Annotated in this window: 102 protein-coding genes (2 of these 102 cut by a window edge); 47 read left to right on the top strand and 55 right to left on the bottom strand. The window is 62.7% G+C overall.

Annotated elements, in window-relative coordinates:
• Window positions 1-685: the 3' portion of a hypothetical protein gene (locus PQR67_RS01565; RefSeq protein ID WP_408453504.1), read on the top strand. Its footprint begins 5 nt before the window's first position; only the last 685 of its 690 coding nucleotides appear in the window; the start codon falls outside the window, past its left edge; it ends in the stop codon at window positions 683-685.
• A gap of 306 nt (window positions 686-991) precedes the next feature.
• Complete coding sequence (locus PQR67_RS01560; RefSeq protein ID WP_408453501.1) at window positions 992-1486, top strand: hypothetical protein; 495 nt, start codon at window positions 992-994, stop codon at window positions 1484-1486.
• Window positions 1487-1590: 104 nt separating this feature from the next.
• Here PQR67_RS01560 and PQR67_RS01555 read toward each other — a convergent pair whose 3' ends face one another.
• Window positions 1591-2436: an aldo/keto reductase gene (locus PQR67_RS01555; protein WP_408453498.1), complete on the bottom strand. Its 846-nt coding sequence runs from the start codon at window positions 2434-2436 to the stop codon at window positions 1591-1593.
• Window positions 2437-2688: 252 nt separating this feature from the next.
• Between PQR67_RS01555 and PQR67_RS01550 the strand changes: the two genes are divergently transcribed.
• A complete protein-coding gene (locus PQR67_RS01550; RefSeq protein WP_120349280.1) occupies window positions 2689-3435 on the top strand; it encodes a GntR family transcriptional regulator in 747 nt (248 codons plus the stop codon).
• A gap of 106 nt (window positions 3436-3541) precedes the next feature.
• Here PQR67_RS01550 and PQR67_RS01545 read toward each other — a convergent pair whose 3' ends face one another.
• On the bottom strand, window positions 3542-4933 hold the full coding sequence (locus PQR67_RS01545) for a CoA transferase (protein WP_408453495.1): 1392 nt from the start codon (window positions 4931-4933) through the stop codon (window positions 3542-3544).
• Between the two features lie 134 nt (window positions 4934-5067).
• On the opposite strand from PQR67_RS01545, the gene PQR67_RS01540 reads away from it, so the two are divergent.
• Window positions 5068-6306 (top strand): citrate/2-methylcitrate synthase, encoded by a 1239-nt coding sequence (locus PQR67_RS01540; protein WP_408453492.1) that lies wholly within the window; start codon window positions 5068-5070, stop codon window positions 6304-6306.
• An 81-nt stretch (window positions 6307-6387) separates the two neighbouring features.
• Here the strand turns inward: PQR67_RS01540 and PQR67_RS01535 are convergent, their stop codons facing one another.
• Complete coding sequence (locus PQR67_RS01535; protein ID WP_408453489.1) at window positions 6388-6693, bottom strand: DUF2917 domain-containing protein; 306 nt, start codon at window positions 6691-6693, stop codon at window positions 6388-6390.
• Window positions 6694-6899: 206 nt separating this feature from the next.
• Here PQR67_RS01535 and PQR67_RS01530 point away from each other — a divergent pair, with 206 nt between their 5' ends.
• From PQR67_RS01530 to PQR67_RS01520, 3 genes are all read left to right on the top strand, one after another.
• Entirely contained in the window at window positions 6900-8327 is a 1428-nt protein-coding gene (locus tag PQR67_RS01530; protein WP_408453486.1) for an aminotransferase-like domain-containing protein, read from the top strand.
• Window positions 8328-8509: 182 nt separating this feature from the next.
• On the top strand, window positions 8510-9895 hold the full coding sequence (gene mdtD / locus PQR67_RS01525) for a multidrug transporter subunit MdtD (protein ID WP_408453819.1): 1386 nt from the start codon (window positions 8510-8512) through the stop codon (window positions 9893-9895).
• Window positions 9896-10186: 291 nt separating this feature from the next.
• On the top strand, window positions 10187-11461 hold the full coding sequence (locus PQR67_RS01520) for an EAL domain-containing protein (protein ID WP_408453816.1): 1275 nt from the start codon (window positions 10187-10189) through the stop codon (window positions 11459-11461).
• On the opposite strand, the gene PQR67_RS01515 is transcribed toward PQR67_RS01520, so the two are convergent.
• Window positions 11417-12391, bottom strand: a complete 975-nt coding sequence (locus tag PQR67_RS01515) for a sigma-70 family RNA polymerase sigma factor (protein ID WP_408453483.1) — start codon at window positions 12389-12391, stop codon at window positions 11417-11419. The genes PQR67_RS01520 and PQR67_RS01515 overlap by 45 nt on opposite strands.
• Before the next feature lie 201 nt (window positions 12392-12592).
• On the opposite strand from PQR67_RS01515, the gene clpP reads away from it, so the two are divergent.
• Together clpP and PQR67_RS01505 are read left to right on the top strand one after the other, a co-directional pair.
• Window positions 12593-13261 (top strand): ATP-dependent Clp endopeptidase proteolytic subunit ClpP, encoded by a 669-nt coding sequence (clpP, locus tag PQR67_RS01510; RefSeq protein ID WP_408453813.1) that lies wholly within the window; start codon window positions 12593-12595, stop codon window positions 13259-13261.
• A 269-nt stretch (window positions 13262-13530) separates the two neighbouring features.
• Window positions 13531-14958: an NYN domain-containing protein gene (locus PQR67_RS01505; RefSeq protein ID WP_408453481.1), complete on the top strand. Its 1428-nt coding sequence runs from the start codon at window positions 13531-13533 to the stop codon at window positions 14956-14958.
• 197 nt (window positions 14959-15155) lie between these two features.
• Here the strand turns inward: PQR67_RS01505 and PQR67_RS01500 are convergent, their stop codons facing one another.
• Together PQR67_RS01500 and PQR67_RS01495 are read right to left on the bottom strand one after the other, a co-directional pair.
• Window positions 15156-16901: a pyrrolo-quinoline quinone gene (locus PQR67_RS01500; protein WP_408453478.1), complete on the bottom strand. Its 1746-nt coding sequence runs from the start codon at window positions 16899-16901 to the stop codon at window positions 15156-15158.
• Between the two features lie 318 nt (window positions 16902-17219).
• A complete protein-coding gene (locus PQR67_RS01495) occupies window positions 17220-17801 on the bottom strand; it encodes a glycine zipper family protein (protein WP_408453810.1) in 582 nt (193 codons plus the stop codon).
• 378 nt (window positions 17802-18179) lie between these two features.
• On the opposite strand from PQR67_RS01495, the gene PQR67_RS01490 reads away from it, so the two are divergent.
• Complete coding sequence (locus PQR67_RS01490; protein WP_408453475.1) at window positions 18180-18455, top strand: hypothetical protein; 276 nt, start codon at window positions 18180-18182, stop codon at window positions 18453-18455.
• Between the two features lie 194 nt (window positions 18456-18649).
• On the opposite strand, the gene PQR67_RS01485 is transcribed toward PQR67_RS01490, so the two are convergent.
• The 7 genes from PQR67_RS01485 to xseA form a co-directional block, all read right to left on the bottom strand.
• Complete coding sequence (locus PQR67_RS01485; RefSeq protein ID WP_408453472.1) at window positions 18650-21058, bottom strand: tetratricopeptide repeat protein; 2409 nt, start codon at window positions 21056-21058, stop codon at window positions 18650-18652.
• Between the two features lie 557 nt (window positions 21059-21615).
• Window positions 21616-22464, bottom strand: coding sequence for a c-type cytochrome (locus PQR67_RS01480; RefSeq protein WP_408453807.1), 849 nt, complete (start codon window positions 22462-22464; stop codon window positions 21616-21618).
• Between the two features lie 83 nt (window positions 22465-22547).
• Window positions 22548-23243, bottom strand: a complete 696-nt coding sequence (locus tag PQR67_RS01475; protein ID WP_494471405.1) for a c-type cytochrome — start codon at window positions 23241-23243, stop codon at window positions 22548-22550.
• 122 nt (window positions 23244-23365) lie between these two features.
• A complete protein-coding gene (locus PQR67_RS01470; protein ID WP_408453467.1) occupies window positions 23366-24397 on the bottom strand; it encodes a substrate-binding domain-containing protein in 1032 nt (343 codons plus the stop codon).
• A 9-nt stretch (window positions 24398-24406) separates the two neighbouring features.
• Entirely contained in the window at window positions 24407-25204 is a 798-nt protein-coding gene (gene tetH, locus PQR67_RS01465) for a thiosulfate dehydrogenase (protein WP_408453464.1), read from the bottom strand.
• 339 nt (window positions 25205-25543) lie between these two features.
• Window positions 25544-26122, bottom strand: a complete 579-nt coding sequence (locus PQR67_RS01460) for a superoxide dismutase (protein ID WP_408453461.1) — start codon at window positions 26120-26122, stop codon at window positions 25544-25546.
• Window positions 26123-26342: 220 nt separating this feature from the next.
• Window positions 26343-27722, bottom strand: coding sequence for an exodeoxyribonuclease VII large subunit (gene xseA, locus PQR67_RS01455; RefSeq protein ID WP_408453458.1), 1380 nt, complete (start codon window positions 27720-27722; stop codon window positions 26343-26345).
• Between the two features lie 592 nt (window positions 27723-28314).
• On the opposite strand from xseA, the gene lpxK reads away from it, so the two are divergent.
• From lpxK to PQR67_RS01430, 5 genes are all read left to right on the top strand, one after another.
• Entirely contained in the window at window positions 28315-29331 is a 1017-nt protein-coding gene (gene lpxK, locus PQR67_RS01450) for a tetraacyldisaccharide 4'-kinase (RefSeq protein ID WP_408453455.1), read from the top strand.
• Complete coding sequence (locus tag PQR67_RS01445; protein WP_006050060.1) at window positions 29312-29515, top strand: Trm112 family protein; 204 nt, start codon at window positions 29312-29314, stop codon at window positions 29513-29515. The genes lpxK and PQR67_RS01445 overlap by 20 nt, the downstream gene beginning before the upstream one ends.
• 179 nt (window positions 29516-29694) lie before the next feature.
• On the top strand, window positions 29695-30495 hold the full coding sequence (gene kdsB / locus PQR67_RS01440; RefSeq protein ID WP_408453452.1) for a 3-deoxy-manno-octulosonate cytidylyltransferase: 801 nt from the start codon (window positions 29695-29697) through the stop codon (window positions 30493-30495).
• A 214-nt stretch (window positions 30496-30709) separates the two neighbouring features.
• Window positions 30710-31375, top strand: coding sequence for an adenylate kinase (gene adk / locus PQR67_RS01435; RefSeq protein WP_408453449.1), 666 nt, complete (start codon window positions 30710-30712; stop codon window positions 31373-31375).
• 276 nt (window positions 31376-31651) lie between these two features.
• Window positions 31652-32410, top strand: a complete 759-nt coding sequence (locus tag PQR67_RS01430; RefSeq protein ID WP_408453446.1) for a 3-hydroxyacyl-CoA dehydrogenase — start codon at window positions 31652-31654, stop codon at window positions 32408-32410.
• Between the two features lie 108 nt (window positions 32411-32518).
• Here PQR67_RS01430 and PQR67_RS01425 read toward each other — a convergent pair whose 3' ends face one another.
• Window positions 32519-33361, bottom strand: coding sequence for a SirB1 family protein (locus PQR67_RS01425; RefSeq protein ID WP_408453443.1), 843 nt, complete (start codon window positions 33359-33361; stop codon window positions 32519-32521).
• Window positions 33362-33366: 5 nt separating this feature from the next.
• Window positions 33367-34917, bottom strand: coding sequence for a murein biosynthesis integral membrane protein MurJ (murJ, locus tag PQR67_RS01420; protein ID WP_408453440.1), 1551 nt, complete (start codon window positions 34915-34917; stop codon window positions 33367-33369).
• Window positions 34918-35453: 536 nt separating this feature from the next.
• Between murJ and rpsT the strand changes: the two genes are divergently transcribed.
• Window positions 35454-35732, top strand: coding sequence for a 30S ribosomal protein S20 (rpsT, locus tag PQR67_RS01415; RefSeq protein WP_201070905.1), 279 nt, complete (start codon window positions 35454-35456; stop codon window positions 35730-35732).
• A 238-nt stretch (window positions 35733-35970) separates the two neighbouring features.
• Here the strand turns inward: rpsT and PQR67_RS01410 are convergent, their stop codons facing one another.
• Window positions 35971-36318, bottom strand: coding sequence for a DUF3579 domain-containing protein (locus PQR67_RS01410; RefSeq protein ID WP_408453437.1), 348 nt, complete (start codon window positions 36316-36318; stop codon window positions 35971-35973).
• A 436-nt stretch (window positions 36319-36754) separates the two neighbouring features.
• On the opposite strand from PQR67_RS01410, the gene argF reads away from it, so the two are divergent.
• Together argF and PQR67_RS01400 are read left to right on the top strand one after the other, a co-directional pair.
• The gene (gene argF / locus PQR67_RS01405) at window positions 36755-37684 is read left to right on the top strand and encodes an ornithine carbamoyltransferase (protein ID WP_408453434.1); all 930 of its coding nucleotides are present in this window, start codon (window positions 36755-36757) and stop codon (window positions 37682-37684) included.
• A gap of 261 nt (window positions 37685-37945) precedes the next feature.
• Window positions 37946-39172, top strand: coding sequence for an argininosuccinate synthase (locus PQR67_RS01400; protein ID WP_408453431.1), 1227 nt, complete (start codon window positions 37946-37948; stop codon window positions 39170-39172).
• A 144-nt stretch (window positions 39173-39316) separates the two neighbouring features.
• On the opposite strand, the gene murB is transcribed toward PQR67_RS01400, so the two are convergent.
• Window positions 39317-40357 carry a UDP-N-acetylmuramate dehydrogenase gene (murB, locus tag PQR67_RS01395; protein WP_408453428.1) on the bottom strand — a complete coding sequence of 347 codons (1041 nt, stop codon included), beginning with the start codon at window positions 40355-40357 and terminating at the stop codon, window positions 39317-39319.
• A gap of 185 nt (window positions 40358-40542) precedes the next feature.
• On the opposite strand from murB, the gene PQR67_RS01390 reads away from it, so the two are divergent.
• A complete protein-coding gene (locus PQR67_RS01390) occupies window positions 40543-41028 on the top strand; it encodes a YajQ family cyclic di-GMP-binding protein (RefSeq protein ID WP_408453425.1) in 486 nt (161 codons plus the stop codon).
• Between the two features lie 147 nt (window positions 41029-41175).
• On the opposite strand, the gene plsY is transcribed toward PQR67_RS01390, so the two are convergent.
• Together plsY and ybaK are read right to left on the bottom strand one after the other, a co-directional pair.
• Window positions 41176-41820 (bottom strand): glycerol-3-phosphate 1-O-acyltransferase PlsY, encoded by a 645-nt coding sequence (plsY, locus tag PQR67_RS01385; protein ID WP_408453423.1) that lies wholly within the window; start codon window positions 41818-41820, stop codon window positions 41176-41178.
• A 126-nt stretch (window positions 41821-41946) separates the two neighbouring features.
• On the bottom strand, window positions 41947-42438 hold the full coding sequence (ybaK, locus tag PQR67_RS01380; RefSeq protein WP_408453420.1) for a Cys-tRNA(Pro) deacylase: 492 nt from the start codon (window positions 42436-42438) through the stop codon (window positions 41947-41949).
• Window positions 42439-42578: 140 nt separating this feature from the next.
• On the opposite strand from ybaK, the gene PQR67_RS01375 reads away from it, so the two are divergent.
• Complete coding sequence (locus PQR67_RS01375) at window positions 42579-44141, top strand: class I adenylate-forming enzyme family protein (RefSeq protein WP_408453417.1); 1563 nt, start codon at window positions 42579-42581, stop codon at window positions 44139-44141.
• A gap of 117 nt (window positions 44142-44258) precedes the next feature.
• On the opposite strand, the gene xerD is transcribed toward PQR67_RS01375, so the two are convergent.
• From xerD to queG, 3 genes are all read right to left on the bottom strand, one after another.
• Complete coding sequence (gene xerD, locus PQR67_RS01370; protein ID WP_408453414.1) at window positions 44259-45194, bottom strand: site-specific tyrosine recombinase XerD; 936 nt, start codon at window positions 45192-45194, stop codon at window positions 44259-44261.
• Window positions 45191-45661, bottom strand: a complete 471-nt coding sequence (locus PQR67_RS01365) for a methylated-DNA--[protein]-cysteine S-methyltransferase (RefSeq protein WP_408453411.1) — start codon at window positions 45659-45661, stop codon at window positions 45191-45193. The genes xerD and PQR67_RS01365 overlap by 4 nt, the downstream gene beginning before the upstream one ends.
• Window positions 45662-45772: 111 nt before the next feature.
• Window positions 45773-47014, bottom strand: a complete 1242-nt coding sequence (queG, locus tag PQR67_RS01360; protein WP_408453408.1) for a tRNA epoxyqueuosine(34) reductase QueG — start codon at window positions 47012-47014, stop codon at window positions 45773-45775.
• Window positions 47015-47031: 17 nt separating this feature from the next.
• Between queG and tsaE the strand changes: the two genes are divergently transcribed.
• Together tsaE and PQR67_RS01350 are read left to right on the top strand one after the other, a co-directional pair.
• Window positions 47032-47628 carry a tRNA (adenosine(37)-N6)-threonylcarbamoyltransferase complex ATPase subunit type 1 TsaE gene (tsaE, locus tag PQR67_RS01355; RefSeq protein WP_408453405.1) on the top strand — a complete coding sequence of 199 codons (597 nt, stop codon included), beginning with the start codon at window positions 47032-47034 and terminating at the stop codon, window positions 47626-47628.
• The gene (locus PQR67_RS01350; RefSeq protein WP_408453402.1) at window positions 47610-49187 is read left to right on the top strand and encodes an N-acetylmuramoyl-L-alanine amidase; all 1578 of its coding nucleotides are present in this window, start codon (window positions 47610-47612) and stop codon (window positions 49185-49187) included. The genes tsaE and PQR67_RS01350 overlap by 19 nt, the downstream gene beginning before the upstream one ends.
• Window positions 49188-49274: 87 nt before the next feature.
• Here the strand turns inward: PQR67_RS01350 and PQR67_RS01345 are convergent, their stop codons facing one another.
• Entirely contained in the window at window positions 49275-50156 is an 882-nt protein-coding gene (locus tag PQR67_RS01345) for an EamA family transporter (RefSeq protein ID WP_408453398.1), read from the bottom strand.
• A gap of 192 nt (window positions 50157-50348) precedes the next feature.
• On the opposite strand from PQR67_RS01345, the gene PQR67_RS01340 reads away from it, so the two are divergent.
• Both PQR67_RS01340 and trxA read left to right on the top strand, forming a co-directional pair.
• The gene (locus PQR67_RS01340) at window positions 50349-51224 is read left to right on the top strand and encodes a pirin family protein (RefSeq protein ID WP_408453395.1); all 876 of its coding nucleotides are present in this window, start codon (window positions 50349-50351) and stop codon (window positions 51222-51224) included.
• Between the two features lie 96 nt (window positions 51225-51320).
• Window positions 51321-52169, top strand: coding sequence for a thioredoxin (gene trxA / locus PQR67_RS01335; RefSeq protein ID WP_408453392.1), 849 nt, complete (start codon window positions 51321-51323; stop codon window positions 52167-52169).
• A gap of 79 nt (window positions 52170-52248) precedes the next feature.
• Here trxA and tcdA read toward each other — a convergent pair whose 3' ends face one another.
• Window positions 52249-53106: a tRNA cyclic N6-threonylcarbamoyladenosine(37) synthase TcdA gene (tcdA, locus tag PQR67_RS01330; RefSeq protein WP_408453389.1), complete on the bottom strand. Its 858-nt coding sequence runs from the start codon at window positions 53104-53106 to the stop codon at window positions 52249-52251.
• A gap of 240 nt (window positions 53107-53346) precedes the next feature.
• Here tcdA and pdxH point away from each other — a divergent pair, with 240 nt between their 5' ends.
• From pdxH to PQR67_RS01315, 3 genes are all read left to right on the top strand, one after another.
• A complete protein-coding gene (pdxH, locus tag PQR67_RS01325) occupies window positions 53347-53988 on the top strand; it encodes a pyridoxamine 5'-phosphate oxidase (protein ID WP_408453386.1) in 642 nt (213 codons plus the stop codon).
• A gap of 141 nt (window positions 53989-54129) precedes the next feature.
• The gene (locus PQR67_RS01320; RefSeq protein WP_408453383.1) at window positions 54130-55344 is read left to right on the top strand and encodes a class I SAM-dependent methyltransferase; all 1215 of its coding nucleotides are present in this window, start codon (window positions 54130-54132) and stop codon (window positions 55342-55344) included.
• A gap of 105 nt (window positions 55345-55449) precedes the next feature.
• Window positions 55450-56733 carry a DUF72 domain-containing protein gene (locus PQR67_RS01315; RefSeq protein ID WP_408453380.1) on the top strand — a complete coding sequence of 428 codons (1284 nt, stop codon included), beginning with the start codon at window positions 55450-55452 and terminating at the stop codon, window positions 56731-56733.
• A 48-nt stretch (window positions 56734-56781) separates the two neighbouring features.
• Here the strand turns inward: PQR67_RS01315 and msrA are convergent, their stop codons facing one another.
• Window positions 56782-57330, bottom strand: coding sequence for a peptide-methionine (S)-S-oxide reductase MsrA (gene msrA, locus PQR67_RS01310; RefSeq protein ID WP_054034332.1), 549 nt, complete (start codon window positions 57328-57330; stop codon window positions 56782-56784).
• A gap of 256 nt (window positions 57331-57586) precedes the next feature.
• Between msrA and PQR67_RS01305 the strand changes: the two genes are divergently transcribed.
• Window positions 57587-58096 carry a flavin reductase family protein gene (locus PQR67_RS01305; RefSeq protein WP_408453377.1) on the top strand — a complete coding sequence of 170 codons (510 nt, stop codon included), beginning with the start codon at window positions 57587-57589 and terminating at the stop codon, window positions 58094-58096.
• Window positions 58097-58190: 94 nt separating this feature from the next.
• Here the strand turns inward: PQR67_RS01305 and PQR67_RS01300 are convergent, their stop codons facing one another.
• Window positions 58191-58700 (bottom strand): Lrp/AsnC family transcriptional regulator, encoded by a 510-nt coding sequence (locus tag PQR67_RS01300; RefSeq protein ID WP_408453374.1) that lies wholly within the window; start codon window positions 58698-58700, stop codon window positions 58191-58193.
• Window positions 58701-58830: 130 nt separating this feature from the next.
• Here PQR67_RS01300 and kynB point away from each other — a divergent pair, with 130 nt between their 5' ends.
• From kynB to PQR67_RS01280, 4 genes are all read left to right on the top strand, one after another.
• On the top strand, window positions 58831-59469 hold the full coding sequence (gene kynB / locus PQR67_RS01295) for an arylformamidase (RefSeq protein ID WP_408453371.1): 639 nt from the start codon (window positions 58831-58833) through the stop codon (window positions 59467-59469).
• Between the two features lie 68 nt (window positions 59470-59537).
• Window positions 59538-60788, top strand: a complete 1251-nt coding sequence (gene kynU / locus PQR67_RS01290) for a kynureninase (protein ID WP_408453368.1) — start codon at window positions 59538-59540, stop codon at window positions 60786-60788.
• 10 nt (window positions 60789-60798) lie between these two features.
• On the top strand, window positions 60799-61740 hold the full coding sequence (kynA, locus tag PQR67_RS01285; RefSeq protein WP_408453365.1) for a tryptophan 2,3-dioxygenase: 942 nt from the start codon (window positions 60799-60801) through the stop codon (window positions 61738-61740).
• A gap of 397 nt (window positions 61741-62137) precedes the next feature.
• Window positions 62138-62626 (top strand): hypothetical protein, encoded by a 489-nt coding sequence (locus PQR67_RS01280; protein ID WP_408453362.1) that lies wholly within the window; start codon window positions 62138-62140, stop codon window positions 62624-62626.
• Window positions 62627-62988: 362 nt separating this feature from the next.
• Here the strand turns inward: PQR67_RS01280 and PQR67_RS01275 are convergent, their stop codons facing one another.
• Genes PQR67_RS01275 through PQR67_RS01265 form a run of 3 tightly spaced genes read right to left on the bottom strand, consistent with a single transcriptional unit; the run spans window position 62989 to window position 64157 of the window.
• A complete protein-coding gene (locus PQR67_RS01275) occupies window positions 62989-63306 on the bottom strand; it encodes a hypothetical protein (protein ID WP_408453359.1) in 318 nt (105 codons plus the stop codon).
• The gene (locus PQR67_RS01270; RefSeq protein ID WP_408453356.1) at window positions 63303-63932 is read right to left on the bottom strand and encodes a type VI secretion system amidase effector protein Tae4; all 630 of its coding nucleotides are present in this window, start codon (window positions 63930-63932) and stop codon (window positions 63303-63305) included. Before PQR67_RS01270 ends, PQR67_RS01275 begins: the two co-directional genes overlap by 4 nt.
• 3 nt (window positions 63933-63935) lie before the next feature.
• Window positions 63936-64157: a hypothetical protein gene (locus PQR67_RS01265; RefSeq protein WP_408453353.1), complete on the bottom strand. Its 222-nt coding sequence runs from the start codon at window positions 64155-64157 to the stop codon at window positions 63936-63938.
• A 424-nt stretch (window positions 64158-64581) separates the two neighbouring features.
• Between PQR67_RS01265 and PQR67_RS01260 the strand changes: the two genes are divergently transcribed.
• From PQR67_RS01260 to PQR67_RS01250, 3 genes are all read left to right on the top strand, one after another.
• A complete protein-coding gene (locus PQR67_RS01260; RefSeq protein ID WP_408453350.1) occupies window positions 64582-65130 on the top strand; it encodes a PAAR domain-containing protein in 549 nt (182 codons plus the stop codon).
• A gap of 168 nt (window positions 65131-65298) precedes the next feature.
• Entirely contained in the window at window positions 65299-65649 is a 351-nt protein-coding gene (locus tag PQR67_RS01255) for a T6SS effector amidase Tae4 family protein (protein WP_408453347.1), read from the top strand.
• Window positions 65646-65870 carry a hypothetical protein gene (locus PQR67_RS01250; RefSeq protein WP_408453344.1) on the top strand — a complete coding sequence of 75 codons (225 nt, stop codon included), beginning with the start codon at window positions 65646-65648 and terminating at the stop codon, window positions 65868-65870. Before PQR67_RS01255 ends, PQR67_RS01250 begins: the two co-directional genes overlap by 4 nt.
• A gap of 374 nt (window positions 65871-66244) precedes the next feature.
• Here the strand turns inward: PQR67_RS01250 and PQR67_RS01245 are convergent, their stop codons facing one another.
• The 7 genes from PQR67_RS01245 to PQR67_RS01215 all read right to left on the bottom strand — a co-directional run bounded on the left by PQR67_RS01245 (window position 66245) and on the right by PQR67_RS01215 (window position 74343).
• Complete coding sequence (locus PQR67_RS01245; protein ID WP_408453341.1) at window positions 66245-66982, bottom strand: SDR family oxidoreductase; 738 nt, start codon at window positions 66980-66982, stop codon at window positions 66245-66247.
• Window positions 66979-68523 (bottom strand): FGGY-family carbohydrate kinase, encoded by a 1545-nt coding sequence (locus PQR67_RS01240; RefSeq protein WP_408453338.1) that lies wholly within the window; start codon window positions 68521-68523, stop codon window positions 66979-66981. Before PQR67_RS01240 ends, PQR67_RS01245 begins: the two co-directional genes overlap by 4 nt.
• Window positions 68524-68574: 51 nt before the next feature.
• On the bottom strand, window positions 68575-69669 hold the full coding sequence (locus PQR67_RS01235) for an alcohol dehydrogenase catalytic domain-containing protein (protein WP_408453335.1): 1095 nt from the start codon (window positions 69667-69669) through the stop codon (window positions 68575-68577).
• A 34-nt stretch (window positions 69670-69703) separates the two neighbouring features.
• Window positions 69704-70711, bottom strand: coding sequence for an ABC transporter permease (locus tag PQR67_RS01230; protein ID WP_408453332.1), 1008 nt, complete (start codon window positions 70709-70711; stop codon window positions 69704-69706).
• Window positions 70698-72218, bottom strand: coding sequence for a sugar ABC transporter ATP-binding protein (locus PQR67_RS01225; RefSeq protein ID WP_408453329.1), 1521 nt, complete (start codon window positions 72216-72218; stop codon window positions 70698-70700). The genes PQR67_RS01230 and PQR67_RS01225 overlap by 14 nt, the downstream gene beginning before the upstream one ends.
• A gap of 62 nt (window positions 72219-72280) precedes the next feature.
• Complete coding sequence (locus PQR67_RS01220) at window positions 72281-73234, bottom strand: ABC transporter substrate-binding protein (protein WP_408453326.1); 954 nt, start codon at window positions 73232-73234, stop codon at window positions 72281-72283.
• A gap of 125 nt (window positions 73235-73359) precedes the next feature.
• The gene (locus PQR67_RS01215; RefSeq protein WP_408453323.1) at window positions 73360-74343 is read right to left on the bottom strand and encodes an AraC family transcriptional regulator; all 984 of its coding nucleotides are present in this window, start codon (window positions 74341-74343) and stop codon (window positions 73360-73362) included.
• A 398-nt stretch (window positions 74344-74741) separates the two neighbouring features.
• Between PQR67_RS01215 and dalD the strand changes: the two genes are divergently transcribed.
• The 3 genes from dalD to PQR67_RS01200 all read left to right on the top strand — a co-directional run bounded on the left by dalD (window position 74742) and on the right by PQR67_RS01200 (window position 78784).
• The gene (dalD, locus tag PQR67_RS01210) at window positions 74742-76154 is read left to right on the top strand and encodes a D-arabinitol 4-dehydrogenase (protein ID WP_408453320.1); all 1413 of its coding nucleotides are present in this window, start codon (window positions 74742-74744) and stop codon (window positions 76152-76154) included.
• A gap of 122 nt (window positions 76155-76276) precedes the next feature.
• The gene (xylB, locus tag PQR67_RS01205; protein ID WP_408453317.1) at window positions 76277-77758 is read left to right on the top strand and encodes a xylulokinase; all 1482 of its coding nucleotides are present in this window, start codon (window positions 76277-76279) and stop codon (window positions 77756-77758) included.
• 78 nt (window positions 77759-77836) lie between these two features.
• Window positions 77837-78784, top strand: coding sequence for a sugar-binding transcriptional regulator (locus tag PQR67_RS01200; protein WP_408453314.1), 948 nt, complete (start codon window positions 77837-77839; stop codon window positions 78782-78784).
• A 165-nt stretch (window positions 78785-78949) separates the two neighbouring features.
• On the opposite strand, the gene PQR67_RS01195 is transcribed toward PQR67_RS01200, so the two are convergent.
• From PQR67_RS01195 to PQR67_RS01170, 6 genes are all read right to left on the bottom strand, one after another.
• Complete coding sequence (locus PQR67_RS01195) at window positions 78950-80059, bottom strand: ABC transporter ATP-binding protein (RefSeq protein ID WP_120349339.1); 1110 nt, start codon at window positions 80057-80059, stop codon at window positions 78950-78952.
• 92 nt (window positions 80060-80151) lie between these two features.
• A complete protein-coding gene (locus PQR67_RS01190; RefSeq protein ID WP_408453311.1) occupies window positions 80152-80853 on the bottom strand; it encodes an HAD family hydrolase in 702 nt (233 codons plus the stop codon).
• Entirely contained in the window at window positions 80850-81734 is an 885-nt protein-coding gene (locus PQR67_RS01185) for a carbohydrate ABC transporter permease (protein WP_408453308.1), read from the bottom strand. The genes PQR67_RS01190 and PQR67_RS01185 overlap by 4 nt, the downstream gene beginning before the upstream one ends.
• Complete coding sequence (locus PQR67_RS01180) at window positions 81731-82666, bottom strand: carbohydrate ABC transporter permease (RefSeq protein ID WP_408453305.1); 936 nt, start codon at window positions 82664-82666, stop codon at window positions 81731-81733. Before PQR67_RS01180 ends, PQR67_RS01185 begins: the two co-directional genes overlap by 4 nt.
• A gap of 233 nt (window positions 82667-82899) precedes the next feature.
• Complete coding sequence (locus PQR67_RS01175; RefSeq protein WP_408453302.1) at window positions 82900-84222, bottom strand: ABC transporter substrate-binding protein; 1323 nt, start codon at window positions 84220-84222, stop codon at window positions 82900-82902.
• Between the two features lie 110 nt (window positions 84223-84332).
• Window positions 84333-85115 (bottom strand): L-iditol 2-dehydrogenase, encoded by a 783-nt coding sequence (locus tag PQR67_RS01170; protein WP_408453299.1) that lies wholly within the window; start codon window positions 85113-85115, stop codon window positions 84333-84335.
• A 435-nt stretch (window positions 85116-85550) separates the two neighbouring features.
• Here PQR67_RS01170 and PQR67_RS01165 point away from each other — a divergent pair, with 435 nt between their 5' ends.
• Genes PQR67_RS01165 through PQR67_RS01155 form a run of 3 tightly spaced genes read left to right on the top strand, consistent with a single transcriptional unit; the run spans window position 85551 to window position 88256 of the window.
• Window positions 85551-86525 carry a metal ABC transporter solute-binding protein gene (locus tag PQR67_RS01165; protein WP_408453296.1) on the top strand — a complete coding sequence of 325 codons (975 nt, stop codon included), beginning with the start codon at window positions 85551-85553 and terminating at the stop codon, window positions 86523-86525.
• Window positions 86522-87481, top strand: coding sequence for an ABC transporter ATP-binding protein (locus PQR67_RS01160; protein WP_408453294.1), 960 nt, complete (start codon window positions 86522-86524; stop codon window positions 87479-87481). Before PQR67_RS01165 ends, PQR67_RS01160 begins: the two co-directional genes overlap by 4 nt.
• Window positions 87474-88256 carry a metal ABC transporter permease gene (locus tag PQR67_RS01155; RefSeq protein ID WP_408453291.1) on the top strand — a complete coding sequence of 261 codons (783 nt, stop codon included), beginning with the start codon at window positions 87474-87476 and terminating at the stop codon, window positions 88254-88256. Before PQR67_RS01160 ends, PQR67_RS01155 begins: the two co-directional genes overlap by 8 nt.
• A 23-nt stretch (window positions 88257-88279) precedes the next feature.
• On the opposite strand, the gene fghA is transcribed toward PQR67_RS01155, so the two are convergent.
• From fghA to PQR67_RS01140, 3 genes are all read right to left on the bottom strand, one after another.
• Window positions 88280-89131 (bottom strand): S-formylglutathione hydrolase, encoded by an 852-nt coding sequence (gene fghA, locus PQR67_RS01150; protein ID WP_408453288.1) that lies wholly within the window; start codon window positions 89129-89131, stop codon window positions 88280-88282.
• A 35-nt stretch (window positions 89132-89166) separates the two neighbouring features.
• Window positions 89167-90273 carry an S-(hydroxymethyl)glutathione dehydrogenase/class III alcohol dehydrogenase gene (locus PQR67_RS01145; protein WP_408453285.1) on the bottom strand — a complete coding sequence of 369 codons (1107 nt, stop codon included), beginning with the start codon at window positions 90271-90273 and terminating at the stop codon, window positions 89167-89169.
• Window positions 90274-90522: 249 nt separating this feature from the next.
• Complete coding sequence (locus PQR67_RS01140) at window positions 90523-91959, bottom strand: xylulokinase (protein ID WP_408453282.1); 1437 nt, start codon at window positions 91957-91959, stop codon at window positions 90523-90525.
• Between the two features lie 425 nt (window positions 91960-92384).
• Between PQR67_RS01140 and PQR67_RS01135 the strand changes: the two genes are divergently transcribed.
• Entirely contained in the window at window positions 92385-93797 is a 1413-nt protein-coding gene (locus tag PQR67_RS01135) for a nucleobase:cation symporter-2 family protein (RefSeq protein ID WP_408453279.1), read from the top strand.
• A 207-nt stretch (window positions 93798-94004) separates the two neighbouring features.
• Here the strand turns inward: PQR67_RS01135 and PQR67_RS01130 are convergent, their stop codons facing one another.
• The 3 genes from PQR67_RS01130 to PQR67_RS01120 are packed head-to-tail and all read right to left on the bottom strand — an operon-like array spanning window position 94005 to window position 100026.
• Entirely contained in the window at window positions 94005-95552 is a 1548-nt protein-coding gene (locus tag PQR67_RS01130) for an efflux transporter outer membrane subunit (protein ID WP_408453275.1), read from the bottom strand.
• A gap of 1 nt (window position 95553) precedes the next feature.
• Window positions 95554-98775 (bottom strand): efflux RND transporter permease subunit, encoded by a 3222-nt coding sequence (locus PQR67_RS01125; RefSeq protein ID WP_408453272.1) that lies wholly within the window; start codon window positions 98773-98775, stop codon window positions 95554-95556.
• 18 nt (window positions 98776-98793) lie between these two features.
• Window positions 98794-100026 carry an efflux RND transporter periplasmic adaptor subunit gene (locus PQR67_RS01120; protein WP_408453270.1) on the bottom strand — a complete coding sequence of 411 codons (1233 nt, stop codon included), beginning with the start codon at window positions 100024-100026 and terminating at the stop codon, window positions 98794-98796.
• Window positions 100027-100454: 428 nt separating this feature from the next.
• Between PQR67_RS01120 and PQR67_RS01115 the strand changes: the two genes are divergently transcribed.
• Window positions 100455-101114: a TetR family transcriptional regulator gene (locus tag PQR67_RS01115; RefSeq protein WP_408453268.1), complete on the top strand. Its 660-nt coding sequence runs from the start codon at window positions 100455-100457 to the stop codon at window positions 101112-101114.
• 26 nt (window positions 101115-101140) lie between these two features.
• Here the strand turns inward: PQR67_RS01115 and PQR67_RS01110 are convergent, their stop codons facing one another.
• On the bottom strand, window positions 101141-101773 hold the full coding sequence (locus tag PQR67_RS01110; RefSeq protein ID WP_408453265.1) for a cysteine hydrolase family protein: 633 nt from the start codon (window positions 101771-101773) through the stop codon (window positions 101141-101143).
• Between the two features lie 178 nt (window positions 101774-101951).
• Here PQR67_RS01110 and PQR67_RS01105 point away from each other — a divergent pair, with 178 nt between their 5' ends.
• Complete coding sequence (locus tag PQR67_RS01105; RefSeq protein ID WP_408453263.1) at window positions 101952-102944, top strand: helix-turn-helix domain-containing protein; 993 nt, start codon at window positions 101952-101954, stop codon at window positions 102942-102944.
• A gap of 132 nt (window positions 102945-103076) precedes the next feature.
• Here PQR67_RS01105 and PQR67_RS01100 read toward each other — a convergent pair whose 3' ends face one another.
• The 6 genes from PQR67_RS01100 to PQR67_RS01075 form a co-directional block, all read right to left on the bottom strand.
• Window positions 103077-103838: an SRPBCC family protein gene (locus PQR67_RS01100; protein ID WP_408453261.1), complete on the bottom strand. Its 762-nt coding sequence runs from the start codon at window positions 103836-103838 to the stop codon at window positions 103077-103079.
• A 32-nt stretch (window positions 103839-103870) separates the two neighbouring features.
• A complete protein-coding gene (locus PQR67_RS01095; RefSeq protein WP_408453258.1) occupies window positions 103871-104263 on the bottom strand; it encodes a DUF427 domain-containing protein in 393 nt (130 codons plus the stop codon).
• A 172-nt stretch (window positions 104264-104435) separates the two neighbouring features.
• Window positions 104436-104930: a carboxypeptidase regulatory-like domain-containing protein gene (locus PQR67_RS01090; protein ID WP_408453256.1), complete on the bottom strand. Its 495-nt coding sequence runs from the start codon at window positions 104928-104930 to the stop codon at window positions 104436-104438.
• Between the two features lie 235 nt (window positions 104931-105165).
• Window positions 105166-106686 (bottom strand): DegQ family serine endoprotease, encoded by a 1521-nt coding sequence (locus tag PQR67_RS01085; protein ID WP_408453254.1) that lies wholly within the window; start codon window positions 106684-106686, stop codon window positions 105166-105168.
• Between the two features lie 156 nt (window positions 106687-106842).
• Entirely contained in the window at window positions 106843-108144 is a 1302-nt protein-coding gene (locus PQR67_RS01080; RefSeq protein ID WP_408453251.1) for an ATP-binding protein, read from the bottom strand.
• A 4-nt stretch (window positions 108145-108148) separates the two neighbouring features.
• Complete coding sequence (locus PQR67_RS01075; RefSeq protein WP_120349360.1) at window positions 108149-108811, bottom strand: response regulator; 663 nt, start codon at window positions 108809-108811, stop codon at window positions 108149-108151.
• 216 nt (window positions 108812-109027) lie between these two features.
• Between PQR67_RS01075 and dacB the strand changes: the two genes are divergently transcribed.
• From dacB to PQR67_RS01060, 3 genes are all read left to right on the top strand, one after another.
• Window positions 109028-110710: a D-alanyl-D-alanine carboxypeptidase/D-alanyl-D-alanine endopeptidase gene (gene dacB / locus PQR67_RS01070; RefSeq protein ID WP_408453248.1), complete on the top strand. Its 1683-nt coding sequence runs from the start codon at window positions 109028-109030 to the stop codon at window positions 110708-110710.
• Window positions 110711-110904: 194 nt separating this feature from the next.
• Window positions 110905-111855, top strand: a complete 951-nt coding sequence (locus tag PQR67_RS01065; RefSeq protein WP_408453246.1) for a sterol desaturase family protein — start codon at window positions 110905-110907, stop codon at window positions 111853-111855.
• 94 nt (window positions 111856-111949) lie between these two features.
• A protein-coding gene (locus tag PQR67_RS01060) for an SGNH/GDSL hydrolase family protein (RefSeq protein ID WP_408453243.1) crosses the window boundary here: on the top strand, window positions 111950-112564 show its 5' portion. It continues 624 nt past the right edge of the window; the window shows 615 of its 1239 coding nt (coding positions 1-615); its start codon is at window positions 111950-111952; its stop codon lies off the right edge, out of view.

The following is a 112564-nucleotide window of genomic DNA, read 5'->3' as shown; positions in this document are numbered from 1 at the left end:
GGCGGCAACGGCCCTGGCAGCGGCAGTGGAGCAGCGAGCGCGGGAAGCAGTAGCGGTGGTGCGAGCGGCAATGGTGCCGGCGGCGCGGCAGGCTCGGGCGCGGCCGGTGGCGGCGGCAGGGGTAGTGGCAGTAGCGGTGGCGGAAGCAGCGGTGGCGGAAGCAGCGGCGGTGGAAGCAGTGGCGGTGGAAGCAGCGGCGGTGGAAGCAGCGGCGGTGGTAGCAGCGGTGGCGGAAGCAGTGGCGGCGGAAGCAGCGGCGGTGGTAGCAGCGGCGGCGGCAGCAGTGGCGGCGGAAGCAGCGGCGGCGGCAGCAGCGGCGGTGGTAGCAGCGGCGGCGGCAGCAGCGGCGGCGGAAGCAGCGGCGGTGGTAGCAGCGGCGGTGGAAGCAGTGGCGGTGGAAGCAGCGGCGGTGGCAGCAGCGGCGGTGGCAGCAGCGGCGGTGGCAGCAGCGGTGGCGGCAGCAGCGGTGGTGGCAGCAGCGGCGGCAGCAGCGGGAGCGGCGGCTGCGGTTGCGGTAGCGGCCCCGGTGGTGGTTTTGGCGGTGGCTTCGGTGGCGGGTTCGGCGGCGGCTTTGGCGGAGGCTTCGGCGGCGGTCACGGAGGCAAGGGTAGCGGCGGTAACGGCGGCGGTGGCGGTGGCAATGGCGGAGGAAACGGGCACTAGTATTGGCCTGGTTCCCGGGTAGGGGGCCCCCGCGCCCTACCCGACGCTAACGACAACCTTCCGTATCCCGCCCGCAGTCCCCCGGCAACGGCGGTGATGTCTCGATCCCCCGGTCGAGCGTCACCGCCCGAGGCCGGTTTGTTCCGACGGCGCTCGCAGCGCGGCTGACAATGCGCACGAACCGCCAAAGCTGACAAGCGAACAAGCGAACAAGCGGCTCGAGCACAGGTTTAAAACCCAAACGATCAATCGCGTCACCCGCCGCCGGAACCAAACCGAAGCGATTGCCTCATATCAGATTCAACGTTCGATATGAGGGCACCACAACATGCAACGAAACGTCCCCCACCCCATGGCGCGCACGGCCGCCGGCCTGCTGATGGTCACCGCGCTCGGCCTCGCATCGCTCGCTCATGCTCAAACCCCGGCTCAAACCCCGGCGCAGGCCCCTGCCACGTCGGCCGAGCCGCAGCCACAAACCCTGTCGCAAGCCGCTCCGCCCGTCGACCCCACCTTCTCCGCCTATTCACTCGCACAAACCTGCAAACTGAAAAACGACAACGTCGCGCAAGGTCAGTGCGTCGGTGCGATCCGCGGCATCATCCACGGCTATCAGTACGGTGTGCTGTTCCTCGGCCAGCGCGCATCGCTGCCGCCTAACGAAACGCAACGGGTATCGCTGTGCTTGCACAAGACGCCGGTGTCGTCGATCGTCGACGAATTCATCGCCGACGCCGCCCAGGTCAACGAAGATTCGCTCAAGCACACGCCCGCTGAAGTCGCCGTTCTGGGTTCCGTCCACCTGCATCACGGCTGCAATTGATAACGCCGGCTCGGCGAGCCACAGCCGCGCAAGCGCGCCCCGCCGATCTTCGTTAGCAGCCCCTTCACGACCTGATAACGGCCCGCCAGCAGCCGCCACGGCACTTACAGCATTTCGAGTGGCCGCTTGCTGCGTGGCGGTTTGAAGTATGTGTCGAGGGCGGCGAGTTCATCGGCATCGAGTGACAGTTGCGATGCCCTATGGTTGTCGCGCACATGCTCGACGCGCCCCGTTTTCGGAATCGCGAACACGCCGGGCTTTTGCAACACCCACGCTAGCGCAACCTGAAATATCGAAACACCGCGTGCGTCGGCGATGTCGTCGAGCGGCGAGCGCTTCGGCAGGCGCGCGTGGTCGACCGGGCTGTATGCCATTGCCGGCATGTTGCGCGCGGCGAGCCACGGGAACAGGTCGAATTCCGCTCCACGGCGCGCAACGTTGTAGAGAATCTGATTGGTCGCGCATGCCTCGCCGCCGGGCGTGGCGACAAGCTCTTCCATATCATCCGTGTCGAAATTGCTAACGCCCCAGTGGCGAATCTTGCCCGCGCGGCGCAATGCCTCGAATCCCTCGACGGTTTGCGCGAGCGGCACCGAACCGCGCCAGTGCAGCAGATACAGATCGAGCCGATCCGTTTTCAGGCGCTTGAGGCTCTGCTCGCAGGCCGCGATCACACCGCGCCGGCTGGCGTTATGCGGATAGACCTTGCTGACCAGAAACACCTGATCGCGCAGTCCCGCCAGCGCTTCCCCCACGAGCGATTCGGTGGCGCCGTCGCCGTACATCTCCGCCGTGTCGACCAGCGTCATGCCCAATTCGATACCACAGCGCAGCGCGGCGATTTCCGAGGCGCGGCGCGCCGGCTGCTCGCCCATCTCCCAGGTGCCCTGCCCCAGTTTGGGAATACGCTCGCCGTCGGGCAGGCCTACGCTTGCGATATCGGTCGTCATGCTTTTTCCTCGAAGTGGCTAAAGGTGGAAGTGGCTAAAGTGGCAAAGATGGCTAAGCGGATCGCCACGCGCGCGCGGACAACGCATGGTCGTCGATGCGGCTGCGCAGGCGAATGCGGGCGCGCGCTACGGCAATCATAGGGACGAGTTTAGCGGTTGCCCGAGCATCGGATCGGACGCCAGGCAAAAGCCTGCTATAACGGAGCGCGCCGATGTCTTAGAATTGCCGCTTGCCCTTCTTGCGTGAGCCCCATGACCTCTGCCTCGGAAGACCGCTGGCGCGACCTGCGCCCGGACCCGGAAAACGACACGCCGCTGTATCTGCAACTCGCGCGCAAGCTCGGCACTGCGATTCACGAAAACCGTTGGAACGCGGGCGAGGCGCTGCCCTCCGAGCGCGTACTGTCCGAAGCGCTCGGCGTATCGCGGATCACGTCGCGCAAAGCCATTGCCCTGCTGGTCGAACAGGGATTGATCCGGCGCACTCAGGGTGCGGGCAGCTTCATCACGCCCCGCTATGAAGATCCGCTGTCGCGTCTGTCGAGTTTCAGCGAAATGCTGCGGCGACGCGGTTTTACGCCGAGTTCAAAATGGTTGTCGCGCGAAATTTCGCCGGCTAACCGCGACGAGGTGATTCAACTGGGCTTGTCGCCGGCGGCGGCTGTCACCCGGCTGCGCCGCTTGCGCCTCGCCGACGGCATCGTGATGGCCGTGGAGAATTCCACCTTCCCTGCTGCGGTGATTCCCGATCCTCAGGCAATTGGCGATTCGTTGTACTCGTACCTGGAAAATCGCGGACTGACGATTGTGCGCGCGCTGCAGCATTTCCGTGCGGTGAACGCGAATGAAGAGATTGCGCAGCAGATGAGCATTGCTCATAACGAAGCGCTATTGCTGATCACTCGCGTCGGATATACAGCGGATCAGCGCGCGATCGAGCTGACCGACACTTACTGTCGCAACGATTACTATGATTTCGTGGCGGAGTTGAGGAAGTAGTCTTGCGGCCACACGGCGGCATTGCGCGGCGCCCGTGGCGAGGCGCCGTACGCACACAACCCGGCCCCGCGCGAGTAACAGCAGGCGCCGGACCGGCCCGCTGTCTTCACGCCCATGTCGCCTCGTGCGCCCCGATCCGGGCTGGCGGCAACGCGAAAAAGGCGGGCGTCTCATCCAGCCGCTCGGCCGGCAGCACTCCCAGAACACGCCCGAACTCGGACTGAACAGTCGCGAGGCAATCCTTCACGTCGTCGCTCGAAACATCCGGCGCTTTCCAGCCGTCCGGCAGCAATCCAAACGACTGCAGCCACCGTCCGGTCTGCGCGAGCGATACCCGCACGTGCCAGCTCCCACCTTCGGTGGCACGTCGCGCCAATGCGGCCATCGCGCCGAAAGCGGCCAGATACCCCGTCGCATGATCCAGCGCCTGACAAGGTAAATGCTTGGGTTCAGTCCATCCCGCCGCGTCGCGCTCGGTTAAAGCAATCCCGCTCGCCGACTGCACCAGGCTATCGAAGCCGCGCCGCCCGGCCCAAGGTCCCGTGTGCCCATAAGCGCAAACCGACACATAGACGATCCCCGGCCGCACCCGCGCCAGTTCCTCGGCGCCAAACCCGAGCGCCGCCAGGGCGCCTGGCCGATATGCCTGCAAAAACACATCGGCCCCGCCGGCAAGGGCACGTAATGTTTCCCGCCCGGCGGCATCGCGCAGATCGACAACCGCCGAGCGCTTGCCGCGCCCGTTGTCGATCACCAGCGGCGCAATGTTCGGCAAATGCGGTCCGTTGATCATCAACACGTCCGCGCCGTGCTGCGCGAGCGCGCGCCCCGCCACCGGCCCGGCGATGATGCGCGACAGGTCCAGCACCCGCACATCCGCCAGCGGCCGTTCTACCCCGTCGCGGCGCGGCGGTTCGACCGGCGCGTCGCCAATGCGCTCGATCTCGAACAAGGGCAGCCCCGCAATCGCTTTCGCCTGATCGAGCGCGGCCCACTCGTCGGGTGAGCGAATCAGGGCCGCGCACAAGCCGGCGTCGGCGAGCGTCTGATCAAGCGTCGCACCATCCCAGCCGCGAATCGCCTCGGCCACCGCCGCGCGATCGTTCGCGCAGCCGAGCACCTTCAGCACCCCGGCAAGATGATGGGGAAAGTTTGTGTGCAGTTGAATCCAGCGCTCGTCCCGCGTTGCGTAGAAGCCCATCACCGGATCGCGCAAAGCGGGCGGCGGGCCCTCGTCGATGCGCAGATAGCGCTCGCTGCGAAACGAGGCCAACGCGCGCCGCATCTCCACCGTGACGTGTTGCCTGCGCCCCGTGCGCAAGCGCTGGTATTCGGCCGCAGCAAGACCGGCCGCGGCGATGGTCGCCGAGGCCAACGTGCCGACCCGGTAGACCGACGGCAATCCCGGATCGGTGCCGGCGAGCGAAACGGACCTCAGCGCAGTCGGGTCGCATTCCGCTGTCGTCCAGATATGTTTGAGCGCAAGTTCAGGCGTCATGGTGTTCATCTCGTTCAGGTTGTGTGTGTCAGAACAGGAAGAAAGTGACCCGAGTCTAGAATTCCGCCTTGCGGCAATCAATCTTGATTATGATAATCAATATATATTGATTTCTTCGGTTTCCACGCGTTTCCATGCCACCCTCCTCTACCCTCACCGCTGCCGAAGCCGCCGCCGCGCTCGGCATCAGCCTGCCCACCCTGTATGCGTATGTCAGCCGCGGCATGCTGAACTCGTCGCCGGATGCACAAGGCAAGCACCGCCTCTACGACGCCGGCGAAGTACGGCGGCTCGCGCGGCGCAAGGAAGACGGCAAGCGCGCCGGCAAGGTCGCGCAAAAGGTGCTGGACTGGGGCGTGCCGGTGCTCGAATCGTCGATCACGCTGGTGGCCGACGGCCGCCTGTCATATCGCGGGCATGACGCGATGGAACTGGCGCGCACGGCATCGCTGGAAGATGTCGCGGCGTTGTTGTGGGAATGCAGTGCGAGGCGTATCGCCGAGGCGCCGGCCGTGCCGTTCGCCGCCGCTCAGTGGGCGGCGTGGCTCAAGCTCTGGAGCGACAGCACGCCGCTCGATCGCGCGCTCGTGCTGCTGCCGGCCGCCGCGGCGCAAATGCCGCGCGTATGGGCGCTCGGCCAGGATGCGCAACTCGATACCGCGTGCTCGGTCATGCGCTTGCTGGCGGCGGCCATGGTCTCGGCAGCGCCGTCGAACGAACCGCTGCACAAGCAGTTGGCTTCAGCGTGGAATGTGCGCAACCGTCAGCAGGCGGGGTTGCTGCGCGCGGCACTGGTGGCCTGCGCGGATCATGAACTGAACGCGTCGACCTTCACGGTTCGCTGCATCACGTCGACAGGGACGCATCTGTTCGGTGCGGTGGCGGGCGGTCTGGCCGCGTTGGCCGGGCCGCGGCACGGTGGCGAGACGGTACGCGTCGCCGCGCTCCTCGATGAAGCGTCGCGCGCCCCCGATCTCGATCGCTATCTGGCGAACCGGCTCGCGCGCCACGAACATAGCGCGCATCGGCCGGTACTGTCGGGTTTCGGGCATCTGCTGTATCCGGAGGGTGACCCGCGCGCGCGTCTGCTGCTCGAAATGCTTGCGGACTGCGCACCCGCCCGCTCGCGGCTAGGTGAAGTAGAGGCGCTCGCACGCACGGTGCGCGACACAACCGGCGTGAAGCCAAATGTCGACTTTGCGCTCGCGGCGATCGAACGGGTACTTGGCCTGCCCGCCGGCGCCGCCTTCACGCTGTTCGCGCTCGGCCGGGTGGTCGGCTGGATCGCCCATGCCATGGAGCAGACGCGCGACGGCCGGTTGATCCGGCCACGCGCGCGCTATATTGGGGAAGTTGACGCGCCGGGAGGTTGACGCGCGGGAAGGCTGACGCGCGTGGAACCTGAGGCGCGGCGTGATTGAGACGGCCGATTGAGGCTGAAACGCGGGCGAAGGTTAGGCCACGCCCAACCAACGCGGTAGCCGGTTCAACACCGACAACCCGCGCAATGGCCGCATCACAGCGCGTTCCGATCCGCTGGCCAGTGCGAAACGCGCACCGGGCCGCCCTGCACTGACCCACGCCATCGAGCCGCGCGGCAGCTCGATCGATTGCCCCGTTGCCAGCCAGTGATCGCCATGTTCGCCTTCGACGGTCAGCCAGATCTCGCCCGAGATCACCTTGAAGACCGACGGACGCGCGACACGCCAGGCCGCCGCGGGCTCGTCATGTTCCATTTCGAAAATACGGACTTCACGCATCGCTTTTCTCCTTCAAAGAACTTTCCTGTTGTAGCCATTATTGACGTGCGATCATCGGATACCCATGCACAGTTCCGAACACTTTCATCGGAACTGTTCAGTCGAAAAAACGGACAGTTGGGGTAAACGCGCCTCTCGTGCGCACGCGCGGCGCATGCCTTACAAGCGGTTCGGCGCACCGTCTATCCGTTGGAGGAAAGCACCGCATGAAACTCGAAATCCAACTCGATCGGGATAGCGGCGTACCGCTCACCGAGCAGATCGTCGCCAGCGTCACTACCTGGATCCGGTCGCGCACGGTTCACCCCGGTGCAAAGCTGCCGTCGATCCGTCAGTTCGCCGCCGACTACGACGTGAGCCGTTTCCCCGTGATCGAGGCTTACGACCGGCTGGTGTCGCTCGGCTATGTCGACTCGCGCCATGGTTCGGGCTTCTATGTCTCCGACCGCCAGCCGGCCAGCACGCATTGCCAGGGCACCTCGGACCCGCGCCGCGCCGAGGACGAATCGGGACACCTTCTGCAGCAGTTCAATCACCCGGGTGAGACGCTGAAACTCTGCAGCGGCTTCATCCCCGATGCGTGGCGCGACATGGATAGCCTGGCTCAGGCGATCCGCCACGTGTCGCGCACCGACGCCGCGGCCATGGTCGATTACGCAACGCCGCTCGGCAATCTGACCTTGCGCGAACATCTGCAAGGCCGCATCGGCCAGTTGGGGATTCAGGCGGACGCGTCACAGATTCTGATCACGAATGGCGCGAGCCAGGCGCTCGACCTGCTCATGCGCTACCTGCTCAAGGCCGGTGACACGATGTTCGTCGAGGACCCCGGCTACTACAACCTGTACGGTCTGCTGAAGCTGCACGGCGTGAAGCTGATCGGCATTCCGCGTACCCGCAACGGCCCCGATCTCGACGTGTTGCAGGCGCAGTTGAAACTGCACCGCCCGAAGCTGATGTTCATCAACACGGTGTTCCACAATCCGACCGGCACCACGGTCGCACCGCCGGTGGCGTTCCGGCTGCTGCAACTGGCGCGCGAACACGGCTTCAGGATCATCGAAGACGACATCTACGCCGACTTCCAGACCGACGCCACGGACCGTCTCGCGACCCTCGACCAGCTCGAACACGTGATCTACGTGGGCGGCCTGTCGAAGACGCTGTCGTCCTCGTTGCGCATTGGCTGCGTGGTGGCGAGCCACGCGATCATCAAGGATCTGGTCGACATCAAGATGCTGACGAGCATCGGCGGTTCGCGCTTTGCCGAGGCGGTCGCCGTCTCGCTGCTGGAACGCGGCGCGTACCGCAAGTATCTGGAGCGGCTGCGCCGCCGCATGCGCGACGCACTCGGCTCGACCATCCAGACACTCGAAGACGCCGGCTGGGAGCTGTTCGAAAAGCCCCTCGGCGGCAAGTTCGTCTGGGCACGTGTACCCCACGTCGACAACTCGGAACGATTCGTGGCATGCGCCGCACCGCTCGGCGTGACGGTCATTCCCGGCAGTTACTTCCGGCCGAACACGGCAGTCAGCCCGTGGATCAGGATTCACGTCGCATTCGGCAACGAGCCGCGCGCGCAGGCATTTTTCCATGCGGCCGTGGCGTTGCCCGCCGCCGCCCGGGCGGCATGACCGGTCGGCGCGCCTCGCGCCTATCCGCTGCGCCGGGTCGCGCTTTTCCCTAGAATAGCGAGTCCCACAGCCCGTCCCTGCGCGCCCCGCCGCCCCCAATGTCCACGCCGCCGACCCTGCCCGCCTCCGCCCCCGCCCCCGCCCGCGCCGCTTCGGCCCCCTCGCCCCGTTCGCTCACCGTGATGCTGTGGCTCGTCGCCACCGGCTTCTTCATGCAGACGCTCGACTCGACCATCGTCAACACCGCGCTCCCCGCGATGGCGACGAGCCTGGGCGAGCTGCCATTGCGCATGCAATCGGTGGTGATCGCGTATTCGCTGACGATGGCGGTAATGATCCCGGTGTCCGGCTGGCTCGCGGACAAACTCGGCACGCGGCGCGTATTTTTCAGCGCGATCCTCGTGTTCGCGGTCGGCTCGCTGCTGTGCGCCAACGCACATACCCTGAATCAGCTGGTGATCTACCGGATCGTGCAGGGCGTGGGCGGGGCGATGCTGCTGCCCGTTGGGCGGCTCGCGGTGCTGCGCACCTTCCCGGCGGAACGCTATTTGCCGGCCTTGTCGTTCGTGGCGATCCCAGGCCTGATCGGGCCGCTGATCGGCCCGACGCTCGGCGGCTGGCTGGTGAAAATCGCTTCGTGGCACTGGATCTTTCTGATCAATGTGCCGGTGGGGATCGTGGGTTGCATCGCCACGTTTATCTTCATGCCGGATAGCCGCAACGAGCACACCGGCAAGTTCGATCTGAAAGGCTATCTGCTGCTGATTTTCGGCATGGTGGCCATTTCCTTCGCGCTCGACGGCCGCACGGAGTTCGGCATCCAGCATGCCACCGTGCTGGTGCTGCTGATCCTGAGCCTCGCCTGCTTCGTCGCCTATGGCTTGCACGCCGTGCGCGAGCCCGCGCCGATCTTCCCGCTCGATCTGTTCAAGATCCACACCTTCAGCGTCGGTCTGCTCGGCAATCTGTTCGCGCGGATCGGCAGCGGCGCGATGCCGTATCTGATTCCTCTGCTCTTGCAGGTGAGCCTGGGTTATAGCGCCTTCGAGGCCGGCATGATGATGCTGCCGGTGGCCGCCGCGGGCATGGCGGCCAAGCGCCTCGTCACGACGCTGATCATCAAGTACAGCTACCGGCAAGTGCTGATCGTCAATACCGTGCTGGTAGGGCTGACCATGGCGAGCTTCGCGCTCACCACCGCCGGCCAGCCGCTGTGGCTGAGACTCGTGCAACTGGCATTCTTCGGCGGCGTCAATTCCGTGCAGTTCACCGCGATGAACACGCTGACGCTCAAGGACCTCGGAACCGGCGGCGCGAGCAGCGGCAACAGTCTGTTCTCGTTGGTGCAGATGCTGTCGATGAGTCTCGGCGTGACGGTCGCCGGCGCGTTGCTCGCGACCTTCACCGGCCTCCTGCCACGTGTGACGGCCGCCAACTCGCTGCCCGCGTTCCACGCGACGTTCCTGTGTGTCGGCATCATCACCGCCGGCTCGGCGTGGATCTTCGCGCAACTGTCGCCGGACGTCCGCACGCCCGCGAAAAAGACCGATCCTTCGGAGCGGACCTGAGTTTTGCGCCGGGCGGCGGTGGCGTTGCGGTAACTCGCCGTTATCCACCGTCACCCACCGTTATCCGCCGCCGACCCGCAACGGGGCGCGGGCCGCACCACGGAAGTGCGAATCATCGCTTTCGCGGCCGCGCTGGCGCACAATCGGCGTACTCAACGTGGTAACCGGGCACGCGCAGTGTGTTTCCGCTCGCGCATAGTTCTTGCTCGCCTATCCTGTAAACTCACAATTTGCGCGTGCGGACTCGTGCCGAGCATAGAGGCGCGCCGCCACCTCCAGACGACTGACATGATGAGCATGCTCGAACTCGATCCTCCCGGTTTCCAGCCGCCGCGCCCGATGGCCGGCGACGAAGGCTCCCGGCGCACCGTTCTGTACGGCGGCTATACCGTTTTCAGCGTGTTTCAACCGGTTTTTTCGGTGTCGCACCGCCGCGCGATCGGTTATCACGCTTCATTGCGCGCACACGACGAACACGCGCTGCAAGTGCCTTCACACGAGGTTTTCACGCAAGCGGCACGGCGCGGCGACCTGCTGGAACTCGGGCGGCTCGCCGAATCGCTGCATCTGGGCAATTTCAATGCATTCGACAGCCACGACGAATGGCTTTTCCTGAGCCTGCACCCGGCGGCGCTGATGGACACCAGTTATGGCGATGCGCTGCTCGCCGGCCTCAAGGCGCTGGGCCTGCCGCCGCAACGGGTGGTGCTGGAAGTGTCGGAGCAGGCAGGCGGTGAAACCACGCGCTTCGCCGACATCATCGACGCGTTGCGCAAATCCGGCTTCCTGATCGCGCTGGACGGCTTTGGCGCGAAGCATTCGAACATTGATCGCGTGTGGAATCTGCGCCCGGACATCGTCACGCTCGACCGCTGCATTCTCGCGCAAGCAAGCGAGCACTCGCATATCGAACGCGTGCTGCCGGGCCTCGTCTCGCTACTGCACGAATCCGGCCAACTCGTGCTGATGGGCGGCCTGAGCACCGAACGCGATGCGCTGATCGCGCTCGAATGCAACGTCGACTTCGTGCAGGGTGCGTTCTTCGCGGGTCCGAGCGTCGAGCCGGTGAAACCGCAAGCGGCGGCCGGTTTGATGGACTCGCTCTCCGCGGCACTACGCGAACGGGTCGCCGCGCGCGAACGCGCACAGTCCGCGCGGCTCGCGCCCTACGTCACGGCGCTGGAAACGGCGGCTGCCCAACTCGTGGCCGGGGAATCGGTTACCCAGGCAACCGTGCCGCTGCTCGCGCTCGGCGAAACGGCACGCTGCTTCGTGCTCGACGGTTCGGGCCGGCAGATTGGCGACAACGTGCTGCCGCCCGGGCGTACTTCGCAACGTGCCAAGCGCTTCCGGCCGCTGCTGCATTCGGAAGGCGCGAGCTGGGAACGCCGGCCGTACTTCATTCAGGCCATGCGCGTGCCCGGCCAGGTGCACCTCACGCCGCCCTACCTGTCGATCAATGAAGCGCATTTGTGCGTGACCGCCTCGATCGCCGCGCATACGCCGCACGGCACGCAGGTGCTATGCGTCGACATCAACTGGGAAGTCGCTGCGCATCGTAATTGACGCGATGACGTTCTGCTGGATTCGCGCGAGCAGTTTCAGGACGGCCGCGCGCCCCAGCAGGCGGTTGGCGGCCCGCAAACGCGCCGCGCTGGTGACCGCGCGCAATGCGACGATCTTTGCCGAACCGTCCGCAAGCGCTTGCGTGGACACGTCGATCAGCCCGATGACCTCGCCTTCGAAGAGCAGTGCAATACCCATTGCGCCTTCGACCGACACCACTTCTGCATGGCTCGCCTGGTGCGCGAGCGCTGTCACCGTCTCCATCCAGGCCACTGGCGCCAGTTCCTCCGTGCACACCGGCGCGTCGCTGACCACGTCTGGCGCGTCGCTAAAGAGGCGCAGCAAGCCCACGCGATCCTGCGCCTCCAGCGCCGTGCGCAAGCGCTCCACGATGCGTGCATGCGCGGCTGGATCGGGCCGTTCCAGCGGTGCGCCCGCACGCTGCAAACGCGCCTTGGCGCGGTGGACGATCTGACGGCAACTGGCCGGCGTACGCTCAAGGATTTTCGCAATCTCCGCGTAGTCGCAGTCAAACGCCTCGTGCAGCACGAATGCCGCCCGCTCATCGGGCTTCAGGCGCTCGAGCAGCAGCATCACGCCGTACGACAGCTCCGCCGCGCGCAAGGCCAGTTCCTCCGCCGATGGCGCCACCTCGTCGAGCCATGGCTCCGGCAACCAGCCGGCGGCCTGTGACGCGCGCTCGCGCTGCACGTGACGCAGCCTGTCGATAGCCGCGCGCGTGGTGATCGTGGTGAGCCACGCGGCCGGTGTCTGCACCTCGCGCGTCTCGGCGAGATGCCATTTGAGCCAGACGTCCTGCACCACATCTTCCGCTTCGGCGCGGCTGCCGAGCATCCGGTACGCCAGCGCGATCAGCCGGGCGCGCACGGCCTCGAAGCTGGATGCCTTGTCGATTCCTTGTTCCGTCATGCGTACACCTCCAGATCTGCACCCGTTTTACCTTGACGCCCGAGCCTTCGTCGATGTGACAGCCCGATGAAAAAATATTCCTGTCACGCCACCGGCCTCCTCCTCGTCATAGGAGCAACAACCGGTGCAATGGGCCCGCGGTTGTTCGAATCGATCGCCGCTATCGGCTACTGGCAACTGACCGCCCCAAACGAGGCAAACATGCATTCCAGCTATCCTTCCATCACCGGTCTGGGTCTCGTGCCCACCGTGATCGAGCAGTCCGGCCGCGGCGAGCGCGCCTATGACATTTATTCGCGTCTGCTGCGCGAACGGATCGTTTTTCTGGTCGGTCCGGTGAATGAACAGTCCGCGAGTCTGATCGTCGCCCAATTGCTGTTTCTGGAATCCGAGAATCCCGACAAGGATATTTCTTTTTACATCAATTCGCCGGGCGGCTCGGTGTACGACGGCCTCGCCATCTACGACACGATGCAATTCATCAAGCCTGAAGTGTCAACCTTGTGCACGGGTTTTGCCGCCAGCATGGGAACGTTTTTGCTGACCGCCGGCCAGCACGGCAAACGGTTCGCGCTGCCGAACGCGCGCATCATGATTCACCAGCCGTCAGGCGGCAGCCAGGGCACCGCTGCGGATATCGAAATCCAGGCGAGAGAGGTTCTCTATCAGCGCGAACGCCTCAACGCGATGATGGCGAGGCACACCGGGCGCAGCATCGAGGAGATCGTCCGCGACACCGACCGCGACAACTTCATGTCGGCCCACGAGGCAAAGACGTATGGCCTCGTCGACGAGGTGCTGGAAACACGCGCGGCCTTAGGCAATCCCGTTGAGCCGGTCCTTGAGCCGATCCGTCACCGCGACATGTAGCGCGGCAAGGCAGCACTGAGCGCTTGCGCACCGCCCCGCTGGGTCCGTCCTGCTGGGGGTCGTCCCACTACGTCCGCAAGCGCGCGCCGATTTTCTCCGCGTAACGGGTGCGCACCACCGCCGCCTGCGTACTTCCCGAGCGCCCTACCCCGGACAATTTTCGCTCGCCGTATCGGTGCGCGAGGAACACAAAAGCTGATCACCGACGCAGGAATCGCTATCATGGTCGCGATTCGTCGAATTCGACGATCGCTTCAATGGAGATATTCATGGCGTCATCCAACGAAACCGTCAGCATGGCGCTATTCTGCGACTTCGAAAACGTTGCGCTCGGTGTGCGCGACGCGAAGTACGACAAATTCGACATCAAGCTGGTGCTCGAACGTCTGCTGCTCAAGGGCAGCATTGTCGTGAAGAAGGCGTATTGCGACTGGGACCGCTACAAGAGTTTCAAAGGCGCGATGCACGAGGCTAATTTCGAACTGATCGAAATTCCGCACGTCCGCCAATCAGGCAAGAATTCGGCCGACATCCGGCTCGTGGTCGACGCGCTCGACCTCTGCTACACGAAATCGCACGTCAATACCTTCGTCATCATCAGTGGCGACTCGGACTTCTCGCCGCTCGTATCGAAGCTGCGCGAAAACGCCAAGCAGGTGATCGGCGTCGGTGTGCAGCAATCCACCTCCGATCTGCTGATCGCGAACTGCGACGAATTCTTCTTCTACGACGACCTCGTGCGCGAGAGTCAGCGCACGGTGGCCAAGCGCGAGTCGTCGCGTCCTCAACAGAGCGCGCAGCAAACAGCCAAACGTGCGCCCGACGAAGAAAAGTCGCGCAACAAGGAAGACCTCGAAAAGCGCCGCACCAAAGCGGTCGAGATCGCGGTGCAGACGTTCGACGCGCTGGCGTCCGAACGTGGCGATAGCGGCAAGATCTGGGCGTCGGTACTGAAGAACGCGATCAAGCGCCGCAAGCCGGACTTCAACGAGACGTACTACGGTTTTCGCGCCTTCGGCAATCTGCTGGAAGAGGCCCAGGCGCGCGGGCTGCTCGAGTTCGGCCGCGACGAAAAGTCGGGCGCGTACGTTTATCGGGGCACGGCTGCGAACGTGGTCGCCGAAAACGTGAGCGAGCCGGGCGAATCGGGCGAATCGGCGGAACAGATGGTTGAGGCGCAGTTTGCCGAAACAGTCGTTGCCGAGTCGGGCGGCAAGCACGAGTCGCGCCGCCGAAGCCGTGGTAATCGCAAACCCGGTCGTGGCCAACAGGACACTGCGCACGAAGAACGCGCGGCAGTCGAGCAAGGCGGCCATGCGCGAGATCACGCGCAAGCCGAAGCGCTGCATACGCCATTGGCTGTCGAGCCCGTTTTCGAACAGCCGCAAGCGGCATGGGCAGAGCCGGAAGCCTTCGCGGCTGAACCCGTTGCGCTAGCCGGCGAGCCCGCACAGGAAACGAACGGCACGCAACCTGAACGCCGTAAGGAACGCGCACCGCGCAAGACCGCCGCGAAGAAAACGAAGAAGGCAACGCCGCGAAAGATCGATGAGGTGCCGGAGATCGCGGCGCCCGCTGAAGCACCCGCGGCACCCGTTGCCGGAAAGAAAGCGCCCGCTGCCAAAAAGGCCGCGCGCAAAGCGGCTCCGCGCAGTCGCCGCCCACGGAAGACAGCGGCAACGAGCGACGCAGAGTGAGCGCCTCACATTGAGTAATACGTACTGCGCGCGATACGTACTGACGCAATGTGAGTGACGCGGCACATACACCACTGCAAACAGAAAGCCCCTGCTCGCAATGAACAGGGGCTTTTTCATTTCCGCTCCGCGACGCTGCGCTCAGGCGAACACGGAAACGGAAACGGAAACCAACGCTGAAACGGCCACCGCGCCGCCTACAGCAAACCAAACACCGCCACCCCATTCGTCGCGCCGACATACACTTTGCCCCGCGCGATCATCGGCGTGATGAACTTGTTGCCCGCCCCCCATTGATCACGCGTGCCGGCCTGATTGCTGTTGTATAGCTCGTTCGCGAGATTGCTTGCGGCGTACGCATGCAAGGCACCCGTCGAGCCGTTTTCCGCGGCCCAGACGATGCCGTTGCCCGTACCGTTGGCGGACACCGCGGGTGTCGCGCCGGGGTAGGCAAATGTGGTGGGGCTCTTCGACGCGGCGGTGGTCGCGAGATAGGCGCCCGACACCGGCAGCGCCTTCAGGTTGTCACTCCAGCCGCCGTAATAGACCACGCCGTTGTAGTAAGCCGGCGAACCCCAGATGCCGCCCGCGAGCGTGCCGGTCAACTCCTGCCAGATATGGTTCGCGGCGGGATTGAATTCACCCATCGCGTCGCGATCGACGACATAGATGTTGTTGTCCTTGCCGGCGGCTACCGCCAGATGTTTGACTACGCCGGCCACGGTCGTCTGATCCGGCAACAGCATGACGCCGCCCGAGCCGAAATCGTTGTCGGCGGCCGACTGCGCCACGACGTCGTACATCGCGAAGTAATCGGTGACCCGCAGGTTCCCCAGCGACAGCTTCATCAGCGAGTCCCCAAAATCGCCGTTGACGGGAAAGCCCTGCGCGTTGAGGGTGGTATCGAACGTGCCGTTGCCGTCCACGACATAGAGCGACGTACCGTCCGACGCCATGCCCGAGCCGGCCATCCAGATCGAGCCCTGACTGCCGTTCGGCGTGATGTTGAGCGCGCTGACCTGCTTCAGCGCATCGGCGCTGTAGGCCATCAGCCAGCCGGTGTAGGCGCCGCCCATGCAATGCGAGGTCCAGCCCAGATAGATGTTGCCGCCGACCAGCGTGAGCGCCGCGCGCTCGGTATGCAGCGAGGGATTGAAGGTAATCACACCGTTGACGCTGCCCGCGCCGTTGCCCGGATAGGTTGCGGCGATCTCGGTCGGGCCGCCCAGTATGTCGGCACCGGTAGTCAGATCGAGCGCATGCAGGCGGTGATGGTACGCACCGCTGCCGTCTTTCGTCATCGCCACGGCGTATAGGACGCCGTTCGCGCCGCGCGTGCGGTCAATGACCGGCGTCGACGTAATGCCGATTTCCGGCGTGAAGTCTGGACAGCTAAAGTCGTCGCTGGGCGTTTCGCCGTTGCCGATCAGGGAGACTTTCCACAATTGCGCGAAGCTCGTGGCGTCATAGGCGTACACGCTGTCATGCTCGGTCGCGACATAGACCACATCGTGCGACGTGCCGCCGATAGCCAGACTGGTGACGAACAGCGGTTGTGCGTCGACCTTGCCGTCCGCGGGGAGAAACGCGACTTTGCCGAAGCTCGCGGAATTGACGTTTGCAAGCGTCAGCGTCGTCTCGGCAAGCATCTGGCCCGTGCGGGCGAGATCGTTGTGGTGCATCAGCACATCGGTGGCATAGGCTGCCGTGCTCATGGACATGCCGCCTGAACCGGTCGAGCCGGTCGCTCCCGTGCTGCCGCCGGTAGTCGAGCCACCGCTCGTGGTGCCGCTGCCGGCCGCCGAACCCGCAGGGGTACCCGGCCCGCCTCCCGAGCCACCGCCACAAGAAAGGAAGCAGGCGGCAATGACAGCAAGCGCCAGCCACTCGCCCACCCGGAACCACACATTCGGATCGAAGGTGCCGGTTTGCGGTCGCTGCATGGTGCGCCTCGTTTGCACGATGTCCTGCCAACTCCGCACGTCGGGCGACGTCGCACGGCGAAGTCAGAAACGGGCTGCGCTGGCAGGAGCGGAATGGCGTTCGCGGGCTGCGCGCAACCGCTGGACAAGCGGCGCCCTTGGCCCTCGATCCAAACGTACGCCCTTTGCCGCGTGGTTAGCGGCCATCGTTTCGTGTGTTTCCGCCAGACATGACAAACGCTTTACAGCAACAAGCTTGCCTGATGTCCGGCGCAAACGAGGCGTCCCGGCATCGCGAGAGCGCCGGTCGAGCTCGGTAATAAGGCTAAGTAATAAGCCTCAGTAATAAGGATAAGGCGCGTACATCACCGGAGGCGGCGCGACATACCTCGGTGGCGGCGCGTAGTAGTACGGCTGTGGCGGGTAATAGGCCGGCTGCGGTGCGTAGTAGGCCGGCTGCGGCGGCTGCGAGATCGTGTTGCCTTTCGAGGTCATGCACTGCGCGTAGGCGGTGTCGTAACGTGCCTGCAAGCCCGCGGCGGAATACTGCGCGCCATTCGCGCCGTTCGCGCCGCCGAGCAACAAGCCGCTGCCCGCACCGATTGCCGCGCCCGCGCCGGCATTGCCCGCGGCCGCGCCGATCAGCGCGCCGACAGCCGCGCCGCCGAGCGTGCCCAGCGCCGCGCTGTTCACGCTGTTGGTGGTTGCCGCTTGCGCGGCGGTCCCGTTCGGATCCGTCGAGCGATTCGCGTAGTCGCGGCATGCATAGTCGTCCTGCTGGAACTGACCGAGCGGCTCGCCGCTGCGCGGCAGGGCAACCACGCTCGGACCGCTCGGCGGCATCACCGCGCAGCCACCGAGCGCAAGCGCGACGGCCGCAGCAGGTATGACAATGCTTATCGACTTGGTGCTGGAGATCATGTTGGTACGTTTCAGAGACATTGGAATTCAAACGTTAGGCCAATCGCTACCGTCCTTGGTTACGAGATCGTTACAGAAAGTTTTTCGCTTACATTCGGGCCAGAGCCCGCGCTGCTGTTCGCCTGCTGCTTCGTGCAGTGCGGAAATAGCGCGCCGAGCGCCGACCCGACGGCGTTGACGGCGTCATATGAAGTAACGCTTGTAAGCGCGACGGCAATCCGATTTCACACCGCGCCGCCTAAACTGCCTGACACCAACGCCGCGCGATCTGGCCGCCAGAATTCGCGGCCCCGCATTGCATAGCGGTGTAACCCGGCATGCGCACCCACATTGGCTGGAGCCCCACCAATCAATACCGTAGAGAAAGAGGATCGTTCAATGAACCGGCTTGTTTTCGCAGTGGCAGCGGCGTGCGCAGGCTGCATATCGCCCGTCTTCGCGCAGTCGGACGCGCCGTTGCAGAGCAGCGTGCTGGTCGCGCCGACAAGCACTTTTCCCAGCGCCTCAATCGCGCAGAATTTTCAGTACATCAATCATCCGCCGCCTCCCGCGCCGGCGAGCACGGTTGCGTCCACGGGTGGCACACACGGCCACCGGCGTCGGCAGATGTCGACGGATTCCGATTCGACCGGCGCCGCGTCCACGCAGCCTTGATTGAACGCGCGCGAGGTCTGAATCGGCGCCGGGCCCGGGTCCGATTCAGACCTCGCCGCAGTTACCATCTGTGACAAAGCTTGCACTCATCGCCAGCCCGGCAGGCACCGAGCTGACTCGTGATGGCGGACTTCGCCATCGTGGCAACGCGTGTTTGCGCCTGAAACTGGGCGCGGCTGGCGAGCGTTCGCGCGTCAGTGCACCGGGATAGCGCGCTCGCGTCCAACTGGCGCTCTACGGTGAGCCTGCTCACACCACGCTGACCAGACGCTGCGGTAAACAGCCTCGACGTGCTGTGCGAAACGCGCGCCGTCCATCAGCGGCGAGGCAGCGAGCCGCGCCCGCAGCGTTTCACGCATCTCGCGCAGGCGCGGCAGATCGCGCACCAACTGAACCGCGGTTTCGACAAAACGTGCGTCGCTGTCCGCCGCGAGTTCGCGCAAACCCAGATTCTCCAGTTGGCTCAGCCCCGCGCGCCCCACCGACGTGCCGCCAACCCGCGTGACGACCGGAACGCCCATCCAGTACGAGTCGAGGCTCGTCGTATGGCCGTTGTACGGAAACGTATCGAGGCCGACGTCGATCTGGTGATACGAGCGCAGATAGTCCGCGCGCGGGCGGAACGGCGTAAAAGAAACCCGCTCCGCGACGATCCCACGATGCCCGAGCCGTTCGAGCAGACTCGCACGGGCCGCGCCTTCTGGGGCCATGAGCAGAAGCCGGGCGTCCGCCACTTCGCGCATCACGCCGCCCCACAGCCGGAACGTCGCATCGCTCAGCTTGCACGGGTTGTTCAGACAGCCAAACGTCGGATAGCCATTCGTTAACGCCGGCAACGCGTTGACCTCCGGCGTATCGGTCAATGGGTCGTAGCACCAGAACGAATCCGGCAGACGGATCGACTGTTCGCTGTACTGCGCATCGGTGCCGGCCGGGTCGAGCCATGGATCGGTCAGCCGGTAGTCGATCGCGTCGATGCCGGTCGTCCCCGGATAGGCGAGCCACGCAATCTGCACCGGCGCGGGCTTGCGTGCGAACAGCAGCGGCCGGCCATCGGCCATATGCATGGTCAGGTCGATCAGAATGTCGATGCGGTCCTCACGGATCATCTGTGCGAGCCGCTCGTCGTTGAGTTCGCGTACGTCGCGCCATACGTCGGCATGTCGCGCCACGCGCTGTGTCACATCGTCGGGACGGGTCACGCTCGCATAGCAGAACACCTCGAACTGCTCGTGATCGTGATACGACAGCAGCGGCAGCGTGAAGAGCGACTGGCAGTGCTCGCGAAAGTCCGGCGACACGTAGCCGATACGCAAACGGCGCGACGGTGTCGCATCGTTCGAATGCAGCTTAAGCGTGTAGCGCCAGGACGCTTCATGCCGTGCCGACCATCGGCGGCATTCCTCCAGCAACGGCTGGGGTTGCTCCGCCTGAAAGCTCAACGCATAGGCGAGATTGCTGTGGGCGACGACGCTCGACGGATCGTACGCGAGAGCATGGCGATAGCAGTCGATGCCGTCATCGAGGCGCCCCTGATCTTTGAGCACGTTGCCCAGGTTGTTGTGCGTGACGGCGTGACGTGGATCGACGGCGAGCGCTTCGCGCAAATGAGATTCCGCCTCGGCGAAGCGGCCAAGCGTGCGCATCAGGGTAGCGGCATTGTTGAGCGCGGCCACGAAACCGGGGCGCAGGCGGATCGCCGCGTCGAACGCCTGCGCCGCCGCCTCGCGCGCACCCGACTCCTGGTAGACGATACCCAGGTTGTTGTATGCATCGGCGTGAGTGGGCACCTGCTCGATGGCCCGCTGATAGGCGAGCGCCGCTTCGCGCCGCCGGCCCAGCGCGTGCAGCGCATTGGCCAGGTTGTAGGCGGCTTCGGGGAACGCGGGGTCCAACTCGAGCGCGCGCGTCAGCAATGCAGCGCTCGGCTCGAATTCGCCGCGCCGGTGAAGCGCGACGCCGAGGTTCACGAGGCCGCACGGCGAATCGGGCGCCACGCGCACCGCTGCCTCGAGCAAGGGCACGGCTTCGTCCAGACGGCCGGCCGCCTCCAGCAGCGTGCCGAGATTCGTCAGCGCGTTGGCGTCGCCGGGTTGCGCCGCGATCGCGCGGCGGTAAGTAGCTTCGGCCGCCTTCACGTCGCCCTGCTGACGGTGGCAGTTCCCCAGGTTGTTGAGCGCGTCGACGTGATTGGGCTCAAGCGCCAGCAGCGATCCGTAGGTCTCGATCGCGGCAGCATCCTCGCCGACCGATTGCAGCGCGGCGGCCAGTGCGAACAACGCGTCGGTGGAATTAGCTTCGAATGACAGCGCTTGCAGATAGGCGTCGATCGCCTCGGCGAACCGCTGGGCAGCGGCAAACACTTGCCCGCGAACGAAGTGATAGCGCGCGTTGTCCGGCGAGCGAGTCAGCGCACTATCGAGCCACGCAAGCGCGGCGTCGTACGCGCCGCCTTGCATGTCGAGCACACCGAGACGGAACATCACGTTCGCGTCGTCGGGCGCAACCGCCAGCGCATCTTCGTACAGCGCGCGCGCATGATCGAACTCACCCGCGAGATGATGTGCCGTCGCGCGTTCCAGAATCTGAGTGGTGTCCATCATGCCCCGCGGGTGAACTGCTATTTCGTCGATGTCGCGTCGACCCGGACCGCTTGTCCGCATCACGTCGATGTGATGCCGTCGCGCGAGGCGGGCTGCAGGCTGCAGGCCGCGCGAAGGGGAATGAACGCCAGCGAACGATAGCGAGCCAGTTCTTACCGATGTTTACCGGTGCTCACCCGCTGAAACATGTGGGAACACAGTTACGCGACGCCCAGCCGGGCGGCTGAACATCGCGGAAACTTGGGGGGTGCGAGGCTGTAAGCGAACCCGGCGGGTACGCCGGGCATGCCCAGCAAGGTGCGCGCCATGCCTATGTGATGGCGGAGGAGAGGACGATTCTTTCGATGATGAGACCGCAAGCTTTCGACAAGACCCAATCCTTAATTCGGAATGCCGACGAAGCTTGCCAACTGCAAGAAATATTCAGTAATCCGTCAGTAACAATGGGCGTGGATCGAGAAAGATTTGACGCGCGAATGCGACAGCGTGGAGCAATGCACGCTCCATCTATTGAGCCGCCGCCGTGCACGGGCTTGTGCCGGCGGCAACGCATTCCGTCATCGCGATCCGGACGCGCCTAAAACCTGTCCATTTACGGTTTGACCGTACATCGAGTACGGCGAGTCGTGGAATTTTGCGCGCGTCGCTGCAACTGAGCCCTTGAAACGCGGATCTTGCGGACGTTCATGGCTGTCCATAAACGTTGCCACGTCCCACGCCTGCTGGTCCGTCAGCGTTCCCGCCACGCCCAAGGGCATATTCGCCTTGATGAAACCGGCTGCGTTCTGGATGTCGCCCATTCCCGCTCCCCAATTGAACGATTGAGCGCCCCACAGTGGCGGGAAAACGGTTTGTCCGCCACTCGACTGGCCTCGTCCATCGGCACCATGACATAAAGCACAGTGCTGCGCATAAACGGCGCTCCCTCTCGCGTAGTCCGCCTGTTGGGCAGGCGCGGGAAGTTTGGGATAGCCTTGTCCTGGCAGCTTTTCACCGATGGGCGCGCCTTTCGCGAGCCAGTAAGCGTACGACTCCAATGCCACCAGCACAGGATCGCCCAGCGGTGGCGCCTTACCGTTCATGCTGTACATGAAGCATCCCTGGAGACGCTCGGCGAACGAGTTCACATGACCGTTCTTGCTCCGATAGGCCGGGTACAAAGGATAGGCGCCCCATAGCGGGCTCGAATTCGCCTTGCGGCCGGCATCGAGGTGGCAACTGGCACAGTTCAGCGTATTGCCGACGTACTTCCCGGCGAACGTTTGGGTATGCGTAAAGATCTGCTCGCCCAGTTTGGCTGATTGGCCGAAGCCATCGGTCGGCATGCTCGATTCTGCCGGTGGCGTGAACGGCTGGACCGGCGACACCGCCGGGGCTTGCGCGGAAGAAGCGGACAACGGAGGCATCTCGCCGCTGGCAGCGAGGCACGAACCTGCAATGACGCTCAACATGCTTGCGGCGACGCCGCGATACAACCCGGTTCGATTGATCATGGCTGGCTCCCGTTCGCGGACGTCGCTTCGGCCGGCGCGTCAGTTCCGCTGTAGTAGGCGGCGACTGCCGTGATATCCGTGCTGGAGAGCTTGCTCGCGACAGCCGGCATGAGCGCCATGGGCCCGGGCGGTCGGGTGCCGCTCTTCCAGTTGTTTAGCTGGCTTGCTATGTAGGACGCCGGCTGGCCGGCCAGTGGCGGGAACGTGGCGCCCACGCCGATTCCGCCCGGCCCATGGCATTGCACGCAGGCAGGCAGACCCGCGTCCCAGCGCCCGCGTGTGGCGATCCATGCGCCAACGTCTGCGGGTTTGACTGACTCGTTGTCGCTCGCTTTTCTGCCGGGAGACGGCGGTAGTCCGGCGAAGTACTGCGCAACCGCATCACGCTCGCGCGCGGACAGCAATTTCGCCATCGGCTGCATGATCGGGTTCTGTCGACTCCCGTCGGCGAATGCCGTCAACTGGGCCGACAGATAGGCCGCGCTAATGCCTGCAAGACGCGGAAAGCCGGCCGCGGCGTTGCCCTCACCCTTCGCACCATGACAACTGATGCAGGCGGCGACACCCTGCGCCGTACCGTGCATCGCAATCGCTTTTCCGCTGCTCAGGTCGTCAGCGTGAGCACCGGACATCGCCAACACCGTGCTCGCCAACGCCAGACGCATGATCAGGCATCTGCGCCGCGTTCTCATGGCCGAATAGTCCACATCGTCTCCTTCAGATTGTCGCGAGTTGAAGCCCGCTCTTGTTCTTGGTCTGGCATCCAGCCGGCTAGCGTTCGACTGTTCTTGTCGAATCGCAACGACGCGTCATTTCATTGCGTGGCCGAACTCGACGCCGGTTCGTACTTGCCGAAGCCGTATCGCTCGAATATCCGAAACGCGGCAGGTGATCGAATGAAGCTGAGCCAGCGGCGCGCCGCCTGCGGATGCGGTGCGCCGTTGACCTGCGCGCCCGCGTAGATCGCGGTCGTGTTTTCATCGGCGGGAATGTCGACATGCGCAAGAGGATGCCCGATCTGTTCCTGAAACAAGGCTTCGGATTTCCACAGTACACCAGCATCAGCGCGATCCTGCATCAGAAACAGCGCGGTTTGCCGATGATGTATCTGCGTCAGTACGGTCGATCCGTCCCGCACCTTATCTTCATAGACGGCCTTGGCGAGTGCGTCGCCGCCCGCTTTCACCAGCGATGCCTTGATCTGCCGCGTCACGCCTTCAAATTCCGGATTGGGCATGGCGAGTCGCAACTCGGGCCTCGCCAGATCCTTGAGCGACATCACGTGCTGAGGATTGTCCCGGCGCACCATGATCGTCAATTGGTTCGTCACGTAGGGAACGGCGGGCGCCGTTAGCGTGCCGTCCGCAATGAGCTCGTTCACCTTCGCCAAACCGGCGAAATAGGCATCGGGTTTGACCGTCCACGTCATGTTGCCGACCGTGATCGTACCGCCGGCCTTCATCTGCTTGACCAGCAAACCGGGGGGAATCGTTTCCCAGAAAATCCGCCCACGGTAATCAGGGTTGTCTTTCTCGAACTGCGCGACAAGCGGCGCCATCGCGAAGAAATAGTTGCCTCCCACGAACAGCACAAGTTTGGGCGCTGCCAGGTTGCCGTGAAAATCGGCCAGCACGTCGACCTGCGGGACAGTGAATTCGAGCCCCCGATCAAGCGAGTCGTTATTTTCTCCATGCTGCCACGGCGGGAAAACGTCGGCCTCCGCCGAAGCCGGTGAAGCAGACGCGATTCCGACAGTACAACAGAGCGAGCACAGCGAGGCCGCGAGCGTTAAGCGCAAGAACCGCCGGGCCCCGTGCAACGGATTGTGAGCGCGAGTGAATGCCATGGAGGGTCCTTAACTTGCGTAGTGAAAGCCGACCTGCTGAAGCTCGACCAGGGTCGCCACCGCGCCGGGTGTCACGATCGCACTCGGGATGACATGGTTGGTCAGATCGGCGGCGAGCGCGTCCAGCGGCAACTTGTCCGGATTCGCGTTGGCGACGAGCAATCGCTCCGCCAGTTCCCAGATCGCGTTATGGCACGACAGAAAGACAGCGCCTCGTTTCAGCAACGCCGAAATGCTGTTGTCGTGCGACGAAAAGGCACCATCGGCGCTTTCATGATCGCCGTTACCGTTACCCATCGCCTCGGCCGGCTTGCTGTCGAGCAGTGTGTTGGCCGCGAGTTTATTGCCGCTCATTTTCGCGAGACCGTACTTGTCCCACGCCGCCTGGTCGAACAACGACAAATGGGCCGACCCGTGCGTAGCCGATACCACGAGGAAATCCGGATGCCGGTACGACCAGATCTGTGCATTGAGGGAATTGCGCATCAGGTTCAGCCACGGTCCGCCAAGCTCGGTGTTGTCCCAAACCTGTTTTGGCCCGCCTCGATACCCGATGACGGTAGACAGCGCCTCGTGATCCCATTGATCAGGACGCTCGAGAATCATGGGTACCGTTTTGAAGTCACGCCGCCTTGGCGCCGCAGCCAGCCGTTGAGTCAATTCGGCCAGACTATTTGCCCCTCCAGGCAGCAACGACGCCGTGTCGGCAGCCATTACCTGCGATTGGCCGGTGGCGCTCAAGAGCGCCGTACCGGCAGCGAGGCCAAATGTCTTTAACGCATTGCGGCGCATTGTCGGGTTAGTCATGCCTGTCTCTCCTTGTTGTTGTTCGAACGGCCGATGCCGCGAAAATGCGCGCGCACGAGTGATTCAATCGGCATGACAGCAGCCGTATTAACGTCTGCCCAGTCTAGGGATATCTGATCGATAAAAGAAATCGTGAATTCAGATTTAATGTATTTGCGTGGCCGATGATTCAACCGACGGCTGGCTGCACCCACTCTCCAGACGCCCAAAAAGCAGAAAGCCCTCGCGAAGGAGGGCTTTCTGTTTTACTACCTGTTCCAGACTTCATTGCAGCGAGCCATGCGGATTTTCAATTTGCCTGGAAATCCGAACTATCCTGTCACGCTGCATCCGGCAATCTCACGCGAAATTCTTCGACGCGAATTCCCAGTTGGCGATGTTCCAGTACGCTTCAACGAACTTCGGACGCGCATTGCGGTAGTCGATGTAGTACGCGTGTTCCCACACGTCGATCGTCAGCAGCGCCTTTGCGTCCGTGGTCAGCGGCGTAGCCGCGTTGCTCGTCGACACCAGGTCGAGCGAACCGTCTGCCTTCTTCACCAGCCATGCCCAACCCGAACCGAACGTGCCGACGGCCGTCTTGGCGAATTCTTCCTTGAACTTCTCGAACGAACCCCACTTGGCGTTGATCGCGTCAGCCAGTGCGCCGCTCGGTGCACCGCCACCTTGCGGCGACAGGCTGTTCCAGAAGAACGTATGGTTCCACACTTGAGCCGCGTTGTTGAACACGCCGCCCGATGCCTTCTTGACGATCTCTTCGAGCGACAGGTTCTCGAACTCCGTGCCCTTGATCAGATTGTTCAGGTTAGTCACATAGGTCTGGTGATGCTTGCCGTAGTGATAATCGAGCGTCTCTTCCGACATGTTCGGAACGAGTGCGTTTCTGGCGAACGGCAGCGGCGGGAGCGTATGTTCCATGGTGCTTTCCTTCAGTCTGTATCTGTTGTGGGGGAGTCTGCGGATAACGCTATTGAGCACTGGATTGTAGGCGAGTTGGAATAACCCCGCAAACCAACGGACTTTATGTCCGGCATCGGCGAACATGCCGCACACATAGCGTAATTAGTGCTTCCGCATGAGTTGTGCCTGCCCCACGCGGATGCCGAAAATACACCTTGGGGCCGCTGCCGGCGACCTGTCAGAAACCGTCGGTCAGGCGCGGTTGCACATCGGCGATAGCAATGTCCGCGGCCCCTTCGGCAAGATGCACGGTCAGGCGTCGCCCCGGTTTCAGCGACGACGGCGCGCGCACCGCGCGGCCGCTCTGCGCGTCGAGCACGGCGGCATAGCCCCGCTCCAGCGTGCGCTTCGGACTCAGTACTTCGAGCCGCGCGGCCAGCGTGCCGATCCGCGCGGACTGACGTTCATGCTGGCGTAACAATGCAGCATCCAGACGTTGCGAGAGATTGCCGAGCTTTGCCTGATGCGCGGCGAGATCGGGGCGCCAGCGCTGCCAGCGCATCTGCAGCAGAGAAAATCGCGCTCGGGCGTCACGCACGGGACGCCCGCCCGCCGAGGCCAAACGCACGCTCAATTGCTGCAAATGCGTGCGCTGCCGCGCAAGCCGCTCAGCCGGAGACACCAGCCGGCGCGCGAGCCAGTCGAGTTGCTGGGCGCGCCGTTCCATCATGCGGCCGAAACCGCGGGCAAGCGTTGCATGTCGATGATCGAGCTCGCGCAGCAATAGCACGCGCTGCGGGCTGACGAGTTCGGCGGCGCCGGTGGGCGTCGGTGCGCGCAGGTCGGCGGCGAAATCGGCGATCGTGAAATCGGTTTCGTGCCCCACGCCGCTCACCACCGGTATAGCGCTTTCAGCGATCGCGCGCGCCAGCACTTCTTCGTTGAACGCCCACAGATCTTCAATCGAGCCGCCGCCGCGGCACACGATCAGCACGTCGACTTCGCGCCGCGCGTTGGCGGCGTCGACCCTATCCGCCAGCTTGACGCTGGCGCCCACGCCCTGCACTGGCGCCGGATAAACGATCACCGGAATATGCGGCGCGCGACGCGACAACGTAGTCAGGACATCGCGCAATGCAGCCGCCTGAAGCGACGTCACGATGCCGATCGCGCGCGGATGGGCCGGCAAAGCACGTTTGCGTTCGGCGGCAAAGAGCCCTTCGGCTTCGAGTTGCGCTTTCAGCTTGAGAAAGGCTTCATAAAGACGCCCCTGCCCGGTGCGGCGCACGGCCTCCACATTCAGTTGCAGCTCGCCGCGCGGCTCATACATCGTCACCAGCGCGCGCACTTCGATACGGTCGCCTTCGCGCGGCGTGAACTCGGCATATTGCGCGCGGCCGCGGAACATCACACAGCGCATCTGCGCCTGGGCGTCCTTGATCGAGAAATACCAGTGGCCGCTCGCGGCACGCGTGAAGTTCGACACTTCCCCGGCCACCCAGACGAGCGGAAACGAGCGTTCGAGCATCGTGCCGATCGCCCGGTTGAGCGCGGAAACGGGGACGACAACTTCACCGCCGGGCGTAGCCGACGAAGCAAAAGGGCTTTCGGGATTCATGCGAGGAATATCTGTGACTGGCCGGACAGACGATAGACCGAGTGGCCATCGGCGTCCAGCGCGGCAGCCAAATTGTCAAAAGTGTCCACATGCCGGGACCCATTAGACGAATACCGCCCAGATAGCCCGCCAGGCCGCGTCAATTGGAAGCATGTTGTTGATTTATATGAGATTTACATCCCATTAAAGGGAGTGATTACCGATACGGAGCGCTCGGCGCGGCCTTTCCAGCCCATCGACGGGGCGGTTCTCCACAAAGTTATCCACAGGCTGCGGGTATCGCCCGGAGCCGCCGCTTGCCGCGCGGCGCGGCGCGCGTGACTTGCCGGGCAGGACGCCCGCGCGCTAGAGTGGCGGGTTCGACAGCATGCCGAAAGCCCCACGGGGGCTCGCCATTGCGGCAGACTGGCGGCACACTGCGCGAGCCCATTGGCTGCTGCGGCGGCCGCCCCCGCCGCATCTTTTTGCTGCACTTTTCGATTGTCCGGAGAACCGCGTTGATGCTTGCCCCGCGTATCGCACCTGGCGCTTCCATGCCGCCGCGCCGCCCTCTTCGGGCGTGCTGTGCATCGCCCGTCCTTGCGGCTCGCCGATGAGCGGCGTGACCCACCGTCTCGAAGCACGCCTTGCGCGTGAATGGCAGCAACGTGGCCCGCTTGCGTGGGCCCTGATGCCTTTCGCGTGTGTGTTCGGTGCGATTGCCACCGCGCGCCGTGCTGCTTTCTCGTTCGGCTGGCTGAAATCCGTCCGCATTGGTGTGCCAGTGGTCGTGGTCGGCAACGTGACGGTCGGCGGCACCGGCAAAACGCCGACCGTCATCGCACTAGTCGAAGCGTTGCGCGCCGCCGGCTTCAAGCCCGGCGTGGTGTCGCGTGGCTATGGCGCGCGCGTCAAGGCGCCGACGCCGGTTCTCGCGAGCTCGGCGGCAAGCGTCGGCGGCGACGAACCGCTGCTGATCGCGCGCCGCACCGGCGCACCGGTGTGGGTCTGTCCGGATCGCGTCGCGGCTGCGCAGGCGCTGTGCGCGGCGCACCGCGAAATCGACGTGATCGTCAGCGACGACGGCTTGCAGCACTACCGCCTCGAGCGCGACGCGGAACTGGTGGTTTTCGATCACCGGCTCGGCGGCAACGGTTTTCTGCTGCCGGCCGGCCCGCTGCGCGAGCCGCTGTCGCGCCGCCGCGATGCGACTCTGATCAACGATCCGTACGCCCGCACGCTGCCCCCGTGGCCGAACACGTTCGCGCTGCAACTCGCGCCCGCCGACGCCTGGCATCTCGACAACCCCGGTCTGCGCCGCCCGCTCGCGCAATTCAGCGGCGATCGCGTGCTGGCCGCGGCCGGCATCGGCGCGCCGGAGCGTTTTTTCGCCACGCTGCGCGCCGCCGGTCTCACGCCCACCACCCGCGCGCTGCCGGATCACTATGCGTTCGAACGCAATCCTTTTACGGACGTCGACGCGGACACCATCCTGATAACCGAAAAGGATGCGGTAAAATTGGGGTCCTGGCACGACGCGCGCATCTGGGTTGTCCCTGTCGAAGCCGCGCTCGATCATCGCCTCATTGCATTAGTTGTGGAGAAAGTCCGTGGACGCTCGCCTGCTTGAAATTCTCGTCTGCCCGATCTGCAAGGGCCCGCTCAGCTACGACCGTTCTGCGCAGGAGCTGATCTGCAACGCGGACAAGCTTGCCTATCCAATCCGCGACGGCATTCCCGTGATGCTGGTCGACGAAGCGCGCCAGACCGTCGAAGGCACGCCGGTCGATCTGAATCCGGGCTCGGTCGCCTGAGCAGGCGTTGGCCCGGCGCGGGTCACAGGTGCGGGGGCAGCGAGATTCGGCGCGCCCCGCTACCCTGATCCGCCATTGCCTGTCCTGCTGGTCTTCTCATTTGCCATTTTTCCCATCAGCGCCCGCAGCGCACTACTTGCGAGCGCTTCCTTCCGGTTTCATCGCCGCTCGTCCTTCCGATGACCCACGCTAACGTCACCGCTCCTCCGTTTGTCGCCGTCGTGCCGGCCCGGCTTGCCTCGACGCGTCTGCCCAACAAACCGCTCGCCGACATCGGCGGCAAGCCCATGGTGGTGCGGGTTGCCGAACGCGCACGCGAATCGGGCGCGCAACAGGTGCTGATCGCCTCCGACGCGCAAGCGGTGCTGGATGTGGCCCGCGAGCACGGCTTCGAAGCCGTGCTGACGCGCGCCGATCATCCGTCGGGCACCGACCGTCTTGCGGAAGTGGCCGCGCAGTTCGGCTGGAGCGACGAGACGATCGTGGTGAACGTTCAGGGCGACGAGCCGCTGATCGATCCGGCGCTTGTGCGGGGTGTGGCGTCGCACCTGGCATCGAGCCACGGATGCGCGATCGCCACCGCGGCGCATCCGATCACCGATCCCGCGGAAATTTTCAACCCGAACGTCGTCAAGGTCGTGCTCGACGCGCGCGGCGTCGCGCTGTATTTCTCGCGCGCGCCGATTCCATGGGCCCGCGACGCGTATCAGCCGCATTGGCCCGACGTGGCGTCGATGCCCACGCCGCCGGCGCCCGCAGTCGTCTACCGGCATATCGGCCTGTATGCGTATCGCGCCCAATTCCTGCGCACGTATCCGAATCTCGCGATTTCGCCGATCGAGCAGGTCGAAGCACTCGAGCAACTGCGCGCGATGTGGCACGGCGAGCGGATCGCGGTGCTCGTCACTCAGGATGCGCCGCTGCCGGGCGTCGACACGCCCGCCGATCTCGCGCGCGTGCAGGCTTTATTCGGGGCGTGAGCGTAAAAACCCATGGCATAATCGGACGGTTATGCGCGCCTCCCGTTGAACGCGAGAGTCAGGGTTTGCCCCGGTCGCACCGTTGTCGTCTTGCAGCGCCGTCATTGTCGACGTGCAGCGCGAGACTCGAAACGACAGCCGACGCGGGTCCCTCGGCGAATCGTGGGATGGCTGCAGCACCACCAAAGAATTCACATAGATCTGGAGATATCACATGCGTTTGATCCTTTTGGGTGCACCCGGCGCGGGCAAGGGCACTCAGGCAAACTTCATCAAGGAAAAGTTCGGCATTCCGCAAATTTCCACCGGTGACATGCTGCGCGCAGCCGTTAAGGCGGGCACGCCGCTGGGCCTCGAAGCCAAGCGCTTCATGGACGCTGGCGAGCTGGTCACGGACGAGCTGATCATCAATCTGGTGAAGGAGCGCCTGCAACAGCCGGACTGCGCGAACGGTTATCTGTTCGACGGTTTTCCGCGCACCATTCCGCAAGCCGAAGCGATGAAGCAGGCCGGCGTCGCGATCGATTACGTGCTGGAAATCGACGTACCGTTCGACGAGATCATCGTGCGGATGAGCGGCCGTCGCTCGCATGCCGCGTCGGGCCGTACGTATCACGTCAAGTTCAACCCGCCGAAGGTTGAAGGCGTGGATGACGTGACCGGCGAGCCGCTGATCCAGCGCGACGACGACAAGGAAGAAACGGTTAAGAAGCGCCTCGACGTGTACGTTGCGCAAACCAAGCCGCTGATCGAGTACTACAACAACTGGGCGCAGAACGGCGACCCGGCGACCGCATTGAAGGCGCCGCAATATCGCCGCATTTCGGGCCTCGGCGCGGTCGAAGAAATTCGCAACCGCGCGTTTGATGCGCTGAAGTAATCTCGCGCTTGTAGTTGCCGTATAAAAAACCCGCCCATGCCGGCGGGTTTTTTTATGGCGTGCGGCATGGCAAGGCGTGTACCCCGAGCCGCCTGATCCGCCATATCCAGTTTTAATTAGCCATCCATACCAGTTTGATCGCGCCCCTTGATCTCCCGCACGGACTCAGCCCGGTTAGTACCCACTTCACTTTCCGCATTGCAGCATAGCCGTTACAATCGATCATCGAAAAGATATTCGATCGAGACATTACTGAACTGAAGCAAAGGAGAAGACATGGAGATTCGCGACAACGTATTCCTGATCACCGGCGGTGCATCGGGTCTGGGCGCGGCCACAGCGCGCCTTTTCGTCGAGAACGGCGGCAAGGTGGTCCTCGCCGATCTGAATGTGGACGCGGGTGAAGCGCTCGCGAAGGAACTCGGCGGCGTGTTCGTCAAATGTGACGTGAGCCGCGAAGACGACGCCACGCAAGCCGTCGAAGCCGCCACCAAACTCGGCACACTGCGCGGCCTCGTGAATTGCGCGGGCGTTGCGCCCGCCATCAAGACGGTCGGCAAAGATGGCCCGCATCCGCTCGAGTCGTTTTCCCGCACCATCTCCATCAATCTGATCGGCACGTTCAACATGATCCGGCTCGCCGCCGCAGCCATGTCGAAGAACGAACCGAATGCGAATGGCGAGCGTGGCGTGATCATCAACACGGCGTCGGTCGCGGCCTTTGACGGCCAGATCGGCCAGGCCGCTTACGCGGCGTCCAAGAGCGGCGTGGTCGGCATGACCTTGCCGATCGCCCGTGACCTGTCGCGCAATGCGATTCGTGTCATGACGATTGCACCGGGCATCTTCGAAACGCCCATGCTGCTCGGCATGCCGCAGGAAGTGCAGGACGCGCTCGGCGCAATGGTGCCGTTCCCACCGCGTCTCGGCAAACCGGCAGAGTACGCGATGCTGGCCAAGCAGATCTTCGACAATCCGATGCTCAACGGCGAAGTGATTCGTCTGGACGGCGCGATCCGGATGCAGCCGAAGTAACCGTGCTTCCAGCCGCCCGCTTTACGCGGCTGCGGCAATGAAAAACGCCTGCGCGTGAATCAACGTGATTCACGCGCAGGCGTTCTGTTTTGAACGGTTGAAACGTTTTTAGTCGCGGTCGTCGTACTGGGTGCGTTGACGCAGTTCGTGCAACTGCGACTCCACCACGGTCGCGTCTTCGGCGTCCGGCCGGTCGCCCAGATAGCGTTCGAGATCCTCGAGCGCAGGGCGCAGATAATCGAGCCGCGCATACGCGAATCCGCGATCGCGCACTTCTTCAATACTGTCCGGCAGCAGGATCACGAGACGCTGCTGCACAGCCAATAGACGCTGCCAGCGTTCTGTCTGAAGATAAGTCGACTTCAGATTGCGCAGCATGCGGGCGATGATCTCGCGGCGCGTGGCCGGTTGCAGTAACATGCGCAACGCCCGGCTCACCGACTCGCCCGCCGATGCGACATACGGCTCCAGCATATCCACCATCTGCGATTCGGACAGCGAATGCCCGTTGGTCGGATCGAGCATCACGTCGCCATCCGGCGTGGTCACGCGCAACAGAAAGTGGCCCGGAAACGACACGCCGCGCGCCGGAATACCGAGCTGCTCGGCCATCTCCAGATAGAGCACCGCCAGCGAAATCGGAATGCCACGGCGCCGCTTCAGCACTGCATTCAGATGGCTGTTGTCTGGGTCGTAATAATCGTTGAGATTGCTGGCGAAACCCAGCTCGCGGAAGAAGAACCGGTTCAGAATGCCGACCTTCTGCCTGATGTCGGCGTCGTCCGGCATGCGGCGCTGCAAACGCACGACCAGCTCGTCGATCTCGGCCAGCGTGCCTTGCAAATCGAGATCGGGATAAGCGTCCTGCGCGAGCGAGAGCGCCGCCTCGGTCAGCGGCAGGCTGTCATCTTCGGCAACCAGCGTACTGAAATAGTCGAGAACTCGCGTCATCGTGATCACTTCACTCGCCTTTTGAAATACGCGTACTTGAAGCCCATCAGCCAAAGCATACCGAAATATAGCGCGGCGAACAGAACGAGGCACGCCCCCAGCAACACGATTCGATCGACCGGCCGGCTATGCAGGCCGATCCAGTCGAAGCTGATCGCGAGCCAATGCATCGCACCGGCCAGCACCAGACAGGCGCCGAGCAACTGCACGAAGAACTTCAGCCAGCCGTTCGACGGTGTATAGATGCCGCGCTTGCGCAAGCCGAGAAACAGGAACAGCGCGTTGACGCAAGCCCCAAGCCCAACGCTCAGCGTAAGGCCGGCATGCGCGAAAATCGGCACGAACAGATAATTGCTCAACTGCGTGACGATCAACACGCCGACGCCGATCTTCACCGGCGTCTTGATGTCCTGCTTCGCGTAAAAACCGGGTGCGAGAATCTTGATGAGAATCAGGCCAATCAGGCCAATGCCGTAGGCAGACAACGCGCGGGCGACCATCACCACCGAATTGCCGTCGAACTTGCCGTAGTGAAACAGCGTCGCGGTGAGAGGCTGGGCGAAGAAAAACAGCGCGACTGCGCTCGGCGCGGCCAGCAGGAAAGTGACGCGCAACCCCCAATCGAGCAGCGACGAATACTCGTGCGAATCGGCGTCCACGTGCGCTTTCGACAGGCTCGGCAGCAGGATCGTGCCGAGCGCGACGCCGAGCAGCGCGGTCGGAAACTCCATCAACCGGTCGGCGTAATTGATCCAGGAAACCGCGCCCGGACCGATGCGCGATGCAATATTGGTGTTGATGATCAGGCTGATCTGCGCGACCGACACGGCGAACATCGCCGGCACCATCTTCGACAGGACCCGCTTCACGCCGCGGTGCGCGAGCGCTTTCAGCGGATTCAGGCCGATGCGCGGCAACATGTCGATCTTCTTCAGACCCGGCAGTTGCACGATGAATTGCAGCACACCGCCGGCGATCACCGCCCACGCGAGCGCATAAACCGGCGTTTGCAGGCGCGGCGCGACAAACACCGCCGCGGCAATGAACGCGACGTTCAGCAGGACCGGGGCGAAGGCGGGCAGTGAAAAGTTCTTGTACGTATTCAGCACGCCGGACGCCAGCGACGTCAGCGAGATGAAAATGATGTACGGGAACATGATGCGCGTCATCGTGACCGCGAGCGCATAGGCCTGGCCTTCGTGCGCGAGCCCTGACGCGACGATGAACACCACACCCGACGCCCCAACCACGCCGATCACCGAAAGAATCGCGAGCGCCCAGGCCAGCACGGTCGAGGTGGCGTCGACGAGCGCCTTGGTGGCGTCGTGTCCTTGCTGGTTCTTGAACTCGGCGAGAATCGGCACGAAGGCCTGCGAGAACGCACCCTCGGCGGAAATGCGGCGCAGCAGGTTCGGAATGCGGAAGGCGACGTAGAACGCGTCAGTATATTGACTGGCGCCGAACGCGCGGGCGATCAGCGTTTCGCGGGCCAGTCCGGTCACGCGCGACAGCAACGTGAAGCCGCTGACCGTCAGCAGAGCTCGGAATAGATTCATGGGGCGCTTATTATACGGGTGCCACAGGGGCGAACGACGAGCCGGAACGCGAATCGGACCGATTTACGCCGCAGAGGTTCGTTCGGATGAGCGAATCGGACCGTTTTTTGTTTGTTTTTTTTGTTGCCTGCCGCACGCCTTGCGTCGCGAGCCTGCCATCCGCTTACCCGTTGCAGCACAGTCGCCGGTACGCCCGCAGGCTACCCCATCCCGGTCAGGCTGACAGAATGCCGGAGCTCGCGTGGCAGCCCGGCACACCGGAATTGACGATTCTCCGTTGCCACGTGCCTGATTTTGTTGCTATAATCGCCGGTTTCGAAGCTCGCTCAATTTTCGGACGGGGTTGAGGTCGGCAACCAAACTGCCACGCCTATCCTCGAAACACACCGGAATACGGGCCCGCCTTCGCGTAGTCCGATCGATTATTTCGACACTTTTTGCGCTCTTGGGCAATCGCTTCCAAGAGTTCGATCTAAAAGCAGCACCTACCACTTGAAGGTCAGGTACTGGAAACAGGAACAGGATAAGGAACCGTCATGGCTAACACCGCACAAGCACGCAAGCGCGCCCGCCAGGCCGCCAAGGCTAACTCGCACAACTCGGCACTGCGCTCGAAGTTCCGCACGGCTATCAAGGCTGTCCGCAAGGCAATCGAAGCCGGCGACAAGGCCAAGGCCCTCGAGATCTTCCAGGCATCGTCGAAGACCATCGACATCATCGCCGACAAGAAAATCGTTCACAAGAACAAGGCAGCTCGTAACAAGAGCCGTCTGGCTGCAGCCCTCAAGGGTCTGCAAGCGCCTGCAGCGCAGTAAATTCGGTCAGCCCGCTTCGGTGGGCTACCTCCTGTTTCCGCTGCAACGGAAAGGCTCGCTTCGGCGGGCTTTTTTGCTTGGCGCCGCCCGGACCGGATACTGACTCACCCCGTTCGCGAGTCAGTTGGCTGCACGTCGAAGCCACCGCTTTGGAGCCGCCGCCTCGAAGTCATTGCTTCAGGCACAAAAAAACCCGCTACCGGCGGGTTTTTGCTTTTGCCGATCCAGCAGGCTCCTGCTAGATCACGTGTCTTTTCTCTTGCGGCGTAGCGTGCTCAAGTTGCAACTCGCACGCCTCGGTCACGAGAAGGTCATTGTCTTTCGCGAAGTTCAGGACAAAATCGAAGGCCATCGGCTCGATATCGCGCAGGCGCGAATCGAGAATCACGCATTTGAGGTCGCCGATCATGGTGGGCCGCACATACAGCGAGTATTGCAGATAAGCGTTCGGCCCCTTCCCGCCCGGGCTGGGACCGAAGCATGCCATGACGCCTGCGAGCCGCTCCGACCAGTCGCTCGGCCGGAATTTTTTCCCGGTCGACGTGATGCCCTGAATGAAATATTCGGTTGGAGCTGCTTCGGCCATGTAGGAATACCTGTGTGACTGCCCAGCGGGATGACGGCAAAGCTGACTGCAAAGCGGCTTTGGGATGCCTGAACACGTGGCCACGCCTGATTGGCGAGCTGTGCCGCCAGATGTTGCGAAGGGCCGGAGAAACCGCCGCGGCGCTCATCATGACGGCGCACCGCGAAGAAACTTTCAGGAGCGCGCGAGCCGTGTGCCGCAAGCTCAATACCGGCCTGCTGGGCTTAGGGATAACCGGTAGATTATAGCGCAGCGGACCTTTTTCCGCAGCGCACACAAGCCTCGTTTGAGGGTTGCGAAAGGCTTTCGGACAGCTTGCCCGGCCTTTTGGCCGACTCGTCAAACGGGGCGAAATCCTTTATGCTGCATTGAGTTACCACAAACGACGGCGTCGCCGTCCGGCAATCCTGCCGGGTGAGACCGCCGTATTTGTTTCATGACCGCCAAGAAAATTCGCCACTACCTGCAGTTCAAGGATTTCTCGCTGGAAGACTACGAGTACGTGCTGGAACGCGCCCGCATTCTGAAACGCAAGTTCAAGAACTACGAGACCTACCACCCGCTGCACGACCGCACGCTGGCGATGATCTTCGAGAAAAATTCGACGCGCACGCGCCTGTCGTTCGAAGCCGGCATCTTCCAGTTGGGCGGCCACGCCGTCTTCATGAGCACGCGCGACACGCAACTCGGCCGCGGCGAACCGATCGAAGACGCAGCGCAAGTGATTTCGCGCATGGTCGACATCATCATGATCCGCACGTTCGGCCAGGACATTCTCCAGCGCTTCGCCGAAAACTCGCGCGTGCCGGTGATCAACGGGCTGACCAACGAATATCACCCGTGCCAGGTGCTGGCGGACATCTTCACGTACTTCGAGCATCGCGGTCCGATTCGCGACAAGACGGTCGCGTGGGTTGGTGACGCGAACAACATGCTGTACACGTGGATCGAAGCCGCCCAGATTCTCGGCTTCAAGCTGCGCCTGTCCACCCCGCCAGGCTACAAGCTCGACCCCGCCATGGTCGCGGCTGAAAGCGCACCGTTCTATCAGGAATTCGACGATCCGAATGAAGCCTGCACGGGCGCCGATCTGGTCACCACCGACGTGTGGACCAGCATGGGCTTCGAGGCTGAAAACGAAGCCCGCAAGAAAGCCTTCGCAGACTGGTGCGTAGACGCCGAGATGATGGCGCGCGCCAATGCCGATGCATTGTTCATGCACTGCCTGCCCGCCCACCGCGGCGAGGAAGTCAGCGCGGAAGTGATCGACGGCCCGCAAAGCGTCGTGTGGGACGAAGCGGAAAATCGTCTGCACGTGCAAAAGGCGTTGATGGAATACCTGCTGCTCGGCAAGCTCAATCACTGAGCGAGCCGCTGTTCAGCACCTTAAGCAGCACCTTAAGCAGCACCTGCGTGAAGCGCGACGGGGCCTTGAATACGAGGCAAGGCATCCACGTTTAGCGCCACGCATCGTGTCGGCGTCCGCGGTTGCAAGCGGGCCGGCTCACCCACCGCGCAGTTCCAAAAACGCGGGCAAGCGGTGGTTTAGTGTCAAAATAGTGGTTTTCCGCGCTCCGGAACCGCCGGCGCGCCTTGTTTTCCAGCTTTCTCCAGCTACGAGTTCACCATGAGCGATATCAACAAAGTCGTGCTCGCCTATTCGGGCGGCCTCGACACCTCCGTCATCCTGAAGTGGTTGCAGGACAACTACGACGCCGAAGTCGTCACGTTTACGGCCGACATCGGCCAGGGCGAAGAGCTGGAACCGGCGCGCAAAAAAGCCCTGCAACTCGGCATCAAGCAGGACAACATCTTCATTGAAGACCTGCGCGAAGAATTCGTGCGCGACTACGTGTTCCCGATGTTCCGCGCCAATACGATCTATGAAGGCGAGTACCTGCTGGGCACGTCGATCGCGCGTCCGCTGATCGCCAAGCGTCAGATCGAAATCGCGCGCGCCACCGGCGCGCAAGCGGTCTCGCACGGCGCAACCGGCAAAGGCAACGACCAGGTTCGCTTCGAACTCGGTTACTACGCGCTGGAACCGGGCATCAAGGTGATCGCCCCGTGGCGTGAATGGGATCTGCTGTCGCGCGAAAAACTGCTCACCTACGCTGAAAAGGCCGGCATTCCGATCGAAATGAAGCATAAGCAAGGCGGCGCGCCCTACTCGATGGACGCGAACCTGCTGCACATCTCGTTCGAAGGCCGTCACCTGGAAGACCCGAAGGCCGAGGCCGAAGCCGATATGTGGCGTTGGACAGTGTCGCCGGAACAGGCGCCGGATCAGGCCGAATATCTCGACATCGAATACGAACACGGCGACCCGGTCGCGATCAACGGCAAGCGTCTGTCGCCGGCTGAAATGCTGACCGAATTGAACCGTTTGGGTGGCAAGCACGGCATCGGCCGTCTGGACCTGGTCGAAAACCGTTACGTCGGCATGAAGTCGCGCGGCTGCTATGAAACGCCGGGCGGCACGATCATGCTGAAGGCGCACCGCGGCATCGAGTCGATTACGCTCGACCGTGAAGTGGCTCACCTGAAAGACGACCTGATGGCGCGTTACGCTTCGCTGATTTACAACGGCTACTGGTGGAGCCCGGAGCGCCGCGCAATCCAGGTGCTGATCGACCACACGCAAGAGAAGGTCAACGGCTGGGTGCGTGTGAAGCTGTACAAGGGCAGCGTGTCGGTTGTCGCGCGCGATTCGAAGGAAACGCTGTTCGACAAGACCATCGCCACGTTCGACGACGACGGCGGTGCTTACAACCAGGCCGACGCTGGCGGGTTTATCAAGCTGAACGCGCTGCGTATGCGGATTGCTGAGAACGCGCGTCGTCAGCGCGATTAAAAGCATACGCTTCGGCGGCGGCTAACTTTGCGTGAGCGAAGTTAAGCGCCGCAAGGCGCAGCCGACACGGAAGCGCAGCAATGAAAAAAGGCGCCGGGAGTTTTCTCCCGGCGCCTTTTTCTTTGCTGCCAATCCTCTACACAATCACAAACAAACCGGCTCCGCTTCCAGCTCCACGCCAAATCGCGCCAGCACATCATGCTGGACCGCCTTCGCGAGCGCCAACACCTCCGCGCCGCTCGCTCCGCCGAGATTCACCAGCACGAGCGCCTGCCGTTGATGCACGGCCGCGGCACCCATCGCCCGGCCTTTCCAGCCGCACTGATCGATCAACCAGCCCGCCGCGAGCTTCACGCGGCCGTCCGGTTGAAGATAAGACACGACCTCGGGCTCCCTGACCTTCAGCGCCTCGAACTGCGTTGCCTCCACGACCGGGTTCTTGAAGAAACTGCCGGCGTTACCAAGCTGAAGTGGATCGGGCAGCTTGGCGCGCCGCACTGCGACTACCGCGTTGAAAATTGCCTGCGCGCTCGGCGCGGCATCGGCATGGCCGCCCGCGGCCAGTTCACGCGCGATATCCGCGTATCCGGCGCGCGGCTGCCACACCTTCGGCAAACGAAAAGTGACCGACGTAATCACAAAACGGTCGCGCCCTTCCCGCTTGAAAAAACTGTCGCGGTAGCCGAATCGGCACGCGTCGGCATCGAGCTCGACGACGGCGCCCGTTTCGAGCTCAACCGCCCGCAGCGACGCAAACCGCTCGCACATTTCCAGCCCGTACGCCCCAATGTTCTGAATCGGCGCGGCCCCGACCGTCCCGGGAATCAGCGCGAGGTTCTCCAAGCCTGGCAAACCTTGCGACAAAGTCCAAGCGACAAACTCATGCCACGGCTCGCCGGCCGCCGCCTCGACGTACCAGGCTTCGTGGTCCTCGCGCACCACGCGGCGGCCTTGCAGCGCCACCAGCAACACCAGCCCGGGGAAGTCGTCCGTCAGCACGACATTGCTGCCACCGCCCAGCACCAGTCGCGGTAAGCCGGCGGCGCGCGAATCGCGCACGGCAGCCATGAGTTGCGCTTCGTGCTCGATCCGGCACGCGAACCGCGCGCGAACATCGAAACCGAAGGTGTTGTGCGTCTTCAGCGGATAGCCGGCAATGAACGCGGCAGAATCGGATAGGGACATCGGAATGAGAAGAATCGAACAACGACGGAGACGGCATCTGGCCCCTGGCTGCGCGACAATGCGCGGCGGCCTTAGGCAAAAGGGAGTGGCATCGGTAAAATGACACCAGCTTCGTGATTATAGCGAGTGCCCCGTGAGCAGCCGACCGGCCGCGCCACGCACCGCAGCACCAATGGGAGAACACAATGCCATCGTTTGACGTCGTCTGCGAAGCGGACATGGTCGAAGTCAAGAACGCGATCGAACAGTCCAACAAGGAAATTTCAACCCGCTTCGACTTCAAAGGGTCGGACGCGCGCGTCGAGCACAAGGAAAGCGAAATCACGGCCTACGCCGACGACGATTTCAAGCTCAGCCAGGTAACAGACGTCCTGCTGTCGAAAATGGCCAAGCGCAATGTGGACGCGCGCTTTCTCGACTACGGCAAGATCGAGAAAATCGGCGGCGACAAGGTCAAGCAGGTCATCAAGATCAAGAAAGGCGTGTCCGGCGACCTGTCGAAGAAAATCGTGCGTCTCGTGAAAGACAGCAAGATCAAGGTCCAGGCAAGCATTCAGGGCGACGCGGTGCGCATCACCGGCGGCAAGCGCGACGATCTGCAAAGCGTGATCGCGTTGCTGCGCAAGGACGTCACCGACACGCCGCTCGACTTCAACAACTTCCGCGACTGACCGCGCATCACGCCCGGTAGCGGGCGTGCGTTGTGTCTCGGCGCTGGGCGCATGTTGAACGCCCGGCAACGCGCTGCGTTAGGGCCCACCGCGGAGCGCCTGGCTGCATTGAGATTCAGCACCCGGCCGGACGCCCCCCGCCCGCGCTCAAGATTCGTTTCCGCCCGCCGCGCTACCCGCCGCGTCAGTTTTCTTCTTGGCGCCGATGCGGCTTTCCTGGCCGCGCATCAGCTTGGCGATGTTGCCACGGTGACGCCATACCAGCAGCGAACTCATCACCACAATCGCCAGCGCGATGACATGCGGCCCGAACAGAAAGCCGTCGAAGAGCGGCGCGAACACCGCCGCGGCCAACGCCGCCAGCGAAGAGTAGCGCGTGAAGAACGCCACGATCAGCCATGTCAGCAAGGTGGCGATGCCGAGGATCGGGTTGATCGCGATCAGCACACCCGCTGCCGTCGCCACGCCCTTGCCGCCTTTGAAGCGGAAGAAGATCGGATACAGGTGGCCGAGAAACACCGCGACGGACGCAATCGCAACCGACGTATCGTCGAGGCCGTAACGCGCGCCGAAATGCACCACGAACCACACCGGCAACCAGCCTTTGAAGGCGTCACCGATCAGGGTGAGAATCGCGGCTTTCTTGCTGCCGCTGCGCAGCACATTGGTGGCGCCCGGGTTGCCCGAACCGTACGAGCGCGGGTCGTCCAGCCCCATCGCGGCGCTCACGATCACGGCAAACGACACCGAGCCGATCAGGTAGGCAACGACAGCAACGATCAGGTTTTCCATCTGGGGACTCTTATAAGGATCGGCGGTCTGAAACTCGATACTCCAACCGCAACAGGGAACGCAACAGGCAACAAGGCGGCGCACATTCTACCGAACACGCCTGCCGGGCAAACATTCAGACAAACGTCAATCGACGCTCGCACACTGAACCGGCTTCGCCGCCACCAGATCGGACAGAATCCTGGGCTCGATGCTGACCAGAAAACCGCGCCGGCCGCCGTTCAGCCAGATCGTGTCCATCTCGAGAATGCTCGACTCGACGTACACCGGCATCTGTTTGCGCGTGCCGAACGGCGACGTGCCGCCGATCAGATAACCCGAATGCCGGTTCGCCACCTCGGGCTTGCACGGCTCGACGCGCTTCGCGCCAATCTGCCGCGCCAGATTTTTCGTGCTGACGGTGCGGTCGCCGTGCATCAGTACGATCAGCGGCTTGGCGTGCTCGTCTTCCATCACCAGCGTCTTGACGACATGATGTTCGTCCACGCCGAGCTGGCGCGCCGATTCTTCAGTGCCGCCGTGCTCCACGTAATCGTAAGGGTGTTCGCCGAAAGTGACGCCGTGACGGCGCAGAAACTGCGTCGCGGGCGTTTCGGAGACGTGTCTGGATTTGCTCATCGGCGCATTGTAATAGCGAGTTTGCACAACGGCTATTTGCCGAACGGCCAATTGTGCGGGCACGGCGATTGTGGCACGATCGTTCGCAAATGTTCCGGCGCACAGCATGCCGGGTACCGAATTGCTCTTGGGAGACAGCGTTGAGCCTCGATTCATCCACCCGTTCCACGATTGACATTCCCGCGCTGCTGGCCGGCCTGCCCGCGCGTATCGCTGAAATTCCGGCGCTCGCCGCCGCGCGCGATCCGCAGCACGTCGCCTTGATCGAGGACGCGCGCCACCTCACCAACGCGCAACTTCTGAAAGCTGTCGATGCCGCCGCCGCGCTGCTGCACGAATGGGGCGTGCGTGGCGGCGATCGCGTGATGATCGTGGCCGAGAACAGCATCGCGCAGATCGTGCTGCTGTTCGCGACCGCGAAGCTCGACGCGTGGGCGCTGGTGTCGAACGCACGCCTGTCGGCGGCCGAACTCGACGCGATCCGTGCGCACGCGCAGCCTCGCGTGGTCGCGTATGCCGTCGAAAGCTCTGCGGATGCCCAACAGCATGCTGAGCGGCATCAAGCCGTCACAGCGACTGCCATCACGCCGGATATCGGTGTTTGGTCGTACACGATCGACGCCAACGCGAAAGCCGAACCGGTCGAAGTCGCCAATCACCGTCAATGCGCCGCGCTGATCTACACCACGGGAACCACCGGTGCACCGAAAGGCGTGATGCTGTCGCATCGCAATCTGCTCTTCATTGCGGCCGTGTCGAGCCGCTTGCGTAAAGTCGGTCCTGACGACGTGGTGTACGCCGTTCTGCCAATTTCGCACGTGTACGGCTTTGCCTCGGTTTGTCTCGGCAGCCTGCACGCCGGCGCGACCTTGCGTCTCGCGCCGCGTTTCGCGCCGGAGGCGGTGCGGCGCGCGCTCGTCGAAGAGCGCGTGTCGATCTTCCAGGGCGTTCCGGCCATGCACGCCAAACTGCTCGAACATTTGCAAACGCATGACCATGCGTGGTCCGCGCCGCACCTGCGCTTCGCCTATTCGGGCGGCTCGCCGCTCGACGCCGCGCTCAAGGCGCGGGTCGAAAGCGTCTACGGCCTCCCACTGCATAACGGTTATGGCATGACCGAGAGCAGCCCGACCGTCTCGCACACCATGCTCGACGCGCCGCGCAGCGATTGCTCGGTCGGCGAAGTCATTCCTGGCGTTGACGTGCGGTTCGTCGGCCCCGACGGCGTGGATGCCGCGTCGGGTGAAATCGGCGAACTATGGGTGCGTGGCCCGAACGTGATGCTCGGTTACTACCGCAGCCCGGAGCAGACCCGCACCGCCGTTACCGAAGACGGCTGGCTCAAGACCGGCGATCTCGCGCGACAAGATGCGGACGGCGCGTTGCATATCGTCGGGCGCAGCAAGGAGCTGATCATCCGCTCCGGTTTCAACGTGTATCCGTCGGAAGTCGAGCATGTGTTGAACGCGCATCCGCAGGTGGTGCAGTCGGCGGTGATCGGCCGGCCGGTGGAGGGTAACGAGGAGGTGGTCGCGTTCGTCGAATTGATCGCGGGGGCGCAAGTGTCGCCGGCCGAGCTGATCGCGTGGTGCGGCGAGCGTCTTGCGCCCTACAAGCGCCCTGCCGAAGTGAAGGTGCTCGCTGCGCTGCCGGCTGCGTCGACGGGCAAGATTCTCAAGCATCGGTTGCGCGAGTTCATGTAACGCAGGAGCCGTTATGGCAGCGGCCTTTGCATTTCCAGACAAACGATATGGCCGCGGTAGTCTCAGTCACGCGCATGTGACGGCACGGGCCAAGGCGAGTGCCCGCGCAAGCGCCGGTCACCCGCGCGGATGATGCTGCGCATGCAACGACTTCAGCCGTTCGCGGGCCACGTGCGTATAGATTTGCGTGGTCGAGATATCCGTATGACCGAGCAGCAATTGCACGACGCGCAGATCGGCGCCATGGTTCAGCAGGTGTGTCGCGAATGCGTGCCGCAACGTATGCGGCGAAAGCGGCGCGTGCACATCGGCCGCCGCCGCGTGACGCTTGATGATGTTCCAGAACTGCTGGCGGGTCATGCCCTCCGCGCGGCTGGTGACGAACAGCGCATCCGTCGCGCGCGCCCCCAGCAACGCCGGACGCGCCTCGCGCAGATAGCGCTCGATCCAGCCATGCGCCTCTTCGCCGAACGGAATCAGGCGCTCTTTCGAGCCCTTGCCCATCACACGCACCACGCCTTCGTTCAGGCCCACTTCCACTGTCTTCAGCGTGACGAGTTCCGTGACACGCAAGCCGCTCGCGTACATCAACTCCAGCATGGTGCGGTCGCGCAGGCCCAAAGGCGTGTCGACATCCGGCGCGCCGAGCAGCGCTTCGACCTGCGCTTCGGAGAGCGTCGACGGAAAACGCGGCGGCTGCCTGGCTGAACGGATGCGGACCGTTGGATCGGCCTTTGCGCGATGCTCGCGCACCGCCCAGCCGTAGTAGCGGCGAAACACCGAGAGCCGCCGGTTCGCCGAGGTGGATTTGTCTTTCTGGCGCGCCGCGCTATAGGCGTTGAGATCGGCTTCGCTGGCGGTGTCGAGCGACGCGTTGCGGGTCTGCGCGAGCCATTCGCAGAAGAGCCGCAGATCGCGCCGGTACGCGTCGAGCGTGTTGCGCGACAAGCCGTGCTCGAGCCACAGCGCGTCGCAGAACGCATCGATCGAGGCAGAGCTCGTCACAAACAAAGGTGACGCGACAAGCGCGTCTTCAGTCACGGTGTCGCTCATGCGTAGGGAATGCCTTCATGCGCGAGAAGCCAGCGCTTGACGTTGCGAAAGAAGCCATCACCGGCATGATGTGCGAATCCGCCGATGCCGCTCGAACTGACCACCCGGTGACACGGAATCACGATCGGAAAGTAGTTGGAGCCGCACGCCTGGCCGACCGCGCGCGGGACGCTGCCGAGTTGCCTCGCCAGTTGCCCATAGGTCAGTACGACGCCCGGCGGGATGTCGCTGATCGCTTGCCAGACGCGCCGCTGATACTCGGTGCCGACCTTTGCCAGCGGCAATTCGAACTTCGTGGACGCGCGCTCGAAATAACGCTCGATCTGCCCGGCAGCCTGCCTGGCCAGAGGCGTGTCCGGTGCGACGCTACGCGTCGACGCCGGCAGATAGACGATTTCGCGCACAGCCTCACCCTCGATGCGGATGCCGACCTTACCGAAAGGTGCATCGATTACTGCGTTGAACATGATTGCTTGCCTCATGACTGGACCGCTGCCCTGTAAGCGTCACGGCAGCGTACCTGCATGGGGATGCAGGCGCTTCGCCCAGAAAAACCGTCCCACCGGATTGCCGCTACTCTACGCTGCTTCCAACGCCCATTCCACATGCTCGCGCACCACGGCCGAGGGGTCTTCGATGCGTAACCTCAGCGCGTCGACAATCGCCTCGCGCGCATCCGCACTCAGATTTTCCGAAGGGGCCCGCAGCGCATTACCCATTCCCACTGCCAGATTGCGCAGCCAGCTTTCATAGCCAATACGGCGAATCGCACTCCCCTGCATGCGGGTGTCGAACTCCTCCGCGCTCCATGCAAACAGCTCGACCAGCGTCGCACGATCGAGCCCATGGCGCACGTCGAAGTCGGCGACCGGCGCGGCCTGCGCAAACTTGTTCCACGGACAGACGAGCTGACAATCGTCGCAGCCATACACACGATTACCGATCAGCGGCCGCATTTCCAAGGGAATCTTGCCCTTCAATTCGATCGTCAGATACGAAATACAGAGGCGTGCGTCGACCTTATACGGCGCGACGATCGCACCCGTCGGACACGCGGCGATGCAGCGCGTACAACTGCCGCAATGCGCGCCCGGCGTTTCGGGCGCATCCTCGGGCGACGTCTCGGCATCGGTAGGCAACGGTACGTCGACGTAGATCTCGCCGAGAAAAAACAGCGAGCCCGCATCGCGCTGCAGCAGCAACGTGTGCTTGCCGCGCCAGCCGATCCCGGCCTTCTGGGCAAGCTCGACTTCGAGCACCGGCGCCGAATCGGTAAATACGCGGTAGCCGAACGCGCCGATCTCCGCCTCGATTTTCTCGGCCAGATGTTGCAGACGGTTACGCATCACCTTGTGATAATCGCGGCCCCGCGCGTAGATCGAGACCACTGCCGCCGACGGGTCCGCGAGCCGCGCATGTTCGGCTGCGCGCCAGTCTCGCGGTGCATGCGGCGAGTCCTGCAAAGCGCTTTCGTGTGCCTTTCCGCGCAATGTCTCTACGGGCAAATAGGCGATGCGCGCGGTAATCACACGTCGCGTGCCGGCCACAAGCTCGGCGGGACGCGCGCGTTTCATGCCGTGTTTCGCCATATAATCCATCTCGCCGTGGCAACCCGCGTCCAGCCATGCTGCAAGCGGCGCTTCGGCAGCGGAGAGATCGGTGTCGCTGATACCGATTGCCCCAAAACCCAGTTCACGGCCCCACGTTTTGATGTTGAGCGCGAGCGCGTTCAGCGCCGCTTCATCGAAATGACGCTCGGCACGCGCATCGTCGTCAGACGCAGGCGTGCTGGAAACAGGGGACTCCGGACTTCGGTTCATCACGCCATTTTACGAGAATGCCCGTCAATCCCGATCTCGCGATCCAACCGTCCGCCGATGTCCTGCTCGAACGCTCCTTCGCGCTCGCGGACGAGGCCGCCAGCAACGCATTCGGCGAGCGCTTTGCACGGGCAATCGAAAGCGTGCGCGAGCTGCAGCGAGACCCGCAACCGAAAACGCTGCAAGCCACTCCGGGCACCGAAGCGCGTCCGGCATTCCAGGGCCTGCAAGTGCAACTCGTCGGCGACCTCGGCGCCGGCAAAACCACCCTCGTGCGCGCGACCTTGCGCGGCCTCGGTCATGCCGGCCGCGTGCGCAGTCCCACTTACACACTTGTCGAACCCTACGTGCTCGAACGGCCCGCTGGGGAACTCGCGCTCTATCACTTCGATCTGTATAGATTCACCGACCCGGCAGAATGGGCCGACGCCGGTTTTCGCGAGTACTTCGACAGCGGCGCTATCTGCCTCGTCGAATGGCCGCAGCGCGCCGGGGGTCTGCTTGGCGTACCGGATCTCGTCTTCGCGCTCGACCTGGATCAGGCGGGCGAAGGCCGGGTACTCGTTGCACGGGCATACAGCGAACCAGGAAAGGCATGTCTCGAAAGATGTTAATCAAACCGTTCCGCTCGATCGAATCGGCGGCCACCGCAACGCATAACTGGCGTCGCCGGCAGATTCTGCGCGCGGGCGCCTCCACGCTGGTGCTCGGCCTCGTCGCTCCGCGTCTCGCGTGGGCGAGTTCGGTGCTGGGCGTGCGGGTCTGGCCGGCGCGCGATTACACGCGCGTGACGATCGAGTCGGATCAGCCGTTGCAGAACGCGCAGCACTTGCTGCAGGGTCCGGACCGGCTGGTGGTCGATCTGAGCGGCCTCGATCTCGATCAGGCGCTGAAGGATCTGGTATCGAAGATCACGCCGAACGATCCGCAGATTCAGTCGGTACGCGTCGGCCAATACCAGCCGCACGTCGTGCGCATGGTGTTCGATCTGAAAGGCTCGGTGAAGCCGCAGGTGTTCACGCTGCCGCCGGTCGGCACGTACAAATACCGGCTGGTGTTCGACCTGTACCCCGCCGTCGCACCCGATCCGCTGATGGATCTGCTCGCGCAGACCGAGCACAAGCAGCAAACGCTGGACGAAAACAACGCGCCGCCCGCCACGCTAAGCGGACCGGGCACCACGCCGCCCACCGCCGACAACAGCGAAGCCTTCTTCGAGCGTTATGCGCAGAACGGCAGCAGCGGGACGGCGCCGGGCGTGCCGCGTCCGCCCGCGCATCTCGCGCCGACGCCCGTTCCGCCCATCCTCGGCAAGCCCGCAGCGCCGAGCGCACCGCCCGCGCCGCCCACCGCAATCGCCCGCAACAAGGGCGGCAACACCGCGGGCAACCTCGGCGGCGATGACAGCGACAGCGACGATAACTACGCCTTCACCAACCCGAAAACCGGCAAGAGCAATACGGTGCGCCTGCTCACCGTCGCGATCGATCCGGGTCACGGCGGCGAAGACCCCGGCGCGATCGGCGCTTCGGGCACCTACGAGAAGCACGTCGCACTCGACATTGCGAAGAAGCTGCGCGCGAAGATCGACGCACAGCCGAACATGCGCTCCATGATGACGCGCGACGCCGACTTCTTCGTGCCGCTGAACGTGCGCGTGCAGAAAGCGCGGCGCGTGGGCGCGGACCTGTTCGTGTCGATCCACGCGGACGCGTTCACCACGCCCGAGGCGAAAGGCTCGTCGGTGTTCGCCTTGTCGGACCATGGCGCGTCGAGTGCCGCGGCGCGCTGGATGGCGAACAAGGAGAACTCGTCGGATCAGATCGGCGGGATCAACATCAAGTCTGCCGACGCCACGGTCAATCGCGCGCTGTTCGATATGTCGACGACCGCGCAGATCCGCGATTCGATGCGCTACGGCAACTTCGTGCTGAAGGAGATCGGCGGCATCAACAAGCTGCACAAAGGTTCGGTCGAACAGGCCGGGTTTGCCGTGCTGAAGGCGCCGGACATTCCGTCGATCCTGGTGGAGACCGCCTTCATCAGCAACCCGGATGAGGAACGCCGCCTGAACGACGACGCGTATCGGGAGAAAATGGCCGATGCGATCATGACCGGCATCAAGCGCTATTTCGCGGCGAATCCGCCGTTGGCGAAGAACCGCATGACTTGACGGCACGTGGCGTCGCATCAGGTCATGCAGAGGCAACAAAAAAGGGTCCGCACGGACCCTTTTTTCTGCGCCGCGCTTAAGCGCCATTCAACGCGCTGGCGAAAACCGCTGCACGACCCAGCCGCCGAACACATTCACCACCAACCCCGCCATCACCAGCAAGGCGCCCACGATCTGCACGGTGGACAGCCGCTCGTCGAGAAACAGGGACGCCGACGCCAGCCCGACAATCGGCACCAGCAGCGAGAACGGCGCGACCTGGCTAGCCGGATAGCGCGACAGGAGCCGGCTCCACAGCCCGTAGCCGATCAAGGTCGCGATAAACGCGAGGTACACGATGGCGAAAATCGACATCGCGCTGATCCCGGACAGCGCAGCGACAATCCGTTGCGGCCCCTCGAATGCGTACGACAGCGCGAAAAACGGCAACGGCGGAATCAGGCTGCCCCACACCACCAGCCCTACCAGATCGACCTTGCCGACCTTCTTCGTGACGATGTTGCCGAGCGCCCACGAACACGCGGCGCACAACGTGAGGATGAAACCGGCCAGTGTCATCGCGTGGCCGCCTTGCATGCCGATGACCGCAAGACCACCCGCCGCGATCAACAAACCGACCACGTTCGGCACGCGCAAGCGCTCATGCAGAAACAGGGCCGCGAAAATCAGCGTGAAGAACGCCTGTGCCTGCAAGACGAGCGAAGCGAGCCCCGCCGGCATGCCGACATACATCGCCGAGAACAGGAAAGCGAACTGCCCGAACGAGATCGTCGCGCCGTAAGCGAACAGCCAGCGCCACGGCATCTGCGGCCGTTTGACGAAGAACACCGCCGGCACCGCGGCGAGCGCGAAGCGCAGCGCGCCGAGCAGCATCGGCGGCACGCCGTGCAGGCCCACCTTGATCACGACGAAGTTGACGCCCCACGCCACCACGACGACCAGCGCGAGCAATAAGTCCCTGGGCGACATCCCCGTCTCCATTTCATGGTTTGATCCGGCAGTTTAGCGGAGCCAGCCGCGTCAGGGGGCGGCGCACACTACGGAATCCCGAAGTGGCAATGCGGCGCGAAACAGGCGGCGCAAAACGTCAGCATTTCGCCCTCCGCAGTAGAATCGTCTATCGAGCAAAAAACCGACTCCCCCTTTCAACCGAGCCTGCCCATGTCTTCCTCGATCAAAGCCGTTCTCAAACCGCACTTACGCGACGTCGGCAGCCTCACCGTGCGGCGTGTGCTGCCGGCCATGGCGGCGCGCCTGATCGGCCCGTTCATCTTCTTCGACCATATGGGCCCCGCCACGCTCGATCCCGGCGTCGGACTCGACGTGCGTCCGCATCCGCACATTGGCCTTGCAACCGTCACGTATCTGTTCGAAGGCGCGATCATGCATCGCGACAGCCTCGGCTCCGAGCAGAAGATCGTCCCGGGCGACGTCAACTGGATGACCGCGGGCCGCGGCATCGTCCATTCCGAGCGCTCACCGGCCGAAGACCGCGCGAGCGGCCAAACCATGCACGGCATCCAGACCTGGGTCGCGCTGCCGCTCGAAGACGAAGACATCGAGCCGTCCTTCTCGCATCACGCGGCCAGTACGCTGCCGGTGGTCGAGCGCAACGGCGTCACGTTGCGCGTGATCGCGGGCACCGCGTTCGGCGCAACCTCGCCGGTCGAGACCTTTTCCGGCACGCTCTATGTGGCCGCGGAGTTTGCCCCGGGCGGCGCCTTCGCACTCGAACCGGAGCACGAGGAACGAGGTGTCTATCTGGTGGACGGCGATCTGGAGATCGACGGCACGCCGCTCGAAGTGGGCCAGATGGCCGTGCTCGCACTCGACGAAACCGTCACGCTTGCCAGTACCCACGGTGCACGCACCATGCTGCTCGGTGGCGAGAAACTGGACGGCGAGCGTTTTATCGAATGGAACTTCGTCGCCAGTTCGCGTGAGAAAATCGAAGCCGCGAAGCTGGCGTGGACCCATCAGGAGATGGGCAAGGTGCCGGGTGAAACCGAATGGATTCCGCTCCCGGTCAAAAAATAGGCGCGTAGCCGTACACGTAAAAGTGCGCGCGGCACGCATTGAATTCGTCGCGCCCGGCCCCACGTAGCGAACAACTGTTTTATCGACGAGGACGTAATGGACACCACGCTGGCCACTTTCGAACGGGACGTCATTACGGCGTCGACACTGGCCCCTGTGCTGGTCGATTTCTGGGCGCCGTGGTGCGGGCCCTGCAAGACGCTCGGCCCGATGCTGGAAAAGCTCGAAGCCGAAGCCGCCGGTAAATGGAAGCTCGTCAAGGTGAACGTGGACGAGAATCAGGAACTGGCCGCGCACTTCCAGGTGCGCAGCATTCCGCACGTCATGGCGTTTGCCGACGGCCAACCGGTCGATCAATTCGTCGGCGTGTTGCCGGAAGGCCAGTTGCGCGAATTTATCGAGCGCCTCGTCCCGCAAGGTGCGGATGCATCACGTCTTGAAGCGCAAGCCGCGTTGGCTGAAGGCCGCCGCGAAGATGCCTACGATGCGCTGCAAGCGGCGCTCGCCTACGACCCGGGCTTCGACGAAGCACGCATGGACCGCATCGAGATGCTGCTCGAAGATCAACGCATCGACGAAGCGCGCAATGAAGTCGACCTGTTGTCGCCGAAAACCACGCAAGGGATCGACGCCCGCTTCAACGCGATCAAGACCCGGCTCGATGCGGTAGACGCGGCGGCCGATCTGCCGCCGACGGATGCACTCGAAACCAAAGTCGCGGCGAACCCCGACGATCTCGAAGCTCGCTTCGATCTGGCTAGCGCACTCATTGCCCGCCGCAAATACGATGGCGCGCTCGAGCATCTGCTCGCCATCGTGCAACGTGACCGCACGTTCCGCGAAGACATCGGCCGTAAAACGATGCTGTCGGTGTTCGATCTTGCCGCTCACCAGCCGGAACTGGTGTCGAAATGGCGGCGCAAGCTGAGCGCGCTGCTGTTCTGATCTGTACGGTGTTCGGGCGCGGCGAGCAAGCCGCGTCTGAATGCGTTGCCGCATATACGGCATTAACCGCCCTACCGCATCAACTCGCAGCTTGCCTGGCTAAAGCCCGCAACACATGCGCGGCCGCGGCGAAACCGAAGCTCGCGGTCACGCACACGCTCGATCCAAATCCCGCACAGTTCAAACCCACCGGTCCCGTATGCCCCGGCGACGTAGTGACGTGCTCCGCTTCCTCGTCGATATCGCACACGGCGGCTTCCGGGTAGATCAGCGGTTCGTCGGAATACACCGCGCTCACCTTGAACTTCGCCTTGGGGCCGCGTGGGAAACCATGCTGTTTGCGCAACTGTCCGCGCACTTTCGATAGCAACGGGTCCTGGATGGTCAAGGCGAGATCGTCGATACGAATGCGCGTCGGATCCAGTTGACCGCCCGCGCCGCCCACCGTAATCAACGGCTGCTTTTGCTCGACGCACCACGCGATCAACGCGGTCTTGGTGCGCACGCTGTCGATCGCATCGATCACGTAGTCGAAACCACCGCCGAGCGTGGCCGCGAAATTGTCCGGCTCAACGAAGTCTTCCACCAGCCGCACGTCGCAGAACGGATTGATCGCCGCGATACGTTCGGCCATCGCCTCGACTTTCGGTTTTCCGTAGTTACCGTCCAGCGCGTGGATCTGGCGGTTAGTGTTGCTCTCGGCGACGTTGTCCAGATCGATCAGAGTCAGCGTGCCGACCGCGCTGCGCGCCAACGCCTCCGCCACCCACGAACCCACCCCGCCGATGCCGATCACGGCGACGTGTGCTCCTTCGAACGCAGCGAGCGCCGGCGCCCCGTACAGACGGGCAACGCCGCCGAAGCGACGCGCGCGGTCGGCGGTTTCGTTCCCGTCGAGGCTGGTAGTAAGATCGGAAGGCGCGGTGGTGCTGGACATGGTGGAAGGCTCGTTCAAAGCAGGCAAAACACAAAGTGATGAAAACGGGTACGCCCTGGCGCTCCCAGCCGTATTTTGCCTGATCGCGTCAATCCGCATGACCGCGCCAACCTGGAGGCACGAATGGCGGCTAACGTGCTGGCGTGCATATCCACACAGCGCGGCGGGCCTTGATCTGGTCGCGGGCAAAAAATTCACGCCCTGGCTATACTAAATAGACTGAAGCGTTCGCATAAGAATATGACCTCACTCGCCGAACTTCGAAAAAATTATTCGCTAGGTTCTTTAGACGCTGCCGATATCGACCGCAACCCGTTTCGTCAATTCGACACGTGGTTTCAGCAGGCGGTAGACGCGCAACTGCCCGAGCCGAATACGATGACGCTGGCCACGGTCGACCCGCGCGGCCGTCCGTCGGCGCGCATCGTGCTGATCAAAGGTGTCGACGAACGCGGCTTTGTGTTCTTCACCAACTACGAAAGCCGCAAGGGTCGCGAACTGGCCGGTAACCCCTACGCAAGCCTGCTGTTCTACTGGATCGAACTCGAGCGCCAGGTACGCATCGAAGGGCGCATTGTCAAAACCAGCGCGAAAGAAAGCGATACGTATTTTGCGTCGCGCCCGCTCGGTTCACGCATCGGCGCGTGGGCATCCAATCAAAGTCAGGTAATTGAAAGCCGTTCGCAGCTCGAAACACGTGAACGCGAAATCAGCCTGCAATACGGCGACCAACCGCCACGCCCACCGCACTGGGGCGGCTATCGTTTGGTACCCGAAGTAATCGAATTCTGGCAGGGCCGGCCGTCGCGTCTGCACGACCGCCTGCTCTACACACGTTCAAGCGAAAACAGCGACTGGCAGATCTCCCGCCTTTCGCCTTGAATCGGAATACGGCACCGTACGCGCGTTGCCAACGTAGCAGCGCGCGCCGGTCGGACTGCGTCTCGCGGCATGGGAGTTGCGTCGCATGGAGCCGCAATCCACACAGGCTTTGCTTTAGTTCAACAGACACGGAGAGATCACATGTTCTGGGAGAAAAAGCTGGCGCAGTGGGTGGAAGAGGTAAAAACCAAGGCTAACCTGCCCGCACGCCTTGTGCTGTGGGACGGTCAGCAACATGACTTCGGGCAGTTCGCCGCGCCCCAGGTCACGCTACATGTCAAAAGCGCCACGGCGCTGCCTTATCTGCTCGAACCGAGCCTCGACAATCTGGGCGAGGCGTATGTGAAGGGCAAGATCGATATCGAAGGCAAGCTGTCGGACATCATCAACGTCAGCTATCAACTGGCGCGCAACACCGTCACCAGCGCGAGCAAGCTGGCGCGCGTACGGCGCTATTTCAGTCACTCGAAATCGTCGGACAAGAAGGCCATTCAGTATCACTACGACGTCTCGAACGAGTTCTACAAGCTGTGGCTCGACGAGAACATGGTGTACTCGTGTGCGTACTTCGAGAATGGCAATGAAGATCTCGCCACCGCGCAGATCAAGAAAATCGACCACATCCTCACCAAGATCGAGTTGCAACCCGGGCAGCGCCTGCTCGATATCGGCTGCGGCTGGGGTGCGCTCGTCCTGCGAGCCGCGCAGAAATTCGGCGCCAGGTGTGTCGGCGTGACGCTGTCGCAAAACCAGTTCGATCTCGCTACCGCACGGGTGAAGGCCGCGGGTCTGGAAAACCAGATCGAGATTCGTCTGCAGGATTATCGCGACATCGAAGGACAATTCGACCGCATCACCAGTGTCGGCATGTTCGAGCACGTCGGTCGCAAGAATCTACCGGGCTACTTCCAGAAACTGCACGATCTGCTTGTCGACGACGGCATCGCCCTGAATCACGGCATCACGTCGAGCGATTCGGACAGCGGCGAAACCGCGCTGGGCGGCGGCGAATTCATCGACCGTTATGTCTTTCCGGACGGCGAACTGCCGCACATCAGTCTTGCGCTCGAATCGATGCAGCGCGGCGGGCTTGAAGCGGTTGACGTCGAAAGTCTGCGCCGTCACTATGCGCACACGCTGGGCATCTGGGCGGAAAACTTCGAGACGCACGCGGACGAAGCTCGCAAGCTGGTCGACGACGAAAAATTCCGCATCTGGCGCGTGTACCTCGCCGGCTGCGCGTATGCGTTCGAAAACGACGACGTCTCGATCTACCAGGTGGTGTGCCGTAGAGCCGGCCGCAGCGCAAAGACCTTGCCGTGGTCGCGTCACTATATGTACGACAAAACGTTGTGATACGGTTGCGCCGCGGCGACTTGCTGTCGCCGCGCGCCGGGGCTACGTGCATTGACGAGCGGGCCGATGCGGCGCATACCCTAAACAACAGCAGGTCGAACAAAGATGGACGAGAGCGGGACAAGCGAAGTTGAACAGCCGGTGGACGGCAATGACGCACCGGTCGACGCCGTGCAGTTCGATCTGTTCGGGATGCCGGTGGAACGGCCGGCAGCCCCGGCACCGAAGGCTGACGCGGGCGCAAAACCACCGCGCGCGGCTGCGCAAGCCGAAGCAGCGCCGGCAACTGTCGATACGCCCCGGAAACGCCGCTCGCGCGACGTGCTCGCCGCGCCGCCCTCTCCCGAACTCCTCACGCTCGCCGCCGAACTGCCGCCGCAGGTCCATCTCGGCACATCGACATGGTCGTTTCCGGGCTGGAACGGCATCGTCTACGGCGACGAGTACAGCAATAGCAAACTCTCGCGCGAAGGTCTGACAGCTTACGGTGCGCATCCGCTGTTAAAGACCGTCAGCATCGACCGGTCGTTTTACCAGGCGCTCACCGTCACCGAGTACTTGCGCTACGCACAGCAGGTGCCGGAGCACTTCCGCTTCATCGTCAAGGCGCCGATGACGATCACCGACGCCACCGTGCGCGCCGAACGCGGCGAGCCGGTCTCGCTGAACCCGTGCTTTCTGAACGCGCAAATGGCGATCGACGAATTCGTCACGCCATGCCTTGAAGGCCTCGGTGCGAAAGCCGGCGCACTGGTGTTCCAGCTCTCACCGCTGCCCGACCAGATGCTCGCGCAGCCAGCGGCATTCATCGAGCGACTCGCAGAGTTCCTGGCAGCGTTGCCGACACTGCCTGAAGGTACCTGCTATGCGATCGAAATCCGCGACGCGTGTCTGCTCACGCCGCGCTTCATCCGCACGCTGAAAGCGGCGGGCGTGCGGTATTGCGTGGGGATTCATGCGCGGATGCCCGACCCGCTGCGTCAGGCGGCAGCGCTCGCGCTGCTGGACGGCGAGCCCGCCGGCCCGCTGATCGTGCGCTGGAGTTTGCACGGCGGCTTCAAATACGAGCAGGCAAAAGCCAAGTACGAACCGTTTAACCAACTGGTCGACCAGGACCCGGGCACCCGCGCCGCGCTCGCCGAACTGGCCGCGCGCTACGCGCTGGCCGGCCAGCCGGTGGTGATCGCTGTCAACAACAAGGCGGAAGGGTCGGCGCCGCTAAGTTGCGTGGAACTGGCGCGGGAGATTATCGAGGCATATGCGCGCCTCGTTCATGAACACGAGCATGAACATGACAGTCCGCAAACGGTGTCCGAAGCGACGCTGCCGCCGGACCAGGGGGAGCGGCGCGAAGGCGGCGAAGACGGCGAAGGCGGCGGCCAGCGCTGAGCTATCGCCGCGGACAAAACAGGCCGCCCTCGCGCCACCGCCAAAACCTCAGCTCGCCTTGATCCGATGCGCGAACTTCTGCCGGAATTTCGCGACCTTCGGTGCCACCACGAACGAGCAGTAGCCCTGATTCGGATGCTGCGCGAAATAGTTCTGGTGATACGCCTCGGCCGGCCAGTAGTTGCCGTCGAGCGGCAGCACCTGGGTGACGATCTGGCCGTCGTAGATGCCCTGTTCGCCGATCTCGCGGATCGCCTGCAGTGCCGTTTCACGCTGCGCGTCGGAGTGGGTAAAAATCACCGAGCGGTATTGCGTGCCAACGTCGTTGCCCTGCCGGTTCAACTGGGTCGGATCGTGGATCGCGAAGAAAATATCGAGAACCTCGCGATAGCTGATCTTCGCCGGATCGAAGTCGACGTTTACGACTTCCGCGTGGCCGGTCACGCCGTCGCATACCTGTTCGTAGGTCGGGCGTTGGGTCTGGCCGCCCGCGTAGCCTGACTCCACCGAGTTCACGCCTTCAACGCCCAGATACACCGCTTCGAGACACCAGAAACACCCGCCACCGAGGGTGGCGACTTCGCCTGTCTGACTCATGCTGCTTGCTCCTTGATACCCATAGCCGGCCGATGCCGGTCCCAGTTAGCCGCAACGCTCATGCCACTGCCAAGACTTTCCAGCTTAGCGGTTTTTCCATCAACCGGCAGAGCTCGCGGCCAGTGCACCGCGATTGCAGTTAAAATTGGGACAAATCGACGATTTTCACTATGACTTTTGAATCATTTGTTTCCGGCCGCACACCCGATGGGTCCGGCGCGGGTTTCACCCGGCCCGGCATAAAGGCTTCCGCCCGATGAAGCGCGCCAGCCCGCCCAATTTCGACCAGCAAGCCTTTAAACAGGCGCTCGGCCAATTCGCCACCGGCGTCACCGTCATTACGACACGCGCGGCGTCCGGCCAATTGATCGGCATCACGGCCAGCTCGTTCAATTCGGTTTCGCTCAATCCGCCGCTGGTGCTGTGGAGTCTCGCCACGCGCTCGGCGTCAATGCCGGTGTTCCAGGCGAACAGTCACTACGTGGTCAATGTGCTGGCCGCTTCGCAACTCGATCTGTGCAAACGCTTTGCGACGGTGAAGGGCGATCGTTTCGAAGGTGTGTCGCACGCCGAAGGCGACACCGGCATGCCGGTACTCGACGGCGCGCTCGCCTGGTTCGAATGCCATAACCGTAGTCGCTACGAAGAAGGCGACCACGTGATTTTCGTCGGCGAAGTGGAACGTTGCGGCGTCCACGAGAATGCGGCGGAGATTGCGCCGCTGGTGTTCCAGAACGGCCAGTTTCACGGACTCAAGCTGCTCTGAACGCGGCGCGGCCTTCGGACTGGCGGCGGCTGCGAGCCCATGCTCGCCGAGGCGAGGCGGGGCGGGGCTGGGCAAATGGCCCCGCCGCCCGCACTCAGCTATGCGACGTGCTGTGCCCGCTGGTTTTCGTCACGAGCGACACCGGCACACCTGAATCTTCTTTCAGCGTCTGCAGCACGATATTCGAACGAATATCCATCACGCCCGGCGCCTTGTAGAGGCGTTGCAGAACGAAATCCGAATAGTGTTTGAGATTGTGGGCGAGCACCCGCAACAGATAGTGAGTTTCGCCGGTCACAACAAACGCGCCGACCACCTCCGGCCAATCCCGCACCGCCTCCGCAAAACGCTCGTGCCAGTTCTCCTGGTCGTTGCGCATCGACACTTGCACAAACGCTTCCAGTTCGAAACCCAGCACTTCGCGGTTCAGACACGCGCGGTAATGTTCGATGACGCCCTGCTCTTCCAGCAGGCGCAGACGTCGTAGACAGGCCGATGGCGACAGCGAAATGCGCTCCGCCAGATCGAGATTGCTGATCCGTCCTTCCTGCTGAAGCACCGTCAAGATACGGCAATCGGTGGCGTCGAGCGAGATCGCGTTCATATTCGGTCTCCCTTTCCCATTTGTCTCAAATTATGTTCCAAGACACGGCTCAGAAGGAGATTTTTTCGCAATCACATTTCGCGACAAGCCACCTATCATTCGTGGATAGACACAATCCGCTGATGGAGACATGGACACACTCTGGGACATCACCCCCGCCGTCGATACCGCGACACCCGTCTGGCCAGGCGATACGCCGGTCGGCATCGAACGCGTGTGGCGCATGGAGGCGGGCTCGCCCGTCAACGTCGCGCGCCTGACGCTGTCGCCACACACGGGCGCCCACACCGACGCCCCGCTTCACTACGACGCCAAAGGTGCCGCGATCGGCCAGGTCGCGCTCGATGCGTACCTTGGACGCTGCCGTGTGATTCATTGCATCGGCGCTTCGCCTGTTGTGACGCCACAACACCTGAGCGGCTCGCTCGACGACCTGCCGCCGCGAGTCTTACTACGCACTTACAAGAATGCGCCAATTGCGGTCTGGGACAGCGCGTTTTGTGCGGTCGCGCCGGAAACGATCGACTTGCTGGCCGAGAAGGGGGTGAAGCTGATCGGCATCGACACGCCGTCGCTCGATCCGCAGGAATCGAAGACGATGGACGCACACCACCGGATTCGCGCGCACCGCATGGCGATCCTCGAAGGCATCGTGCTGGATGCCGTCGCACCCGGCGACTACGAGTTGATCGCGCTGCCGCTCAAGCTGACCACGCTCGATGCGAGCCCCGTGCGCGCCGTGTTGCGGGCGCTGCCCGAATCTGACTGATCACCCGCGATCCGCAAAACCCAATCACCGCATTTACCCTACGCCCCAATTTTTTTGACTGGACCATCATGAACCATCGTGACGAAGCACTGGCGCTCGATAGCGCCGACCCGCTCGCGCCGCTGCGCGACCAGTTCGCGCTCTCGCCGAGCACCATCTATCTCGACGGCAACTCGCTCGGCGTGCCGCCGGCCGCCGCCGCACAGCGCGCGCAGACCGTGATCGGTGCCGAATGGGGCGAAGGTCTGATCCGCAGCTGGAACACTGCGGGCTGGTTCGAATTGCCGCGTCGCCTCGGCAACAAGCTCGCGCCGCTGATCGGCGCAGCCGACAACGAAGTGGTCGTCACCGATACGATTTCGATCAACCTGTTCAAGCTTTTGTCGGCTGCCGTGCGCCTGGCGAATGCACGCGACCCGAAGCGTCGCGTGATCGTTTCTGAGCGTTCGAATTTCCCGACCGATCTGTACATCGCACAAGGGCTGATCGAACAGCTCGACCGCGGTTATGAATTGCGCCTTGTGGACGACCCCTCCGAGTTGCCTGCGGCGATCGGCGACGACACCGCGATCGCGATGATTACGCACGTGAACTACCGCACCGGCTACATGCACGACATGGCTGCGCTCACGAAGCTGATCCACGACAAAGGCGCGCTCGCACTGTGGGACCTCGCGCACTCGGCGGGTGCGGTGCCGGTCGATCTGAATGGCGTTGGCGCGGATTACGCCGTGGGGTGCACGTATAAGTATCTGAACGGTGGCCCAGGTTCGCCGGCATTCGTGTGGGTACCGAAGCGGCATCAGAACGATTTCGCGCAGCCGCTGTCCGGCTGGTGGGGACATCGCGCGCCGTTCAAGATGGACCCGGCGTATCAACCGGATGACGGTATCGGCCGTTTCCTGTGCGGCACACAGCCGATGGTGTCGATGTCGCTGGTCGAATGTGGACTCGACGTGTTCCTGCAAACGGATATGCAGACGATCCGCGCGAAGTCGCTCGCATTGACCGATCTGTTTATCGAACTGGTCGAAGCGCGTTGCGGCGAGTTTCCTTTGAAGCTCGTGACGCCGCGCGAACACGCACAGCGCGGTTCGCATGCGAGCTTCGAACATCCGCATGGTTACGAAGTGATGCAGGCGTTGATCGCGCGTGGCGTGATCGGCGACTATCGCGAACCTCATGTGTTGCGGTTTGGTTTCACGCCGCTGTACACGCGCTTTGTCGATGTGTGGGATGCGGTGGAGACGCTGCGCGATGTGCTCGCGCAAGAGTCCTGGCGAGCACCTGAATTTGCCGCTCGCGGCGCCGTGACCTGAGGAGCGCGCGATGACCACCGATCACATGCAAACGCCGGGCTTGCCGGAAGAGAAACCGGCACAAGGCTGTCCGTTTGGGCACGGCAGTGGGGTTGCCCCCTCGGCATCGGCTACGGCCTCTGCCGATTCCGGCGAAGGCTGGCATGACGCGCAGCTCGATTTTTCGGAATCGATGAGTTATGGCGACTATCTCTCGCTGGGGACGGTGCTGGATGCGCAGCATCCGTTGTCGCCGGATCACAACGAGATGCTGTTCATCATTCAGCATCAGACGAGTGAGCTGTGGATGAAGCTCGCGCTGTATGAGTTGCGTGCCGCGTTGAAGGCGGTGCATCGCGATGAATTGCCGCCGGCGTTCAAGATGCTCGCCCGCGTGTCGCGGATCATGGAGCAACTCGTGCAGGCATGGAGTGTTCTCGCGACGATGACGCCGTCCGAATACACGGCGATGCGGCCTTATCTGGGTAGCTCTTCCGGGTTCCAGTCTTACCAGTATCGGCAGATCGAGTTTTTGCTCGGTAATAAGAATGACCAGATGCTGAAGCCGCATGCGCACCGGGCGGATGTTCTTGCCGAGGTGACGGCTTCGCTGGAAGCGCCTTCGTTTTACGACGAAGTGGTTCGACTGCTGGCGCGGCGCGGGTTTGCGATTTCACCCTCCAGGCTGGAGCGGGACTGGACACAGCCGACTGTGCATGACACTTCCGTCGAGGCGGCCTGGCTGGAGGTCTATCGGAATCCTTCGCAACATTGGGAGTTGTACGAGATGGCGGAGGAGCTTGTCGATCTCGAGGATGCGTTTCGTCAGTGGCGGTTCAGGCATGTGACGACGGTTGAGAGAATCATCGGCTTTAAGCAAGGGACCGGTGGGACGAGTGGCGCGCCTTATCTGCGGAAGATGCTGGATGTGGTTTTGTTTCCTGAACTTTGGCATGTGCGGACGATGCTTTAAGGCGTCGGTATGAACGTTGCCGATACGCGATGTATTGGCAACGTTCATACAACGCATGGCGCCCCGTAGACGCATCGGTTCAAATGTAAAGATTGGTTGTAGTTCGCGCATTTAGCCTGTGTGGTTGATCGTCCTAAAAAACGGATCGGTTAGATTTCTATGTGCCGTTGGACGAAACGGCCGGGTGTGAGAGCCCGAAGCAACGAAACGCACCACTTGCGAAAGTAGGTAGTGCTCGATCACGTATGCCTTTTCTATGGGCGGGCCGTGGTGAGTGGGTCGCAAGGCTCGCCGGTTTCGTTTTGTTGCCCGGTCTCTCAAACTCGCTACGTGCCCGCTCACCCCAACTGTTAGTAGGCGGGTGTCGGGCGAATCACGAACGCACCGGAAATCGCACATGGCCAAAACCACCAAGAAAACTCAACCTGCATCACGCCCCCCTGTTGATGCGATCCAGTACGAAAAACTTGCACTATCGGCTTTTGGAGCATGCGACCGGCAAATCCGGCAGCTTCGAACACTGATTGATCTCGCGGCGAGCATCACCCGATGCCCGGCTACAACGGTTGAAGAAAGACGCCGTGAGCGCAACTTGCTGGAACACCTGCTCTATACGGTGGAGCAATACCAGCAGGAAGTTGAATGCGACCGTGACCTGTACCAGGTGATTGCACTCGATGCGAAGGGGGTTCCTCATAGTCGTATCACCGCAAAACTTGCGACGAAACTTTTGGCAGATGCGACAGAGGCGGGGCGAGAAGCCGGGGAAGCTGCAGCCGAAGCCGAAGCTGCATCGGATAGCAAAGCTGTAACGCGTAAGCAGGAGCGCGTAAAGACTGCGGCGCGTGCGCGGGCAAGTGAACAACGAACAACAGTGAAGCACTAACGTGAAGCTGCGGCCATCGCGCCGCAACAAAGAATGAGGCGCGAATCGTTCGCGCCTTTTTATACGTACCAGCTCGACGGAACCAGCGCTCGTTGAAATTCAAGCAGTACCACCTTACTCTCAACATCCATCAGTCCACGTGTCGTCGTGATCAACGTTCAACAATCGATTCAGAAGTTAACGTGATTGGGCTAGTTATCGGGTACGTTGCCAGGTTCACAAAGATTCATCGATTTCATGGGCACTGCGCCTGGAATATTTTCCCTCGGCACGAGAGAAAACGCAGACCAATCGGTTGCTTTCACATAGGCAACACCAGCCTTGCGTCGAATATGCGCCTGCTTCTGATTGGCACGCGCTGTTTATGCAGAAGCGTATCCGTACAAATATAAACCGACGATACCAAAGGTGGCAGTTGCAAAATATGCAGCCCACCTTCGTACGCGCCAGCGTTTCCATGCAATTGCGTTCAAAGAACCCAACAGCAAGGAAGGACCAAAAATATAAGCAAAAAGCCCTGCCATCGCCCACCACTGTGCTGCACATTTACCCAGCTCATGGCAACCTTCAACGACGCGATTCGATTTCGGCCATTGAATATGGCTAAACATGTAGAGACAGAACCATGTCAAAAATGCCCCAAAGATCACACCAGCGAAGCTAACGACAGCTCGTCTCACCTGATCTCCCAGAAGAGAATACTCTTCGACCTGCTTAGGTCTGAGTAGCTCAGTTCGCCCAACACGTTCGCTCCCTGTCGAAAAGAAGCCACACCGAGAAACCGGCCAATAGTAGCGAATCCGTCGGGCACACTACTGATGGTCAGCCGCTTGCCATTCCAGAGATCGATATGACCGCCGCTTGCCTCCGCCGCACCTTCTCCTGCACGGGACCAATATCGCGAGAACTGGATGATACCTGTCCGTCCTTTGACCTTCGCTTCCCAGTCCGCGCCCGTAATACTCTCTGCCTTAGGCAGGCCGGCAAACGGACGCAGGTTCAGCCATTCACCGAGTTCATCGGCACGCGTGGCAGTGGCCTTACCATCAAGCAATATTCGCCCAATCGTCGGTGCACCGGAGAGCGGTTTCACGAGTTTTTCTGAAAACGACTTCATTTCAATACCGACACGGTGGAACATCACGCTCATACGAATTGCACATTGATCTTTGTATTTTGGATCATCATACGGTTTGCCCGTCGGGTAGTTGTCCCATAGTTCCCGGAACGTTAGTACCTTCAGTTCCACCAACTTGATTGAGCCAGGCGTCGAATTCGTTCTCACCACAGTTTTCATGTTCGGCATTGCTTAGACTCCAACCCGTCTCGCAACGGCTTCATCCTTGGCATGAACCTTATAGTTGACGGCATCCTGCTTCTCGAAACGAGATAAGCCGTCGTCGACATCGGTACTGTCAGAGCCATCGATAATCGATCCGACTGTTGGCGTCACTATCCGTCCGCCTCGTCCTGCGTGTGAACCGATGGTTGCGAACAGATCGGCCGCTCCGTTGACTGTTGTGTTTGCCACGAGTCCGTCTCCCACTGAGTTGAACAAACTTACCCGTAGAGACTGGGGCTTTCTTGCAGGGTGAGAAATCAGTCATGCTCGAAAAATGCGTGCGGCAATTCTGAATTCATGTAAGGTTCAGACGCTTCAACGTCGGAGCCTCCTGAGCACATCGAGTGTTTTCCTTCAAGCATCGGACACGGGTCGGGTCGGCAAATCGGACTAGAAACCTCATTCACATGCCGCATGCATGACATTGTTATTTTCGGAGTCGTCTTATAGAGATTGAATTCAAATGCGGCGAGTCTCCGCCAAATGGTTTTTTCAACCACCAGCAGGAGACAGCACATGAAGGACAAGGACCGTGAAGAAGCAAAATATCCGCTCGCGACAATCGGCTCACTAGCGGGAAAAGACGGAAGCCGGAGCAGCGGGAGGCATAACCATGCGTAAAGCGGCAGTACGAGACGGTGACTCAACGACGACGGGCGGTCGTGTTATGGGTTCCTCAACGGGGTATACCGACCACGGCAAAAAGCTTGCACTAGATGGTGACGTCGCGACGTGCGGCAACTGCAAGGGACTGCACAGGATCTTCGGAGCCGGTAAGGGAATTTCCGACAGAGGGCGTAACGTTGTTGTTGATGGTGATTCGGTACTCTGTCCGTGTGGAAAGAACCGGGTAATCGTCGGTAGCAATCCGGGGTATTTTCTCAATTCGGATCCCGGCTCATCGAGTGCGCGCAATGCCGCTGTGGCAGTTGAATCGGCGTCTTCTTCTCTCGCAAGCGGTACGTTTGACGAACAGGTCCGCATTGCCGCTCGAGGCATCCCTCTCAAAGGCTATCCGTACTTCATCGAAATAGCGGATGGTCGAACTTCATACGGTCGAACCGATGCGAACGGCAACCTGCCCCGCATCGAGACACAGGAAGCCAACGACTACACGATCTATTGGGGCGATGCCGCCTTTGCGAAACAACAGGGAATCTGACAATGCCGAACAAACCGACTGTGGTTCGAACCAATTCGACACCGGGTTCTGTCAAGGTCGTAGAATTTAAAGCGGTCACGTTCTCTGAATTCTGGACGGACTACCCCAAAAACGAGTCGTGCATAAACCCGTCAAAAGTGTTGATTTCATGGACACTCGCCTTCTCACATGTCTCGAGCGAAGGAAGTAGCCGAGTGGCTAAATCGGCGCCCGTTTGCTGGTTGTCCCGTTGCGGAGACTGTAACCGGTAGAGACTGGCAGACACATGTGAAAGGCAGAACAGGTATTATTTTCTTCGGCAGCTACTGGCGTCGCTCTCTCAAAGAGCGCAACCCTTCGGGCGATCATATCGACTTGTGGAACGGAGAACGGCTAACGCCAAGTACGGAAACCACCTTAAGGTTCGACATTTGGATTCCGAAGCTATGGAATCCGCTGTCTGTCATCGGTGTCGGGCCGGAGAATCTGTTTTCTAATCTCGCGGACGCAAAGCAGATCTCCTTCTGGGAAATAGCATGAAAACAGCAATGCTCGTCCTTGCACTATTCGTCAGCGGGGCTATCGTCGGTGGTTTGATTGGACTGTCCCTCGCCTTGCCACATTCGACAGTCGAATGTGGCGACGAGTGCGGCGTGCGCGCTTTGGTTTTCGCCCTTCGCTGTGCATTGGCCGGTGCTTTCGTGCTTGCACTCGCTGGCTGGATCATCGCCAAAGTGCGCCGTTTGAGCCACCAGAGTTAGTCCCGGCGGAAGTCGAATGAATAGACGTTTCTTTACAACGGCTTGTTTCGGCCTTCTCGGTTTCGCGAGCGTACTTGCGTGGGGCGCTATCGACGTCAGATTGTGCGAGGCTTATCCAAGCTACTACCGACCGAAACCCGGCGTGTGCGGCGGCATTGACGTATGCAGTAGTGACGCGCACATGATCGTAGGTCTTGCACTGCTCGTGCTCGGGCCGCCCTTTTTATTCGCAATCCTCGGTTACCAGTTGAGCAGGAAAAATGTGAGCGCCCGGCAGCTATTCTTGTGCGCTCTTTTAGCCATTGTCATTGATTGGTCGCTCACGCTCGTTGGCACGCGAGTCGTGCCGTTGTAGGCCAAACGCACAACCCCCATCACCTCGCCGTATACCCCCCATCAATCGGCAAACAAACCCCACTAATCATCGAAGCCGCATCGCTCAACAAAAACATGATCGGTGCGGCAACCTCAGCGGACTCCGCGAAGCGGTGCAACGGAATCGCCTTCAAAGCCGGATCTCGCTTCGCAGGATCACTCCACGCCTGCACCGCCATCGGCGTTAGCGTCACCGTCGGGTTCACACTATTCACCCGAATTCCGAAAGGTCCGAGTTCGACACACAAAGCCCGCGTAACAGCATCCAGCGCCGCTTTGGAAGCCGAATAACTCAGATGATCATCCAGCGCCACAAGCGCGGCCTGACTGGAAACATTCACGATGCTGCCGGCGCGCTTCGCTTCGATCATCCCGCGAGCCACATGCTTGGCAACCAACACCGCTCCACGCGCATTCACCCCCATCACGCGATCGAAACTGGCACCAGTCGTATCCACCGCACGCTCAAGCAAAGCGATCCCCGCACAGTTCACGAGTCCATCGAATGCATCGAGCGAACCTAATGCCTCATCAATAGCCGCTTCATCGCCCACATCCAGCATCAAAGGCTCGCATCCTGTTTCCTCAGCCAGGCGCGCGAGCTCATTCACATTCCGCGCCGCAGCGACCACACTCGCACCGGATGCGCACAACGCTTCCACCGTCGCGCGTCCAATTCCACTCGACGCGCCGGTCACAAGAATCGAGCGGCCAGAAAAATCAAAAGTAGCATTCATGATGTCTGCAACCGATGCATGACCGGTTTCAACGCCGGATACAAATCCGTATAAACACCGAACCGCTGCTCGTACATCGCCATCCGCTGCGCGTTCGGCTCCGCACGTTCAATCAGCGTGACCCATCCACTCTGCGCCTCTTCACGCGACACGAGACCGACGCCGACACCGGCCAGCAACGCCGCGCCCATTGCCGCCTCCACGTCCTGCTCGATCGTATAGACCGGATAGCCGGTAATGTCCGCAATGATCTGCATCCAGAGATCGGAATGCGCTGCACCGCCCACCACGATCAACTTGTCATCGAGCGACTGCGCGCCTTTACGTCCCGCCTCGATGTTGTGTTTCAACGCGAACGACACGCCCTCCAACACCGCGCGATACAGATGCGCCCGCGTGTGAAACAGGCTCAATCCGACAAACGCGCCGCTCGCCTTCGCATCCCACACGGGGCTTCGTTCGCCCATCAAATACGGCAGGAAAATCACGCCATCCGAGCCCGCCGGGACTTGTGACGCACTCTCTTCAAGCAACCGATGCGGATCCCCATCCGGCATCGCGCGCGCCGCCTCGGTCTCCGCATGGCAGAACTGCTCGCGATACCACGTCACCGAAGCACCCGCCGTAATCGCACCGCCAAACACATAAATATCGCGCTGACCGTTGAACACATGCGGCATGCTGATCAGACCATGCCGCGCATCGACGGTCTGATTGATATATCCCCAGCACATACTCGTGCCGATCATGGCAACGTGTTGCCCCGCGCGCGTGACGCCCGCGGCAAACGTCGCCACCGCGGCATCCACGCCGCCCGCGACAATCGCCGTGCCCGCCTCCAACCCAAGCTGCCCGGTCCACTGCGACAACAATCCACCCACCACGTCCGACGATTCCACCAACCGTTCCGGCATCATCGTTGCAGGGATACCGAGCATGTCGAGCGCTTCATCCGACCAGTCGCGCTTGCCGATGTCGTAAATGCCACCGATATTCCCCGCCGAACTGTGATCGACGGCGACCTCACCCGTCAGCATATAAATCACATAAGCATTCGGCGGCAGGAAGTAACGCGTGTGCGCCCACACATCCGGCTCATGATCGCGCAACCACAACATCTTCGTGTAGCCGTAATAGCTGTCCACACCGTTGCCCGTAATGGCATACAAGCGCTCGAGATCGATGTTTGCACGCACCCATTCGACCTGATCGGTCGCCCGCCGGTCCATCCAGATCAGGCAGGGATAAAGCGGCCGCATCTCGCTGTCGACGGGAATCCCCGAGCCGCCATACAAGCTGCTCACGCACAGAGCCTTAATCGACTTCGCCGCGACGCCCGCCTCCTTCCCTTTATCGACGCACGCGGCGATGCATTCCACCACCGCCTTCAACCACACCGCCGGCCATTGCTCGGCCCATAGCGGCTTGGGCGTATCCGGCTGATAGCTCGACGCATGCTGCGCGACGATCGCGCCGTGCTGATCGACCAGCAGCGCCTTGGTGCTCTGCGTGCCGATATCGACGCCGATGACGTAGTCCATACAGTCTCCGTTTATGTGCCGCTCGTCCACGACCTGCGTCGCGCTCGATCGTCAGGCCCGCGGCTTCAACAACACCTTGATCGAATCGAGCGAGTTGGCGACCTTGATCGCTTCATCCCATTCTTCCAGCGAAAAACCGTGCGTGACAATGCCCTTCGACGTCACGAGCCCACGCGCCAGCAAATCGATCGCAATCGGATAACAGTATGGCCCGAGATGCGCGCCGCGTACATCAAGCTCCTTACGGTCGCCGATCACCGACCAGTCCAGCGTCGTCTCCTCACCAAACACCGAAAACTCGACAAAGCGCCCCAGCTTGCGGATCATCTCCATGCCCTGGTTGACGCCGATCGGTGCGCCGGTCGTTTCGATGTAGACGTCGCAACCGTAGCCGTCCGTCAGTGAATGAATAGTCGCCAGCGCGTCGTCCTGTTTCGGATTGATCGTTACGTCCGCGCCGTATTCGCGCGCGAGTGCCAGACGCTCCTCAACCAGATCGATCACGACAAGCTTCTTCGGTGTTTTCAGGTGCGCGACTTGCGTCATCATCAAGCCAAGCGGGCCCGCGCCCGCGATCACGACCACATCGTCGAGTTGCAGGTCGCCACGGTTCACCGTGTGGATCGCACATGCGAGCGGTTCGATGATCGCCGCGTCTTCGAGCGAGATGCCGTCGGGAATCTTGTGGACGATTGCCGTCGGCGGAATACGCATGTACTCGGCCATGCCACCGTCCGCGACTTCGCGCTGGAAGCCGAAGATGTTGTGCACTTCGCACATCCAGTACTGGCCGGATTTGCAATAGCGGCACTTGCCGCACGGCACGATCTGTTCGGCGATCACGCGGTCACCGATCTTCACGCCGAAATGATCGGCCGCGCCCTCCCCGATTTCCTCGACAAAACCGAAGAACTCGTGCCCCGGAATCACCGGCGCTTTGACCCACGGGCTCGGTCCGCCCCAGAACATCTTCGCGCCCGAATGGCATTTGCAATCGCTCGCGCAGATACCGCACGCGGCGATGCGAATCACCAGTTCATGCGCCCGCGCCTTGGGTCTGGATACCTGTTCGACGCGATAGTCTTTCGGCGCGTGGCAAACGATCGCCGTCATGTTTTTCTTATCGGATTGCGTGGATTGAGTCATTGCATGGTCCTGCTAAAAAGAGGTCGTTTGAGAGTTACTTTCTGCGGTCGCGGCTGATGTAGATCGCCAGCAAAATAATTCCGCCCTTGATCACGTTCTGCACATACGGATTCACGCCGACCATGTTCAGCCCATTGTTCAACACGCCCAGCAGCAACGCACCGATCAAGGTTCCGATGATCGAACCACGTCCGCCGGAGATCGATGTACCGCCCATCACCACGGCGGCAATGGCGTCGAGTTCGAAGCCGACACCCGCGTTCGGCTGGCCGCTCATCAGACGTGCAGTCAACACAATGGCGGCGAAAGCGGAGGTCAAACCGGCAAGCGTGTAGACAATCAGCTTCACGCGCGCCACGCGCACGCCCGAAAGACGCGTCGCCTGCTCGTTGCCGCCAATCGCATACACGTAGCGGCCAAACGGCATGCGTTCGAGCAACACCCAGGCAATGGCGTAGATCACCACCATGATCACGACCGGCGCCTGGACACCGAGGATCTTGCCGCTGCCGAAGAAGCTGACCCAGTCCGGCAGACCGTCGATCGGATAGCCACCCGTATAGATCAGTGCAAGACCACGCGCGATCCCCATAGTCGCAAGCGTGACGATGATCGGTGGCATGCCGGCGAACGCGACGAAGAAACCGTTCGCGGCGCCAAAACCCAATCCGACCGCTATGCCAACCGCCAACGCGGCCACCGCGTTCATTCCAGCGACCATCAGACCCGCGGCAAGCGTGCCCGACAAAGCCATCACCGAGCCAACCGACAGGTCGATGCCGCCAGTCAGAATCACGCACGTCATCCCGACGGCGATGATCGCGTTGATCGACACCTGGCGCAGCACGTTCTCGATGTTCGCGGCGGAGAGGAAGCTGTCGCTCGCGAACACCATCACGATGCACACCACCAGCAGACCGATAAACGGATAGAACAGCGTCGAGCGCTTCAACGCGGCCCACGTAAAGCGCACCGGCGCGCCCGGCGTGTCCCCACTGACGGTCGACGTTTTCGGCGATGAAGAAGGATTAGGCGTGTTCATGAGTTGCTCCACGGGTGCCGGCTGTGGCATAGGTCATCACAGCGTTCGAGTCGATCTGATCGCCTTCGAGCATGGCTTCGATGCGGCCCTGCCGGAACACGGCGACGCGGTCGCACATGCCGACAATCTCCGGCAGTTCGGACGAGATCATGATGATCGAGTAGCCGCGCGCCGTGAGTTCGCGCATCAGCAGATAGATTTCGGCTTTGGCGCCGACGTCGATACCGCGCGTCGGTTCGTCGAAGATGAGAATGTTGGTGTGGTGATTCAGCCAGCGCGCGATCACCACCTTTTGCTGATTGCCGCCGGAGAGGGTGGCGACTTCGGTGTGCATCGTCGGGGCTTTCACGCCGACGCGTTTCATGATGTCCGCCGTGGCGCGCGCTTCGCTGCGCTGGTCGATGAAGAAACGCAGCGAGCGGTATTTGCCGAGGTTGTTGATCGAGATGTTCTGCTTGATCGAGAAATCGGTGATCAGGCCTTCGGTCTTGCGGCTCTCCGGCAGAATGCCGACGCCGGCGCGCAACGCATCGGCGGGATCGGACAGTTTCGCCGCCGTGCCGTTGATACGGATCTCTTTCACGTAAGCCGGGTCTGCGCCGATCACGGCCAGCGCGGTTTCCGTGCGGCCCGAACCGACCAGTCCCGCGAAGCCGAGAATCTCGCCTTCGCGCAGCGTGAAGCGCAGCACCGGGCTGTCTTTGAGCAACTGCAACTTCTCGACGTCGAGCACGATCTTCGCATCGGCACGCAGCGGTGGTTTCGGTGGAAAGCTGTTTTCGATGCGGCGCCCCACCATCATTTCCACAAGATGGTTCACATCGGATTGCGCGACTTCCGTCATGCCGACGTACTGGCCGTCGCGCAACACCGTAATGCGGTCGCACACCTCAAAGATCTCTTCCAGATGGTGCGAAATAAAAATCATCGCGACACCCTGCTTCTTCAGATCGCGCATGATCGTGAACAGATGCTCGGCTTCGGCCGGTGTTAGCGTGGCGGTCGGCTCATCCAGAATCAGAATGCGCGCTTCTAAAGACAACGCTTTGCCGATTTCAACAAACTGCTGTTGCGCGACCGACAATTCGCGAATCGGCACCGATGGATCGATCGCCACGCCCAGTCGCTGAAAAATAGCGGCGGCCGCGCGCCGCATCTTGCCGCGTTCGAGCAGACCCAACCCGTTCTTCAGCTCACGGCCGAGAAACATATTTTCCACCGCGTTCAGATACGGAATCAGGCTGAATTCCTGAAACACGATACCGACGCCCGCAGCAACCGCGTCGTGGTAATTCGTGAAGTGGCGCGCCTCGCCCGCGATCGTGATCGTGCCTTCATCCGGCTGATAGATGCCGCACAGGATCTTCATCAACGTCGACTTGCCTGCGCCGTTTTCGCCGAGCAAGGCGTGGATCTCACCGCGTGCAATTTCCAGATGAATGCCTTGCAGCGCTTTCACACCGGGAAAACTTTTGGTGATGTTGTCGAGCTTGAGTATCGTGTCCATCGGGTGCTCCTCTACTGCTCGCCGCCGTGTTCATCGAAGAAGCATAGCGACGAGCATTTGGCTTACCAGCTAAAACCCTTGGCATTGCTCTTGTCGATCATCTTCACGTCGACCGGAATGGTTTTCGGCACATTGGCGCCCCACTTCTTCGCGAGCGCAATGCCGAGCGCGATCCGCACCTGGTCGGCCGGGAATTGCGCGGACGTTTCGATGAACTTCGAGTTCGGTTTCTGGATCGCGGCAATCGCTTCCGGCGCGCCGTCGACGCTGGTCAGCTTGATGTCCTTACCCGACGATTCGATCGCCGAGAGTGCGCCCATCGAGCCGCCGTCGTTCACGCTGAATACGCCCTTCAGATTCGGATGGGCCTGAATCATGTTTTCGGTCACAGACAACGCCGTCGCGCGTTCCTGCTTGCCGTTCTGCGTGTCCACGAGTTTGATGCCCGGCACTTTCGCGAGCGCCGCCTTGCAGCCGCGGACACGTTCGAGAATCGGCACCACCGGAATACCGTCGAGAATCGCCACTTCGCCGCTGCCGCCAATTGCCTTCGCCAGATAGTCACAGGCCATCTCACCCGCGTCGAAATTCTTGGAACCGACAAAAGAATCCACCGGGCCGTTCGCATTCGCATCCACTGCGACCACCACCACGCCCGCTTTCTTCGCCGACGTCACCGCCGATTGAATGCCGGTCGAGTCGGTCGGATTCACGAGCAGGATGTCGATCTTCTTTTGCAGCATGTCTTCAACGTCGCTGACCTGCTTGCTGACGTCGTGATGCGCGTCGGTCACCACCACCGTCGCGCCGATCGACGCAGCCGCATCGTTCAGCGCCTTTTGCATCGTCACGAAGTACGGGTTGTTCAGTTCCTGAAACGTCATGCCGATCTTGAGCGGCGCGGCCTGTGCTGCCGGCGCGGCGATGAATGAAAAACCGAACGCGAGCGTCGCAAGAGCGGCCGTGCTGCGCACAAAGGTTTTCAGCGATACCTGCTTCGAAGTGGATTGCGTCATGGTTGTCTCCGTTATTAAAACTAGTCGATGAAGTGAGCACGTCCCTCACGCTGTCCGCAGACAGCGCGATAGGTGTTGAAACGCGGGATGAATTGAAACGCTTTGGGCCTAAGCGTTAGCTGGGACTACGTCGGTGGATACGCAGCCGCCGCGGCGGTGCGCGGCAAATCGGGTGCAAGCACGATCGCGGGCGCATTGTCGATGCCCGCGCCGCGCGCGGCGGCTTCTTCGGAGGCGTCGCGGCTCGCGTCGTTCAGTTGCTGATAGCGGCGAAATTTCGAAGGCGCCATGCCTTTGACCGCGAGAAACTGCCGGTTGAAATTCGACAGATTGTTGAAGCCCGCCTTGAAGCAGATATCGGTGACGCTCAGTTCATCGTCCGTCAGCAGTTGGCAGGCGAGATTGATACGCATGCGGTTCACGTACTGCACGAACGGCAACCCCGTATGCCGGCGAAAGTAACGCGAGAACGCACTTACGCTTTGCCCGGCCAGTTGCGCGAGATCCGATTCGCGCAGATCGTTGGACAGATTCTTGCCGATATAGGAGAGCGCGTGATTGATGCGCGTCGAGGCGAAACCGGTCGGGTCAGCCTGATAGGCGGGACTCGCGAGCGTCTCGCGATCCTCGGCGTTCATCAGGATCTCGAGCATCGACATGAACAGCACAAGACGGCGCAGTCCGCGCGCGGCCAGCAATTCGAGGAACAACGGCTGGATCGCCGCGCTCGTTTGCGGACCGAACGACACACCGCGACGCGAATCGGCAAGCAGCGTCTCGACCTGGTGCCACTCCGGAAAACTGCCCATGCAACTCGACACGAACTCCTGCCCGAATTGCACGACCAGATTGCGCTGTGCAATCGACTCGCCCTCCGGCACGTCGCTCACCCAGTTGTGCGGCAGGTTCGGCCCCATCAACACGAGGTTGCCGGGCACAAAGCTGCTGATATGGTCGCCGACGAACATCTTGCCGGTTGTCGCCACGATCAGATGGATTTCGTATTCCGGATGAAAGTGCCAGCGCACCGTACGATACGGATAGCCGTGCGACCACACTTTGAAGGATTCGTCGCGCCGTACGGCGACGACTTCCAGATCGGGTTGCATTCGCGTCTTCCTCCATGAAGCGGCGTGTTGCGGGTGCCGCTGAACTTCGTCTTGTATAGCGAAAAGTAGCCCTCTAAAGCCCGATCCACCACTAAAAATCAAACCGCGGACCGATACTTTTTTGCATTCGGGTTAGTCCTGGCGCGGCGAGCGTCAAATTTGATGCAATGCAATACGCGCCGTGACACGCGTCCGACATACGTCCCGCAACGCGCAGGCACCTCGCGAATCGCACCGAAAGTCCCGCCGCGCCGCGCTGCGCCACGAAAAGCCGTTGATGTCGCCTTGACATTCGATTCGCCGGGTACGATCATTCGCTCACAGACAGAGCAAATGCTCCAACCCAAGAAAAAACGCAGGCTTCGAGCCGTGCGAGCGAAGACATTCAGGAGACGCACATGAATAGCGGACAAGGCAGCGGCGCGGCCGCACACGTGATCCTGCACATCGGCGCGGGATCGTTTCATCGCGCGCATCAGGCGTGGTATCTCCATCGGCTGAACGAGGCGAACGTGGCGGGCGAACCGCATTGGTCGCTAACGGTCGGCAATATCCGCAACGATATGAACGCGGTGCTCGACGCGCTTGCCGCGCAAAACGGCGTCTATACGCTCGAGACCGTCACGCCGCAGGGCGAGCGCGCGTACGAGACGATTCGCTCGATCGACCGGGTCCTGCCGTGGACCGAGAGTCTCGATGCGCTGATCGAGGCAGGCGCCGATCCGGCCTGCAAGATCATTGCGTTCACCGTCACCGAAGGCGGTTATTACCTCGACGAACACGATGAACTCGACACAGCCAACGCGGATCTCGCGGTCGATCTGAACGGCGGTCACGTCACGATTTACGGCGCACTCGCAGCCATTCTCGACGCCCGTATGAAGCGTGGCGGCGGCCCGGTCACGCTGCAAACCTGCGATAACCTGCGCAGCAACGGCGAGCGTTTTCATGCGGGAATGAGCGAGTTTCTCGAACGGCGCGGCGCGAACGATCTGGCGCAATGGTTCGACGACAACACGGCGTGCCCGAGTTCGATGGTCGATCGCATCACACCGCGTCCCACGCCCGACGTGCGCGAACGCGTCAAAGCCGCCACGGGTGTCGACGATGCCTGCCCGGTGATGGGTGAATCCTTCATCCAGTGGGTGATCGAAGACCGCTTTATCGCCGGACGCCCCGCGTGGGAAAAGGTCGGCGCTGAACTGGTCGACTCGGTGCTGCCGTACGAGGAAGCGAAGATCCGCATCCTCAATGCCACGCATAGCTGCATTGCGTGGGCGGGCACGTTGGTCGGACTGAACTACATTCATGAAGGCACACTCGATCCGGACATCAACAAATTCGCCTTCGATTACGTGACCGAAGACGTGATTCCGTGCCTCACGCCGAGCCCGCTCGATCTCGAACGCTATCGCGACGTGGTGCTCGAACGTTTCGGCAATCCCTACATCCAGGACACCAACCAGCGGGTCGCGGCCGATGGCTTTTCGAAGCTGCCCGGTTTTATCGCACCGACACTCGCCGAATGCTTCGAACGCGGCGTCACGCCTGCGGCGACGGCGATGTTGCCGGCGCTATTCTTCCGCTTCCTCGAACGGTGGAACGCCGGCACCTTGCCGTATGCGTATCAGGATGGCGTGATGGACGAGCGCGTCGCGCGCGGCTTCTTTAGCGCGCCCGATCCGTTGCAGGCGTTCGCCGCAGACCGCCTGCTCTGGGGCGGCATGGCGCAGACGCCGGCGCTCGAATCGGCGTTGGCGGGCGCGCTGGCGCGTGTCGACGTATGGCTGGCGAAGCGCGGCGCCGCTTGAACCGCGCTATAGCGAACGACATGCGCCACACGAACCACGCCGGTGCCAGGCTTAATGCGCATGGCACCGCTCGCCCTATGCGGCTAAAGTAGCGCATCCCTAACGACGAAGGTTTCGCGCCCATGTATCTCGGCATCGACCTCGGCACGTCCGAAGTGAAAGTCCTGCTGCTCGCCTCCGATGGACGCGTGATCGGCACCGCGGGCTCACCCTTTACCGTTTCGCGTCCGCATCAGCGCTGGGCCGAACAGAATCCCGCAGACTGGTGGGCCGGCACGCGCGCGGCGCTGGCCGCGTTGCGCGCTAAACATCCGGACGAGTTCGCGCAGATTCGCGGCATCGGCCTCTCGGGGCAGATGCACGGGGCCGTGCTGCTGGATGCGGAGAACCGCGTGTTGCGGCCCGCGATCCTGTGGAACGACATGCGCAGCGATAAGGAATGCGCCGAGCTGACCGAGCGCGCGCCAGAGTTGCATAGCGTGGCGGGCAATCTCGCGATGCCGGGTTTCACCGCGCCCAAGCTGCTATGGGTTGCGCGCCACGAGCCGGAAATCTTCGCGCAGACGGCCTGCGTGCTGCTGCCGAAGGACTACCTGCGCCTGCAACTGACGGGCGGCAAGGTGTCCGATCCATCGGATGCGGCGGGCACGTTGTGGCTCGACGTCGCCAAACGCGATTGGTCCGACTCGCTGCTGGCCGCCTGCAACATGACGCGCGCGCAGATGCCCAGCTTGTGCGAAGGCAGCGCGCCGTCCGGCACCCTGCTGCCGGCTGTGGCGCGCGAGTTCGGTTTGAGCGACGGCGTGATCGTCGCGGCCGGCGGTGGCGACAACGCGACGAGCGCGATCGGCATCGGCGCGACGCAACCGGGCGATGGCTTCGTTTCGCTCGGCACCTCCGGCGTGTTGTGCGTAGTCGGCGACAGTTTCCGGCCGAACCCCGCTTCCGCGGTGCACGCGTTCTGTCACGCGATTCCGGATCGCTGGCATCAGATGAGCGTGGTGCTGTCGGCGGCCAGTTGTTTGCGCTGGGTCTGCAAGCTCACCTCAACCGACGAACCTACGTTGCTCGCCGAAATCGAAGCGCTGCCAGCGGAAGCATTGGCGAGCGCGCCGCTGTTTCTGCCTTATCTCTCCGGTGAACGCACGCCGCACAACGACCCGTATGCGCAAGGCGTGTTCTTCGGCATGAATCACGCGACCGATCGCGCGTTGCTCGGCTACGCGGTGCTCGAAGGTGTGACGCTGGCACTCACCGACGGCCTCGACGCCTTGCGCGCGGCCGGCACCGAAGCGAAGGCGTTGTCCCTGCTCGGCGGCGGCGCGCGCAGCGACTACTGGGCACAACTGCTCGCGGACGCGCTCGACACCACCACCCGCAAGCACGGCGGCGGCGAAACCGGCGCGGCGCTCGGCGCCGCACGTCTGGGCTGGCTGGCCGCGGGCGGCGACCCGGCCAGGGTGCTGACCAAGCCGCCGATCGAAAAGGAGTTCACGCCGAACCCGCAGCGCCACGCCGAACTGCGCAACCGGCTCGAAGCGTATCGCGCGCTCTACCGCCACGTGCGGCCGCTGTTCGACTCCGCGCGGCAACCGCTCGCCTAACCGGCAAACCGCGGCCGGGTCCCGTTGAGACGCGGGCACCGGCTGCTATCATCGGCGCACCTCAAGCGAACCGTCACCGTGCCCAAGTCCACAGAAAAATTAGATCTTGCTACCCGCGCCGCGTGGCTTTACTACGTCGCCGGCAATACCCAGAACGAGATCGCCGAGAAACTCCAGGTGTCACGCCCGGTCGCGCAGCGGCTGGTCGCCTTCGCGGTGGAGAAGAACCTGATTCGCGTGCGCGTCGATCACAAACTGGCTGATTGCCTTGCGCTCGCCGACCAGCTCTCGAAGCGCTACGGTCTGAGCATGTGCGAAGTCGTACCGATCGACAGCGACACATCGGAAGAAGTCGACCGCAAGCTGGCGGTGGCCGGCGCGCAGGTCATGGAACGCTATCTCGTCGAAGAAAAACCGATGGTGGTCGCGGTGGGCAGCGGCCGTACGCTGAAAGCCGCGGTCGATCAGATCGCGCAACTGGAGCGTCCGCAGCATCGGTTGGTATCAATGGTCGGGGCGATCGCCTCGGACGGCTCCTCGAACCGCTACGACGTCGCGCTGCACATTTCGGAGAAGACCGGTGGCAAGCATTTTCTGCTGCCCGCGCCCTTGCTCGCCGATAGCGAGGCCGAACGTGCGCAGTGGTGCAATCACCGGCTTTACCGGATCGTCGAATCGCTCTTGGCCAAGGCGGATGTCGCCTTCGTCGGGGTCGGCAATATCGGGCCGAAATGTCCGTTGCACGAAGACGGTTTCATCACCTCCGCGGAGGTGAAGGAGTTGATGCAGAACAGTGCGGTGGCCGAAATGCTCGGCCTGCCGATCGATGCAGCCGGTGCGCACGTCGAATCGTCGACCGGCCGCCGCGTCACCAGTATCGCGCTCGATTCTCCGCCGAATCGACCCACCATCGGCTTTGCCGGCGGCGAGCGCAAGCGCGAAGCGCTGATCGCGGTGCTCAAAGGCGGCTGGTTGTCGGGACTGGTGACCGACGAGTTGTGCGCGCGGGCGGCGCTCGAAGCCTGAAGGCGGCGCACCAAGACGGCCCGCCCGCGCGCGAACCTGTCGCGACGCGTTGCCCAACGCTGGCGTCGCTCAAAACCCACGCCATGGTGGCTTATCCAGAACGAGCTCACAGGAAAGCGGCGCGCCCGCCGCTTTCCCATTCATTCACTGGCTCATTTCATTAACTTAAGCAGCCAGCACTTCGACGATCTTCCGCTGGAACGCTTTCCCTTCGCTGTCGAACAGATGGCAATGCTCAGGCGTGGCGCCGAGCCGTTGCGTTTCGCCTTTGCTATGGCGTTCGAGCGGCGGAATCCGCGCAATCAGGCCATCCGGCGCCACGCTCGATTCGGCATACAGATACGCCGCGTCGCCGAGCGATTCGACCGCCATGGTTTTCGCCGACACGCCGTCGTCGGCCATACCCACGTGCAGATGCTCCGGACGAATGCCGACGGTGACCTTGTCGCCCTGCTTCACCGCGCCCGGCTCGACAGCGACACGCTGCGTCTCGCCGGTTTCGTAGCGCACCGTGACGCCGTCATGCGTGACCGATTGCACGACGCCTTCCATGAAATTCATCTTCGGCGAACCGATAAAACCGGCGACGAAACGATTGGCCGGCGCGTGATACAGCATGGTCGGGCTGCCGACCTGCTCCACATTGCCCGCCGACAGCACGACGATCTTGTCGGCCAGCGTCATGGCTTCGACCTGATCGTGCGTCACGTAGATCATCGTGGTCTTCAGTTCGTCGTGCAAACGCGCGAATTCGAGGCGCATCTTTACGCGCAACGCGGCGTCGAGATTCGACAGCGGTTCGTCGAACAGAAACACTTTCGGCTTACGCGTAATCGCGCGGCCGATTGCAACACGCTGGCGCTGACCGCCCGATAGTTGCTTCGGCTTGCGATCTAGCAGATGGTCGATGTGCAGAATCTTCGCCGCATTGCGCACGGCGGCATCGATCTCCGGCTTCTTGGTGCCGGCCAGTTTCAGACCGAACGCCATGTTGTCGTACAGCGTCATGTGCGGATACAGCGCGTACGACTGAAACACCATCGCGATGCCGCGCTTGGCGGGCGGCACGTCGTTCACGCGTGCGTTGTCGATGGTCAGATCGCCGTCGGTGATGTCCTCGAGGCCGGCGATCATCCGCATCAACGTCGATTTACCGCAACCGCTCGGACCCACGAACACAACGAATTCGCCGTCCAGAATGTCGAGGTTGATGTCACGCATGACCTCGTTGTCGTCGTAGGCTTTTCTGATGTTGCGCAGAGTTACGCTTGCCATGATGTGTCTCCGTGTATTGCTCTTGCTGCGTTAATTCGTTTATCCAGGTGCTGTGCCAGATACAGTGCCGAATACGGTGCCAACGCGGGCGCTCACGGCGCCGCTGCCGTCGCGCTCAGCGTCCATTGCGCGACCAGTTCCGGCAACTGCAGCATGTCGTCGAAAACGTGACGCGCGCCGGCCGCATGTAATGCGTCGATCTGCGCGTCACTCGCATGACCGCCGCCGATGAAACCCAGCACCGTCATACCCGCCGCATTCGCCGCCGTCACGCCCGTCACACTGTCTTCCACTACAAGGCAGGCGGACGGCGCGAGGCCGAGACCACGCGCTGCAGCAAGATAGACATCCGGCGCGGGCTTCGGATTCGGCACCGCATCGGCGCAGAACAGCCGATTGCCGAAGAACTTCACGAGGCCCGTGCGCGCCAGCACGTTCTCCACATATGGCCGGAAACTGTTGCTCGCGCATGCCTTGGTGAGCGGCACCTGCGCCAGCGCGGCCTCGATTCCAACCACAGCCGGCGCCTGCATGGCCGCCGCTTCCACGGCGCGGCGAATCGCGTCGACATCCTCAGCGGCGAGGCTCTTGCCCAGTTGCGCCGCCGTGTCTTGCAGTACCTTTTCGATGCGCAAGCCGAGCAGCGGCAGCACCACCGGTTCGACATCGGCATCGGGCCAGCGCGCTTCGAGTTCGTGAACCAGCATGGCCGCCGCCACGGCTTCGCTGTCGATCAGCACGCCGTCGCAATCGCAGATCAAGGCAAACTGACCTACATTCGTGCTTGCCGTCATTTGACCGCCCCGAACGTAAGACCGCGTACCAGTTGCTTCTGCGACAGCCAGCCGACGATCAGGATCGGTGCGACCGCGAGCAGCGACGCCGCGGAGAGCTTCGCCCAGAACAAACCTTCAGGACTCGAATACGACGCGATGAATACGGTCAGCGGCGCGGCGTTCGAACTCGAGAGGTTGATGCTCCAGAACGCTTCGTTCCACGACAGGATCACCAGCAACAGCGCAGTGGAGGCGAGCCCCGGCAACGACATCGGCATCAGCAGATAGACGATTTCCTGCCACGTGGCCGCGCCGTCGATCCGTCCGGCTTCAAGAATGTCGCGCGGAATTTCAGCGAAGTACGTGAACGACATCCACACTGCAATCGGCAGGTTGATCAGCGTGTAGACAATGACCAGACCCGACACGGTATCGAGCAAGCCGCTGTTCTTCCACAGCAGATAGATCGGCACCAGCACGCCGACCGACGGCATCATCTTGGTCGACAGCATCCACAGCAGCACTTTCTGCGTGCGGCGCGTCGGAAAGAAGGCCATCGCGTACGCGGCCGGCACGGCAAGCAGCAGGCACAGCACCGTGACACCCAACGAGATCAGAATCGAATTCCACGCGAACGAAAAGTAGTTACTGCGCGCGAACACCTCGCGGAAGCTATCGAGCGTCGGGATGAAAAACAGCGATGACGAATACGCCTGCTGCTCCGTCTTGAATGCCGTGATCGTCATCCAGAAGATCGGGAAGAACAGCAGCAGCGCGACCAGCCATGCAATCACGCCGGGAATGCCGCGGCGAATCGCGTCGAAGGGCGATTTGGTCGACACATGAACGGACACTGCAGCGGTCGTGGTGGACGCCGGTGTAGAGGTAACGTGGCTCATTTTTCGTACTCCCCTTTCAGGTTCTTCGCGAGCATCCGCACGAGGAAGAACGACACGATGTTAGCCAGCACCACAGCCAGAATGCCGCCTGCCGAAGCAAGGCCGACGTCGAACTGTTGCAGACCCAGCGAATAGATCAGGTACGACAGATTGGTGGTCGCGGTGCCCGGACCGCCGCCCGTGGTCGTATAGATTTCGGCGAAGATCGACAGCAGGAAAATCGTCTCCATCATCACCACCACCGCGATCGCCCGTTTCAGGTGAGGCAGCGTGATGTAGAAGAACATCGAAAACGGACCCGCGCCGTCGATGCGCGCCGCTTCCTTCTGCTCCTGATCGAGCGACTGGATTGCGGTGAACAGAATCAGGAACGCAAACGGCAGCCACTGCCACGCGACGATCATGATTACGGCTGTCAGCGGATAGTCGGCGAACCAGTCGATCGGTTGCATGCCGAGCGCGCGCATGCCCTGGGCGATCAGGCCATACACCGGGTGCAGGATCATGTTCTTCCAGATCAGCGCGCTGACCGTGGGCATCACGAAGAACGGCGCGATTGCCAGCAACCGCGCGACGCCCTGCCCGTAGAACTTACGGTCGAACAGGATCGCCATCAACACACCGCCGACCACCGTGATCACCAGCACCGAGATAATCAGTTCGAGCGTGTGCCCGATTGACGGCCCGAATGATGGATCGGTGGCAAGGTACTTGTAGTTGTCGAATCCGGCGAAGCCTTTGAGATCCGGATTCAGCAGGTTGTAACGCGAGAACGAAAACCAGATCGTCATCGCCAATGGAATAGCCATCCACAGCACGAGCACCGCGACCGAGGGCGACACAAGCCAGCGGGCGGAATTGGCTTTGCGGGTTTCGCGTTCTTTTTCTGTCTGGGGATGGGCATGCATGAGAGGTAGGCGCAGAGGACGCATGATTGACCACCTGTTCGGTAAAGCGCGGGCTGCCCGGCGAAGACACCGCCTTAGCTGCATCATTCACCGCGACGCCAGGCGATGTCGCGGCGCGTGAATGGCGAATAATCAGCAAATAAGCGGCAATTAAATGACGAGGACAACCCGCTGTGCTGCGTGGGCCGGCTGACGGGCGTCAGCCGGCGCGTTTCACATTACGTCGCAGTACCTGGCTTCAGTACTGATGTTGCAGCTTACTTCTGATAACCGGCCTGCTGCACGGCGCGATTCGCCGTTGCCTGCCCGGCTGCCAGCGCCTGATCGATCGTCATCTGACCGGCAACCGCGCCGGAGATGCTCTGACCGACCACGGTGCCGAACGACTGGAACTCAGGGATACCGACGAACTGCACGCCGGTGTACGGCACCGGCTTGAGTGTCGGATGATCCGGATCCGCCGTTTCGATTGCCTTCAGCACGAACTCGCCGAACGGCGCTGCCTGCTTGTATTCAGGACGCGCGTAGGTCGATTGACGCGTTCCAGGCGGCACCGAGGCCCAGCCTTCGTCCTTCGCGACCAGTTCGATGTACTGCTTCGAGGTGGCCCATGCGATGAACTTCTTCGCCGCCTCAGTCTGCTTCGACGACTTCGGAATCGCCAGTGCCCACGCCCACAGCCAATGCGAGCCCTTCGGCGTGACGGCGATCGGCGCTGCCGCAAAGCCCACCTTGTCGGCGATCTGCGACTGCTGCTTGTTGTAGAGCATGCCGGCGGCGACGGTGGCGTCGATCCACATCGCGCACTTGCCCGAGGACATCAGCGTGAGGTTTTCGTTGAAACCGTTCGAACTCGCTCCCGGAGGGCCGTCTTTCTTCAACAGATCGACGTAGAACGTGATGGCCTTCTTCCATTCCGGCGAGGTGAGTTGCGCTTGCCACTTTTCGTCGAACCAGCGGCCGCCGAAGGTGTTCACCACCGTCGTCGCGTATGCCATGTTTTCGCCCCAGCCGGCCTTGCCGCGCAGGCAGATGCCGTACATGCCGTTGGCCTTGTCGGTGAGCTTGTCGGCGAATTGTGCAATCTGCTCATAGGTCGGCTGATCGGGCATTTTCAGGCCCTTGGCCGCGAACAGGTCCTTGCGGTAATACGTCATCGAGCTTTCGACGTAGAACGGCAACGCGTACAACTGGCCGCCGCTCGAGAGACCGTCGCGGGCCGTCTTCACGACGTCGTTCAGATCGTAATCGGCGGGCAGGCCCGTGAGCGGCGTAAGCCAGCCGCGCTTGCCCCATTGCGGTGTTTCGTACGCGCCGATCGTCATCACGTCGAACTGGCCGCTGCCGGTCGTGATGTCGGTGGTGGCGCGTTGGCGCAGCACATTTTCTTCGAGAATCACCCAGTTGAGCTTGATGTCCGGATTGGCCTGCTCGAAAGCGGGCGAGAGCTTTTTCAGCTCGATCATGTCCGGATTGTTCAACGTGGCAATGGTCACCGTCGCCGCCGACGCGCTCAGCGCAAAGCACGCCAGAGCGCCGGCACTGAGCGCCTTCAGCGCGGATTGAGTAGCTGGTTTCATGTGTTGTCTCCTTTCTCGTACGTTATGTAGTGCTGCGTTTGTTCTACGAAAATGACGAAGGGTGAAGCGGATCGGTCAAGCCGGTTCGGCTCATCCACACTGCTGTCCGCTCAGCTCATCCAGTTCCCACCGTCCACGTTCAGGGTCTGCGCGGTGATGTAGTCGGCGTCCGCCGACGCGAGAAACAGGGCAGCGCCGGTCAGATCGTCCGGCACACCCATACGGCCGAGCGGCACCGCCTCACCGACCAGGCGCTTCTTTTCGCCGAGCGGCCGGTTTTCATAGCGGGCGAAGAGCGCGTCGACCTCTTTCCACATCGGCGTGTCGACGACGCCCGGCGCGATGCCGTTCACATTGATCTTATGCGGCGCAAGGGCGAGCGCTGCAGATTGCGTATAGCTGAGTACGGCGGCTTTGCTTGCGCAGTAGTGCGACACCAGCGCCTCACCGCGGCGGCCGGCTTGCGACGACATATTGATGATCTTGCCGCCGCGGCCCTGCTCGACCATTTTCCGGGCGACGGTTTGCATCAGGAAGAACATGCCCTTCACGTTGACCGAGAAGAGGCGGTCGAACACGTCCCAGGATTCATCGAGGAGCGGGCGCATATCGAAGAGCGCCGCGTTGTTGAACAGGATATCGACCTGGCCGAAGCGCTCCAACGTGCTCGAGAGAATGCGTTCGATGTCCTCGCGGCGCGTCACGTCGGCACTGACAGTTAATACACGGTCGCCGTACCCGGCGACGAGCGCGTCGCCAAAGCTGTCTGCCGGCTTCACATCGACCAGCACGCAACGCGCGCCTTCGTCCAGATAACGCCGGGCCACGGCCTCACCGATTCCGCTTGCCGCGCCCGTCAAAATGGCCACCTTGTCTTGCAATCGTGCCGCCACTGCCTGTCTCCGGTTCGTTTCGCTTCTTGAGGCGCGGTGAGCGAACGCTCGTTGCGCGAACAATTGCTCTGTTTGTGATCGAATGATCGGATACGGACCGGGTCATGTCAAGGCGCCCGAGCAGATTTCGATGGTGCAGCGCGGCAGGACTCGCTTGCAGCGCTGATGTGTCCGTCGCGCACGCGCTCCCCGCCTTGATCAACACGCCTGCGGAAACAGGAATTCGAAGCCGGCGCGACTGCGCTCTGTTCAAGCCGCTGCCAAAAAATCGAGATACGTTATATCATTTCGAACTCGCTCTACGCCGGGCCGCACTGTGCCGTTATTCCCAGCCACGGCCCGACGGCATACGTGCACGAGCGACTGCAAGAACACCGGAGCGTGCCGCTCCTTACGTTTGTCATTCATTCAACTCTCACGCAGCAGGAAACGACAATGAAGAAATTCGGCTCGATGTTGAACGGGGCGCGCCGTGCGCTGACGCTGTCGAAAACCGTCGCCATGGGCGCGACGGCTGCTGCCGCTTTCACGCTCAGCCATGGCGCGTTTGCCGCGGATGCGAAAATCCCGGTGGTGGCGGCGGAAAATTTTTACGGCGATGTCGTGCAGCAACTGGGCGGCGACCGCGTCGACGTCACGAGCATCCTGAGCAATCCGGATCAGGACCCGCATCTGTTCGAAGCCAGCCCGAAGACGGCGCGCGCCTTGCAGCATGCGAGCCTTGTGGTCTACAACGGCGCCGATTACGATCCGTGGATGGCGAAATTGCTGGCCGCCTCGAAGAACGCCAGGCGCACCACAATCGTTGCCGCGGATCTCGTCGGCAAGAAAGGCGGCGATAATCCGCATCTCTGGTACGACCCGGCGACCATGCCGAAAGTGGCGCGCGCGGTGAGCGAGGCGCTCGTCGCGGCTGACCCGGCGCACAAGTCGGCGTACGATGCGAACCTCGCGAAGTTTCTCGATTCGCTGAAACCCATCGACGCCAAGGTCGCCGATCTGCATGGCCGTTACGCCGGCGTGCCGGTCACGGCGACCGAGCCGGTGTTCGGCTATATGTCGGATGCGATCGGCCTCTCGATGCGCAATTTGCGCTTCCAGTTGGCGACGATGAATGACACTGAAGCAAGCGCGGGCGATATCGCCGCGTTCGAACGCGATCTGCGCGAAAAGCGCGTGCGCGTTCTGATCTATAACAGCCAGGCAACCGAGGCCCTGACCAAACGCATGTTGAAGCTCGCGCAGCAATCGAAGGTGCCGACCATGAGCGTCACCGAAACCGAACCGGCCGGCAAGACCTATCAGACGTGGATGCTGACGCAGCTTGACGCGCTTTCCACGGCACTGGCTGCGGGCGACGCGAGCGCGGCGAATGCGGCGGCCACTCCGCCCAAAGGAAAACCCCAATGACCGAGACTGGCCGCAGCACGCCAGCTAATGCATCAACCGGCGCACCGACCAGCGGACGCGCCGCCACGCCCGTGCTCGAACTCGAGCGCGTGACACTCGAACTCGGTGGCCGCACGATTCTGCGCGACACCGGCTTCGTCGTGAATCAGGGCGAATTCATCGGCGTGCTCGGGCCGAACGGCGCGGGCAAAACCACGCTGATGCGCGCCGTGCTCGGTCTCGTGCCGGCCGCGAGCGGCGCGATCCGCGTGCTGGGACAGCCGGTCGAACGCGGCAACGCGTCGATCGGTTATATGCCGCAAACGCGCAGCGCGCTGGCCGGGCGCCGCGTGCGTGGCCGCGATTTCGTCGCGATGGCGGCCGACGGACACCGCTGGGGCCTGCCCCATGCGGACAGTAAAACCCGCGCGGATGTCGAGCGGGTGCTCGATCTGGTGGGCGGCCGCCAGTTGGCCGAGCGGCCGTTATCGGAGCTGTCGGGGGGCGAGCGCCAACGTCTGCTGCTCGCGCAGTGCCTGCTCGGCAACCCCAAGCTGCTCCTCCTCGACGAACCGCTGATCAGTCTCGATCCGCATCATCAGAAAAGCGTGGTCGAACTGGTGCGGCGTGTGCAGCAGGAACTCGGCATTGCCGTGCTGTTCTCCGCACACGAACTGAATCCGCTTCTGCACGCGCTCGATCGCGTGCTGTATCTCGGCAGCGGCGTCGCCGCGCTCGGCACGGTCGATGAAGTCATTACGAGGCCGGTGCTGTCGCGCCTTTACGGTTCGCCGATCGACGTGATGCGCGTGAACGGGCGCATCTTCGTGATGTCGGGCGACGTCGAAGTCGAAAAACACGATCACGAGCACGAACACGACGAGAACGGCGGCCATAGCCACTCGCACGGGCATTCTCACGATCACGGCCACTCACACCAGTACGACTCACGCGACGGACACACGCACGATGTTTGAATACGATTTCATGGTGAACGCGTTCGCGGCGTCGGGGATCGTCGCGGTGCTGGCAGGCGTAGTGGGCTATTTTCTCGTGATGCGCGGACAGACCTTCGCGGGCCACGCGCTCTCGCACGTCGGCTTCACCGGTGCGACCGGCGCGGTGCTGATCGGCATCTCGCCGATCTGGGGGATGATCGGCTTCACGCTCGCCGCGGGCGTCGGCATGGGCGCGCTCGGCGAGCGGCTCGCCGGGCGCGATGTCGCGATTGGGGTGATCCTGTCGCTGTCGCTCGGCTTCGGCTTGCTGTTCCTGCACTTCTTCACCGCGTACGCGACCCAGGTCACCGCGCTGCTGTTCGGCAATGTGCTCGGCGTGAATGCGTCGACGCTCGGCGTGCTGGCGGGCCTGGGTGTTGTCAGTCTGCTGGCGCTCGCGGCGATCATGCGGCCGTTGCTGTTTGCTTCGTTGCAACCGGAATTGGCCGAGGCCAAGGGCGTGTCGTTGCGCAAGGTGTCGGTGCTGTTTCTCTCGATCGCCGCGCTGGCGGTGGCGGCGTGCACGCAAATTGTCGGCGTGCTGCTGGTGTTCACGCTGATGGTGGGGCCGGCCGCCGCGGCGCAGAACATGACGACGCGGCTTTCAACCGGTCTCGTGCTCGCCGCCGTGTTTGCGCTGGTGCAAGCGTGGCTGGGTCTGACGCTGGCGTTCTATACAGATTGGCCGACGAGCTTCTGGATCACCGTGCTGTCGGCGGTGGTGTATGGCGGGAGTTTATTGCGGCGGCGTTGAAGCGGTGGGTGCCCCACGGAATTTCAACCCAGCAGCACCTTCGCGTGATGCACGATGTGATCCTCGATAAAGGTCGAGATAAAGTAGTAGCCATGGTCATAGCCGGCATGACGACGCAACGTGAGCGGCTGTCCCGCGGCCTTGCAGGCCGCTTCGAACAGATCCGGATTCAGTTGCTCGGCGAGGAACTGATCCGCGAGCCCCTGATCCACCAGAATCCCTTCCTTGAACTTGCGCGATGCGCGGGCGACCAGTTCGCTCGAATCGTACTTCCGCCACCCTTCACGGTCTTCGCCGAGATACCCGCTGAACGCCTTCACGCCCCACGGGCACTGTGAGGGCGCGGCGATCGGCGCGAACGCCGACACCGACCGGTAGATCTCCGGGTTGCGCAGCGCCAGCATCAACGCGCCGTGCCCGCCCATCGAATGCCCGAAGATGCCCAGGCGGGCACCGTCCACCGGCAGATTCGCGAGCACCGTTTCGCGCAGTTCATCGCGCACATACGAGTACATCCGGTAGTGCTGCGCCCACGGCTGCTGCGTCGCGTCGACGTAAAAGCCCGCGCCCACGCCAAAGTCCCACGCCGCGCTTTCGCCCGGCACGCCCGCACCGCGCGGGCTGGTGTCCGGCGCGATCAGCGCGATGCCGTGCCGCGCGGCGAAGCGCTGCGCGCCCGCCTTGACCGGAAAGGTTTCTTCGGTGCAGGTCAGCCCGGCGAGATAGAACAGCGCGGGCACATTTGCATTGGCCTGCAAGGCGTGGGGCGGCAGATAGACCGAGAAGCGCATCGGCAGACCAACGGTCTGCGAGTCGTGACGGTAGATGCGCTGCTCGCCACCATGGCAGGCATGCGACGACAGGAGTTCAAGCATCGACATGTTCCTTTGCGTACTGGTTCAGCGCCGCGTTAGTACAGCACGACCGAGCGGATCGACTCGCCCTTCTTCATCAGGTCGAAGCCTTCGTTGATGCGCTCAAGCGGCAAACGGTGCGTGATCAGGTCGTCGATATTGATCTTGCCTTCCATGTACCAGTCGACGATCTTGGGCACGTCGGTGCGTCCACGCGCGCCGCCGAATGCCGAACCCTTCCACTCGCGGCCCGTCACCAGCTGGAACGGCTGCGTGCTGATCTCCTCACCCGCCGCCGCCACGCCGATGATGAACGACTGCCCCCAGCCCTTGTGCGTGCACTCCAGCGCCTGACGCATCACCTTCGTGTTGCCGATGCATTCGAACGAGTAGTCCGCGCCGCCGTCGGTGAGTTGCACGATGTGGTCGACCACGTTCTCGACTTCGTTCGGGTTGATGAAGTGGGTCATACCGAACTTCTTCGCCAGTTCAATACGGCGCGGGTTGAGATCCACGCCGATGATCTTGTCCGCGCCGACCATCTTCGCGCCCTGGATCACGTTCAGGCCGATGCCGCCGAGACCGAACACCACCACGTTCGCCCCCGCTTCGACCTTCGCTGAATACACGACCGCACCCACCCCCGTCGTCACACCGCAACCGATGTAGCAGATCTTGTCGAACGGTGCATCTTCACGCACCTTCGCCACCGCGATTTCCGGCACGACGATGTAGTTCGAAAAGGTGGACGTGCCCATGTAGTGAAACAGCGGCTTGCCGTCCAGAGAGAAACGCGATGTGGCGTCGGGCATCAACCCCTTGCCTTGCGTCGAACGAATGGCCTGGCAAAGATTGGTCTTGCGCGACAAGCAGAATTTGCACTGGCGGCATTCCGGCGTGTAGAGCGGAATCACGTGATCGCCCTTCTTCAGCGTGCCGACGCCCGGACCCACGTCGACGATCACGCCCGCGCCTTCATGGCCGAGAATCGCCGGGAAGATGCCTTCCGGATCGGCGCCCGAGAGCGTGTAGTAATCGGTGTGGCAAATCCCGGTGGCTTTCACTTCGATCAGGACTTCACCGGCGCGCGGGCCTTCCAGATCCACTTCCTCGATCGTCAACGGCGCGCCGGCTTTCCATGCGATTGCTGCTTTGGTCTTCATCGTGAATGCTCCTGTGAGTCTGTGAATGCGTGGCGCGTCGCGGTGAGATATCGCGCGGCGTGCCGGTGTCGTGGTGTCGCGGTTCACCTAGGGCAGGTTCGCCTGCCGCAGTTAATTCGTGTGCCCGCCTGCGGACGGACCATGCGGCTCTCGCCCGGCATCACGGGCCGTCCTATACCTTAGCGTGCGAAAGCCGTAATGGTATTGCAAAGTACGTCGCGGCATTGTCTATAGCTGACATCGCGCCGCTTACCGAAGCGAGGGGCCGTCGAACCATGATTCGACACGGCCATACAGATCGAGAAAACGCGCATAACGTTCAGCGAGCGCTGCATCGCCTTGCGGCTCGGCAACACGCGTCGCGCCTGGAGCCAGCGCGGCGAGATCCCTCGCGTGCCAATGCCCGCTCGCCAGGCCGCCGAGGATCGCCGCGCCGCGTGGCGCCGCGTTGGGACAATCCACGGCATCGAGTTCGACGTTCAGCGCGTCGGCAAGCAACTGCCGCCAACGCGCATCGACGGAACCGCCGCCCGCAAGCTTCAAGGCCGTCACCGTCGCCCCGCTCGCGCGGATCGCATCGAGCCCCGCGCGCAACGAGAACGCGACGCCTTCGAACGCCGTGCGCATCATCGTGCCGCGCGTGTGATCGAGCGCGAGGCCGAGCCAGCCGCCGCGCGCCGCCGGGTTAAGCCACGGGGTGCGCTCGCCGGTGAGGTACGGCAGGAAGGTGAGACCGGCGGCAGTAGCGCTGGACGCATCGCCGAACGCGTCTCGATAGGCATCGGCCCATTCATACGACAGCCAGCCCCGCACGCGTTCGAGTGCGACACCGACGTTCTGCATCGCCGCCATCCGGTACCAGTGATCGCTCGCGGCTCGATAGCGATGCAAGCCCCTCACGGCTTGCGGTGCATGCTCGGCGAGCACGACGATTTGTCCGCCGGTGCCGGTGGTGAGCAAGGCGTCGCCGTCACTCGCGAGACCGCTGCCTAGCGCGGCACACGGTGTATCGGCTGCGCCGATCGCGAGCACGATGCCGGCGCGCAGACCCAGCTCCTGCGCTGCTTTCGGCGACAGAATGCCACCCGCCGCATAGGAAGGCGCAAGCGGCGCAAACCATTCATGCGGCAATTCGAGCCGCTCGAGCAGCGCCAGGTCCCACACGCCGGCGGGATCGGCAAGCGCGGTTGCGCAGGCGTCGGAAGGATCGGTTGCGACCACGCCACCCAGCGCGACGCGCAGCCAGTCTTTCGGTTGCAGCGCCCAGCGCGTCTTGCGTGCGGTTTGCGGTTCGTTCTGCACGATCCAACGCAGCAAAGGACCGGCCATGCCGGGCGCAACCGGATTCGGCTGTGGCTCGGGCCACTGCCCGAGCAAACTCAACGCGCGCGTGTCGGGCCAGAGCATCGCGGGGCGCACCGCTGCGCCACTGGTGTCGATCAGAACAACGCCGTGCATCTGCCCGGAGAAGCCAATTGCCTGCACCTCACGGCGCAAATCCTCAGGCAAACGCGCGGCCGCTTCACAAAGCGCGCGCCACCAGGTTTGCACCGAGATTTCGGCCCATCCGGGATGCGGCGTTTCGAGTGCATAAGCGACACTCGCCGCAGCCTGCTCGCGGCCGCTTTCGTCGACGATTGCAACTTTGAGCGAGCCGGTGCCGAGGTCAATGCCAAGAAAACTCATGAGCAATAGAACGTCAATTTGAGCGTGGAGATAAGCACGCGAAAGGTGCCTGGAGCGGTGTATTTTCCATCACTATTGGGTCGCCTCGGAAGCGCACCCCAATGCACGCCGAAAAGCCGGAATCGCGGGTTAACCCCGCCCCGTCGCGAGCCGCATCAAAACAGCACTATGCGTCGAGCGAGATACACCTCATTGATTCTCACACATATCACGTTGAGGCGGGCGCGCGTGGCGCGTGAGCGCCCATCGCCACTGCAAGGGGCTGACGGCCGATTTGTGCGCTGCGGGCATTTCTTTTGGCTTTCAAACGAGCCTCATGCATATCGTCACCGGGAATGCCGGAATAGGCCCCAGTGGTCTTGTTGCACTTTTTCGTTCCGCATACCTTGGAGTCATCCCAAAACGAGATGGTGGAGAGAGACAAAATGCAATCGAACACGGTTCACCCGTGCGACGAGCGACTGCCCGCGGGCCAGTTGCTGACGCTCGGCATTCAGCACGTTTTGGTGATGTACGCAGGCGCAGTTGCGGTGCCGCTCATCATTGGCGCCGCGTTGAAATTGCCGAAAGACCAGATCGCGTTCCTGATCAGCGCCGATCTGTTTTCCTGTGGCATCGCTACGCTGATTCAGACGCTCGGTCTGTGGATCTTCGGCATTCGTCTGCCGGTCATCATGGGTTGCACGTTCGCGGCTGTCGGTCCGATGGTCGCGATCGGCACGAATCCGTCGCTCGGCATTCTCGATATCTTCGGCTCGACGATCGCGGCCGGCGTTATCGGCATCCTCCTCGCGCCGGCGGTCGGCAAGCTGCTGCGCTTTTTCCCACCCGTGGTGATCGGCGTGGTCATCTCGGTGATCGGTCTCTCCCTGATGGAAGTGGGTATCAACTGGGCGGCCGGCGGCGTAGGCAATCCTGATTACGGCAATCCGGTCTACCTCGGCCTGTCGCTGCTCGTGCTGATGCTGATTCTGCTGATCAACAAGTTCGCCAAGGGCTTCATGGCGAATATCTCGGTGCTGCTCGGCATCATCGCGGGCTTTGTGATCGCGCTGGCGCTCGGCCGCGTCAACATGGACGGCGTCACGCACGCTCCGTGGGTCGGTTTCGTGATGCCGTTCCACTTCGGCCTGCCGCATTTCGATCCGCTCGCGATCGCGACGATGGTTACCGTGATGTTCGTCACCTTCATCGAATCGACCGGCATGTTCCTCGCGGTCGGCGACATGGTGGATCGTCCGGTGGATCAGAAGACGCTCGTGCGCGGTCTGCGCGTCGACGGTCTGGGCACGCTGATCGGCGGCATCTTCAACTCGTTTCCGCATACCTCGTTCTCGCAGAACGTCGGCCTGATCGGCGTGACCGGCGTGAAGAGCCGCTTTGTCTGCGCGATGGGCGGTGTGATTCTGGTGCTGCTGGGTCTGTTTCCGAAGATGGCGCAAGTGGTCGCTTCGGTGCCGGCCTTCGTGCTGGGCGGCGCGGGCATCGTGATGTTCGGCATGGTTGCGGCAAACGGCATCAAGGTGCTGGCCAAGGTCGACTTCGTGAAGAACCACCACAACCTGTTCATCGTCGCGGTCAGTATCGGTATGGGTCTGGTGCCGGTGGTGTCGCCGCAATTCTTCTCGAAGCTGCCGCCTGCACTCTCGCCGCTGTTGCATAGCGGGATCTTGCTGGCGTCGGTATCGGCGGTGGTGCTGAACCTGATCTTCAACGGTGTGAAGAGCGAGAAAAAAGCACAGTGCGAAATTCGCCGGGCCGGGCATGATTTCGATGGACGCGGCGGGAATGAGCCGCCGGCAGGCGACGAGCTGCTGCGTGCTGCGGATGCGCACTGAGCACCTGACTGAAACCGGTGCCGCGCGGCAGCGATCGCGCTGAGCGCGAGCGCCGGGCTGAGTAGCGATCAGGTAAGTTGGGTTGAGCAGAATAAAAAAAACGCCACGGCATGCCGTGGCGTTTTTTTGTTTCCGGCTGCTTGAGGCCGCTTTCCCGATAGAACCGAAAGCTGCCCCAAGCGCCTGCTGCTACAAGACTACAAGACGTTAACCCGCCGTTGCTGCGGAAGCCGCCACCGGCGCACTTGCCGCGCCGTAGTCGACCGGCGCATCCGCCGGACGCGGCTGCTCGCCAGCCTGCTGGATCCAGCCGCCGCCGAGTGCCTGGTACAAATCGACCAGATTCTGGAGACGCTGCATGCGCGCGGTAATCAACGACTGCTGCGACGAGTACAAATCGGTCTGCGCGGTCAACACCGACAGATAGCTGTCGACACCGTTCTTATAACGCAGGTCCGACAAATCCAGTCGACGCTGTTCAGCAAAGGTATTGCGCTCCAGCGCCTGGATCTGCTGATCGTACGTGCCGCGTGCCGCCAGTCCGTCCGCCACTTCGCGGAAGGCCGTCTGGATCGCCTTTTCATACGTCGCGATCTGGACTTTCTTCTGGATGGTGGCGAGATCGAGGTTGGCAAGGTTCTGCCCGCCTTCGAAGATCGGCAGCGTGATCGACGGCGCAAAGCTCCACGCCGCCGAACCCGGCTTGAACAACCCGCCGAGCGTCGGGCTCAGCGTGCCGAAGCTGCCGGTCAGCGAGACCTTGGGGAAGAATGCCGCACGTGCCGCACCGATATTCGCGTTGGCCGCCAGCAGGTTCTCTTCGGCCTCCATGATGTCCGGACGACGCGTCAGCAGATCGGACGGCAAACCGGCCGGAATATCCGTGAGGAGATTCTGGTCGTTCAATGTCAGACCCGGCGGCAAATCGGCCGGCAAAGGCTCGCCGAGCAACAGCACCAGCGCGTTTTCACCCTGCGCGCGCAGACGTGCCTGCGCCTGCAGGTTCGCGTTGGCCTGCTCGACCACGGTTTGCGATTGCCGCAAATCGAGTTCCGAACCCGTGCCGTTATCGAATTGCAGCTTGGCAATCCGATACGACTCCTGCGACGTCTTCAGCGTGTTCTGCGTCACCGTCAGCAGATCGTCGAGCTCGAGCACCGTCAGGTACTGATCCGCGACTTGCGAGACCAGCGAGATTTCCGCCGCCTTGCGTGCCTGAGCGGTGGCCAGGTACTGCGCCAACGCCTGATCCTTCAGGCTTTGAATCCGCCCGAAGAAGTCGATTTCCCAGGAAGCGTTCAGACCCACCGAATACGAGTTGCTGATCGTCAGGCCAGTGGACGACAGATCTTTCGGCGTGCGCTGCTTGGTTTGCGACGCTGCGGCGTCGAGCGTCGGGAACAGCCCCGCACGAACGATGCGGTACTGCGCCGCCGACGCCTGCATGTTCAGCACCGACACACGCAGATCGCGGTTGTTCTTCAGCGCGATCTCGATCAACCGCTGCATGCGCGGATCGACGAAGAAATCACGCCAGCCGATATCGGCCGCCGCCTGACCGTTCGCGGTACGTGCCGCAACCGACGTGCCCGTTTGCCCGGCGCCTGGCTGGGTCGCGCCCGGCTGCGTGTCGTACACGCCGCCGGTCGGGAAGGTGCCCGTCACGGGTTCGGCGGGGCGCTGGTACTTCGGCGCCATCGTGCAACCCGCGGCGAACAGCGCAACCGCCACTGCAATCAAAGAGTGTTTTTGCATCTCAATGTCCGTCCTTGCCCGAGCCTGCATCCGTCGACCCGCCAGCGGACCCGCCACCTTGGCCGTCATGCGGATGGTGCTGGTTGTAGTGTGCGAGCGCCTCATCCGGGTCTTCCTTCTCACCGCCGAACTTCGCGCGGATCACAACGAAGAACATCGGGATCATGAAAATCGCGAGGAACGTCGCCGTCAACATCCCGCCGATCACGCCGGTACCGATTGCGTGCTGGCTGGCCGAACCCGCGCCGTTACTGATCGCGAGCGGCATCACGCCGAGAATGAAGGCGAGCGAGGTCATCAGAATCGGGCGCAACCGCAGACGCGCTGCTTCGAGCGCGGCCTCGACCGGCCCCATCCCCTGACCCTGCTGCAACTCGCGGGCGAATTCCACGATCAGAATCGCGTTCTTCGCCGACAGCCCCACCGTGGTCAACAGACCCACCTGGAAGAACACGTCGTTCTCGAGCCCGCGCAGCGTAGCGGCCAGCAGTGCGCCGATCACGCCGAGCGGCACCACCATGATCACCGAGAACGGGATCGACCAGCTTTCATACAGCGCCGCGAGACAGAGGAACACCACCAGGATCGAGATGCCGTACAGAATCGGCGCCTGCGAACCGGACTGGCGTTCCTGCAACGACAAGCCCGTCCATTCGTAGCCGATACCCGCCGGCAGCTTCGCCACGAGTGCTTCCATGGCCGTCATAGCCTGACCGGTCGACTTGCCCGGGGCAGCCGCGCCCTGGATTTCCACTGCCGAGATACCGTTGTAGCGTTCGAGCTTCGGCGAACCGTAGGTCCACGAGCCGCTGGCGAACGACGAGAACGGCACCATGGTGCCCGCCGTATTGCGAACGTACCAGGCGTTCAGGTCTTCCGGGTTCATCCGGAACGGTGCGTCGCCTTGCAGATACACCTTCTTGATCCGGCCATCGGTATCGAGGAAGTTGTTCACGTACTGCGACGCCCATGCGATCGAGAACGTCTGGTCGATCGCCGACAGCGACACGCCGAGCGCGGAAGCCTTCTCGTGGTCGATGTCCACCTTGAACTGCGGCGTATCGTTCAGGCCGTTCGGACGCACCTGAGCCAGCGTCGGATCCTTCGCGGCCATGCCAAGCAGCATGTTACGAGCTTGCATCAGCTTCTCGTGACCGACACCCGCACGATCCTGCAACTCGAAGTCGAAGCCCGCAGCCGTGCCGAGTTCAGGAATCGACGGCGGATTCACCGGATACACCAGCGCGGTCTTGTAGCTCGAGAAGTGCATGAAGAGGCGGCCAACCAGCGCCTGCACCTTCTGATCCGCGTGCTGACGCACCGAGTAGTCCTTCATCCGCACGAACACGAGACCCGCGTTCTGCCCGCGACCGGCGAAGCTGAAGCCGTTCACGGTGAAGGTCGATTCGACGATGCCCTTTTCAGTGTTGAGCAGGTAGTCGGAGACGTCCTTCAGCGCGTGCGCCGTGGTTTCCTGGGTCGAGCCGGACGGCGTTTGCACCAGCACGAACATCGTGCCCTGATCTTCATCAGGCAGGAACGACTTCGGCAACTTCACGAACAGCAAACCGACCGCGAAGATCACCACCATGTAGATGATGAGCCAACGGCCCGAGCGCTTGATCACGTGGTGAACGCCCGAGTGATACTTGTCGCGGCTCGTTTCGAACGTCCGGTTGAACCAGCCGAAGAAGCCCTTCTTGACTTCGTGATGGCCCTTCGGAATCGGCTTGAGAATCGTCGCGCACAGCGCCGGCGTCAGAATCAACGCGACCAGCACGGACAGCACCATCGCCGCCACGATCGTCAGCGAGAACTGCCGGTAAATAGCCCCGACCGAACCGCCCGAGAACGCCACCGGCACGAACACCGCCGACAGCACGAGCGCCACGCCGATCAGCGCGCCGGTAATCTGGTCCATCGCCTTGCGGGTTGCTTCGCGAGGCGATAAACCTTCCTCCGCCATCACCCGCTCGACGTTTTCCACCACCACGATCGCATCGTCCACCAGCAAGCCGATCGCCAGCACGAGCCCGAACATGGACAGCGTGTTGATCGAGAAGCCCACCAGACCCATGACCGCGAACGTGCCCAGCAGCACCACCGGCACGGCGATCGTCGGGATCAGCGTGGCGCGCAGGTTCTGCAGGAACAGGTACATGACCAGGAACACCAGCACGATACCTTCGAGCAGCGTCTTGACCACTTCTTCGATCGACAGGCGCACGAACGGCGTGGTGTCGTACGGATACTTCACGACGAGACCGTGCGGGAAGTACTTCGACAGTTCGTCGATCTTCGCGCGCACTGCCTTGGCGGTTGCCAGCGCGTTCGCACCCGTGGCGAGCTGAATACCGAAACCGGCCGTGGGCTGACCGTTGTACTTGGTGTCGAAGTTGTAGTTTTCGCCACCCAGTTCGACGCGCCCCACGTCCTTGATGCGGACCCGCGAGCCATCCGGGTTCACCTTCAGCAGCACGTCGCCGAACTGTTCAGGTGTGTTCAGCAGCGTGGCTTCCGTGATGGTGGCCTGCAGCACCTGGCCCGGCACCGCCGGCGTGCCGCCGAGCGAACCGCCCGCGACCTGCACGTTCTGCGCCTGCAAGGCGGTCTGCACATCCACCGGCGTAAGACCGAAGTTGGTCAGCTTGTTGGCGTCGAGCCAGATCCGCATGGCGTACTGCGAGCCGAACAGCGTCACCGTACCCACGCCGTCGATCCGGCTGACCGGGTCTTCAACGTTCGACGCGACGTAGTTCGCCAGGTCGTACTTGTTCATGCTGCCGTCTTCGGAATTGAAGGCCATCACGAGCAGGAAGCTGCTGCTCGATTTGGTGACCTTCGTCCCGAGTTGCTGCACGGCTTGCGGCAACAGCGGCGTGGCGAGCTGCAGCTTGTTCTGCACCTGCACCTGCGCGATGTCAGGATTGGTGCCGGCTGCGAACGTCAGCGTGATGGTTGCCGTACCCGAATCGTCCGAGGTGGACGACAGATACAGCAAGTGGTCGAGACCACTCATCTGCTGCTCGATCACCTGCGTGACGGTGTTTTCCACCGTCTTCGCCGAGGCGCCCGGGTACGTTGCGCTGATCTGCACGGCCGGCGGCGCGATGGTCGGATATTGCGCGATCGGCAGCGTAAAGACCGACGCGATACCCGCGAGCATCAGAATAATGGCGATCACCCATGCAAAAATTGGGCGATCAATAAAGAACTTTGCCATGTGGCGGGCTCCCTGTTATTACGCGCCCGATGCAGCAGAAGCGGGTTGAGCCGTCTGCGTAGCACCGCTGGCGGCCGGCGCACCCTGAGCGGATGTGCCGGAAGCGGGTGTGGCGGGAAGTTGCGCGGCAACGGCCTTGACGTCCTGCCCCGGATGCGCCTTGTCGGTGCCCTGAACAATCACGCGGTCGCCGGCCTTCAGGCCGCTTTCCACCACCCAGTTCGAACCGTACGTGCCCGAGGTGACGAGCTGGCGCAATTCGACCTTGTTCGCGCTATTGACCACGAGCGCGGTAGGCGTGCCCTTCTGGTCATGCGTGATGCCGACTTGCGGCACGACGAGCGCGTTGTCGTTGATGCCTTCTTCAATCTTCGCGCGCACGAACATGCCCGGCAGCAGCACCTTGTCCGCGTTCTTGAAGATCGCGCGAACCGTCACGGAACCGGTGCTCTGGTCGACCGTCACGTCGGTGAACTGCAGCTTGCCCTTTTCCGAATAGGTGCGGCCGTCTTCGAGAATCAGCGAGACCTTGGCGGCGTCCGGGCCGCTCGTCTTCAAGCGGCCTTCCTGCACTTCACGGCGCAGCTTCAGGCCATCGAGGCTGGACTGCGTCAGGTCCACGTAGACCGGGTCGAGCTGCTGAACCGTTGCCATCAGCGTGGCGGCGCTCGCCTGCACATACGCGCCCGGCGTGACTTGCGACACGCCGACCTGGCCGGTCACCGGCGAGATCACGTCGGTGTAGCCGAGGTTGATCTGCGCGGTGTCGACCGCGGCCTTGCCGGCAGCCACGTCAGCCGCGGCCTGGCCTTCGGCGGCCACCGCGTTGTCGTAGTCCTGCTTGCTGACCGCGTTGGCGGCAACCAGCACCTTGTAGCGGTTGGCTTGCGCGGTGGTCGACGCGAGGTTGGCCTGGGCCTTCGCCAGCGTTGCCTTCGCGTTGTTCAACGCCGCGATGTAAGGCGCCGGATCGATCTTGTACAGACGCTGACCCGCCTTGACCTCGCCGCCTTCCGTGAATTCACGGCGCAGCACGATGCCGTCGACCCGTGCACGCACTTGCGCGACGAGGAAGGCACTGGTGCGGCCGGGCAATTCGGTGACGACGGGCACAGCCGTCGGCTGGACGGTGACTACGCCCACTTCGGGCGTTTGTTGCGGCGGGGCAGATTGTTTTGGTCCGCACGCTGCCAGCAATACGGCAGCCGTCGCGGCACTGATTAAGCGGAATGGAACCCGTTCGACGCGCATGGAGCGACCTCTGTCAATGACTGAGAATGAAAAAGTGCGCGCATCCCTACCCCGGGGACGACAGCGCACACATGCGTCTTGCGACGCCTGACCGGAAGCCCGAGGATGCAAACACACCTGCAAGGGCATCCTGAGCGAAATGCGCCATACCGGGGAAATGCCGCACGGCGCCGCCCATCCGGGCACAGCGCAAGAGCGTTTTGAAAGGCAACAGTGACGGATATTAACCGGTCGTCACGGCTTGGGCTATCCGATCGTGGGGTGCTATTATATATACATCCACGAATGGATGTAAAAGTGCGTTTCAATCTTCGCAGGCGGGAGGCCCGCAAGATCGATTCGCAAATTGCTTAACCCCAGACAGATTGTCATCGAGCGTACTTAAAAGCGCCCGGGAAAACCCCACAATCAGGGCAGGTCACACCCATATGGTAAGAAGAACGAAAGAAGAGGCGCAGGAGACACGCAACAGCATTCTCGACGCGGCCGAACGGGTTTTCTTCGAGAAAGGCGTATCGCGCACGTCGCTCGCCGACATCGCACAGGCTGCGGGCGTCACGCGTGGCGCGATCTATTGGCACTTCGCGCATAAAAGCGATCTGTTTACCGAAATGTTCGACCGCGTGCTGCTGCCGCTGGACGAACTCAAGGCTGCCTCGCAAGACCCCAATGAACCCGATCCGCTCGGCCGTCTTACGGAAATCTGTACGGTCTGCCTGCGCGACACGGCCAACGACCCGCGCCGCCGGCGGGTGTTCGACATCCTCTTTCTGAAGTGCGAACTGGTCGAAGAGATGGGGCCGGTGATGATTCGCTATCAGACGAACATGCGCGAAGGGCTGCAGAAGATCGAAGGCGGTCTGCGCAATGCGATCTCCAAAGGGCAATTGCCGGCCGATCTCGACACCCGGATCGCGGCGGCCATGGTGCATGCCTTTGTCAGCGGCTCGCTGCGCGACATGCTGTTCTTGCCGGACGCGACCGATTTCGGCAAACATGCGGAGCAGATGATCGCCGGCATGTTCGATGCGCTGCAGCTAAGTCCGGCCTTGCGCAAAGGCAATCGGGCGGCGCCGGCCGCCCGGTGACCCAGTCAGACTAACTAGATGGAGATCTACGCGGCAACCCGGCGGGCCCGCGCTTTCTGGTTGGACGTGTAGATGTCGCCGCGCGCGAGCTTCGCCCCGCCCTGCACCGCCTCGATCCACTGCTGCGTGCTCGCCACCGCCGCGAAGTTCGACTGCAGGACCACGCTGAAAACCTGATGAATCTGCTGCGCGCTCACAAAGCCCGCGCTGTTCTCATAGGGCAGCGAGCCGGTTGCGTCGTGCAGAAACTCAACCGCGAATCCTGCGTGCGTTGCGTGGTTGATCGTCGACGCGTCGCAGTTGTGCGTCATATAGCCGACGATCGTCAGGGTATCGATCTGCTGCGCGGCCAGCCAGTCGGCCAGATCCGTGCCGGTAAAGGCGCTCGCCATCGACTTCTCAATATAGTGATCGCGCGCCCGCGCACCCACCACCGGATGCAGCTCGGCGCCTTCGCTGCCGCGCGCGAACACCGGTGAGCCGGCCGACGAGAAATGTTGCACCACCACCACCGGCACGCCGGCTGCGTGTGCCGCGTCGATCGCCCGGCCTATGTTGGCGAGCGAGGTTTGCACATCCGGATATTCGATCGGCAGATCGCCGGTGACGTATTCGTTCTGCACATCGATGACGATCAGCGCGCGGCGGGATGCGGTCATGGCAAGACTCCTAGTTGGTTGAGCGGTTCGGGCTCGCGCCGCGCGGCCCGGGAGGGGCCTTGAACAGGCAGCGGCGATGACTGCATTGTTTGCCCGCCGCCGTTTTCCCGATAGCGACCCGAATGACAATATTCGCTAGAATCGGGCCATCGTTGAATTTCGCAAGGCGTGGCAACCCATGGCTATCTCTTCATCCATCGCGGAGTGCGGCGACGCGCCCCGCCACGTCGTCGCGGTCATTGCGTTCGATCGCATCAGCCCGTTCCATCTTTCGGTGCCGTGTGTGGTGTTCGGCGAGGATCGCGCCGGCGGCGGCTTGCCCGAGTTCGACTTTCGCGTCTGCGCCGCCGAACCCGGCCCGCTGAGCACCACCGCCGGCTTCTCGATCGCCGTCACGCATGGGCTCGAAGCGCTCGCCGACGCGGACACGATCATCGTGCCGAGCTGGCGCGACCCGGACGAGACGCCGTCCGCCGCCCTGCTCGACGCGCTGCGCGCCGCCCATGCACGTGGCGCGCAACTGGTCGGGCTGTGTCTGGGGGCATTCGTGCTGGCCGCCGCCGGCATCCTCGACGGCCGGCCAGCCTCCACCCATTGGGCCTGCGCGGACGACTTCGCGCGCCGCTATCCGCGCGTGCTGCCCGATCCCGACGTGCTGTATGTGGACGACGGCAACGTGCTGACCTCGGCCGGCACTGCCGCCGGCCTCGACTGCTGTCTTCACGTGCTGCGCAAGATGTGCGGCGCGCAGGCGGCAAACTACGTCGCGCGCCGGCTGGTCGTGTCTCCGCACCGGCAAGGCGGTCAGGCTCAATTTATCGACCAGCCCGTGCCGCCGAACGTGCGCGGCGACCGCTTGTCCGGTCTGCTCGATTGGGTAAGCGGAAATCTGGATGCGCCGCACACGCTGGACACGCTCGCCGAGCGCGCCTTGATGAGCCGCCGTACCTTCACGCGACGCTTCCGGCTCGCCACCGGTACGACCGTCGGCGCATGGCTGCTGGCGCAGCGGCTTGCTCGCGCGCAGCAACTGCTGGAAAGCTCGGATGAGTCAGTGGAAGCGATCGCGGGAATCGCCGGTTTCGGCTCGACCGCCTCGCTGCGGCAACATTTCGCGGAGGCGTTCCGCACTTCGCCGTCCGCGTGGCGACGGGAGTTTCGCGGCGTGTGAGGGTGCGGGTGCCTGCGAGTGCCTGCGATTGCGTACGAGTTCGTATGAGTGCGCATGAGGACCGCGCGGCCAACGTCGCCAGTAGCGAATCACCGGGACATCGTCGCGGCGCTGCTCAATCTGAGCGCCGCGTCACTGTTCGCTGAACCAGCGCGCCACGTACAACAGCAGCGCGACCAGAAAGATCATCGCCGCCCATGCCCAGTTCGGCACCGCGTGTGGACTGGAATCATGATGCGAAACCCCATGCGACACACCGTGGGATCCCCCATGCGACGCGCTCGCCGCCCGACCGGTCAGCGTATGGCCATGATCCGGGCGAGTCCGTCGCGCGATGCCGCTGAGCGCGATCGGCCGCAGAAACACGTGTTGCCGCCGTGCCGCGGAACCCCGCGCGCGGTTCGGTCCTTGCCCGTGCTTGGCGCGAACCACCGCACCGAACTCGTCGAAGAAATCGTCGGCCAGTTGATGCAGCGCGTGTTCAAGTTGGCGCGTGGGTAGTTCGGCGAGCGGCCCGGACGAGGTTGCCCAGATCGTGTAATCGATCCGTGTGCCGCGCTCCCTGCCGATGCCATGCGAGGCGTCGTCGGCGCGCAACTTCACTTCGATCTGTCCGCGCAACGCGCCGATGCCCTCGGCGCGCGCCTTGAAATTGATGGTGCGGCGCTGCGCATCCGCCGGCCCGGAATCCTGACCGGCCACGTGGGCTCGCGCTTCGTAGCGCGCGCGCAACGGCCCGAGCGGCACGGTCATGGTGAGCGCAAATTCACCGTGGCCAAGCCGCGTGAACGACTCGCAATTGTCGAGGCTGGCACGTAACAAGGCGAGGTCCTGCAACGCCTCCCAAACGTCGGACGGCGCAAGCGGAATCCGTAACGCGTCGTTCAGTTCCATGGCAGCCTCCCCGATGAACGCGCGACAGCCGGTCAGGATGTCTGATCGATACGGTCGACGCGCGATGCGTAAAACGCGAGATACCCTTTTATTCGTGCCGCTGGCTCGAGCGGCGTCTCATAGCTCCACACGGCGTTTTCGATCAGACCGTCTTCGGTGCGCAGATGGAAGTACGAAGCCTCGCCCTTGAACGGGCAGTGCGAAGTATGCGTTGAGCGTTCGAGGCGCGCCATGTTCACGTCGCCGCGCGGAAAATAGAAAACATCTGGCAGACCGGTTTCCGTGAGCGTCAGGCCCGACTGGGTGTCGGCCATGGTCACGCCGCCATGGATCACCCGCACCCGGTGGCCATTGGCGCGAATCGCGATGGCATGCCCGCCCGTGCTTGCGCCAGGACTTCCGTGGGGTGTCAAGGCATCGCTCATGTCTCGGCTCCGGGGTGGTATGAGGCTCGCTGTGCGCTCGCACAAATGTAAAAGCCACGGGGGTATGCCCGTGGCTTCATTATCGGCCAAACTTCTGCCGAATGCGCGGCCTTCCTGCATGCCGCCGGGCCGTCTCGCCCGGCGCTGCTCAGGAAGGCGAGACGCTCGCTTCTTATTGCGTCTTCCAGTAGAACGCCGCCTTGGCGGTGCCCTTGGCCGGGACCGTCACCGTCTGGGTCTGGTCGTGACTTTCGTATTGCGCGTGCACGGTGTAGCGGCCGGGGCGCAGCTTGACCAGCATGTACGGCCCGCGCGAGGTCGCGTCCAGTACATCGCCCTCGTGGGCGTCGACGATTCGCACGCGAACGTCGGCGAGAAAATCGGAGCCGGGACCCGTGAAGCGCAGCGACAGCGGCCACTGGCTTTCTGCGTGCCGCAGCGCGGTGGATTCGTCGAGCCCGACGCCGCCCGACACGAACGAGATACCGCCTTTATGCTGGATTTGCGGCATGCCGCCGCCATTGGCGTTACCCGCGCTGCCATTATCCGTGGTCGTACCGCCCGCTACGTCGCTCGCCTGCGCATAAGCGCCGCCCGCCAGACCGAGCGTGAGCGCCGCGCATACCGCGGCGGCTACGATCCTTCGCTGATTGCGTTGGGTTTTCATCGGTTCGCTCCTTTTTTAAGGCCTTGTCGTCCGGGTTCCCCCGTGGGTCCGGACAAAGGTAGACGCAACCTGCATGCCAGACATCGGCTTGCGTCGTCGGAAAACTGCTGCTGCGCCACGCCATGTGACGCAGAGCGCCCTTTCTCACGGCTTAGGCTTGACGCAATGGGTAAAAAAATGCCGGTCCGTCGGCAGTAAGTGCAAAAGGACCGGCACACGTTACCTCAATCCCCGCTTAGCCGAGATCGACCGGCACGAAGATCTGCGCGTTGTCGCGCTGGATCAGCAACGCGATGCTGTTGCCCGCGCTGGCGATCATCTGCTTCAACTGATCGACGCTCGCAACCGGCCGGCCGTTGACCGCGAGAATCACGTCGCCCGGCTGGATACCTGCATTTTCAGCCGCGCCGCCCGATTGCTGCACCAGCAAACCGTGCGATACCGAGGCGCTGCTCTTCTCTTCCGGCGTCAGTGGCCGCACCGCCACACCGAGACGGCCTTGCATCTGGGTCGGCTGATCGGCCTTGTCCGAGGCCACCTTCGCGTCCGACAACGAACCGATCGTCACCGTCAGGTCCTTGGTGGCCTTGTCGCGCCACACCTGCACGGTGGCCTTGCTGCCCGGCGCCAGACCGGCGACCTGCGACGGCAGATCCGACGAGTCGCTGACCGGCTCACCGTTCACCGACAGAATCACGTCGCCTGGCTGCAATCCGCCCTTGGCGGCCGGGCCACCCGGATCAACCGAACTGACGAGCGCGCCTTGCGGCTTCTGCATGCCGAATGAATCTGCCAGCGTCTGATTCAAACCCTGCACCGCGACGCCGAGACGCCCGCGGCTCACGTGGCCGGTCTTGACGAGGTCATCCTTGACCTTGATCGCTTCGTTGATCGGGATCGCGAACGAAAGCCCCTGGAAGCCACCCGTCTGCGAATAGATCATCGAGTTGATGCCGATCACTTCGCCTTGCAGGTTGAACAGCGGGCCGCCCGAATTACCCGGGTTCACCGGCACGTCGGTCTGGATGAACGGCGTGTAGTTCTCGTTCGGCAGCGAGCGCGACTTCGCGCTGATGATGCCCGAGGTCACCGTGTTGTCGAAACCGTAAGGCGAGCCGATCGCGACCACCCACTGGCCGACCTTGCTCTGGCGCGGATCGCCGATCTTCACGGTCGGCAGATTGCTCGCGTCGATCTTCAGCACAGCGACGTCCGACTGCTTGTCGGCGCCGACCACTTTCGCCTTGAATTCGCGCTTGTCCGTGAGCTTCACCGTGACGACGTTCGCGCCATCCACCACGTGCGCATTGGTCAGGATGTAGCCGTCGCTGCTGACGATGAATCCCGAGCCCAGGCTCGCGCTCGGCTGATCGGGCGCATCGCCGCCGTCGCCGCCTTGCATCCCCGGCATGCCGCCGAAGAAGTGCTTGTAGAACTGATAGAAGGGATCGCTCGGATCGATCGGCAACTGGTTGCTGCCGTTGGCGCCGTTGCCGCCGTTACCACCGCGGTATGCCGTCTGTTTGACCACATGCTTCGCGCTGATGTTGACGACGGCCGGGCCGTAGGTTTCGACGAGGCCCGAGAAGTCGGGGATGCCCGTTTTCGCGGCCGCTTCAGCAGGCATCATCGCGGCCTGCGCCGGCGAGATCACCTGGGGCGCGGGCACGTCGCGATGCCCCGCCACATAGCCGGCGGAAAGCGCCACGGCGACAGCCACTGCAACAGCGCTGCGGGACAAGGTTTTCGCGTTCATCGTGTACTCCTGACTGGAGAAAGAGGCTTTGGAATGAGATGAAGCGTACGTGGCATCGCTTAAAAGAGTCTTAAGCAGCGCCAGATCGCGTCGAGCCCGTTTTTAAGCCTCGCTTAAGCCCCGTTCGAATCACTTTACGAACAGAAAGCCTCACCTTCAGAAGCGCACGTCGACCTGCAAACCACCCGTGGCGGATTCGTCGAGCGTCACCGCCGCATGGTGCTGCGTCGCGATACGGCGCACGATCGCAAGGCCCAGGCCGCTGCCCGCCACATCGGTGCGCGCGCGGTTCGCGCCGGCGCCGGCCCGGTAGAAGCGATCGAACACGCGCTCGCGCTCGGCCGGCTCGATGCCCGGCCCGCTGTCGGCAATCCGCACCACCGGACGCCCTTCTTCGACCGACAGGCTGACGTCGACGCGGCCGCCTCGCGGCGTGTATTTGGTTGCGTTATCAACGAGATTGTTGAACATGACGCGCAACGCGTCGGCGTCGCCGGCCACCGTCGCGGGCTCGCTGGCATCAATACCGAGATCGACACCGCGATTCTGCGCAAGCGGCGCGTACGCCACCACGCAGTCCTGCAACAGCGCGCGCAAATCGATTGCCTTGGTGGCGGCGAGACCGTCCGGCTCTGACCGGGCGAGCGCCAGCAATTGTTCGGCAAGACGCGTGGCGCGCGTGACACCCGCCTGCAGATCGGCCAGCGCCTCGCTGCGCGCGGTGTCGTCTTTTGCGCGGGCCACCAGTTGCGTCTGAATCTGCACGGCGGCGAGCGGTGTGCGCAATTCGTGCGCGGCATCGGCGACAAATGCTTTCTGGATATCGAGCGCGGTCGCGAGCCGTTCGAGCAGGCCGTTCAATGCGCGCACGAGCGGCTGAACTTCGAGCGGCAGACCCTGATCGGGCAGCGGATCGAGCGCCTCGGGGTGGCGCGCGTCGAGCGCGCTGGTCACCCGCCGCAAGGGCCGCAGCCCGCGTCCGACGGTCACCCACACCGCCAGTCCCAACAGCGGCAACAACACGATCAACGGCCACAGGGTTCGCAACGCGACATTCGCCGCAAGCCGGTTGCGCACCGAAACCGGCTGCGCCAGTTGCACGACGTTATCGCCGACGATCGCGCCGTACACCCGCCAGTCGCCGCGTTCCGTACGCTCAGTCGAAAAGCCGAGTTCGGCGCGCGGCGCGAGCGGCGCACGCGGCCGCGAGTAGTACATCAACACGCCGTTGCGATTCCAGATCTGCAGCACGATGCCTTCGTCGCCAGTGTCGCGCGAACCGAGCACCTGCGAAAACGGTTCCGACGGCAGCGCCGCGGCGATCTGCTCCAACTGGTAATCGAACAGTTCGTTGGCTTCGGCAAGCGCTTGCCGGTAAATCAGCCAACCCGCAATGCCGACGCCGAGCAACACCAGCGCCAGCAGCCAGAACAACAATTGACGGCGAATCGAACGCATCGGCTCAGGCGTCCTTGGCGATCATGTAGCCAAGACCGCGCACATTGCGGATCAGCTCCGCGCCGAGCTTCTTGCGCAGCGCATGAATGTAGACCTCGACAGTATTGCTGCCGATCTCCTCGCCCCAGCCGTACATTTTTTCTTCAAGCTGGCTCTTGGAGAGCACTGCGCCCGGCCGCGCGATCAACGCTTCGAGCAGGGCGAATTCGCGTGCCGACAAGGCCACCGGCGCGCCGTCGAGCGTGACCTGATGCGAGGCGGGATCGAGCGTCAGGTTGCCGTGGCGAATCGTCGAATCGCTGCGGCCCGATTGGCGACGAATCAGCGCGCGCATGCGGGCGCCGAGTTCGTCGAGATCGAAAGGTTTGACAAGGTAATCGTCGGCGCCGGCGTCGAGGCCTTTGACGCGATCGGCAACCGCGTCGCGCGCGGTGAGGATCAGCACCGGCGTGGCGTGGCCTTTGGCGCGCAAGGTGCGCAGCACGTCGAGCCCGTCGCGTTTTGGCAGGCCGAGATCGAGCAGCACCAGATCGTAAGGTTGGCCGGTCGCCGCGCTGAGCGCCGCGTCACCGTCTTCCACCCAGTCGACCGCGAAGCCTTCACCGCGTAGCGCCTTGCGCACACCTTCGGCGATCATCCGGTCGTCTTCGACTAGCAATATGCGCATGGTTCGGTTGGTCCTGAAACATTTGATGATGCCGCATTCTAGCGCCCGGTCCCGACGTACGCGCCACGCAACGCTTTTTCACCGCAGTTTCGCGGCATGTCTCTACAATGAGCGCTTTGCGTCGCGCCGCGGTTTTCCGCGCGTGACGCGACGCTTCGACACACTCTGGCTTGCCGCGCATCGCCGCGCCCCGAAATCCTGCTTCCTCGCCTGTCCATGACGCACGCTTTTTTCCCTGCTTCTTTGTCCGCCCTTCTACGTTCCGTTGCTCGCCGTGTCGCGCTGCGTTCACGCTCTGCTGCCTCTGCCGACTGTGCCGCCTCCCCGCCGCGCCGCTTCGCGCCGCGCACGGCGGCGTGGCTGCTCGCCTGCGCCGCGCTGGGTAGCGGCGCGGCGCTGCCGCTTGCCGCGCAGGCGCGCCTCAAGGCCACCCATCCGAGCGTCAACGTCACCACGGTGCTGCCGCAAGCGGTCATGGTCGGACTGCAGCGCGCGCACGTGCCCTTGTCGTCGATCAGCGTGGTGGTCGAAAAAGTCGGTGACCGCACACCGATCGTCGCGCTGAACGCCGGCAAGCCGATGATGCCCGCCTCGACGATGAAGCTCGTCACCACCTACTCCGGCCTGTCGATCCTTGGCCCGGACTACCGCTGGCGCACGAGCGCCTATGCGGACGGCACGCTCGACGCCAACGGCGTGCTGCACGGCAATCTGTACATTCAGGGCACGGGCGATCCGAAACTCGTGCCCGAAGAACTGATCGACCTCGTACAGAAGATCCACAAGGCGGGTATCACCGGTATCGACGGCGCGCTGGTGCTCGACAAACGTTACTTCGACACCTCCACGCGCGATCTGCCGCCATTCGACGACGACGCCACCGCGCCGTACAACGTCGGCCCCGACCCGCTGCTGTACGCCTTCAAATCGCTGTCGTTCACGCTGACGCCCTCCCCGGACGGCAGCGTCGCGATCGACGTGCTGCCCGCGCTCTCGCAGTTGCAGATCGACAATCAGATGCACGCCGTCAACGGCCCGTGCCGCGGCGACGCCGCCTCTGTCTCGCCCACCGTGACACCGCAGCCCAATGGCACCGTGGTGGCGTCGTTCGACGGCGACTACTCGGTGCGCTGCGGTCCGCGCACGATCAACGTCGCGGTGCTCGACCACACCGCGTTCTTCGCGGGCGGCTTTCTTGCGCTGTGGCAGCAAACCGGCGGCACCTTCAACGGCGTGACCCGCGAGGGGGCCGTGCCGGTCGGCGCGCGCCTCGTCGCCACGCATCAGGGGCCGGTGCTGTCCGACATCGTTCGCGACATCAACAAGTTCAGCAACAACACGATGGCGCGCAACCTGTTCCTGACGATCGGCGCGACGGAAGAAAAACCGCCCGCCACGCCCGCCAAATCGGCGCGCGCGATCGAGGCGTTTCTACGCCGCGACAGCGTCGATATGCAATACCTGGCGCTCGACAACGGCTCGGGTTTGTCGCGCGACGAGCACGTGACCGCGCTCTCGCTTGCCGATCTGCTGCAGCGGGCCAATGCGAGCCCGGTCGCCCAGGTGTTCGTGGAGTCCCTGCCGATTGCCGGCGTCGACGGTACGATGCGCAACCGCCTGACCAACCAGGGCGCGGGCGGCAACGCGCACATCAAGACCGGCACCCTGCGCGACGTGCGGGCGATCGCCGGCTATGTGGCATCGGCGGACGGCAACAGCTACGTGGTGGTGAGCCTGATCAACGACCCGCATTCGGAGGCCGCGCGCGCCGCGCATGACGCCTTGCTCGAATGGGTCTATCAGGGTCCGTCCCAGGGATTCACGAAGGTCTCCGATACCGTCGCCGAGCCGCGCGGCAGCAAGCCCAGGAAAAACCCGCACAAGCGCGCAGTCCATTGAGGATTCCTTCTATAGAACCCGCGCGCCGCAACGCGCCCAAGCGTGTACGCTGTCGGGCAGTGTTTGAGGTGCGCGTAAAACGCAACACGTAGCGCACGGACCGCGCACCTGTTACGCAAGCGTGGCCCGATCAAACAAAAACGACAACGTCCGCTGCGGCAAACGCAGCGCCAGGGACCACGGAGGAAGACACCATGCAATTCGATGCCGAATTGCTGCTGCTCGCCATGGCGCCAGTCTTTCTCGCATGCATTGGCTGGGAGGCGTGGCACCTGCGGCGTACGCGCCCCGGCGCGCAGCTCTATAGCTGGCGCGACACGTTCTGCAACGCCGCGCTCGCGCTGATGCAGCAAGCCGCCGACAAGCTCGCGTGGCTCGCGATCATCCCCGTCTATGCGTTCTTCCACGATCGCTATCGCGTCACCACGTGGCCCGCGACCTGGGTGTCGTTCGTCGTGCTGTTCGTCGCTCAGGATCTGCTTTATTACTGGTTTCACCGCTGCAGCCATCGGGTGCGCTGGCTGTGGGCCGCACATGTCGTGCATCACTCGTCGGAACGGATGAATTTTTCGACCGCGTTCCGGCAGAGCCTGATGTATCCGATTGCCGGCATGTGGCTGTTCTGGATTCCGCTTGCCGTGCTCGGCTTTCCACCGAAGCAGATCGTCGCCATCGTGCTGATCAACCTCGGCTTCCAGTTCTTCGTGCATACCCAGGCGATCGGCAAGCTCGGCTGGCTCGAATACGTGTTCAACACGCCGTCGATTCACCGCGTGCATCACGCGCGCAACGACCGCTATATCGACCGCAACTATGCCGGCGTACTGGTGATCTGGGATCGCCTGTTCGGCAGCTATGTCGACGAAGATCCGCTCGAGGCGCCGGTGTACGGCATCGTCGAGCCGCTCCATACGTACAACCCGCTGAGGGCGACGTTTCACGAATGGGCGTCGATGGCCGCCGATTTCGTGAGCGTGCAAGGCTGGCGCAACAAGTTGCGCGCCCTGTTCGCACCGCCCGCATGGGCCGCGGATTATCACGCAGGCCGCGATGCCGGTGCGAGTACCCGCGTTGTGGCATCCGGGGGCAATTCGAATATCGAAGACAAGCATACGGCCGCGCTTCAAACCCCGCGCAGGCCGTAGAAGATTCTGTAAGCTGTCGTCACGCCGCCGACGCGGTGGGCGCTGCCTGCAACACATGGCATCAGGGCCACACATACGAGGAGATGTAGTCAACATGAAACAAACAGCATCGAAGCAACGCAATTTCGTCCGCGTCACGCAGATCGCGATCGCCAGTGCTGCGTTTGCGCTACTCGCGGCTTGCGGTGGCGGCGGCAGCGATAACAACAATTCGAGCGGCAGCACGCCGGCGGGCGGCGTGAAATTGCAGGTCGTGTCGTTCGGCGACAGCTTGTCGGATGTCGGCACGTATGCGCCGGTGATTCAGTCTAGCTTCGGCGGTGGCCGCTTCACGACCAATCCGGGCGAAGTGTGGACCCAGAAAGTCGCCGAGTACTACGGCGGCACGTTGACTGCGGCGTACGTGGGCGGCTTCGGTCAACCGCTGGTCGCGACGGGCGGGTTGGGCTACGCGCAAGGCGGCTCGGACGTCGTCAATCCGCAAGGTGAAGGTTGGGCGCCGAACAACATGGCGGCCACGACGGTGCCGGTGGTGACCCAGGTGGCAAACTACCTGGGCGCGCATACGAGCTTCAACGCGAATCAGCTCGTGCTGGTGAACGGCGGCGCGAACGACATCTTCCAATTCTCGACCGCTGCCAACCTGACGGCGCTCGGTACCGCGCTGCAGACCGCCTTGGTGAAGGGCCAAGTGCCGAACACGCAGGCG

This window comes from Paraburkholderia fungorum, from assembly GCF_046026025.1.
Classification (GTDB): Bacteria; Pseudomonadota; Gammaproteobacteria; order Burkholderiales; family Burkholderiaceae; genus Paraburkholderia; species Paraburkholderia fungorum_E.
Note: the sequence above shows the minus strand (reverse complement) of the source record. Positions and strands in the feature narration are given on the sequence as shown.

What these genes read in the sequence shown, in the direction of transcription:
- PQR67_RS01560 (WP_408453501.1), top strand. Translation starts at nt 992, where the DNA reads ATGCAACGAAACGTCCCCCACCCCATGGCGCGCACGGCCGCCGGCCTG.
- PQR67_RS01555 (WP_408453498.1), bottom strand. Translation starts at nt 2,436, where the DNA reads ATGACGACCGATATCGCAAGCGTAGGCCTGCCCGACGGCGAGCGTATT.
- PQR67_RS01550 (WP_120349280.1), top strand. Translation starts at nt 2,689, where the DNA reads ATGACCTCTGCCTCGGAAGACCGCTGGCGCGACCTGCGCCCGGACCCG.
- PQR67_RS01545 (WP_408453495.1), bottom strand. Translation starts at nt 4,933, where the DNA reads ATGACGCCTGAACTTGCGCTCAAACATATCTGGACGACAGCGGAATGC.
- PQR67_RS01540 (WP_408453492.1), top strand. Translation starts at nt 5,068, where the DNA reads ATGCCACCCTCCTCTACCCTCACCGCTGCCGAAGCCGCCGCCGCGCTC.
- PQR67_RS01535 (WP_408453489.1), bottom strand. Translation starts at nt 6,693, where the DNA reads ATGCGTGAAGTCCGTATTTTCGAAATGGAACATGACGAGCCCGCGGCG.
- PQR67_RS01530 (WP_408453486.1), top strand. Translation starts at nt 6,900, where the DNA reads ATGAAACTCGAAATCCAACTCGATCGGGATAGCGGCGTACCGCTCACC.
- mdtD (WP_408453819.1), top strand. Translation starts at nt 8,510, where the DNA reads ATGCTGTGGCTCGTCGCCACCGGCTTCTTCATGCAGACGCTCGACTCG.
- PQR67_RS01520 (WP_408453816.1), top strand. Translation starts at nt 10,187, where the DNA reads ATGAGCATGCTCGAACTCGATCCTCCCGGTTTCCAGCCGCCGCGCCCG.
- PQR67_RS01515 (WP_408453483.1), bottom strand. Translation starts at nt 12,391, where the DNA reads ATGACGGAACAAGGAATCGACAAGGCATCCAGCTTCGAGGCCGTGCGC.
- clpP (WP_408453813.1), top strand. Translation starts at nt 12,593, where the DNA reads ATGCATTCCAGCTATCCTTCCATCACCGGTCTGGGTCTCGTGCCCACC.
- PQR67_RS01505 (WP_408453481.1), top strand. Translation starts at nt 13,531, where the DNA reads ATGGCGTCATCCAACGAAACCGTCAGCATGGCGCTATTCTGCGACTTC.
- PQR67_RS01500 (WP_408453478.1), bottom strand. Translation starts at nt 16,901, where the DNA reads ATGCAGCGACCGCAAACCGGCACCTTCGATCCGAATGTGTGGTTCCGG.
- PQR67_RS01495 (WP_408453810.1), bottom strand. Translation starts at nt 17,801, where the DNA reads ATGATCTCCAGCACCAAGTCGATAAGCATTGTCATACCTGCTGCGGCC.
- PQR67_RS01490 (WP_408453475.1), top strand. Translation starts at nt 18,180, where the DNA reads ATGAACCGGCTTGTTTTCGCAGTGGCAGCGGCGTGCGCAGGCTGCATA.
- PQR67_RS01485 (WP_408453472.1), bottom strand. Translation starts at nt 21,058, where the DNA reads ATGATGGACACCACTCAGATTCTGGAACGCGCGACGGCACATCATCTC.
- PQR67_RS01480 (WP_408453807.1), bottom strand. Translation starts at nt 22,464, where the DNA reads ATGCCTCCGTTGTCCGCTTCTTCCGCGCAAGCCCCGGCGGTGTCGCCG.
- PQR67_RS01475 (WP_494471405.1), bottom strand. Translation starts at nt 23,243, where the DNA reads ATGAGAACGCGGCGCAGATGCCTGATCATGCGTCTGGCGTTGGCGAGC.
- PQR67_RS01470 (WP_408453467.1), bottom strand. Translation starts at nt 24,397, where the DNA reads ATGGCATTCACTCGCGCTCACAATCCGTTGCACGGGGCCCGGCGGTTC.
- tetH (WP_408453464.1), bottom strand. Translation starts at nt 25,204, where the DNA reads ATGACTAACCCGACAATGCGCCGCAATGCGTTAAAGACATTTGGCCTC.
- PQR67_RS01460 (WP_408453461.1), bottom strand. Translation starts at nt 26,122, where the DNA reads ATGGAACATACGCTCCCGCCGCTGCCGTTCGCCAGAAACGCACTCGTT.
- xseA (WP_408453458.1), bottom strand. Translation starts at nt 27,722, where the DNA reads ATGAATCCCGAAAGCCCTTTTGCTTCGTCGGCTACGCCCGGCGGTGAA.
- lpxK (WP_408453455.1), top strand. Translation starts at nt 28,315, where the DNA reads ATGAGCGGCGTGACCCACCGTCTCGAAGCACGCCTTGCGCGTGAATGG.
- kdsB (WP_408453452.1), top strand. Translation starts at nt 29,695, where the DNA reads ATGACCCACGCTAACGTCACCGCTCCTCCGTTTGTCGCCGTCGTGCCG.
- adk (WP_408453449.1), top strand. Translation starts at nt 30,710, where the DNA reads ATGCGTTTGATCCTTTTGGGTGCACCCGGCGCGGGCAAGGGCACTCAG.
- PQR67_RS01430 (WP_408453446.1), top strand. Translation starts at nt 31,652, where the DNA reads ATGGAGATTCGCGACAACGTATTCCTGATCACCGGCGGTGCATCGGGT.
- PQR67_RS01425 (WP_408453443.1), bottom strand. Translation starts at nt 33,361, where the DNA reads ATGACGCGAGTTCTCGACTATTTCAGTACGCTGGTTGCCGAAGATGAC.
- murJ (WP_408453440.1), bottom strand. Translation starts at nt 34,917, where the DNA reads ATGAATCTATTCCGAGCTCTGCTGACGGTCAGCGGCTTCACGTTGCTG.
- rpsT (WP_201070905.1), top strand. Translation starts at nt 35,454, where the DNA reads ATGGCTAACACCGCACAAGCACGCAAGCGCGCCCGCCAGGCCGCCAAG.
- PQR67_RS01410 (WP_408453437.1), bottom strand. Translation starts at nt 36,318, where the DNA reads ATGGCCGAAGCAGCTCCAACCGAATATTTCATTCAGGGCATCACGTCG.
- argF (WP_408453434.1), top strand. Translation starts at nt 36,755, where the DNA reads ATGACCGCCAAGAAAATTCGCCACTACCTGCAGTTCAAGGATTTCTCG.
- PQR67_RS01400 (WP_408453431.1), top strand. Translation starts at nt 37,946, where the DNA reads ATGAGCGATATCAACAAAGTCGTGCTCGCCTATTCGGGCGGCCTCGAC.
- murB (WP_408453428.1), bottom strand. Translation starts at nt 40,357, where the DNA reads ATGTCCCTATCCGATTCTGCCGCGTTCATTGCCGGCTATCCGCTGAAG.
- PQR67_RS01390 (WP_408453425.1), top strand. Translation starts at nt 40,543, where the DNA reads ATGCCATCGTTTGACGTCGTCTGCGAAGCGGACATGGTCGAAGTCAAG.
- plsY (WP_408453423.1), bottom strand. Translation starts at nt 41,820, where the DNA reads ATGGAAAACCTGATCGTTGCTGTCGTTGCCTACCTGATCGGCTCGGTG.
- ybaK (WP_408453420.1), bottom strand. Translation starts at nt 42,438, where the DNA reads ATGAGCAAATCCAGACACGTCTCCGAAACGCCCGCGACGCAGTTTCTG.
- xerD (WP_408453414.1), bottom strand. Translation starts at nt 45,194, where the DNA reads ATGAGCGACACCGTGACTGAAGACGCGCTTGTCGCGTCACCTTTGTTT.
- PQR67_RS01365 (WP_408453411.1), bottom strand. Translation starts at nt 45,661, where the DNA reads ATGTTCAACGCAGTAATCGATGCACCTTTCGGTAAGGTCGGCATCCGC.
- queG (WP_408453408.1), bottom strand. Translation starts at nt 47,014, where the DNA reads ATGAACCGAAGTCCGGAGTCCCCTGTTTCCAGCACGCCTGCGTCTGAC.
- tsaE (WP_408453405.1), top strand. Translation starts at nt 47,032, where the DNA reads ATGCCCGTCAATCCCGATCTCGCGATCCAACCGTCCGCCGATGTCCTG.
- PQR67_RS01350 (WP_408453402.1), top strand. Translation starts at nt 47,610, where the DNA reads ATGTCTCGAAAGATGTTAATCAAACCGTTCCGCTCGATCGAATCGGCG.
- PQR67_RS01345 (WP_408453398.1), bottom strand. Translation starts at nt 50,156, where the DNA reads ATGTCGCCCAGGGACTTATTGCTCGCGCTGGTCGTCGTGGTGGCGTGG.
- PQR67_RS01340 (WP_408453395.1), top strand. Translation starts at nt 50,349, where the DNA reads ATGTCTTCCTCGATCAAAGCCGTTCTCAAACCGCACTTACGCGACGTC.
- trxA (WP_408453392.1), top strand. Translation starts at nt 51,321, where the DNA reads ATGGACACCACGCTGGCCACTTTCGAACGGGACGTCATTACGGCGTCG.
- tcdA (WP_408453389.1), bottom strand. Translation starts at nt 53,106, where the DNA reads ATGTCCAGCACCACCGCGCCTTCCGATCTTACTACCAGCCTCGACGGG.
- pdxH (WP_408453386.1), top strand. Translation starts at nt 53,347, where the DNA reads ATGACCTCACTCGCCGAACTTCGAAAAAATTATTCGCTAGGTTCTTTA.
- PQR67_RS01320 (WP_408453383.1), top strand. Translation starts at nt 54,130, where the DNA reads ATGTTCTGGGAGAAAAAGCTGGCGCAGTGGGTGGAAGAGGTAAAAACC.
- PQR67_RS01315 (WP_408453380.1), top strand. Translation starts at nt 55,450, where the DNA reads ATGGACGAGAGCGGGACAAGCGAAGTTGAACAGCCGGTGGACGGCAAT.
- msrA (WP_054034332.1), bottom strand. Translation starts at nt 57,330, where the DNA reads ATGAGTCAGACAGGCGAAGTCGCCACCCTCGGTGGCGGGTGTTTCTGG.
- PQR67_RS01305 (WP_408453377.1), top strand. Translation starts at nt 57,587, where the DNA reads ATGAAGCGCGCCAGCCCGCCCAATTTCGACCAGCAAGCCTTTAAACAG.
- PQR67_RS01300 (WP_408453374.1), bottom strand. Translation starts at nt 58,700, where the DNA reads ATGAACGCGATCTCGCTCGACGCCACCGATTGCCGTATCTTGACGGTG.
- kynB (WP_408453371.1), top strand. Translation starts at nt 58,831, where the DNA reads ATGGACACACTCTGGGACATCACCCCCGCCGTCGATACCGCGACACCC.
- kynU (WP_408453368.1), top strand. Translation starts at nt 59,538, where the DNA reads ATGAACCATCGTGACGAAGCACTGGCGCTCGATAGCGCCGACCCGCTC.
- kynA (WP_408453365.1), top strand. Translation starts at nt 60,799, where the DNA reads ATGACCACCGATCACATGCAAACGCCGGGCTTGCCGGAAGAGAAACCG.
- PQR67_RS01280 (WP_408453362.1), top strand. Translation starts at nt 62,138, where the DNA reads ATGGCCAAAACCACCAAGAAAACTCAACCTGCATCACGCCCCCCTGTT.
- PQR67_RS01270 (WP_408453356.1), bottom strand. Translation starts at nt 63,932, where the DNA reads ATGCCGAACATGAAAACTGTGGTGAGAACGAATTCGACGCCTGGCTCA.
- PQR67_RS01260 (WP_408453350.1), top strand. Translation starts at nt 64,582, where the DNA reads ATGCGTAAAGCGGCAGTACGAGACGGTGACTCAACGACGACGGGCGGT.
- PQR67_RS01255 (WP_408453347.1), top strand. Translation starts at nt 65,299, where the DNA reads ATGTCTCGAGCGAAGGAAGTAGCCGAGTGGCTAAATCGGCGCCCGTTT.
- PQR67_RS01250 (WP_408453344.1), top strand. Translation starts at nt 65,646, where the DNA reads ATGAAAACAGCAATGCTCGTCCTTGCACTATTCGTCAGCGGGGCTATC.
- PQR67_RS01245 (WP_408453341.1), bottom strand. Translation starts at nt 66,982, where the DNA reads ATGAATGCTACTTTTGATTTTTCTGGCCGCTCGATTCTTGTGACCGGC.
- PQR67_RS01240 (WP_408453338.1), bottom strand. Translation starts at nt 68,523, where the DNA reads ATGGACTACGTCATCGGCGTCGATATCGGCACGCAGAGCACCAAGGCG.
- PQR67_RS01235 (WP_408453335.1), bottom strand. Translation starts at nt 69,669, where the DNA reads ATGACTCAATCCACGCAATCCGATAAGAAAAACATGACGGCGATCGTT.
- PQR67_RS01230 (WP_408453332.1), bottom strand. Translation starts at nt 70,711, where the DNA reads ATGAACACGCCTAATCCTTCTTCATCGCCGAAAACGTCGACCGTCAGT.
- PQR67_RS01225 (WP_408453329.1), bottom strand. Translation starts at nt 72,218, where the DNA reads ATGGACACGATACTCAAGCTCGACAACATCACCAAAAGTTTTCCCGGT.
- PQR67_RS01220 (WP_408453326.1), bottom strand. Translation starts at nt 73,234, where the DNA reads ATGACGCAATCCACTTCGAAGCAGGTATCGCTGAAAACCTTTGTGCGC.
- PQR67_RS01215 (WP_408453323.1), bottom strand. Translation starts at nt 74,343, where the DNA reads ATGCAACCCGATCTGGAAGTCGTCGCCGTACGGCGCGACGAATCCTTC.
- dalD (WP_408453320.1), top strand. Translation starts at nt 74,742, where the DNA reads ATGAATAGCGGACAAGGCAGCGGCGCGGCCGCACACGTGATCCTGCAC.
- xylB (WP_408453317.1), top strand. Translation starts at nt 76,277, where the DNA reads ATGTATCTCGGCATCGACCTCGGCACGTCCGAAGTGAAAGTCCTGCTG.
- PQR67_RS01195 (WP_120349339.1), bottom strand. Translation starts at nt 80,059, where the DNA reads ATGGCAAGCGTAACTCTGCGCAACATCAGAAAAGCCTACGACGACAAC.
- PQR67_RS01190 (WP_408453311.1), bottom strand. Translation starts at nt 80,853, where the DNA reads ATGACGGCAAGCACGAATGTAGGTCAGTTTGCCTTGATCTGCGATTGC.
- PQR67_RS01185 (WP_408453308.1), bottom strand. Translation starts at nt 81,734, where the DNA reads ATGAGCCACGTTACCTCTACACCGGCGTCCACCACGACCGCTGCAGTG.
- PQR67_RS01180 (WP_408453305.1), bottom strand. Translation starts at nt 82,666, where the DNA reads ATGCGTCCTCTGCGCCTACCTCTCATGCATGCCCATCCCCAGACAGAA.
- PQR67_RS01175 (WP_408453302.1), bottom strand. Translation starts at nt 84,222, where the DNA reads ATGAAACCAGCTACTCAATCCGCGCTGAAGGCGCTCAGTGCCGGCGCT.
- PQR67_RS01165 (WP_408453296.1), top strand. Translation starts at nt 85,551, where the DNA reads ATGAAGAAATTCGGCTCGATGTTGAACGGGGCGCGCCGTGCGCTGACG.
- PQR67_RS01160 (WP_408453294.1), top strand. Translation starts at nt 86,522, where the DNA reads ATGACCGAGACTGGCCGCAGCACGCCAGCTAATGCATCAACCGGCGCA.
- PQR67_RS01155 (WP_408453291.1), top strand. Translation starts at nt 87,474, where the DNA reads ATGTTTGAATACGATTTCATGGTGAACGCGTTCGCGGCGTCGGGGATC.
- fghA (WP_408453288.1), bottom strand. Translation starts at nt 89,131, where the DNA reads ATGCTTGAACTCCTGTCGTCGCATGCCTGCCATGGTGGCGAGCAGCGC.
- PQR67_RS01145 (WP_408453285.1), bottom strand. Translation starts at nt 90,273, where the DNA reads ATGAAGACCAAAGCAGCAATCGCATGGAAAGCCGGCGCGCCGTTGACG.
- PQR67_RS01140 (WP_408453282.1), bottom strand. Translation starts at nt 91,959, where the DNA reads ATGAGTTTTCTTGGCATTGACCTCGGCACCGGCTCGCTCAAAGTTGCA.
- PQR67_RS01135 (WP_408453279.1), top strand. Translation starts at nt 92,385, where the DNA reads ATGCAATCGAACACGGTTCACCCGTGCGACGAGCGACTGCCCGCGGGC.
- PQR67_RS01130 (WP_408453275.1), bottom strand. Translation starts at nt 95,552, where the DNA reads ATGCAAAAACACTCTTTGATTGCAGTGGCGGTTGCGCTGTTCGCCGCG.
- PQR67_RS01125 (WP_408453272.1), bottom strand. Translation starts at nt 98,775, where the DNA reads ATGGCAAAGTTCTTTATTGATCGCCCAATTTTTGCATGGGTGATCGCC.
- PQR67_RS01120 (WP_408453270.1), bottom strand. Translation starts at nt 100,026, where the DNA reads ATGCGCGTCGAACGGGTTCCATTCCGCTTAATCAGTGCCGCGACGGCT.
- PQR67_RS01115 (WP_408453268.1), top strand. Translation starts at nt 100,455, where the DNA reads ATGGTAAGAAGAACGAAAGAAGAGGCGCAGGAGACACGCAACAGCATT.
- PQR67_RS01110 (WP_408453265.1), bottom strand. Translation starts at nt 101,773, where the DNA reads ATGACCGCATCCCGCCGCGCGCTGATCGTCATCGATGTGCAGAACGAA.
- PQR67_RS01105 (WP_408453263.1), top strand. Translation starts at nt 101,952, where the DNA reads ATGGCTATCTCTTCATCCATCGCGGAGTGCGGCGACGCGCCCCGCCAC.
- PQR67_RS01100 (WP_408453261.1), bottom strand. Translation starts at nt 103,838, where the DNA reads ATGGAACTGAACGACGCGTTACGGATTCCGCTTGCGCCGTCCGACGTT.
- PQR67_RS01095 (WP_408453258.1), bottom strand. Translation starts at nt 104,263, where the DNA reads ATGAGCGATGCCTTGACACCCCACGGAAGTCCTGGCGCAAGCACGGGC.
- PQR67_RS01090 (WP_408453256.1), bottom strand. Translation starts at nt 104,930, where the DNA reads ATGAAAACCCAACGCAATCAGCGAAGGATCGTAGCCGCCGCGGTATGC.
- PQR67_RS01085 (WP_408453254.1), bottom strand. Translation starts at nt 106,686, where the DNA reads ATGAACGCGAAAACCTTGTCCCGCAGCGCTGTTGCAGTGGCTGTCGCC.
- PQR67_RS01080 (WP_408453251.1), bottom strand. Translation starts at nt 108,144, where the DNA reads ATGCGTTCGATTCGCCGTCAATTGTTGTTCTGGCTGCTGGCGCTGGTG.
- PQR67_RS01075 (WP_120349360.1), bottom strand. Translation starts at nt 108,811, where the DNA reads ATGCGCATATTGCTAGTCGAAGACGACCGGATGATCGCCGAAGGTGTG.
- dacB (WP_408453248.1), top strand. Translation starts at nt 109,028, where the DNA reads ATGACGCACGCTTTTTTCCCTGCTTCTTTGTCCGCCCTTCTACGTTCC.
- PQR67_RS01065 (WP_408453246.1), top strand. Translation starts at nt 110,905, where the DNA reads ATGCAATTCGATGCCGAATTGCTGCTGCTCGCCATGGCGCCAGTCTTT.